The sequence below is a fragment of the Bacillus niameyensis genome, from assembly GCF_001375535.1.
Lineage (GTDB): Bacteria > Bacillota > Bacilli > Bacillales > Bacillaceae_C > Lederbergia > Lederbergia niameyensis.
This window is the reverse complement of record NZ_LN831197.1, coordinates 1,301,913-1,394,243: the sequence shown is the minus strand read 5'-3', so window position 1 is coordinate 1,394,243 and position 92,331 is coordinate 1,301,913. Positions and strand designations below refer to the sequence as shown.

The 92,331-nt window shown below is 37.3% G+C and carries 90 protein-coding genes, 13 tRNA genes, 3 rRNA genes, 2 pseudogenes and 1 other annotated feature; of the genes and pseudogenes, 79 read left to right on the top strand and 29 right to left on the bottom strand.

Translation table 11 applies throughout. From position 1 onward, the window contains the following. The 4 genes from BN1243_RS06915 to cydC (BN1243_RS06900) form a co-directional block, all read left to right on the top strand. On the top strand, window positions 1–451 hold a 451-nt coding region (locus BN1243_RS06915; protein ID WP_195892078.1), incomplete at its 5' end, for a cytochrome ubiquinol oxidase subunit I. After that, window positions 438–1,451, top strand: a complete 1,014-nt coding sequence (cydB, locus tag BN1243_RS06910; protein ID WP_062105463.1) for a cytochrome d ubiquinol oxidase subunit II — start codon at window positions 438–440, stop codon at window positions 1,449–1,451. The genes BN1243_RS06915 and cydB, both read left to right, overlap by 14 nt. Continuing rightward, on the top strand, window positions 1,451–3,190 hold the full coding sequence (cydD, locus tag BN1243_RS06905; protein ID WP_062110456.1) for a thiol reductant ABC exporter subunit CydD: 1,740 nt from the start codon (window positions 1,451–1,453) through the stop codon (window positions 3,188–3,190). The genes cydB and cydD overlap by 1 nt, the downstream gene beginning before the upstream one ends. Next, window positions 3,177–4,898 carry a thiol reductant ABC exporter subunit CydC gene (cydC, locus tag BN1243_RS06900; RefSeq protein WP_062110458.1) on the top strand — a complete coding sequence of 574 codons (1,722 nt, stop codon included), beginning with the start codon at window positions 3,177–3,179 and terminating at the stop codon, window positions 4,896–4,898. Before cydD ends, cydC (BN1243_RS06900) begins: the two co-directional genes overlap by 14 nt. A gap of 76 nt (window positions 4,899–4,974) precedes the next feature. Here cydC (BN1243_RS06900) and BN1243_RS22000 read toward each other — a convergent pair whose 3' ends face one another. After that, entirely contained in the window at window positions 4,975–5,145 is a 171-nt protein-coding gene (locus BN1243_RS22000; RefSeq protein WP_154669813.1) for a hypothetical protein, read from the bottom strand. Window positions 5,146–5,232: 87 nt separating this feature from the next. On the opposite strand from BN1243_RS22000, the gene BN1243_RS06895 reads away from it, so the two are divergent. From BN1243_RS06895 to cydC (BN1243_RS06880), 4 genes are all read left to right on the top strand, one after another. Next, window positions 5,233–5,601: a DUF488 domain-containing protein gene (locus tag BN1243_RS06895; RefSeq protein ID WP_062105461.1), complete on the top strand. Its 369-nt coding sequence runs from the start codon at window positions 5,233–5,235 to the stop codon at window positions 5,599–5,601. 201 nt (window positions 5,602–5,802) lie between these two features. Beyond that, window positions 5,803–6,309: a DoxX family protein gene (locus BN1243_RS06890; RefSeq protein ID WP_062105460.1), complete on the top strand. Its 507-nt coding sequence runs from the start codon at window positions 5,803–5,805 to the stop codon at window positions 6,307–6,309. A gap of 103 nt (window positions 6,310–6,412) precedes the next feature. After that, on the top strand, window positions 6,413–6,913 hold the full coding sequence (locus BN1243_RS06885) for a DoxX family protein (RefSeq protein WP_062105459.1): 501 nt from the start codon (window positions 6,413–6,415) through the stop codon (window positions 6,911–6,913). Between the two features lie 61 nt (window positions 6,914–6,974). Further along, a complete protein-coding gene (gene cydC, locus BN1243_RS06880) occupies window positions 6,975–8,381 on the top strand; it encodes a thiol reductant ABC exporter subunit CydC (RefSeq protein WP_062105462.1) in 1,407 nt (468 codons plus the stop codon). Between the two features lie 76 nt (window positions 8,382–8,457). Here cydC (BN1243_RS06880) and BN1243_RS21995 read toward each other — a convergent pair whose 3' ends face one another. Beyond that, a complete protein-coding gene (locus BN1243_RS21995) occupies window positions 8,458–8,628 on the bottom strand; it encodes a hypothetical protein (protein ID WP_154669813.1) in 171 nt (56 codons plus the stop codon). Window positions 8,629–8,715: 87 nt separating this feature from the next. On the opposite strand from BN1243_RS21995, the gene BN1243_RS06875 reads away from it, so the two are divergent. The 6 genes from BN1243_RS06875 (at window position 8,716) to BN1243_RS06850 (ending at window position 13,516) form a co-directional block, all read left to right on the top strand. Continuing rightward, window positions 8,716–9,084 (top strand): DUF488 domain-containing protein, encoded by a 369-nt coding sequence (locus BN1243_RS06875; RefSeq protein ID WP_062105461.1) that lies wholly within the window; start codon window positions 8,716–8,718, stop codon window positions 9,082–9,084. 201 nt (window positions 9,085–9,285) lie between these two features. Beyond that, window positions 9,286–9,792 carry a DoxX family protein gene (locus BN1243_RS06870; RefSeq protein ID WP_062105460.1) on the top strand — a complete coding sequence of 169 codons (507 nt, stop codon included), beginning with the start codon at window positions 9,286–9,288 and terminating at the stop codon, window positions 9,790–9,792. A gap of 103 nt (window positions 9,793–9,895) precedes the next feature. Further along, window positions 9,896–10,396 carry a DoxX family protein gene (locus BN1243_RS06865; protein ID WP_062105459.1) on the top strand — a complete coding sequence of 167 codons (501 nt, stop codon included), beginning with the start codon at window positions 9,896–9,898 and terminating at the stop codon, window positions 10,394–10,396. 195 nt (window positions 10,397–10,591) lie between these two features. Next, window positions 10,592–11,209, top strand: coding sequence for an NUDIX hydrolase (locus BN1243_RS06860; RefSeq protein ID WP_062105458.1), 618 nt, complete (start codon window positions 10,592–10,594; stop codon window positions 11,207–11,209). 20 nt (window positions 11,210–11,229) lie between these two features. Continuing rightward, window positions 11,230–12,678 (top strand): arylsulfatase, encoded by a 1,449-nt coding sequence (locus tag BN1243_RS06855; protein ID WP_195892077.1) that lies wholly within the window; start codon window positions 11,230–11,232, stop codon window positions 12,676–12,678. A 28-nt stretch (window positions 12,679–12,706) separates the two neighbouring features. Further along, entirely contained in the window at window positions 12,707–13,516 is an 810-nt protein-coding gene (locus BN1243_RS06850; RefSeq protein WP_062105456.1) for an MBL fold metallo-hydrolase, read from the top strand. Between the two features lie 251 nt (window positions 13,517–13,767). On the opposite strand, the gene BN1243_RS21355 is transcribed toward BN1243_RS06850, so the two are convergent. Together BN1243_RS21355 and BN1243_RS21585 are read right to left on the bottom strand one after the other, a co-directional pair. Next, window positions 13,768–13,944: a YfhD family protein gene (locus BN1243_RS21355; RefSeq protein WP_069201771.1), complete on the bottom strand. Its 177-nt coding sequence runs from the start codon at window positions 13,942–13,944 to the stop codon at window positions 13,768–13,770. Between the two features lie 69 nt (window positions 13,945–14,013). Further along, window positions 14,014–14,145, bottom strand: a complete 132-nt coding sequence (locus BN1243_RS21585; protein ID WP_084781837.1) for a YfhE family protein — start codon at window positions 14,143–14,145, stop codon at window positions 14,014–14,016. A gap of 108 nt (window positions 14,146–14,253) precedes the next feature. On the opposite strand from BN1243_RS21585, the gene recX reads away from it, so the two are divergent. Together recX and BN1243_RS06840 are read left to right on the top strand one after the other, a co-directional pair. Next, complete coding sequence (recX, locus tag BN1243_RS06845) at window positions 14,254–15,048, top strand: recombination regulator RecX (protein ID WP_062105455.1); 795 nt, start codon at window positions 14,254–14,256, stop codon at window positions 15,046–15,048. A 15-nt stretch (window positions 15,049–15,063) separates the two neighbouring features. Continuing rightward, window positions 15,064–15,378 (top strand): YfhH family protein, encoded by a 315-nt coding sequence (locus tag BN1243_RS06840; protein WP_062105454.1) that lies wholly within the window; start codon window positions 15,064–15,066, stop codon window positions 15,376–15,378. A gap of 41 nt (window positions 15,379–15,419) precedes the next feature. On the opposite strand, the gene BN1243_RS22835 is transcribed toward BN1243_RS06840, so the two are convergent. From BN1243_RS22835 to BN1243_RS06830, 3 genes are all read right to left on the bottom strand, one after another. Continuing rightward, window positions 15,420–15,557: a YpzG family protein gene (locus BN1243_RS22835; protein WP_268258080.1), complete on the bottom strand. Its 138-nt coding sequence runs from the start codon at window positions 15,555–15,557 to the stop codon at window positions 15,420–15,422. A gap of 50 nt (window positions 15,558–15,607) precedes the next feature. Next, the gene (locus BN1243_RS06835; protein ID WP_062105453.1) at window positions 15,608–15,772 is read right to left on the bottom strand and encodes a small, acid-soluble spore protein K; all 165 of its coding nucleotides are present in this window, start codon (window positions 15,770–15,772) and stop codon (window positions 15,608–15,610) included. A 149-nt stretch (window positions 15,773–15,921) separates the two neighbouring features. Then, on the bottom strand, window positions 15,922–16,902 hold the full coding sequence (locus BN1243_RS06830) for a metal-dependent hydrolase (RefSeq protein WP_062105452.1): 981 nt from the start codon (window positions 16,900–16,902) through the stop codon (window positions 15,922–15,924). A gap of 148 nt (window positions 16,903–17,050) precedes the next feature. Between BN1243_RS06830 and mutY the strand changes: the two genes are divergently transcribed. The 5 genes from mutY (at window position 17,051) to BN1243_RS06805 (ending at window position 22,157) form a co-directional block, all read left to right on the top strand. Beyond that, window positions 17,051–18,145: an A/G-specific adenine glycosylase gene (mutY, locus tag BN1243_RS06825; RefSeq protein ID WP_062105451.1), complete on the top strand. Its 1,095-nt coding sequence runs from the start codon at window positions 17,051–17,053 to the stop codon at window positions 18,143–18,145. Window positions 18,146–18,215: 70 nt separating this feature from the next. After that, complete coding sequence (gene fabL, locus BN1243_RS06820) at window positions 18,216–18,965, top strand: enoyl-[acyl-carrier-protein] reductase FabL (RefSeq protein ID WP_062105450.1); 750 nt, start codon at window positions 18,216–18,218, stop codon at window positions 18,963–18,965. A 101-nt stretch (window positions 18,966–19,066) separates the two neighbouring features. Next, a complete protein-coding gene (locus tag BN1243_RS06815; RefSeq protein WP_062105449.1) occupies window positions 19,067–19,321 on the top strand; it encodes a gamma-type small acid-soluble spore protein in 255 nt (84 codons plus the stop codon). A 208-nt stretch (window positions 19,322–19,529) separates the two neighbouring features. Next, entirely contained in the window at window positions 19,530–20,060 is a 531-nt protein-coding gene (gene ntdP / locus BN1243_RS06810) for a nucleoside tri-diphosphate phosphatase (RefSeq protein WP_062105448.1), read from the top strand. A gap of 336 nt (window positions 20,061–20,396) precedes the next feature. Further along, window positions 20,397–22,157, top strand: coding sequence for an ABC transporter ATP-binding protein (locus BN1243_RS06805; RefSeq protein WP_062105447.1), 1,761 nt, complete (start codon window positions 20,397–20,399; stop codon window positions 22,155–22,157). Between the two features lie 101 nt (window positions 22,158–22,258). Here BN1243_RS06805 and BN1243_RS06800 read toward each other — a convergent pair whose 3' ends face one another. Both BN1243_RS06800 and BN1243_RS06795 read right to left on the bottom strand, forming a co-directional pair. Further along, window positions 22,259–23,323 carry an FUSC family protein gene (locus BN1243_RS06800; protein WP_062105446.1) on the bottom strand — a complete coding sequence of 355 codons (1,065 nt, stop codon included), beginning with the start codon at window positions 23,321–23,323 and terminating at the stop codon, window positions 22,259–22,261. 155 nt (window positions 23,324–23,478) lie between these two features. Further along, window positions 23,479–24,243: pseudogene (locus BN1243_RS06795) on the bottom strand (phosphate acetyltransferase); the annotation flags it as partial. A gap of 229 nt (window positions 24,244–24,472) precedes the next feature. On the opposite strand from BN1243_RS06795, the gene hemQ reads away from it, so the two are divergent. Both hemQ and gerQ read left to right on the top strand, forming a co-directional pair. Beyond that, a complete protein-coding gene (gene hemQ / locus BN1243_RS06790; protein WP_062105445.1) occupies window positions 24,473–25,216 on the top strand; it encodes a hydrogen peroxide-dependent heme synthase in 744 nt (247 codons plus the stop codon). Between the two features lie 196 nt (window positions 25,217–25,412). After that, the gene (gene gerQ, locus BN1243_RS06785; RefSeq protein WP_230200299.1) at window positions 25,413–25,856 is read left to right on the top strand and encodes a spore coat protein GerQ; all 444 of its coding nucleotides are present in this window, start codon (window positions 25,413–25,415) and stop codon (window positions 25,854–25,856) included. A 1,327-nt stretch (window positions 25,857–27,183) separates the two neighbouring features. Here gerQ and BN1243_RS06780 read toward each other — a convergent pair. Then, window positions 27,184–28,479 (bottom strand): glutamate-1-semialdehyde 2,1-aminomutase, encoded by a 1,296-nt coding sequence (locus tag BN1243_RS06780; protein WP_062105444.1) that lies wholly within the window; start codon window positions 28,477–28,479, stop codon window positions 27,184–27,186. 188 nt (window positions 28,480–28,667) lie between these two features. On the opposite strand from BN1243_RS06780, the gene BN1243_RS06775 reads away from it, so the two are divergent. The 4 genes from BN1243_RS06775 (at window position 28,668) to perR (ending at window position 30,939) form a co-directional block, all read left to right on the top strand. Further along, the gene (locus BN1243_RS06775; protein ID WP_062105443.1) at window positions 28,668–29,087 is read left to right on the top strand and encodes a potassium channel family protein; all 420 of its coding nucleotides are present in this window, start codon (window positions 28,668–28,670) and stop codon (window positions 29,085–29,087) included. Between the two features lie 70 nt (window positions 29,088–29,157). Further along, on the top strand, window positions 29,158–29,625 hold the full coding sequence (bcp, locus tag BN1243_RS06770) for a thioredoxin-dependent thiol peroxidase (protein ID WP_062105442.1): 468 nt from the start codon (window positions 29,158–29,160) through the stop codon (window positions 29,623–29,625). Window positions 29,626–29,861: 236 nt separating this feature from the next. Next, the gene (locus BN1243_RS06765) at window positions 29,862–30,425 is read left to right on the top strand and encodes a cob(I)yrinic acid a,c-diamide adenosyltransferase (protein WP_062105441.1); all 564 of its coding nucleotides are present in this window, start codon (window positions 29,862–29,864) and stop codon (window positions 30,423–30,425) included. Window positions 30,426–30,501: 76 nt separating this feature from the next. Then, window positions 30,502–30,939 carry a peroxide-responsive transcriptional repressor PerR gene (perR, locus tag BN1243_RS06760; RefSeq protein ID WP_154669812.1) on the top strand — a complete coding sequence of 146 codons (438 nt, stop codon included), beginning with the start codon at window positions 30,502–30,504 and terminating at the stop codon, window positions 30,937–30,939. Window positions 30,940–31,018: 79 nt separating this feature from the next. Here perR and BN1243_RS06755 read toward each other — a convergent pair whose 3' ends face one another. Further along, the gene (locus BN1243_RS06755; protein ID WP_062105439.1) at window positions 31,019–31,639 is read right to left on the bottom strand and encodes a YesL family protein; all 621 of its coding nucleotides are present in this window, start codon (window positions 31,637–31,639) and stop codon (window positions 31,019–31,021) included. Window positions 31,640–31,801: 162 nt separating this feature from the next. Continuing rightward, a complete protein-coding gene (locus BN1243_RS06750) occupies window positions 31,802–32,155 on the bottom strand; it encodes a YgzB family protein (protein WP_062105438.1) in 354 nt (117 codons plus the stop codon). A gap of 146 nt (window positions 32,156–32,301) precedes the next feature. Here BN1243_RS06750 and BN1243_RS06745 point away from each other — a divergent pair, with 146 nt between their 5' ends. From BN1243_RS06745 to BN1243_RS06640, 23 genes and pseudogenes are all read left to right on the top strand, one after another. Then, the gene (locus tag BN1243_RS06745) at window positions 32,302–33,165 is read left to right on the top strand and encodes a nucleotidyltransferase-like protein (protein ID WP_062105437.1); all 864 of its coding nucleotides are present in this window, start codon (window positions 32,302–32,304) and stop codon (window positions 33,163–33,165) included. A gap of 257 nt (window positions 33,166–33,422) precedes the next feature. Then, window positions 33,423–34,970: ribosomal RNA gene (locus tag BN1243_RS06740) — 16S ribosomal RNA — on the top strand. Window positions 34,971–35,407: 437 nt separating this feature from the next. Beyond that, a 23S ribosomal RNA gene (locus tag BN1243_RS06735) occupies window positions 35,408–38,361 on the top strand. Window positions 38,362–38,643: 282 nt separating this feature from the next. Continuing rightward, a 5S ribosomal RNA gene (gene rrf / locus BN1243_RS06730) occupies window positions 38,644–38,759 on the top strand. Together the 16S, 23S and 5S rRNA genes with 13 tRNA genes alongside form the textbook arrangement of a ribosomal RNA operon. A 7-nt stretch (window positions 38,760–38,766) precedes the next feature. After that, a tRNA-Asn gene (locus tag BN1243_RS06725) sits at window positions 38,767–38,841 on the top strand. Window positions 38,842–38,846: 5 nt separating this feature from the next. Then, window positions 38,847–38,937 (top strand) — tRNA-Ser (locus BN1243_RS06720). A gap of 14 nt (window positions 38,938–38,951) precedes the next feature. Next, window positions 38,952–39,023: transfer RNA gene (locus BN1243_RS06715), tRNA-Glu, on the top strand. Window positions 39,024–39,033: 10 nt separating this feature from the next. Beyond that, window positions 39,034–39,107: transfer RNA gene (locus tag BN1243_RS06710), tRNA-Met, on the top strand. Window positions 39,108–39,112: 5 nt separating this feature from the next. Further along, a tRNA-Asp gene (locus tag BN1243_RS06705) sits at window positions 39,113–39,189 on the top strand. An 11-nt stretch (window positions 39,190–39,200) separates the two neighbouring features. Further along, a tRNA-Phe gene (locus BN1243_RS06700) sits at window positions 39,201–39,273 on the top strand. 18 nt (window positions 39,274–39,291) lie between these two features. After that, window positions 39,292–39,376: transfer RNA gene (locus BN1243_RS06695), tRNA-Tyr, on the top strand. A 5-nt stretch (window positions 39,377–39,381) separates the two neighbouring features. Then, a tRNA-Trp gene (locus BN1243_RS06690) sits at window positions 39,382–39,452 on the top strand. A 10-nt stretch (window positions 39,453–39,462) separates the two neighbouring features. Then, window positions 39,463–39,538: transfer RNA gene (locus tag BN1243_RS06685), tRNA-His, on the top strand. Between the two features lie 15 nt (window positions 39,539–39,553). Beyond that, window positions 39,554–39,625: transfer RNA gene (locus tag BN1243_RS06680), tRNA-Gln, on the top strand. A gap of 3 nt (window positions 39,626–39,628) precedes the next feature. Continuing rightward, window positions 39,629–39,703 (top strand) — tRNA-Gly (locus BN1243_RS06675). A gap of 10 nt (window positions 39,704–39,713) precedes the next feature. Further along, a tRNA-Cys gene (locus tag BN1243_RS06670) sits at window positions 39,714–39,787 on the top strand. Between the two features lie 9 nt (window positions 39,788–39,796). Continuing rightward, window positions 39,797–39,880, top strand: a tRNA-Leu gene (locus BN1243_RS06665). Window positions 39,881–40,121: 241 nt separating this feature from the next. After that, window positions 40,122–40,655, top strand: a complete 534-nt coding sequence (locus BN1243_RS06660; protein ID WP_062105436.1) for a hypothetical protein — start codon at window positions 40,122–40,124, stop codon at window positions 40,653–40,655. Beyond that, window positions 40,652–41,083, top strand: a complete 432-nt coding sequence (locus BN1243_RS06655; RefSeq protein WP_062105435.1) for a hypothetical protein — start codon at window positions 40,652–40,654, stop codon at window positions 41,081–41,083. Before BN1243_RS06660 ends, BN1243_RS06655 begins: the two co-directional genes overlap by 4 nt. Window positions 41,084–41,305: 222 nt before the next feature. Then, complete coding sequence (locus BN1243_RS06650; RefSeq protein ID WP_062105434.1) at window positions 41,306–41,611, top strand: type II toxin-antitoxin system RelB/DinJ family antitoxin; 306 nt, start codon at window positions 41,306–41,308, stop codon at window positions 41,609–41,611. Then, complete coding sequence (locus BN1243_RS06645) at window positions 41,608–41,940, top strand: type II toxin-antitoxin system RelE/ParE family toxin (protein ID WP_062105433.1); 333 nt, start codon at window positions 41,608–41,610, stop codon at window positions 41,938–41,940. Before BN1243_RS06650 ends, BN1243_RS06645 begins: the two co-directional genes overlap by 4 nt. 629 nt (window positions 41,941–42,569) lie before the next feature. Continuing rightward, window positions 42,570–42,680 (top strand): annotated as a pseudogene (locus BN1243_RS23000) (hypothetical protein); the annotation flags it as partial. Window positions 42,681–42,978: 298 nt separating this feature from the next. Then, window positions 42,979–43,434: a GNAT family N-acetyltransferase gene (locus tag BN1243_RS06640; protein ID WP_062105432.1), complete on the top strand. Its 456-nt coding sequence runs from the start codon at window positions 42,979–42,981 to the stop codon at window positions 43,432–43,434. Window positions 43,435–43,586: 152 nt separating this feature from the next. Here BN1243_RS06640 and BN1243_RS06635 read toward each other — a convergent pair whose 3' ends face one another. Beyond that, the gene (locus tag BN1243_RS06635) at window positions 43,587–43,826 is read right to left on the bottom strand and encodes a hypothetical protein (protein ID WP_062105431.1); all 240 of its coding nucleotides are present in this window, start codon (window positions 43,824–43,826) and stop codon (window positions 43,587–43,589) included. 518 nt (window positions 43,827–44,344) lie between these two features. After that, complete coding sequence (locus BN1243_RS21990; RefSeq protein WP_154669810.1) at window positions 44,345–44,491, bottom strand: hypothetical protein; 147 nt, start codon at window positions 44,489–44,491, stop codon at window positions 44,345–44,347. A gap of 683 nt (window positions 44,492–45,174) precedes the next feature. Between BN1243_RS21990 and BN1243_RS21570 the strand changes: the two genes are divergently transcribed. The 14 genes from BN1243_RS21570 (at window position 45,175) to BN1243_RS06560 (ending at window position 56,980) form a co-directional block, all read left to right on the top strand. Beyond that, on the top strand, window positions 45,175–46,083 hold the full coding sequence (locus BN1243_RS21570) for a C39 family peptidase (RefSeq protein ID WP_195892076.1): 909 nt from the start codon (window positions 45,175–45,177) through the stop codon (window positions 46,081–46,083). 284 nt (window positions 46,084–46,367) lie between these two features. Then, window positions 46,368–46,757, top strand: a complete 390-nt coding sequence (locus BN1243_RS06620) for a hypothetical protein (RefSeq protein ID WP_062105428.1) — start codon at window positions 46,368–46,370, stop codon at window positions 46,755–46,757. An 89-nt stretch (window positions 46,758–46,846) separates the two neighbouring features. Beyond that, complete coding sequence (locus tag BN1243_RS06615; RefSeq protein WP_062105427.1) at window positions 46,847–47,560, top strand: DUF5027 family lipoprotein; 714 nt, start codon at window positions 46,847–46,849, stop codon at window positions 47,558–47,560. Between the two features lie 236 nt (window positions 47,561–47,796). Then, entirely contained in the window at window positions 47,797–48,240 is a 444-nt protein-coding gene (locus BN1243_RS06610) for a hypothetical protein (RefSeq protein ID WP_062105426.1), read from the top strand. A gap of 274 nt (window positions 48,241–48,514) precedes the next feature. Next, window positions 48,515–49,015 (top strand): DUF5027 family lipoprotein, encoded by a 501-nt coding sequence (locus tag BN1243_RS06605; protein WP_230200112.1) that lies wholly within the window; start codon window positions 48,515–48,517, stop codon window positions 49,013–49,015. Between the two features lie 135 nt (window positions 49,016–49,150). Continuing rightward, window positions 49,151–49,579, top strand: a complete 429-nt coding sequence (locus BN1243_RS06600) for a DUF2712 domain-containing protein (RefSeq protein WP_062105424.1) — start codon at window positions 49,151–49,153, stop codon at window positions 49,577–49,579. An 85-nt stretch (window positions 49,580–49,664) separates the two neighbouring features. Continuing rightward, complete coding sequence (locus BN1243_RS06595) at window positions 49,665–50,378, top strand: DUF5027 family lipoprotein (RefSeq protein ID WP_062105423.1); 714 nt, start codon at window positions 49,665–49,667, stop codon at window positions 50,376–50,378. A 12-nt stretch (window positions 50,379–50,390) separates the two neighbouring features. After that, entirely contained in the window at window positions 50,391–51,254 is an 864-nt protein-coding gene (locus BN1243_RS06590; RefSeq protein WP_062105422.1) for a hypothetical protein, read from the top strand. Beyond that, window positions 51,241–52,083 (top strand): hypothetical protein, encoded by an 843-nt coding sequence (locus BN1243_RS06585; RefSeq protein ID WP_062105421.1) that lies wholly within the window; start codon window positions 51,241–51,243, stop codon window positions 52,081–52,083. The genes BN1243_RS06590 and BN1243_RS06585 overlap by 14 nt, the downstream gene beginning before the upstream one ends. Before the next feature lie 42 nt (window positions 52,084–52,125). Then, window positions 52,126–52,785, top strand: a complete 660-nt coding sequence (locus BN1243_RS06580; protein ID WP_062105420.1) for an ABC transporter ATP-binding protein — start codon at window positions 52,126–52,128, stop codon at window positions 52,783–52,785. Then, on the top strand, window positions 52,782–53,411 hold the full coding sequence (locus BN1243_RS06575) for a DUF5028 domain-containing protein (protein ID WP_062105419.1): 630 nt from the start codon (window positions 52,782–52,784) through the stop codon (window positions 53,409–53,411). Before BN1243_RS06580 ends, BN1243_RS06575 begins: the two co-directional genes overlap by 4 nt. A 268-nt stretch (window positions 53,412–53,679) precedes the next feature. Further along, the gene (locus tag BN1243_RS06570) at window positions 53,680–55,071 is read left to right on the top strand and encodes a sensor histidine kinase (RefSeq protein ID WP_062105418.1); all 1,392 of its coding nucleotides are present in this window, start codon (window positions 53,680–53,682) and stop codon (window positions 55,069–55,071) included. A gap of 121 nt (window positions 55,072–55,192) precedes the next feature. Continuing rightward, on the top strand, window positions 55,193–55,951 hold the full coding sequence (locus BN1243_RS06565) for a LytR/AlgR family response regulator transcription factor (protein ID WP_326569830.1): 759 nt from the start codon (window positions 55,193–55,195) through the stop codon (window positions 55,949–55,951). A 252-nt stretch (window positions 55,952–56,203) separates the two neighbouring features. Then, entirely contained in the window at window positions 56,204–56,980 is a 777-nt protein-coding gene (locus tag BN1243_RS06560; protein WP_062105417.1) for a TerC family protein, read from the top strand. 150 nt (window positions 56,981–57,130) lie between these two features. Here BN1243_RS06560 and BN1243_RS06555 read toward each other — a convergent pair whose 3' ends face one another. The 7 genes from BN1243_RS06555 to BN1243_RS06525 form a co-directional block, all read right to left on the bottom strand. Further along, window positions 57,131–57,514 (bottom strand): Na+/H+ antiporter subunit G, encoded by a 384-nt coding sequence (locus BN1243_RS06555; RefSeq protein WP_154669809.1) that lies wholly within the window; start codon window positions 57,512–57,514, stop codon window positions 57,131–57,133. Next, window positions 57,498–57,776, bottom strand: coding sequence for a Na(+)/H(+) antiporter subunit F1 (locus BN1243_RS06550; protein WP_062105415.1), 279 nt, complete (start codon window positions 57,774–57,776; stop codon window positions 57,498–57,500). The genes BN1243_RS06555 and BN1243_RS06550 overlap by 17 nt, the downstream gene beginning before the upstream one ends. Continuing rightward, window positions 57,769–58,254 carry a Na+/H+ antiporter subunit E gene (locus BN1243_RS06545; RefSeq protein ID WP_062105414.1) on the bottom strand — a complete coding sequence of 162 codons (486 nt, stop codon included), beginning with the start codon at window positions 58,252–58,254 and terminating at the stop codon, window positions 57,769–57,771. Before BN1243_RS06545 ends, BN1243_RS06550 begins: the two co-directional genes overlap by 8 nt. A gap of 70 nt (window positions 58,255–58,324) precedes the next feature. Continuing rightward, complete coding sequence (locus BN1243_RS06540) at window positions 58,325–59,815, bottom strand: Na+/H+ antiporter subunit D (protein ID WP_062105413.1); 1,491 nt, start codon at window positions 59,813–59,815, stop codon at window positions 58,325–58,327. Continuing rightward, on the bottom strand, window positions 59,808–60,146 hold the full coding sequence (locus BN1243_RS06535) for a Na(+)/H(+) antiporter subunit C (RefSeq protein ID WP_062105412.1): 339 nt from the start codon (window positions 60,144–60,146) through the stop codon (window positions 59,808–59,810). Before BN1243_RS06535 ends, BN1243_RS06540 begins: the two co-directional genes overlap by 8 nt. After that, entirely contained in the window at window positions 60,146–60,577 is a 432-nt protein-coding gene (locus tag BN1243_RS06530; RefSeq protein WP_062105411.1) for a Na(+)/H(+) antiporter subunit B, read from the bottom strand. The genes BN1243_RS06535 and BN1243_RS06530 overlap by 1 nt, the downstream gene beginning before the upstream one ends. After that, window positions 60,567–62,978, bottom strand: a complete 2,412-nt coding sequence (locus BN1243_RS06525) for a Na+/H+ antiporter subunit A (protein WP_062105410.1) — start codon at window positions 62,976–62,978, stop codon at window positions 60,567–60,569. Before BN1243_RS06525 ends, BN1243_RS06530 begins: the two co-directional genes overlap by 11 nt. Window positions 62,979–63,146: 168 nt before the next feature. Here BN1243_RS06525 and BN1243_RS06520 point away from each other — a divergent pair, with 168 nt between their 5' ends. Further along, entirely contained in the window at window positions 63,147–63,839 is a 693-nt protein-coding gene (locus BN1243_RS06520) for a universal stress protein (protein ID WP_062105409.1), read from the top strand. Between the two features lie 240 nt (window positions 63,840–64,079). Here the strand turns inward: BN1243_RS06520 and BN1243_RS06515 are convergent, their stop codons facing one another. Continuing rightward, window positions 64,080–64,643, bottom strand: coding sequence for a tyrosine-type recombinase/integrase (locus BN1243_RS06515; RefSeq protein WP_062105408.1), 564 nt, complete (start codon window positions 64,641–64,643; stop codon window positions 64,080–64,082). Between the two features lie 250 nt (window positions 64,644–64,893). Between BN1243_RS06515 and BN1243_RS06510 the strand changes: the two genes are divergently transcribed. Continuing rightward, a complete protein-coding gene (locus BN1243_RS06510) occupies window positions 64,894–66,156 on the top strand; it encodes a mechanosensitive ion channel family protein (protein WP_062105407.1) in 1,263 nt (420 codons plus the stop codon). Window positions 66,157–66,291: 135 nt separating this feature from the next. After that, entirely contained in the window at window positions 66,292–66,948 is a 657-nt protein-coding gene (locus BN1243_RS06505; protein ID WP_084781834.1) for a trimeric intracellular cation channel family protein, read from the top strand. 386 nt (window positions 66,949–67,334) lie between these two features. Here BN1243_RS06505 and thrS read toward each other — a convergent pair whose 3' ends face one another. The 3 genes from thrS to BN1243_RS21565 all read right to left on the bottom strand — a co-directional run bounded on the left by thrS (window position 67,335) and on the right by BN1243_RS21565 (window position 70,449). After that, window positions 67,335–68,540: a threonine--tRNA ligase gene (thrS, locus tag BN1243_RS06500; RefSeq protein WP_062105406.1), complete on the bottom strand. Its 1,206-nt coding sequence runs from the start codon at window positions 68,538–68,540 to the stop codon at window positions 67,335–67,337. Window positions 68,541–68,853: 313 nt separating this feature from the next. Further along, window positions 68,854–69,087 (bottom strand) — a binding site (T-box leader). Window positions 69,088–69,232: 145 nt separating this feature from the next. Then, complete coding sequence (locus tag BN1243_RS06495; protein WP_062105405.1) at window positions 69,233–69,778, bottom strand: 3D domain-containing protein; 546 nt, start codon at window positions 69,776–69,778, stop codon at window positions 69,233–69,235. Between the two features lie 161 nt (window positions 69,779–69,939). Beyond that, window positions 69,940–70,449, bottom strand: coding sequence for a coiled-coil domain-containing protein (locus BN1243_RS21565; RefSeq protein WP_062105404.1), 510 nt, complete (start codon window positions 70,447–70,449; stop codon window positions 69,940–69,942). A 126-nt stretch (window positions 70,450–70,575) separates the two neighbouring features. On the opposite strand from BN1243_RS21565, the gene BN1243_RS06485 reads away from it, so the two are divergent. Together BN1243_RS06485 and BN1243_RS06480 are read left to right on the top strand one after the other, a co-directional pair. Next, on the top strand, window positions 70,576–71,397 hold the full coding sequence (locus BN1243_RS06485) for a VanW family protein (protein WP_062105403.1): 822 nt from the start codon (window positions 70,576–70,578) through the stop codon (window positions 71,395–71,397). A gap of 300 nt (window positions 71,398–71,697) precedes the next feature. Then, entirely contained in the window at window positions 71,698–72,243 is a 546-nt protein-coding gene (locus BN1243_RS06480; RefSeq protein WP_062105402.1) for an NADPH-dependent FMN reductase, read from the top strand. A 174-nt stretch (window positions 72,244–72,417) separates the two neighbouring features. Here BN1243_RS06480 and uvsE read toward each other — a convergent pair whose 3' ends face one another. Both uvsE and BN1243_RS06470 read right to left on the bottom strand, forming a co-directional pair. After that, on the bottom strand, window positions 72,418–73,371 hold the full coding sequence (uvsE, locus tag BN1243_RS06475) for a UV DNA damage repair endonuclease UvsE (protein ID WP_062105401.1): 954 nt from the start codon (window positions 73,369–73,371) through the stop codon (window positions 72,418–72,420). 175 nt (window positions 73,372–73,546) lie between these two features. Next, on the bottom strand, window positions 73,547–74,824 hold the full coding sequence (locus tag BN1243_RS06470) for an acetyl-CoA hydrolase/transferase family protein (RefSeq protein WP_062105400.1): 1,278 nt from the start codon (window positions 74,822–74,824) through the stop codon (window positions 73,547–73,549). 205 nt (window positions 74,825–75,029) lie between these two features. Between BN1243_RS06470 and BN1243_RS06465 the strand changes: the two genes are divergently transcribed. Next, window positions 75,030–75,524 carry a hypothetical protein gene (locus BN1243_RS06465; RefSeq protein ID WP_062105399.1) on the top strand — a complete coding sequence of 165 codons (495 nt, stop codon included), beginning with the start codon at window positions 75,030–75,032 and terminating at the stop codon, window positions 75,522–75,524. Window positions 75,525–75,571: 47 nt separating this feature from the next. Here the strand turns inward: BN1243_RS06465 and hpt are convergent, their stop codons facing one another. Continuing rightward, window positions 75,572–76,105: a hypoxanthine phosphoribosyltransferase gene (gene hpt, locus BN1243_RS06460; RefSeq protein ID WP_062105398.1), complete on the bottom strand. Its 534-nt coding sequence runs from the start codon at window positions 76,103–76,105 to the stop codon at window positions 75,572–75,574. 430 nt (window positions 76,106–76,535) lie between these two features. Here hpt and BN1243_RS06455 point away from each other — a divergent pair, with 430 nt between their 5' ends. The 5 genes from BN1243_RS06455 (at window position 76,536) to pglZ (ending at window position 87,454) form a co-directional block, all read left to right on the top strand. After that, on the top strand, window positions 76,536–77,126 hold the full coding sequence (locus tag BN1243_RS06455; RefSeq protein WP_230200298.1) for a DUF1819 family protein: 591 nt from the start codon (window positions 76,536–76,538) through the stop codon (window positions 77,124–77,126). A gap of 39 nt (window positions 77,127–77,165) precedes the next feature. Next, window positions 77,166–77,732 carry a DUF1788 domain-containing protein gene (locus BN1243_RS06450; protein ID WP_062105396.1) on the top strand — a complete coding sequence of 189 codons (567 nt, stop codon included), beginning with the start codon at window positions 77,166–77,168 and terminating at the stop codon, window positions 77,730–77,732. Between the two features lie 13 nt (window positions 77,733–77,745). Further along, window positions 77,746–81,312 carry a BREX system P-loop protein BrxC gene (gene brxC, locus BN1243_RS06445; protein ID WP_062105395.1) on the top strand — a complete coding sequence of 1,189 codons (3,567 nt, stop codon included), beginning with the start codon at window positions 77,746–77,748 and terminating at the stop codon, window positions 81,310–81,312. A gap of 16 nt (window positions 81,313–81,328) precedes the next feature. Then, on the top strand, window positions 81,329–84,826 hold the full coding sequence (gene pglX / locus BN1243_RS06440; RefSeq protein ID WP_062105394.1) for a BREX-1 system adenine-specific DNA-methyltransferase PglX: 3,498 nt from the start codon (window positions 81,329–81,331) through the stop codon (window positions 84,824–84,826). A gap of 69 nt (window positions 84,827–84,895) precedes the next feature. Then, the gene (pglZ, locus tag BN1243_RS06435; protein ID WP_062105393.1) at window positions 84,896–87,454 is read left to right on the top strand and encodes a BREX-1 system phosphatase PglZ type A; all 2,559 of its coding nucleotides are present in this window, start codon (window positions 84,896–84,898) and stop codon (window positions 87,452–87,454) included. A 169-nt stretch (window positions 87,455–87,623) separates the two neighbouring features. On the opposite strand, the gene BN1243_RS06430 is transcribed toward pglZ, so the two are convergent. Further along, the gene (locus BN1243_RS06430; protein WP_062105392.1) at window positions 87,624–88,202 is read right to left on the bottom strand and encodes a 3D domain-containing protein; all 579 of its coding nucleotides are present in this window, start codon (window positions 88,200–88,202) and stop codon (window positions 87,624–87,626) included. Between the two features lie 279 nt (window positions 88,203–88,481). On the opposite strand from BN1243_RS06430, the gene BN1243_RS06425 reads away from it, so the two are divergent. The 4 genes from BN1243_RS06425 to pgsA all read left to right on the top strand — a co-directional run bounded on the left by BN1243_RS06425 (window position 88,482) and on the right by pgsA (window position 92,221). After that, window positions 88,482–89,918: an LCP family glycopolymer transferase gene (locus tag BN1243_RS06425; protein ID WP_062105391.1), complete on the top strand. Its 1,437-nt coding sequence runs from the start codon at window positions 88,482–88,484 to the stop codon at window positions 89,916–89,918. Between the two features lie 154 nt (window positions 89,919–90,072). Further along, window positions 90,073–91,071, top strand: coding sequence for a nucleotidyltransferase domain-containing protein (locus tag BN1243_RS06420; RefSeq protein WP_084781833.1), 999 nt, complete (start codon window positions 90,073–90,075; stop codon window positions 91,069–91,071). Window positions 91,072–91,168: 97 nt separating this feature from the next. Further along, window positions 91,169–91,555 carry a VOC family protein gene (locus BN1243_RS06415; RefSeq protein ID WP_062105389.1) on the top strand — a complete coding sequence of 129 codons (387 nt, stop codon included), beginning with the start codon at window positions 91,169–91,171 and terminating at the stop codon, window positions 91,553–91,555. Window positions 91,556–91,588: 33 nt separating this feature from the next. Continuing rightward, window positions 91,589–92,221 (top strand): CDP-diacylglycerol--glycerol-3-phosphate 3-phosphatidyltransferase, encoded by a 633-nt coding sequence (gene pgsA / locus BN1243_RS06410; protein WP_062105388.1) that lies wholly within the window; start codon window positions 91,589–91,591, stop codon window positions 92,219–92,221. The last annotated feature ends 110 nt before the right edge of the window (window positions 92,222–92,331 follow it).

The following is a 92,331-nucleotide window of genomic DNA, read 5'->3' as shown; positions in this document are numbered from 1 at the left end:
AAATTATATCCCGCCAGTGAAAACAACGTTTTGGAGCTTCCGAATAATGGCGGGAACTGGTGGCTTGCTTATTTTCGCAAGTGCACTAGGTTTATTCCTATTGTGGCGTAAGAAACTTGTTGACAGTACTCTTTATTTGAAATTGCTGATTCCTATAATTTTCTTTCCGTTTATCGGAAACTCATTTGGCTGGATAATGTCCGAAATTGGCCGGCAACCTTGGGTCGTAAATGGATTGATGCTAACAGAAGATGCGGTTTCTCCAAATGTTAGCGCAGGTCAAATATTATTCTCGCTAATTTCTTTTTCATTAATTTATACTGCATTAGCAGTTGTCATGGTGTATCTCTTTATCCGGGTTATTAAACAAGGTCCTCATGAAAAGCCGAAAGAGGATGTAACAACGTCAGATCCTTTTGATGTAGGAGGGGTTCAAAATGCAGCTAAGTGAGTTATGGTTCATTCTCGTTGCTGTTTTGTTTGTCGGTTTCGTCTTTTTGGAAGGATTCGACTTTGGTGTCGGTATGAGCACAAAGTTTCTAGCAAAAAATGAGTTGGAAAAGCGGATGCTTATTAATTCAATCGGACCATTTTGGGATGCGAATGAAGTATGGTTAATTACAGCAGGTGGTGCAATGTTTGCTGCATTTCCACACTGGTATGCAACACTTTTCAGCGGATATTATTTGCCATTCGTCATTCTTTTACTTGCTCTAATTGCAAGAGGAGTTAGTTTTGAGTTTAGAGGAAAGGTCGATTCGAAAGCTTGGACAAAAGTTTGGGATTGGGCTATTTTTCTAGGAAGTATTTTACCGCCATTTTTACTCGGTGTTTTATTTTCAAGTTTAATAAAAGGACTTCCAATTGATGAGAACATGAATATGCATGCAGGTTTCTTTGACTTCGTTAACGTCTATACGGTTGTCGGTGGAATTGCATTTGTCATGCTAGCTTATTTGCATGGGCTAATGTTTGTCAGTTTAAAAGTAACAGGCCCATTAAGAGAAAGAGCGCGTGCAGCTGCTCTGAAAATATATTTAGCAGGTGGAGCTGTCGTTGTTTTATTTACGCTCTTAACGATGGTTTACACAGATGCTTTTTCGGAAAAGGGCTATGTTCTTTATCCGTTATATGGTGTTGCTATTGCATTGTATTTGTTGCTATTCCCATTATTGCGTAACAAAAAGGAAGGTTACAGTTTTACTGTGACAGGATTGATTTTGATATTGGTCACTTCCTCATTCTTTATTGCGCTCTTTCCAAATGTCATGATCAGTTCAACGGATATGATCAATAACATTACAGTATACAGTGCCGCATCTGGTCAATATTCATTAAAAATAATGTCCATTGTTGCATTAACGCTGGTGCCAATAGTACTTGGGTATACGATTTGGAGCTACTATATTTTCCGGAAGCGAGTTTCACATAAGGAGCATTTAGAACATTGATGGATAAACAACTTCTCCATTATAAGGGTAGTAAAAAGTTAATATTAATCGTGGGTATGTTGACTGTCACTCAGGCGATTGCCATCATTGTTCAGGCGATTTATTTGTCAGATGCAATTGTAAAAATGTATAAGGGGACTGCTTGGAATGCGGTCCTCTCTTCCTTTTTATGTTTTTTGGGAGCTTTGATCGCTCGGCACTTTTTACAGTGGCTAAAAGAGAAGTGGGCTTATCGCTTTGCTGATCAGACTTCACTTGATTTTCAGCAACGTCTAATTGAAAAAACATTCCAACTTGGTCCTCGGATTGTAGGGCAAGAAGGATCGGGTAATATGATTACATTGTGTCTGGAAGGGATTCCAAACTTCCGAACTTATTTACGCTTATTTATTCCAAGGGCGATTGCAATGGCTTGTATCCCACTTGCTTTATTGGTGTATATAGCGATAATCGATTTTTCATCTGCTATTATTTTGGCAGTGGTTCTGCCAGTAATGATCATCTTTTTAATCTTATTGGGACTTGCCGCACAAAAACAAATGGATGCACAATGGGCGACATACCAACTACTTTCACGTCATTTCGTTGATTCATTGCGAGGGCTTGTTACACTAAAATTTCTTGGTAAGAGTAAAGGTCATCAAGAGGCAATCGGAGTTGTTAGTAACAAATACCGCATTGCAACGAATCGAACACTTCGTGTCGCATTCTTATCGACATTTTCATTAGACTTTTTTTCAAGTCTTTCTGTTGCGATTGTTGCGGTGGAGCTAGGGTTACGTTTAATTAATGGAAATATTGATCTTGCTCCTGCTTTGCTTATTCTCATATTAGCACCCGAATATTTTCTGCCTATCCGAGAACTTGGGAATGATTATCATGCGACGATGGATGGCAAGGAGGCCGGGGAGAAAATTCACGAAGTGCTTGCGAAGGAGAGCGATGAAGATTCTGTATATGAAGAGAATACAGCTTTATGGAATGAAAAAAGTAAGCTTGTTGTGAAAGGGCTAGATCAATATTCAAATGAAGAAGATCGTTTCTTACTAAAAGATATTCAATTCGAAGTATCTGGTTTTAAAAAGATCGGGATTGTCGGAACATCTGGTGCTGGTAAATCTACGTTAATCGATATCTTATCTGGTTTTACAAAACCAACAAGTGGAGATATTCAAGTGAATGAAGTAAGCGAGCCGCACTTTTCAACTCCACATTGGCAAAAACAGGTCACGTATATTCCTCAGCATCCTTATATTTTCTCTGGAACGATTGCAGAAAATATTGCTTGGTACGCGCCAGATCAGCCGATCGAGAAAATTAAACAAGCTGCTGAAAGAGCTGGTTTAGCAAATTTAATTGAAAGTTTACCAAATGGGTTAAATGAAAAAATTGGGCAAGGTGGCCGTGAGCTAAGTGGCGGAGAAGAACAGCGAGTTGCTTTGGCACGTGGCTTACTGCAAAATCGCCCAGTCACGCTCTTTGATGAACCAACAGCTCATTTAGATATCGAAACAGAGCATGAACTAAAGAAGACGATTTTATCTTTAATGGAAGGAAAATTAGTCTTTTTTGCGACTCATCGTCTTCATTGGATGAAAAACATGGATCTGATTATCGTTTTAGATCAAGGGAAGATTGTTGAGATAGGAACGCATGAAGAACTTTGCAAGGGGAATGACTCGTATTCACGGTTGGTGGAAGCGCACAGAGGGGGGATTCAAAATGATGAGGTTATTTAAAAAATATATCCAGCCCTATCTGAAGCAGTACAAGTGGTTTGTTGTAGCTACTGTTCTGTTAGGCGTCCTCACTATATTAGTGTCCTCGATGCTCACTTTTACTTCTGGTTACTTAATTACGAGAGCATCAGAAATGCCAGCTACGATTTTACTTTTATATGTCCCAATTGTAGGTGTTAGAGCTTTTGGAATTTCAAAAGCAGTTACTCGTTATTTGGAACGTCTATTTGGACATAATACCGTCTTGAAAATTTTAGCTGATATGCGGGTTAAACTATACAACATGCTTGAACCTCAAGCACTGTTCATTCGCTCACGTTTTCAAACAGGTGATTTACTTGGGACATTAGCTGACGACATTGAGCATTTGCAAGATGCCTACATTCGAACGATATTTCCAACTGTGACCGCCATATTTATCTTTGTGTTTTCAGTCGTAACCTTTGCTTTATTTGATTGGAAGTTTGCGATTTGGATCGCTATTTGCTTAGGGTTAGTTGTTTTTGTCTATCCCTTGTTATCACTCTATTTTTTGAAAAAGAGGCAGATAGAACTAAAAGAAAAAAGAAAATATTTGTATCAATCATGGACAGATACTTTATTTGGCTTAAGTGACTGGATTATTAGCGGAAGAACTAAGTCATATGTTCAAAAATTTATGGAACAAAGTAGGGATAGTCATCAAGTTGAAAAAAAAATAGCCGCTTGGAACCACACACGTACTTTTCAATTGCAAGTTATCACAGGATTGATTCTCATATTTGTTGGAGTTTGGGCAGGAATGGCTGCAGGAAACGGAGAAATAATCCCAACGTATATTGCCGCTTTTACATTAGTCATATTCCCTATCATGGAAGGGCTCATGCCCGTTTCTGAAGCGGTGGAAAAGCTGCCTTCGTATCAAGAATCTCTACAAAGAATTGAAAACATTGAGATAAAGCCTGAAGTAATGAAAGAAAAGATTTTAATACCACAACAACCAAATATTTCAATCCAAAATATTTCTTATCGTTATACGGAAGATCAGGCTGAGGCAATAAAAAACATGTCTCTACAAATACCATATGGTAGCAAGGTAGCAATATTAGGAAAGAGCGGTGCTGGGAAATCTACTCTTCTACAATTACTATTAGGTGTTCTGCCTCCTTCTGAAGGAAAAATTGAAATCGGAGAACATGCTCCTGAACAATTTGGGGATCAGATATATGACGTGATAAGTGTTTTGAACCAAAAACCTTATTTATTTGCGACTACAGTTGGAAATAATATTCGACTTGGGAAAAGTGAGGCAACAGAGGAAGAGATTGATCGAGTCATTAAACAAGTGAAGCTGGATGATTACATCTTTTCTTTACCCAAGGGAATCAATACGCAAATGGAGGAGACAGGTCAGCGCTTTTCTGGGGGAGAAAGACAGCGAATTGCATTAGCACGTATTTTATTGAAAAATACGCCGATAGTCATTCTTGATGAACCTACTGTTGGTCTAGATCCGGTGACGGAAGGGGGTCTATTAAAAACAGTGTTTGCTGGGTTAAAGGGAAAAACGATGATCATGATTACCCACCATTTAATGGGGATGGAGCAAATGGATCAAATCATTTTCTTAGATGAAGGTCAGATTGCTATGTGTGGTACACATGAGGAATTAATGGCGGATAGTCAGCGATATCGTGAGTTGTATTTAATGGATTGTGGAGAACTATAGTGTAGCAGTCACCAAGAGAAAGTCTTGGTGACTCCTTTAAAAAGGTTCAAAGCGCTGTTTTAAAGAGTATTGCTCCTTATAAATTTTCATTTTGCTGGTTAATTTCCTCCTCGGCAAGATCAATATTAGTTGTCTCGATAGCACGGTGCTTGTCCAAGGAATCTCCTGGTTCTAAATTATTGTAGTTTGCTCGAATTAGCATTTTTACAGGGTCAACTAATGTCTTCTTTTTACCTTCTCTTTTCACGAGTTACAACCCCTTTCGAATGGTTACTTGTTTATTGTCCCAAATTTTAGGTAAAATATGATGAATTCTTAAATAGAGGTGAGACAGATGCGGGACATTATAGTTAAAAGAATTTATGAACCATACAATCAAAATGATGGCACTCGAGTATTAGTGGATAGGGTATGGCCACGCGGGATAAAAAAAGAAGATGCTAAGTTAGATACTTGGCTTAAATCCATTGCGCCTAGCACAGAGTTAAGAAAATGGTTTGGCCATAAGCCTGAACGATTTGCAGAGTTCAAAGCCAAATATATAGAGGAAATGAAGAATGATAATAAGAAAAGGCAAGAATTTGAAAAACTTTGCGAACTTGCTAAAGAGAATAAGATAACTCTGTTATTTGCAGCTAAAGACGAAAAATACAATAATGCCGTTGTTTTAAAAGAGAAATTGTTGGAGCAACTAGGGAAATAGTTAAATATGGCGACTTTTTGACAACTGCTCCAAACCTATTGCGGTATGTAAAAAACCATTGTATAGTTAAGATATAGAAAGTTAGTGAAATAATTCACAATAAAACAAAAGATGAATTCATCCCCTAAGCGCACTAATATTTTTTTAATAAATCATGTGAATGATTTCACAAAAACTTTTACATTATAAGGAGTGAGTGAAATGAATAAATGGTATGAAAATCGTTGGGTAGCAATTGTTTGGGCTGCTTTAAGAATATGGTTAGGTGTTCAATGGTTAGAAGCTGGTTGGCATAAATTAGGTGCATTTGATGCAGGTGGCTTTTTACAGGGGGCGATCGCCAAAGCTGGCGGAGAAGCTCCAATCGTTCAAGGCTGGTATGCAGCATTCTTAGAAAACTTTGCCCTTCCAAACGTAGGAATTATTAACTTCCTAATCCCAGTTGGTGAAATTCTAGTAGGACTTGGACTTATCGTCGGAGCGTTAACAGTACCAGCTTTAATTGCCGGAGCTTTCATGAACTTGAACTTCTTGCTTGCAGGAACGATCAGCACAAACCCGACTTTACTAGCTATCGCAGTTATTCTCCTATTCGTACACAAAGGAACAGTCTACTATGGAGTGGATCACTTCGTAACATTGAATACTATTAAAAACTTTAAAAACACGAATTTCTTTAAGAAAATTCGTGGAGCAGGAGCTCATTAATTAACATGATAAACGGGAAAGTAGAAAAATACTTTCCCGTTTTTTAAAAGAAATAAATGAAGTACTGACTATTTACGCTTATTCAATTAAGGAGGAAGTGATCATGCCTAAGAGAATTTATCGCCAATTATCAGCTGTGATCTTCACTATATTTAGAGTATGGCTTGGCCTTCAATGGCTAAATGCAGGTTGGCATAAATTTGGAGCATTTGATGCAACAGGCTATCTTACCGATTCGATTAATAAAATCTATAACGGAGTTTTTCCGTTTCGAACTTGGTACGCGGCCATACTTGATTCGATTATTTTACCTAATGTTAAAGTGATTAATGTCCTAGTACCGTGGGGTGAAATGCTTGTTGGTTTTGGTTTAATTGTTGGAGCCCTTACTTTACCTGCACTTGTAGGTGGTGCCTTTATGAATACGAATTTTTACCTATCGGGTGCCTTTAGTACAAATCCTACACTTTTAGCTCTAGCTATTTTTCTAATAATCTTTAAAAATGAAACCATTCACTATAGTCTCGACCGTTTTTTATTCCCGAATATTTATGAAAAAGTAAAAAGGAAAAAGATGATTAATCATGTGCATGAGGCTGTTTGATAAAAAAGTTTCGAAAACTTAAAAAAGAAATAGAAATTCAATACAAGAGACAAACAAGAAGATGTCCAAATTAATGATTTTTTGGATAGATTCTTGTTTATTGCTATTTTCGTTTGTAAAATTTGACGAAATAAAAGGGTTTTTAAAAAGATCATCGAAAAANGTGACCGCCATATTTATCTTTGTGTTTTCAGTCGTAACCTTTGCTTTATTTGATTGGAAGTTTGCGATTTGGATCGCTATTTGCTTAGGGTTAGTTGTTTTTGTCTATCCCTTGTTATCACTCTATTTTTTGAAAAAGAGGCAGATAGAACTAAAAGAAAAAAGAAAATATTTGTATCAATCATGGACAGATACTTTATTTGGCTTAAGTGACTGGATTATTAGCGGAAGAACTAAGTCATATGTTCAAAAATTTATGGAACAAAGTAGGGATAGTCATCAAGTTGAAAAAAAAATAGCCGCTTGGAACCACACACGTACTTTTCAATTGCAAGTTATCACAGGATTGATTCTCATATTTGTTGGAGTTTGGGCAGGAATGGCTGCAGGAAACGGAGAAATAATCCCAACGTATATTGCCGCTTTTACATTAGTCATATTCCCTATCATGGAAGGGCTCATGCCCGTTTCTGAAGCGGTGGAAAAGCTGCCTTCGTATCAAGAATCTCTACAAAGAATTGAAAACATTGAGATAAAGCCTGAAGTAATGAAAGAAAAGATTTTAATACCACAACAACCAAATATTTCAATCCAAAATATTTCTTATCGTTATACGGAAGATCAGGCTGAGGCAATAAAAAACATGTCTCTACAAATACCATATGGTAGCAAGGTAGCAATATTAGGAAAGAGCGGTGCTGGGAAATCTACTCTTCTACAATTACTATTAGGTGTTCTGCCTCCTTCTGAAGGAAAAATTGAAATCGGAGAACATGCTCCTGAACAATTTGGGGATCAGATATATGACGTGATAAGTGTTTTGAACCAAAAACCTTATTTATTTGCGACTACAGTTGGAAATAATATTCGACTTGGGAAAAGTGAGGCAACAGAGGAAGAGATTGATCGAGTCATTAAACAAGTGAAGCTGGATGATTACATCTTTTCTTTACCCAAGGGAATCAATACGCAAATGGAGGAGACAGGTCAGCGCTTTTCTGGGGGAGAAAGACAGCGAATTGCATTAGCACGTATTTTATTGAAAAATACGCCGATAGTCATTCTTGATGAACCTACTGTTGGTCTAGATCCGGTGACGGAAGGGGGTCTATTAAAAACAGTGTTTGCTGGGTTAAAGGGAAAAACGATGATCATGATTACCCACCATTTAATGGGGATGGAGCAAATGGATCAAATCATTTTCTTAGATGAAGGTCAGATTGCTATGTGTGGTACACATGAGGAATTAATGGCGGATAGTCAGCGATATCGTGAGTTGTATTTAATGGATTGTGGAGAACTATAGTGTAGCAGTCACCAAGAGAAAGTCTTGGTGACTCCTTTAAAAAGGTTCAAAGCGCTGTTTTAAAGAGTATTGCTCCTTATAAATTTTCATTTTGCTGGTTAATTTCCTCCTCGGCAAGATCAATATTAGTTGTCTCGATAGCACGGTGCTTGTCCAAGGAATCTCCTGGTTCTAAATTATTGTAGTTTGCTCGAATTAGCATTTTTACAGGGTCAACTAATGTCTTCTTTTTACCTTCTCTTTTCACGAGTTACAACCCCTTTCGAATGGTTACTTGTTTATTGTCCCAAATTTTAGGTAAAATATGATGAATTCTTAAATAGAGGTGAGACAGATGCGGGACATTATAGTTAAAAGAATTTATGAACCATACAATCAAAATGATGGCACTCGAGTATTAGTGGATAGGGTATGGCCACGCGGGATAAAAAAAGAAGATGCTAAGTTAGATACTTGGCTTAAATCCATTGCGCCTAGCACAGAGTTAAGAAAATGGTTTGGCCATAAGCCTGAACGATTTGCAGAGTTCAAAGCCAAATATATAGAGGAAATGAAGAATGATAATAAGAAAAGGCAAGAATTTGAAAAACTTTGCGAACTTGCTAAAGAGAATAAGATAACTCTGTTATTTGCAGCTAAAGACGAAAAATACAATAATGCCGTTGTTTTAAAAGAGAAATTGTTGGAGCAACTAGGGAAATAGTTAAATATGGCGACTTTTTGACAACTGCTCCAAACCTATTGCGGTATGTAAAAAACCATTGTATAGTTAAGATATAGAAAGTTAGTGAAATAATTCACAATAAAACAAAAGATGAATTCATCCCCTAAGCGCACTAATATTTTTTTAATAAATCATGTGAATGATTTCACAAAAACTTTTACATTATAAGGAGTGAGTGAAATGAATAAATGGTATGAAAATCGTTGGGTAGCAATTGTTTGGGCTGCTTTAAGAATATGGTTAGGTGTTCAATGGTTAGAAGCTGGTTGGCATAAATTAGGTGCATTTGATGCAGGTGGCTTTTTACAAGGGGCGATCGCCAAAGCTGGCGGAGAAGCTCCAATCGTTCAAGGCTGGTATGCAGCATTCTTAGAAAACTTTGCCCTTCCAAACGTAGGAATTATTAACTTCCTAATCCCAGTTGGTGAAATTCTAGTAGGACTTGGACTTATCGTCGGAGCGTTAACAGTACCAGCTTTAATTGCCGGAGCTTTCATGAACTTGAACTTCTTGCTTGCAGGAACGATCAGCACAAATCCGACTTTACTAGCTATCGCAGTTATTCTCCTATTCGTACACAAAGGAACAGTCTACTATGGAGTGGATCACTTCGTAACATTGAATACTATTAAAAACTTTAAAAACACGAATTTCTTTAAGAAAATTCGTGGAGCAGGAGCTCATTAATTAACATGATAAACGGGAAAGTAGAAAAATACTTTCCCGTTTTTTAAAAGAAATAAATGAAGTACTGACTATTTACGCTTATTCAATTAAGGAGGAAGTGATCATGCCTAAGAGAATTTATCGCCAATTATCAGCTGTGATCTTCACTATATTTAGAGTATGGCTTGGCCTTCAATGGCTAAATGCAGGTTGGCATAAATTTGGAGCATTTGATGCAACAGGCTATCTTACCGATTCGATTAATAAAATCTATAACGGAGTTTTTCCGTTTCGAACTTGGTACGCGGCCATACTTGATTCGATTATTTTACCTAATGTTAAAGTGATTAATGTCCTAGTACCGTGGGGTGAAATGCTTGTTGGTTTTGGTTTAATTGTTGGAGCCCTTACTTTACCTGCACTTGTAGGTGGTGCCTTTATGAATACGAATTTTTACCTATCGGGTGCCTTTAGTACAAATCCTACACTTTTAGCTCTAGCTATTTTTCTAATAATCTTTAAAAATGAAACCATTCACTATAGTCTCGACCGTTTTTTATTCCCGAATATTTATGAAAAAGTAAAAAGGAAAAAGATGATTAATCATGTGCATGAGGCTGTTTGATAAAAAAGTTTCGAAAACTTAAAAAAGAAATAGAAATTCAATACAAGAGACAAACAAGAAGATGTCCAAATTAATGATTTTTTGGATAGATTCTTGTTTATTGCTATTTTCGTTTGTAAAATTTGACGAAATAAAAGGGTTTTTAAAAAGATCATCGAAAAAGATTAAGGAGACGGTGAGTAAAGGATGTTGTAAATGAGTCAAAAATGGTTAGAATGGGCGAGAAGAATTCAAGCGCTATCACAGGCAGGACTCGCTTTTTCAAAAGATATTTACGATATTGAGCGTTTTGAAGAACTTAGAAAAATTAGTGTTGAAATCATGACAGAGTATACAGACATGAAGATGGAGAAGGTCATAGATTTATTTGCAAATGAAACAGGTTATCAAACTCCGAAAATTGATGTAAGAGGAGTTATCTTTCGCGAAGAAAAGATATTAATGGTGAAAGAAAAAAACGACGATAAATGGGCGTTGCCAGGTGGTTTTTGTGATATTGGGCTTTCACCTGCCGAAAACATTGTGAAAGAGATACAAGAGGAAGCTGGGTACATAACTCAAACAAAAAAATTACTTGCCCTGTTTGATGCTAATCAACATCCGCATCCACCGCAACCGTATCATTACTATAAAATTTTTATTGAATGTGAAATTATCGGAGGACAAGGTTTAAGTGGAGTTGAGACGAGTGATGTCCGCTTTTTTGCGGAAAAGGAATTACCTCCTTTATCAAAAAATCGCAACACGGAATCACAAATCCAATGTTTATTTGAATTTTTAAGGGATCCTGAAAAAGAAACTGTTTTTGATTAAGGAAAAGGAGATTTTACATAATGAAACCAAATGTTGTCATGATCATGGTCGATCAAATGCGATTTGATTGTTTAAGTGTTGCCGGTCATCCGGTAGTAGAAACACCTAATATTGATCAGCTTGCCCATGATGGAGTTAGATTTACAAATGCTTATACTGCGACACCAACATGTGTACCTGCTCGAGCAGCTGTAATGACTGGAATGTCGCAACGATCACATGGTCGTGTTGGCTATCAGGAACGGGTACACTGGGATTATCCACATATGCTTCCAGAAGAGATGAGTAGGGCTGGATACCACACACAATGTATCGGCAAAATGCATGTCTATCCAACCCGAAATTTATGTGGTTTTCATAATGTTGTTTTACATGATGGATACTTACATCATAATCGAATGAAGAATACTCCTGTTCATGAATCTTTTGACCAGACAGATGATTATTTACCATGGCTTCGGGAACGGTTAGGAGGCCACCGCGATTTATCCGATCTCGGTTTAGATTGCAATGCATCAGCTGTCAGCCGTCCATGGCATTTGCCTGAAGAATACCATCCTACTAATTGGGTTGTTACACAATCGATTGATTTTCTAAGGCGGAGAGATCCAAGAAAACCGTTTTTCTTAAAAATGTCATTCGTACGACCACACCCGCCATTTGATCCACCGCAAGCTTATTTTGATTATTATATGAGCCTCGATATAGACGAACCGGTAATAGGTGATTGGGCTAGTGGAGATGATCCAACAGGAGAAGGGCTGTTGCCAACAACAGGTGGGGGCAAGGTTCCAAAACAACGACTCAAAAGAGCACGTGCGGCTTATTATGCACTGATTAATCATATTGATGATCAAATTGGCCGCTTTATGCAAACGTTGATTGAATATCAATTATATTATAATACCGTTTTTCTATTTGTCTCTGATCATGGTGAGCTATTAGGAGATCATAATTTATTAAGAAAAGCATTGGCTTATGAAGGCAGTGCAAAAGTTCCGTTTATCCTTGCTGATCCAGGTAACCAGTTAGGTCTAAGAAGGGGGGAAACTTGTGATAAAGTAGTGGAACTTAGAGATATAATGCCGACTATTTTAGATGCAGGTAAAGTATCAATTCCTGACACTGTTGAAGGGGAAAGTGTTATTCCACTTGCACAAGGTCAAGAATTAGAATGGCGGGAATATATCCATGGTGAACACGCCTACGGATCACTATCCCATCATTATATTGCAAATGGTAAAGAGAAATATATTTGGTATTCTCAATCAGGGGAAGAACAATATTTTGATTTGGAAAAAGATCCGTATGAACTGAAAAATCTAATTCAAGATCAGGAAGTTTCCGAGAAAGTAGCAGAATTAAGAAAGACTTTAATCGAAGAACTTGAAGGTAGAGAAGAAGGATATACAGATGGAACTAAGTTAATCGTTGGAAAATCGGCACAGACTATTTTAAAGAATGTGTAGTCATACATTTTGAAGGGGAGATTTTCTTTTGAAAATACAATTACTTGGTACTGCCGCAGCGGAAGGATACCCAGCAGTATTTTGTAAATGCGATTCTTGTAATCGTGCCAGAGAACTTGGGGGGAAAGATATTCGGACAAGAACATCGGCGATTATTGATGACTTTCTAAAAATCGATTTTCCTCCTGATACTTTCCATCATGTTTTAACTCATAATCTTGATCTAGGTAGCATAGAACATCTTTTGTTTACTCATACACATCACGACCATTTTCATCCAGAAGATATAAGGATGAGAACGCCGATATTTGCGCATGCCATTCAATACCCTTTGAATATTTATGGGAATGATGTTGTGATGGCGAAATGTCAAAATGTATTAGCAGCTTCTAAGGAATCGTTTAAACTCCATCGAATTCAACCATTTGAAAAAGTTCAAATTGGTGATTATCAAGTAACGCCTTTGCCAGCCGATCATAATCCGATGGAAACATGTCTACTTTTTTATATTGAAAAAGGAAATAAACGATTATTATATGGCCATGATACAGGTTGGTTTCCCGAGCCAACATGGAGTTTTTTAGAGGACAAGCAATTAGATATTGCTATACTAGACTGTACGAATGGCTTAATACAAGGCAGAAGAAATCATATGGATATTGACGCAGTCAAGGAAATTAAAGCGATATTTACCGATAAGAGTATAATTAATCCAACTTCTAAAGTAATCGCAACCCATTTTTCGCACAATATTAATTTGTCCCATCAAGCTTTACAAAATTTGTTGGAACCAGCCGGAATTGAAGTTTCCTATGATGGCATGATAATCGAAATATAAAAAATGGCTGTTTGGAAGTCAGTACGTACTGATTTTCTGAACAGCTTTTTTATAGCCAAACTTCAAACTGGCAATTTTTGTATTGGAAGAGTGATTTAAGGAAGGTGTTTTGAAAAGGCTCAGAAAAAAATGAAATTCACAAAAATCTGTCTCTGAGCAGTGATGTTCAAACGCGAAAATCCACCTTCAAACCGTGCTCAGAGACATTTAGTAGAGATTAAGAAGTAAAAGCCCTTATGGACAAATGCTTTTTAGTGCTTAGCCCGTTTATCGGCAGCGTCTGCTCTTCTCATTGCTTCCAGATCATGTTGGTCGGCTATTTCCTGGGAAAATTCTACATCATTGCCATCGGATTTCATATTTTTCGGTACCTGTGGTAGTTTTTGCTTATTTTTATCGCGCTTTTTATTTCGATCATCGCGTCCCATTTTTTTTGCCTCCTTTTTTGCTATATAGCTAAGTGTGTTACCCCAATAGCTTGTTCAATTTCTTGAAATTTAACCCTTGCCTTTTCGTAGGTAGTCAGTATATCCTCCTGCTTTATCTGCACGTTTGAATTCTTTTGCATATAGTACTTCTTGGGTTGTTGATAAGGTGCTTTTCGTTTCGTTCTTCTTATTTTTACTCATAGAAATCAGCTCCCTTTAAATTTACTTTCATTACATTTTTTGCCTAAACAGACAGAAACATACATAGAACAATCTGTGATAAAATAGAGGCAAGAAAGGGTGATGTAAATGCCAATCATCACAAAAATTTCTGTTCAAAAAAATCGTACTGATCGCTATAATATTTTTCTAGATGAAGTTTATGCTTTTAGTGTAGATGAAGGAGTTCTAATTCGTTATTCTCTTAAAAAAGGACAGGAATTATCGGAATTGGATCTCACGCAAATTCAATATGAGGATGAGATCAGAAAGGCCTATAATAACGCAATTCAATTTTTGTCATTCCGAATGCGCTCTCAATTGGAAATACGTCAACATTTGCAAAAAAAAGAGTGGAATGAGTCAGTTATTCAAACGGTTTTACAAACATTGAAAGAACGTGAGTATACAGATGATCTAGAGTTTGCTAAGGCGTATGTACGAACTCAAATAAGTTCTGGAAAGAAAGGTCCGCAAAGCATCAGGCAAGAATTGGTGCAAAAAGGGATTACTGAATCATTTATTGAACAATCAATAGCACTTTATTCAGAAGAACAACAAGTAGAGCATGCTATTAAATTAGGGGATAAACTCGCCGGGAAAAATATGCATTTGTCAGAAAGAATATTGAAACAAAAGTTAGAGCAGTTTTTAATAACAAAAGGCTTTCCATATTCGGTGATTAACATTGCGCTAGAAGAAATTCAATTTGAAAAAGATGAAGATGAGGAGTGGCAATCTCTATTCCAACAGGCCGAAAAGCTTTATCGCAAGTATAATCATTTACCAGAATCTGAATACCAGCAGAAAATAAAGCAGGCGCTATTCCGTAAAGGGTTCGAACTTGATTTAATTAATCGCTACATAGATGAAAAAAGAGAATAGGTAGGAGTTTTGTAAATGGAAAACGGAAAAAAATATAGTGAGATGAGCGACTTTGAATTGAAGGAAGAAATTGCTCAATTAAAAGAAAAAGCAAGAAAAGCGGAGCAACTTGGCATTGTAAATGAATTTGCTGTAATGGAACGAAAAGCGGTGATGGCAGAAGCCTATTTGCTTAATCCCGCTGATTTTAAATCAGGTGAAATTTATGCAGTAAAAGGAGCGCCAGGCACCTATTTTAAAGTTGATTACATGAAAGGCGTTTTTGCTTGGGGATACCGATTAAATGGTTCAGGTGAGGAAGAGGCGTTACCGATTTCGTTGCTAAAATAATTTCGAATAAATGAAAGGCGGGAAAAATCCCGCCCCCATAACTATCTCATTTGTCGTGTAATACCACCGCGTTGAAGGATAATATCGTTTTGGGATAATTGTGTATGTCCATTGACTTGGGAATCCATCCTTTTTGGATTATAAAATCCGCGATTGAATGGAGAAAGGTTCCGGTTCATATGAGAATTTTGGTCTTTAGTCATGTGGAAATCATCCTCCCAAAATGATATTAGTTTCCGTTTCTTTTTCTTGCACCAGAGGCACGCATTCTTTCTTGGGGATGGGTGTTAATCGTGCCATTGGGCCTCATTGGGGAATATTCCGATTTTGCACGGGGTTCTCCGTTAAATTTACTGTCGTTTCCATATGGGAAGTCTTTCGCTTTATTTCGCATTGGACAACCTCCTTATAAGCGAAATGAAATTCGCTCATTTATAGTATGGATTGTTTGCAGAAGAATATGAGTGTGGATAAAAAAACAGCCTTTCCAAAACTTTGGAAGGCTGCTAAATGTACTAGAGGTTAGCTCCGAGAACAGGATGTTTAATCGATGACGACATTTAATTTTTTTCTAAGTTTATCTTCACTAAAAATCCATCCTGTATAGGAAGAGCGTATCTCTAAATCATGATCGATATGGACGACAGCTACAAATGGATAGTGACCATTACTACGATATCTTAGATCAATAAACCTAACTACATGATAGTCATCAAGTTCTTTAACTTCCCAGCGATAAACAGGGGAGAAAGATAAAAAAGCTGATACATTTTTATCCTTTTTAGCTGCTTCAATAATCGGCGTTTCTGGTACAGGAATTCTTTTGTATTGATCAAAAATGGTAATTACACGTCTATTAGCACGACCAACATAAAAGTAGTCATCTGATATAATAGCTAAGCGCCATTGGTTGAAATGCATAGTCGGTGAAATAATAATTTCTTTTGCATCGGGTATAACTTTTAGTACTTCAAAACGCACTGTTCGTTGCATTGTAAATCTAAGTAAATAATAGAAGATGGCAACGATGTACATTGTAAGGAATGTATATCCTGGTTGAGCCCCAAACAACCAAATCATAATACCTAACAAATGAAGGCCAAATAAAATGGGGTCAAATGTATTAATGACTCCTAGTGCGACCCATCTCGCAGAAAAAGGACGGAGTGCTTGGGTCCCGTAGGCATTAAAAATGTCCACAAACACATGTAAAAAAACAGCAATAAAAGACCAGAGCCATAGATGGAAAAAATTAGCTTCAGGAAAAAAGAGTCCTACAATGATCGTTACTATGATAGGCCAAAGCAATACGGCTGGTATAGAATGGGTGACGCCCCGATGATTTCTAATATATACTGCGTTATTCCGTAATTTTAAAAAAGTATCAATATCGGGTATTTGCGATCCAATGATGGCTGCCACAAAAACGCTGTGAGTATTGATCGTGTTTTCTGCAACAACTGGATCAAGTGTGGCAAGTCCGCCAATCGCAACACCCATAGCTATGTGTGTGGCTGTATCCAATTGAGATCCTCCTTAGGAAAGGATGACTAAACCTTATCTGTTTCTTTTAATGATATTTTAAATAGTAGTGTAAAGCAATTTATAAAATGTGTATTATTTAGTATTCCCCAAAACAATCGGGAATTAACAATTAACTGGAGTAGTGAAAATGAACGATTCTTTGCAATATCCAACTAATATTCAACAATTTCGTGAAGACTTGCTTAGCTGGTTTGAACATGAACAACGAGATCTTCCTTGGAGAAAGGATTCAGATCCTTATAAAGTTTGGGTCTCAGAAGTGATGTTGCAGCAAACAAGAGTAGATACTGTTATTCCTTATTATGAACGATTTCTAAAAAAATTCCCGACGATCGAAAAATTCGCAGAGGCGGACGACGAGTCTATTTTGAAAGTTTGGGAAGGCCTTGGCTATTATTCCCGTGTCCGAAACCTGCATTCCGCAACGAAAGAAGTTGTTGAATCGTATGGCGGAATAGTTCCAGATACGTTAGAAGAAATTTCCAAATTAAAAGGAGTAGGTCCTTATACTGCTGGGGCGATTTTAAGTATCGCTTATGGAAAGCCAGAGCCAGCAGTCGACGGAAATGTTATGCGTGTCTTATCAAGGATATTATTAATTAGGGAAGATATCGCCAAACCATCAACTAGAAAGATTTTTGAAAAAGCAGTGTATGAACTCATTGATAAAAAGAATCCATCTTATTTTAACCAAGCATTAATGGAATTAGGTGCCCTTATTTGTACACCTACCTCTCCTGCATGTTTACTTTGTCCAGTAAGAGAGCATTGTCTTGCTTTTCAGGAAGGGGTCGCCCAGGAGCTTCCTGTCAAAACTAGGAAAAAGTCAACAAAGCAAGTGAACTGGTTAACAGCTGTTTTAAAAACAAGTGATGAACGCTTTTTAATACGTAAACGTCCTGACCAAGGGTTGCTTGCCAAACTTTGGGAATTTCCCGGAATTGAAGTAAATGGTCGTTTTTCTTCTAACCGCCAAATATTAACGGGTTATTTTGAAAATGAATACGAACTGGAATTAGAATTGGAATCAGGATCATTTACTAGAGTGGACCATGTATTTTCACATTTAAAATGGACTATAGATGTTTTCGCTGGTACTCTTAAAGGATCAGTACAAGAAACAAAAAACTTACGCTTAGTAACTAGAGATCAGCTGGAAGAATACGCCTTTCCAGTACCACACCAAAAAATTTGGCAAACCTATAAAGTAGAGTACTTATAGCTTGAACGATTCGACAAAATTCGGGGCGTGCCAGGCACCAATTAAAAATTCGAAAGGTGATGAGTAGCAGATGAGTAATAAAGTAGCACTAGTGACAGGTAGTAGTCGTGGTGTTGGAAAAGCAACAGCTATTGCCTTAGCAAAACAAGGGTACGACATTATTGTAAACTATGCACGAAGTAAAAAATCAGCATTGGCAACCGCGGAGGAAATAGAGAAATTGGGCCAAAAAGCGTTTCTTGTACGGGCTAATGTTGGGGATGTTGAGAAAATTAAGTTGATGTTTGAACAAATAGAGGAAGAATTTGGAAGGTTAGATGTGTTCGTCAATAATGCTGCATCAGGAGTTTTACGTCCAATAATGGAACTGGAAGAAACTCATTGGAATTGGACAATGAATATTAATAGTAAGGCGCTACTCTTTTGCGCCCAAGAAGCAGCAAAATTAATGGAGAAAAACGGTGGCGGAAAAATTGTAAGTCTGAGTTCACTTGGATCCATTCGTTATTTGGAGAATTATACGACAGTCGGTGTTTCGAAAGCAGCGGTTGAGGCGTTAACGCGTTACTTGGCTGTGGAACTTGCTCCTAAGAATATTGTAGTCAATGCTGTATCGGGTGGAGCGATCGATACGGATGCACTCCAACATTTTCCAAACCGCGAAGAATTATTAGAAGATGCCAGGAAAAATACACCTGCTGGTCGTATGGTCGAAATAGATGACCTTGTAAAGACGATTTTGTTCCTTGTTTCTGATGATGCATGGATGATTAGAGGGCAGACAATCATTGTAGATGGTGGCCGCTCCATCCTAGTATAATTTTTTAGATAGGCGCAACTTTTCGCAAAAAAAATTCTGTAAAAAAACTTGGATGAAAACTTTCACGTCTGGATACATTAACAAACGTGGAGGTGATACCAATGGCAAACAAAAGATCAAAAGCTGGAACTAACATCGAAAAAGTAAAACAACAAAATGCACAATCAGCTCAAGGTAACTTTGGCACTGAATTCGCTAGCGAAACAGATGCACAACAAGTAAGACAACAAAATGCAAAGTCTGCTGGTGCACAAGGTAACTTCGGTGCAGAATTTGGCAGTGAGACTGATGCACAACAAGTAAGACAACAAAACCAAAAAGCTGAAGCTAACAAATCTAAAAACGCTGGTCAATAAGTTGTAAGCCAATAATAAGGATCTGACTTTTGGTATAAAAAGTCAGATCCTTATTTTAATTTTCGAGTTTTTCCCCCTAATTTACCTCCGCAGTAGTGGATTTGTTAGCGTTTTAATCGGTTTGGTTTTAAATATCGATAAAAAACGTTATAATATTAATATTACTTATGGAGAATTATTTTTTGAGAAATAGAAAGTAGGGGAAATAATGGCAATTCCCAAGGAAGGTAGCAACATACAAATACATAGCTATAAGCATGATGGGCATTTGCACCGAGTTTGGGAGGAGACTAAAGTACTGAAGGCCAATAGGCAATTGGTCATCGGAGCAAATGATCATACACTTGTAACAGAATCGGATGGGAGAACTTGGATAACGCGGGAACCAGCCATTTGTTACTTTCACACGGAATTATGGTTTAATATTATATCTATGATTCGGGATGATGGAATTTATTACTACTGTAATCTTGGATCACCTTTCGTATATGACAAGGAAGCATTGAAATATATTGATTATGACCTTGATGTGAAAGTGTACCCGGATATGACGTATACACTTCTGGATGAGGACGAATATGAATATAATCGATTACACATGGGGTATCCGGAAGTGATTGATCATATTTTAAAAAGAAATGTGGATAAACTATTACGGTGGGTTAGACAACGCAAAGGTCCTTTTTCCGCTGATTTTATCGATACTTGGTATGATCGCTATTTAAGTTATCGAAGCTAATTGAAAACCCGTGACGTTAATTTTTAAGCGCCCATTACTAGCGAGTGTTTAAAGCTAGTACTTGGCGCATTTGCTTTTTACTAGCACGTAACGATATGGGCGCTACAGCTTTTCAATGTCGGCAGCGCCTAACAAACTTTCAGTTTCATCCTACGATAAGTCAACATCGATTCGCTATATTAGGCTCATCATGTTTCCTTTATCTCAGGCCAACAGGATGTTGGTCAGAACGGCGTTGCGCCAGGACGGCGCGACTTTAGCCGTTCATCCTTATTATAGAAAAGTTTGTCCGTCGCTAAACGCCGTCTTACGCTTTTAATATTAGGAGGATTTTCATTGCAAGTTATTAAAAGATATTTAGTGTTTGTTAAACCTTATCGTTGGAAGATATTTTGGACGTTAATTATTGGAATTGTGAAGTTTGCGATTCCGCTTTTTATTCCTTTTCTAATGAAGTATGTTATTGATGATGTGATCGGTGCTACAGGAATGTCACCTGAAGAGAAAACAACGAAACTATTTTGGACGATGGGGGCCATGTTCGCTTTATTTATTTTCGTTCGTCCACCAGTAGAGTATTTTAGACAATATTTTGCACAGTGGACTGCGAGTAAAATCCTCTATGATATTCGAGAACGGCTTTTTACTCATATTCAAAAGTTAAGTTTTAAATTTTATGCGAATACACGTGCTGGAGAAATCATTTCACGCGTTATTAATGATGTAGAACAGACGAAGGATTTTGTAATAACTGGATTAATGAACCTTTGGTTAGATGCGACAACAGTCATAATTGCGATTATTATTATGCTTTCGTTGGATGTAAAACTTACTCTTGTTTCACTCGCTGTTTTTCCACTATACATGTTATCAGTTCGTTACTTTTTCGGTAATTTAAGAAAATTAACGAGACAGCGTTCACAGGCACTTGCTGGTGTTCAAAGTTATTTGCATGAGCGAGTGGCAGGTATGTCGATTATTAAAAGCTTTGCTATTGAAGACCACGAGCAAAAGAATTTCGACAAGACAAACGGGAATTTTCTAAATAAAGCCTTGATTCATACGAGTTGGACTGCCAAAGCATTTGCTGTTGTTAATACGATAACGGATTTAGCTCCCTTAATCGTTATTACTTTTGCAGGTTACCAGGTGATTAATGGAGGACTCTCGATTGGTACATTAGTTGCGTTTATGGGCTATGTTGAACGACTTTATAATCCACTAAGACGGTTAGTAAATTCTTCTACAACGTTAACACAAGCTATTGCTTCAATGGATCGTGTTTTTGAATTAGCCGACGAAAAGTATGACATTGATGACGCGCCTGATGCGGTTGAAGCAAGAAATGTTCAAGGAGATATCCGCTTTGAAAATGTTACATTTTCATACAATGAAAAGGAGAAACCAGTATTACAAAATATCAATCTTGATGTAAGAGTCGGAGAAACTATTGCTTTTGTTGGGATGAGTGGTGGCGGAAAATCTACGTTAGTTAGTTTGATTCCAAGATTCTACGATGTAACTGCGGGACGGGTTTTATTAGATGGAACCGATATCCGTAAATTAAAGGTTCATAGTCTTCGAGATAATATCGGAATGGTTTTACAAGATAATATTTTATTTAGTGAATCGGTCAAGTCGAATATATTATTAGGTAAGCCTGAAGCGACTGACGAAGAGGTGTATAAAGCGGCTAAAGCAGCGAATGCTCATGAATTTATTATAGATCTACCAAATGGATATGATACTACAGTTGGGGAGCGGGGTGTGAAACTTTCAGGAGGACAAAAACAACGGATTGCGATTGCTCGTGTCTTCTTAAAGAACCCGCCGCTACTCATTTTAGATGAAGCAACATCAGCTCTCGATCTTGAAAGTGAGCATCTTATTCAGGAGGCTCTTAATGAGTTAGCAAAAGATCGAACGACGTTTATTATTGCTCATAGGCTTTCAACAATTACTCATGCTGATCGAATAGTTTTGATTGAACATGGAAAGATAAGTGAAATGGGTACACATGAGGAATTAATGGAAAAACAAGGAAGCTATTACCGACTATTTCAAGTTCAACATTTAGATGAGGTTGAAAACTCTTAATAGGTAAAAAAAGAAAGCAGTGGAGAATTTGTTTACTCCACTGCTTTTTTACGTTTTATCTGTTGGAGTATCGATCATCCAAAGGGAAAAGTCTGTATCCATTATTGCACTTTGAGATCTTTCTCATGATATTTCCAAAGGGAACGAATTAATTTTTCCAGGTGTTCCAATTGTTCTTCGTACTGAATCATCAATGAAAGAAAATGAATAAGATGATAAGGCTGGTATTCATCAACATCATCACTTTTCTTGACTTCCTTCAGAAAAGCATCGAGAAGCTGGTCTTTTTCGATTTCTTCATAATTAAACGCAACGAGCTCAACCTCCTGCCGAACACGTCCCATAAATTTCATTAATAGTTGTTCGTGATAACTTAATAAAAAGTCTAATCGGTTCCGTGTGTGATTTTGCAAACTTTCCGGCAGTTGGTGTAAAACATTTTCATATTGCTTTTGTAATTTTAATATATCAAAACCTTTTTGGGCGACTTGAATCATCTGCCGATAAATTACGAGCTTTCGTATTTTCGCATATTCTTTTTTTCGAAAATAACGCCTTTCCTCTTTGAACATAGCATATAAAGTATTAATTTCTGTTATACGCTCTTTAATATTCCCAAGATCTTTTTTCAAAGGTCCAGTTTCTGAAGCAAACCTAGTGGAAAGTCTCATCCATTTTATAATATTTTCCGTTACTTCCGAGATGTTGTGAAAAAGCTTAGTCTCATATTTTGGTGGAAGAAATATAAGATTTACGATAAAGGATGATAAGATTCCTATGAGAATAGAACTAGAACGGATGAGAGCAACATTTAAGAAATCCTCGGTTGGAGCTGCCATGACGGCAACGATGGTGACAAGTGCCAATCGAATGGCATTTTCCAAGTTGAATTTAACCATAATACCTATGGCGATAATGGCTGCTAAACCAATGACCAAAATATGGTTTCCAAATGCCAGGACAAACGAGATAGCTAGAATTGCACCGAGTATATTCCCTTGAATTTGTTCAATGACTGTCAAATAGGATCGATAAATAGTCGGTTGAATTGCAAAAATAGCAGCAATCCCTACAAATGCAGGTGTAGGGATATGAAGAAGCTCAGCAATCAATAAAGCGAAAATGATAGCAATTCCCGTTTTTAACATGCGTGCACCAAGCTTCATATTTCATAATCCTTTCATCGATTCTATTGCAATTTTATTTTTTATCCTGCATTAACTGGCTGTAAGACCCCCACTTCAAGAATTCGAGAAGAATCCAAGAATTGTAAGTGGAGGATCAACAGCCATATCTAGCTTAAGCGCATATCGACTAGNGCCTTTTTCTTAGCTACTGATGGAACGATAGCTGCATCGAACTGAAATTCACCATCGATAATTAAGTCGGAATCCATCTCTTTTGCTAATTTCAATCCTTCTTCTACCTTTTTTGTTTCATCGGAAACAGCTGAACCTTTCGTAGAAAAACTAAGCATTGCAACACGTGGGTCTACGTCAAACATCTGGGCTGTCTTGGCACTTTCCACTGCAATTTCAGCCAAATCTTTGCTATCCGGCGCGATATTGATCGCACAATCTGCAAATACGTAACGTTCGTCCCCTTTAACCATAATAAACACACCAGATGTTTTACTAATCCCTGGCTTTGTTTTAATGATTTGCAATGCTGGTCTAACAGTATCTGAAGTGGAATGAGCAGCACCACTTACTAATCCATCAGCTTTATCCATATAGACAAGCATAGTTCCGAAATAATTTTCATCTAGCAGCATTTTTCGCGCAGCTTCTTCTGTTGCTTTACCCTTTCTTCTTTCAACAAAAGCTGCTACCATTTCATCCATTTCAATATATTCATTTGGATCATATATTTCCATATTGTCTAACTTTACCTTAAGTTCCTTTGCCTTTTGCCCGATTTCCTCCATATTACCAATCAGCACAGGTGTTACGATCTCTTCGGAAGCTAGACGACCAGCTGCTGCAAGAACCCTCGGATCAAGCGCTTCAGGGAAAACAATCTTTCTGTTCCACCCTTTCACTTTTTCCTTTAAAATGTCAAATAAATCATCGTTCGTTTTAACCATTTGAATCATCCTCCAAATTTGATGCTTTTTCTTGTCGTTATAATCTAAATGATCCCTTACTAGCATATACCTTTTTTATCAAAAACTACTAATGATAAGTATATTCATGTCATTTTTAGCACATTTTTGTTTGTAAAAGAAGCAGTTGGCAAAACTATGTTATAGTATTGTTAGTAATTTCTTTTATTAATAATCCAAAGAAATGAACGATGAATAGGAGTTGATCCACATGAGTGAACCTGCTCAAACATTGGATGGTTGGTATACCCTTCAAGATTTTAGAAAAATGGATTGGGCGTCTTGGAAGCTTCTTTCAACTGATGAGAGGCAAAATGCGATAGACGAATTTAAGCAATACTTAAATAGGCTTAATGATAGTCAAGAACAAAAAGAAGGCAGCCATGCTCTTTATACTATTGTTGGTCATAAGGCCGATTTCATGCTTATGATTTTGCGACCAACATTACAGGAATTAAATGATCTAGAAAATGAATTCAATAAGCTTACAATAGCTGAGTATACAATCCCAACGTATTCTTATGTCTCCGTTGTGGAATTAAGTAACTACCTTGCAAAAGACTCTGATGAAGATCCTTATCAGAATCCATATGTGCGTAGTCGTCTATACCCAGAACTTCCGAAGACAAACTATGTTTGCTTCTATCCGATGGATAAACGTCGTTCTGGAAACGATAACTGGTATATGTTATCAATGGACGAAAGAAAGGAATTAATGCGAAGCCACGGTATGATCGGGCGTAAATATGCTGGAAAAATCAAACAGCTTATTTGTGGCTCAGCAGGTTTCGACGATTTCGAATGGGGAGTTACGCTGTTCTCCGATGATGCTCTACAATTTAAAAAAATCGTCTATGAAATGCGTTTTGACGAAGTAAGTGCCCGTTACGGGGAATTTGGCTCTTTCTTTGTCGGTAATTTATTGGACGAGCCAGAAACATTTTTCCATATTTAATAAATGAAAGCCATTGTCTATATTACTTCGTGACAATGGCTTTTTCAATTTATTAATAACTTTCCTCACTCCTCTTATAATCACTTCCATTTCGATCCTTTCTAGAATTATAGGAATACACACTCCTTTATAAGCATACAAATTAGAGAGAATAATTGGTCAACCATTCTTTAAAGGAGTGAGATTTTTGGCAAATATGAATCCATATCAAAATAACGCCGGCTATTATCCCCGAACTATGAACCAGCAAATGCCTTTTACTCAAGGTCAATTTCCTGGTTTTTTTCAACAACCACAACCTATGCAGGTTCCTGTACCAGGTGCAGGAGCAAAAGGTGGAGTCAATGTTCCCGGTATGCTGCCAATTGAGGAGTCCTATATCGAGAATATATTGAGATTGAATAAAGGTAAACTCGTTTCTGTTCATGCCACTTTTGAAAATAATCGTGAATGGAATGCAAAGATTTTTAAGGGTATCATTGAGGCAGCAGGACGAGATCATCTCATCCTAAGTGATCCGGAAACTGGGAATAGGTACTTAATTCCAATGGTTTATGTTGATTTTATTACCTTTGGCGAGCCTATTGAATATGAGTATGCATTCGGCTCAGGCCCACTCGCATCCTCACCTCCGAGGTAATAAGAAAAGCGGAAGGCGGCGTCTAGCGACGTACAAACTTAAAGGCTTTCTGACGAGATAAAGGAAACACGGTGAGGAACGAACCGATGTTGACTTATCGTAGGAAGAAACCGTAAGTTTGCTAGTCGCTGCCAACTGGAGCTAGACAATGAAAAGCGAAAGTGCCTGCTCAGCGACATACAAACTTTTAAATTCGGATGATCGGCTAAAGACGCGCCGTTCTAACCAACTTCCTGTTGGCCAAGATAAAGGGAAACAGGATGATTGATGGCCGTAATCACAGGTCCAACTCTTCTCATGGCTCTTTCAACTTGTTTTTCACCATCTAAGGGCCATGATAACTCTTCTCATGGCCCTTTCAACTTGTTTTTCATCGCCTAAGGGCCATGATAACCTTAAAAAGGTAATCATACGGGCGAATAATGTTTTAAATGATTCAAAATAAAATTTCGAAACCTTTTGAAAGCCATTTTTTGAGAAAACCCATTAAAAATACGACTTTAAATTCACTCACCTGAATTTCAAAGTCGTATTTCTATTTCTAATCTAGTATTTTACTGTTCCTACTCAGACAAAATTATTGTCTAAGGAGATTTTTTAGTGATCTCCAATACGAGCCATCGGAGACTAAATGTGACGTCTGTCGCACTGCCGTTCTGAAATCCATATCCTGCAGGCGTCCCTCCGCCCTCCCCCCGCGGAAAGCGAAGTGTATTTCCGGAGCGAGTAAATCCACAATCTACGATATTGCTCTGATTTATGATGGGTTAAAAAACCTTTGTCCCAGCCTCTTTATCCCGCATTAACTGGCTGTAAGACCCCCACTTCAAGAATTCGAGGAGAATCCAAGAATTATAAGTGGGGGGCAACAGCCATATCTAGCTTAAGCGCATATCGACGTACAAACTTCTACGCTTCTTCCTACGATAAGTCAACATCGGCTCATTCTTCGCCGTGTTTCCTTTATCTCGGGCCAACAGGACGTTGGTCAGAACGGCGTTGCGCCAGGACGGCGCGTCCTTAGCCGTTCATCCTTATTAGGAAGTTTGTACGTCGATGAGCAATGCGCTTGCGCCTTAAAGAGTAAAAGCCCGATTGGTTCGGGCCCGCAGGACGCGGGTCACAAAGGCGTTGCAACAGGATGTTGCGAATTTAGCCTTTGTTCCTCTAACAATCAGTGGGGGATGAGAAAACCCCCCACTGATTGAGGTTTCACTTTATTAGAGTAGATAAGCCCGGAATTCGGAGGAAATGCTCGAGCTATCAATATATGCTAGATATTCGAGAAAAATACCTAAGATATCTTCATAAACTATTTATTACATTTTCAAGAAGTAGCAAGTTGTTTAAAAGCAAGATCCACTGCATGAATCGTTTCTTTAATATCTTCTTCCGTATGAGCAGTCGTAATAAACCATGCTTCATATTTAGATGGTGCTAAATTAATGCCTTGATTTAACATTAGTTTAAAAAACTTCGCAAACATATCACCATCTGTTTCTTCTGCCTGTACATAGTTAATGACTTTTTCCTCGGTAAAATAAATAGTAAGTGCACCTTTTAAACGGTTGATTGTTATAGGAGTACGATATTTTTCCGCAGCTTCAAGAATTCCCTTTTCTAGCATTGCCCCGAGTTCGTCAAGTTTGTCATAGACTCCTTCTTCTTGGAGAACTTCTAGACAAGCGATACCCGAAAGCATGGAAGCAGGATTGCCAGCCATCGTTCCAGCCTGATAAGCTGGGCCTAGTGGTGCGACCTTCTCCATAATTTCCTGCTTACCTCCATAAGCGCCAATTGGCAAGCCGCCTCCAATAATTTTGCCAAGTGCGGTCAAATCTGGAGTGACACCAAGTAAGTTTTGAGCCCCTCCGTACATGAAGCGAAAAGCAGTAATAACTTCATCGAAAATAAGTAATGCCCCAGCTTGATGAGTGATTTCTTTTACTTCTTCCAAAAATCCAGGTAAAGGCTCGACAATCCCAAAATTGCCGACAATTGGTTCAGCAAGAACAGCGGCAATTTCATCTCCCCAATGATCCATAGCTTCATGGAATGCTTGAATATCATTAAATGGAACGGTAATAACCTCTTGCGCAATCGATTTTGGAACTCCAGCTGAATCAGGCATACCAAGTTGGGAAGGCCCTGAACCAGCAGCTACGAGCACAAGGTCTGAGTGGCCATGATAACAGCCAGCGAATTTAAGGATTTTATCTCTCCCAGTATATGCTCGAGCAACACGAATAGTTGTCATAACGGCTTCTGTACCCGAATTGACAAATCGAACTTTATCGAGGGATGGAATAGCTTCTTTAATCATCTTCGCAAATTTTAATTCATGAGGGGTAGGTGTTCCGTATAAAACACCCGTTGCAGCTGCCTTTTGAATGGCCTCTGTAATGTGTGGATGAGCTTGTCCAGTAATGATCGGACCGTAAGCTGCTAAATAATCAATATAACGATTTCCATCAACATCATATAAATATGCGCCTTGTCCATTTTCCATTACTACTGGCGCCCCACCACCTACTGCTTTGTATGAACGTGAGGGGCTGTTAACTCCCCCAACTATATGTTTCATAGCTTCGGTTTGAATAATTTCAGATTGAGAAAAATTCATTTGTTGCATCTCCCTAATTTAAAATATAACGGAAATGTCTTGGCCTCTAGGGGCTTTCCGCTTTTCTTACAATTGTAGACGTTCTGTGTGTTCTACGCAACAATGCGAACAGCTTAACTGTTAGTTCTATGCTGTCTTATTCAAACGTAACATATATAGATGGACAAGGATTTTTTGGGGTGACTTCCATGTGGTATATCGTCTTCTTTGCAATTATTATTTGTATCTTAATGGCTCTAAGACTATTGTTCTTTCCTGATAGATTTAAATTTAAGCAAGTATCCTTTGAGAACTTTGCTTTTCTCGGCTGTACGTATGCGGTGATTATGATAGGTTTCGGTCTGCTGTTTCTCATGTTAGAGATGCGAGGTTGGTCTGTTATTGTGGATTCTACAACAGGAGAAAATCCAGACTGGAATCAGCGACTGACTACGGCTTTATATTTAAGTGCTATTACGCTTTTTTCAGTCGGTTACGGAGATGTTGTTCCGATTGGAATTGGGAGACTTCTCGTTATGTTAGAGGCTTTAATTGGCTATACAATCCCTGCGGCTTTTGTCGTGCGATCTTTCATTGATTATGAACCTGAAAGAAGAAAGAAAGGATAGATTATTTGAACTCCTTTCGGATCTTCATGTACTCTATTATTAGTAACTAGCTTTTTGGGGGGATAAAACAATGGTAAAGATGAACGAACTAGCACCAGATTTTCAATTGACAGCTAGTAATGGGGAGAAGATTAAGCTTTCAGATTATCGAGATAGTAAATACGTCGTTTTATATTTCTATCCAAAAGATATGACGCCTGGCTGTACAACTCAAGCTTGTGACTTTAGAGATTTCCACAATGATTTTTCAGACTTGGATGCAGTTATTTTAGGAGTGAGTGCTGATCCACTTGATAAGCATGAGAAATTTGTGGAAAAACACGGATTGCCGTTTTTACTTTTGGTTGATGACCAACATGAGATTGCGGAAAAATATGATGTCTGGAAACCGAAAAAGATGTTTGGAAAAGAGTTTATGGGTATTGAACGATCTACATTTATCATTGATAAAACAGGGAGATTAATTAAGGAATGGCGGAAAGTGAAAGTAAAAGGGCATGTAGAAGAAGCTTTGACATTCATTAAACAACAATTATGATCACGAGGTAAAAAAAAGATTGCCTATTTTTTGCTGGATCTTGGCTGTTGTCCATGCTAAAAGTTGAACCGTGCATATGTTACAGTAGGGCATACCTCCTCAATGCATATAGATTAATTTTAGGGCTGAGTTATTCAGCCTTTTTTTATTTTAGCGGAGAGAGTGTCGGACCTGCGCCAATGATTATTTCCGTGATACAATATTTGGCATGAGTCTGAATAATTGGAGGGAGCTTAATGAAGATTTACACAAAAACAGGTGATAAGGGGACAACATCCCTTGTCTATGGGCAAAGAATAGCCAAAAACGATTTGCGTGTTGAAGCGTATGGAAGTTGTGATGAAGCAAATTCGATGATTGGACTAGCTGTTAGTTATTTGAAGCAAGAAGATAGAAAAGAATTTCAAGAGCTGCAACAACTTTTTCATCAAGTACAAACAGCTCTTTTCCATGTAGGGGCAGAATTGTCTACTCCTAATGATAAAGAAGTGAAATGGAAATTAAAAGAAAGTGATGTAAAGCTATTAGAAGAAGCAATTGATCGTTTAGATGAACAGCTTACACCATTGCAGAATTTTATTCTTCCTGGTGGACATCCTGCTGGAGCTGCATTTCACGTAGCGAGAACGGTTGTGCGCAGAGTGGAAAGAATCGTAGTTGGTCTTGAAACAAATAATCCACTTGTTTTATCTTATCTAAATCGACTTTCTGACCTTTTATTTGTCGTAGCACGATATGTCCATCATATATTAGGAGAAGAAGAAGTAAATCTGCATGAAGGAGACAAGATTGACAGCTAAACCCATTTTTTAGTACACTATTTATAAGAATTATAAATAGATAATCAATTTTATGTTAGAAAAGAGGTGCATGGCGGTGTCAGAACATCAATTAAAAGATGCGATTCAAACATTGAAGCAGACAGGAGTTCGAATTACACCCCAACGTCATGCGATTTTGGAGTATTTAGTTCAGAGTATGTCACATCCAACTGCAGACGATATTTATAAATCACTCGAAGATAAATTTCCGAACATGAGTGTTGCAACTGTTTATAATAATTTACGCGTTTTTCGGGAAGTGGGCTTAGTAAAGGAACTTACCTATGGTGATGCTTCTAGCAGATTTGATTTTGTGACATCAGACCATTATCACATTATTTGCGAGAACTGTGGGAAGATTGTTGACTTTCATTATCCAGGCTTAGATGAAGTTGAACAGTTGGCAGCCCATGTAACGGGATTCCAAGTTGGCCACCATCGCATGGAAATTTATGGTGTATGTCCTGATTGCGGAAATAAAGAAACACATTAAAAATAGCCTAACTTTTATAGGCTATTTTACTTTATTCAAAAATGGCAAACTGCTTATAACAGCAGTTTGCCATTTTAAATTAAGCTTGTTCCAGATTACTCGCCTTAATGACCTCTTCTTCTTTGTAGAATCGGCTATAACAGATCATAAAGACTAGATAAGCAACAAAACTAAAGATTAATAGAAATGTTACAGGTAAATAGTTTAGGAAAACAAACATTAATACTAATAAAATAATAGATAAGAGTGTTGATGGAAAATACTTAATAGCAAAAAAGAAGGAGTTTTTTACTACTCTCCATAATGTTAACTTATAGTGAACCATCATTGGGAAAATATATATAGAAGTTAGTAACCCAATGGATGCAATTAAAAACAACGAGGCTAGCAGTAGGTTTTGCATGACTTTCCCTAAAGTACCGATCAGCATAAAGTCAATATAAAGGATGTAACCAAAGATAGAGACTAGAATGCCAAGTAAAAAACTTTGTTTGAAATTTTCCTTGAAAAAGCGAAAAAAGGGAAGGAAGACAGCTGAATCCTTTTTAATAACATATTGTCTGATCACCCCGAACATAGCAGCAGTAGCTGGAAAGATAGTAATGATCGGCAGACACATGACGAACCAAAGGATATTTAATAAAAAGAAAAAAGACACCGTTTCCAAAATAGTATATAACCTGCTGTTTAAGATATTCATAGTTAACCACCATTTAATCTATTTTTGAGAATGACGATGCAGAGCAACATTGCACTTGACCGAAAAGGAATTCGGAAGCATATTTTAAACTTGCTCAGCATCGTTCCCTTTTTGATATAGTAATTATAACATATATCAATAAATTTAAAAAAGCGAAATTTTTTAAAGATTTTTCTTGCGATTGTATTTTTCATCAAATTCCTTGCCTTCAAGATTTGGATCCAAGGTAAGTGGTTCCCTACAATACATGCACATATCTACTTTACCTAACACTTTAGTAGGTTTGTTACAATTTGGACAAATTACTTGTACTGCCTTTGTTGAAAGCATTCCAATCCAAAAATAAACTAATGTACTAGAAAGAATAGCTAATACTCCTAAAATCATAAAAATCGTCATAACAATAGGATGATTTTTGAAGAATATTCCCCCATACATAATAATAAACCCAGCAAAGATTAAACCAAGAGCAAAGGACCGGATCTTATTTATTTTACTTGAATATTTTTTTGCCATAGTGAGCCCTCCTGAAAGTAAATATATCATATGGAAGAAAAACTTCCTACTATATATTCCGTTAAATAACGTATGTGGAGAAAGGAAGAAGGAGATTTCGAATTACTGTCGAAAGAAAAGGGTAATAAGGAATTGGAGGAATTGCCATGGAAGAAATCCTCAAAAGCATCTGTGTAGAAAAAGAAGATAGTGAAAACACATTAGGTATTTTAGTAATTGAAAAGAAACAGCAACTATCCCCTTCGACAAATACGTTTGATTTCATCTTGCTTGTTATAGTACGTCAACGAACTGATTCGACATCTATTATGCATTATCAATATAATGATAAAAGAATCGCTCTTCATAATGTAACAGAACAGCAAATAAAAGAATGGATTCTTTTTGGATCGAATAACAAAATTATAGAATGGATACATGAAGGTGAAGTTTTATTTGATAAGAACGAGTTTGTATTAAATTTAAGAAATGAGTTACGAGACTTTCCATTTTATGATCGTAAATTGAAAATAGGAGTCGAGTTTGCAAAGCTTATCCGTAGATATTTAAACGGGAAATCGTTTTTTGAAACGGGCCAATTTTTAGATGCATATAATCATATGATTCATTGTTTACACCATCTAGCTCGTCTAGCCATTATCGAAAAGGGCTTTTATCCTGAATTAACGGTATGGAGTCAGGTTAAGCAGATGGATCCAGAAATCTACAAGTTATATGAGGAACTCGTTAACAGCGAGGAATCTATTGAAAAAAGATTAGACTTACTTTTTATAGCTAGTGAATTTTTAATCTTTTCTAGAACGAAAATTGGTGCTGGGCATCTTTTGGAAACTTTAGAAATGCAAACCCAATGGTCGATTGGTGAGTTGAAATCTCATCCTGAACTTCATTATTATGGTGTTGATTTAGATCTACTAGTGGAATACCTAATCGATAAAGACTTTATTACAGTAGTCGAAGTTCCTATAAACACACTGGGACTAAGCGATAGATTTTATTTCAAGAAATAGTTTACCTTTTTTTGAAAAAAGGTATTGACCAATTCTAATAAACTTGTTATAGTAATAAACGTCGCTGCTGACGTTAAGTTCGGCGGTCGAAAAAAAAGATAAAAAACTTCTTGACTTTCCAGACTGAAAGTTGTATGATAATAAAGTCGCTGTTAAGAAGCAAGAAAGTTTGATCTTTGAAAACTGAACGAAACGAACGTCAATAATAAATAGATGATCATTTGATCATCGCCAGCTTTATATGAGCTAAACAAACTTTAAATGAGAGTTTGATCCTGGCTCAGGACGAACGCTGGCGGCGTGCCTAATACATGCAAGTCGAGCGAATGGATGGGAGCTTGCTCCCTGAAGTTAGCGGCGGACGGGTGAGTAACACGTGGGCAACCTGCCTGTAAGACTGGGATAACTCGCGGAAACGCGAGCTAATACCGGATAATTTCTTTCTTCACATGGAGAAAGGTTGAAAGACGGTTATGCTGTCACTTACAGATGGGCCCGCGGCGCATTAGCTAGTTGGTGAGGTAACGGCTCACCAAGGCGACGATGCGTAGCCGACCTGAGAGGGTGATCGGCCACACTGGGACTGAGACACGGCCCAGACTCCTACGGGAGGCAGCAGTAGGGAATCTTCCGCAATGGACGAAAGTCTGACGGAGCAACGCCGCGTGAGTGAAGAAGGTTTTCGGATCGTAAAACTCTGTTATCAGGGAAGAACAAGTACCGTTTAACTGACGGTACCTTGACGGTACCTGACCAGAAAGCCACGGCTAACTACGTGCCAGCAGCCGCGGTAATACGTAGGTGGCAAGCGTTGTCCGGAATTATTGGGCGTAAAGCGCGCGCAGGCGGTCTCTTAAGTCTGATGTGAAATCTCGCGGCTCAACCGTGAGCGGTCATTGGAAACTGGGGGACTTGAGTGCAGAAGAGAAGAGCGGAATTCCACGTGTAGCGGTGAAATGCGTAGAGATGTGGAGGAACACCAGTGGCGAAGGCGGCTCTTTGGTCTGTAACTGACGCTGAGGCGCGAAAGCGTGGGGAGCGAACAGGATTAGATACCCTGGTAGTCCACGCCGTAAACGATGAGTGCTAAGTGTTAGAGGGTTTCCGCCCTTTAGTGCTGCAGCAAACGCATTAAGCACTCCGCCTGGGGAGTACGGCCGCAAGGCTGAAACTCAAAGGAATTGACGGGGGCCCGCACAAGCGGTGGAGCATGTGGTTTAATTCGAAGCAACGCGAAGAACCTTACCAGGTCTTGACATCCCGCTGACCGGTCTGGAGACAGGCCTTTCCCTTCGGGGACAGCGGTGACAGGTGGTGCATGGTTGTCGTCAGCTCGTGTCGTGAGATGTTGGGTTAAGTCCCGCAACGAGCGCAACCCTTGAAATTAGTTGCCAGCATTTAGTTGGGCACTCTAATTTGACTGCCGGTGACAAACCGGAGGAAGGTGGGGATGACGTCAAATCATCATGCCCCTTATGACCTGGGCTACACACGTGCTACAATGGATGGTACAGAGGGTTGCGAGACCGCGAGGTTTAGCCAATCCCTTAAAACCATTCTCAGTTCGGATTGTAGGCTGCAACTCGCCTACATGAAGCCGGAATCGCTAGTAATCGCGGATCAGCATGCCGCGGTGAATACGTTCCCGGGCCTTGTACACACCGCCCGTCACACCACGAGAGTTTGTAACACCCGAAGTCGGTGGGGTAACCTTTTGGAGCCAGCCGCCGAAGGTGGGACAGATGATTGGGGTGAAGTCGTAACAAGGTAGCCGTATCGGAAGGTGCGGCTGGATCACCTCCTTTCTAAGGAATAAACGAAAAGCGGAGGCGCCTGTCCATCGACGTACAAATATCATAGATTCTGACGAGATAAAGGAAACACGATGAGCCATTAGGCGAATCGATGTTGACTTATCGTAGGAAGAAGCGTAGATATTTGCTAGTCGATAGGCGCCAGAGCTAGACATCGTAAAAAAGACGTTTCGTTTCGTTCAGTTTTGAGAGTTCAAACTCTCAAAAGTTTGTTCTTTGAAAACCAGATAAAATGAGAAGATATAAACCGAGAAACATTCACCTTACGGAGAATTCCGTAAGAAAACTAGTAAGACCTTATTAAGGTCGAGCAAGGAGAAGCGAGAAGATCAAGGAAGCAAATGAGTGAGCGCCGGAGCGTATATAATACGTGAGGATGCGAATGAATGAAGCTGACGCAGAGATTCGAAGCTTATCATTGCACGAACGATTAAGTTAGTAAGGGCGCACGGTGGATGCCTTGGCACTAGGAGCCGATGAAGGACGGGACTAACACCGAAATGCTTCGGGGAGCTGTAAGTAAGCTTCGATCCGGAGATTTCCGAATGGGGAAACCCTCTGCTCGTAATGGGGCAGAATCCATTTCTGAATACATAGGAAATGGAAGGCAGACCCGGGGAACTGAAACATCTCAGTACCCGGAGGAAGAGAAAGAAAAATCGATTCCCCGAGTAGCGGCGAGCGAAACGGGAAAAGCCCAAACCAAGAGGCTTGCCTCTTGGGGTTGTAGGACACTCTATACGGAGTTACAAAAGGATGATGTAGACGAAGCGGTCTGGAAAGGCCGGCCACAGAAGGTAACAGCCCTGTAGTCGAAATGTCATCCCCTCCTGAGTGGATCCTGAGTACGGCGGGACACGTGAAATCCCGTCGGAAGCTGGGAGGACCATCTCCCAAGGCTAAATACTCCCTAGTGACCGATAGTGAACCAGTACCGTGAGGGAAAGGTGAAAAGCACCCCGGAAGGGGAGTGAAATAGATCCTGAAACCGTGTGCCTACAAATAGTCAAAGCATGGATGCGTATTTCCCTATGGGAAAACGCTGTGTGATGGCGTGCCTTTTGTAGAATGAACCGGCGAGTTACGATTTCATGCAAGGTTAAGTTGAAGAGACGGAGCCGCAGCGAAAGCGAGTCTGAATAGGGCGCATATAGTATGAGGTCGTAGACCCGAAACCAGGTGATCTACCCATGTCCAGGGTGAAGGTAAGGTAACACTTACTGGAGGCCCGAACCCACGTACGTTGAAAAGTGCGGGGATGAGGTGTGGGTAGCGGTGAAATTCCAATCGAACCTGGAGATAGCTGGTTCTCTCCGAAATAGCTTTAGGGCTAGCCTTGAGAAAGAGTCTTGGAGGTAGAGCACTGTTTGGACGAGGGGCCCTCATCGGGTTACCGAATTCAGACAAACTCCGAATGCCAAAGACTTGATTCTCAGGAGTCAGACTGCGAGTGATAAGATCCGTAGTCGAGAGGGAAACAGCCCAGACCGCCAGCTAAGGTCCCCAAGTATCCGTTAAGTGGAAAAGGATGTGGAGTTGCTTAGACAACCAGGATGTTGGCTTAGAAGCAGCCACCATTTAAAGAGTGCGTAATAGCTCACTGGTCGAGTGACTCTGCGCCGAAAATGTATCGGGGCTAAACGGATCACCGAAGCTGCGGATTGACACCGTAGGTGTCAGTGGTAGGAGAGCGTTCCAAGGGCTGTGAAGCCAGACCGGAAGGACTGGTGGAGCGCTTGGAAGTGAGAATGCCGGTATGAGTAGCGAAAGAAGGGTGAGAATCCCTTCCACCGAATGCCTAAGGTTTCCTGAGGAAGGCTCGTCCGCTCAGGGTTAGTCGGGACCTAAGCCGAGGCTGAAAAGCGTAGGCGATGGATAACAGGTCGATATTCCTGTACCACCTCCCCGCCGTTTGAGTAATGGGGGGACGCAGGAGGATAGGGTAAGCGCGCTGCTGGATATGCGCGTCCAAGCCGTTAGGCTGAAGAGGAGGCAAATCCTTCTCTTTAAAGCGGAGCGGTGATGGCGAGGGAAATATAGTACCGAAGTTCCTGATTCCACACTGCCAAGAAAAGCCTCTAGCGAGGCGGGAGGTGCCCGTACCGCAAACCGACACAGGTAGGCGAGGAGAGAATCCTAAGGTGATCGAGAGAACTCTCGTTAAGGAACTCGGCAAAATGACCCCGTAACTTCGGGAGAAGGGGTGCTCTTTTGGGTGAAAGCCCGAGAGAGCCGCAGTGAATAGGCCCAGGCGACTGTTTAGCAAAAACACAGGTCTCTGCGAAGCCGCAAGGCGAAGTATAGGGGCTGACGCCTGCCCGGTGCTGGAAGGTTAAGAGGAGTGCTTAGGCGCAAGCCGAAGGTACGAATTGAAGCCCCAGTAAACGGCGGCCGTAACTATAACGGTCCTAAGGTAGCGAAATTCCTTGTCGGGTAAGTTCCGACCCGCACGAAAGGCGCAACGATCTGGGCACTGTCTCAACGAGAGACTCGGTGAAATTATAGTACCTGTGAAGATGCAGGTTACCCGCGACAGGACGGAAAGACCCCGTGGAGCTTTACTGCAGCCTGATATGGAATGTTGGTGCAGCTTGTACAGGATAGGTAGGAGCCGTCGAAGCAGGAGCGCCAGCTTCTGTGGAGGCATCGGTGGGATACTACCCTTGCTGTACTGACATTCTAACCCGCACCCGTGATCCGGGTGGGAGACAGTGTCAGGCAGGCAGTTTGACTGGGGCGGTCGCCTCCTAAAGAGTAACGGAGGCGCCCAAAGGTTCCCTCAGAATGGTTGGAAATCATTCGCAGAGTGTAAAGGCACAAGGGAGCTTGACTGCGAGACCTACAAGTCGAGCAGGGACGAAAGTCGGGCTTAGTGATCCGGTGGTTCCGCATGGAAGGGCCATCGCTCAACGGATAAAAGCTACCCCGGGGATAACAGGCTTATCTCCCCCAAGAGTTCACATCGACGGGGAGGTTTGGCACCTCGATGTCGGCTCATCGCATCCTGGGGCTGTAGTCGGTCCCAAGGGTTGGGCTGTTCGCCCATTAAAGCGGTACGCGAGCTGGGTTCAGAACGTCGTGAGACAGTTCGGTCCCTATCCGTCGCGGGCGCAGGAAATTTGAGAGGAGCTGTCCTTAGTACGAGAGGACCGGGATGGACGCACCGCTGGTGTACCAGTTGTCTCGCCAGAGGCATAGCTGGGTAGCTATGTGCGGAAGGGATAAGTGCTGAAAGCATCTAAGCATGAAGCCCCCCTCAAGATGAGATTTCCCTTGGTTTATACCATAAGACCCCTGAAAGATGATCAGGTTGATAGGTCCGAGGTGGAAGTGTGGCGACACATGGAGCTGACGGATACTAATCGGTCAAGGGCTTAATCAAACAAAAAGCGAAGCGCCTGTACATCGGCGTATAAATATCCTAGCTTCTGACGAGATAAAGGAAACACGATAAAGTCCAACAGGACAAATCGATGTTGACTTATCGTAGGAAGAAGCGTAGATATTTACTAGCCGATAGGCGCTGGAGCTGGATTAGGAAAAATGTTTTCGGTTGAAACTTCTCTTTTATCTGGTTTTGAGAGAATGAAAAATTCCTCTTGAAATATACATAAAAATGTATATAATAAGATATGTCGATTCCTAATTGGGTATCACATAAATGTCTGGTGACGATAGCGAAGAGGTCACACCCGTTCCCATCTCGAACACGGCAGTTAAGCTCTTCAGCGCCGATGGTAGTAAGGGGCTTCCCCTTGTGAGAGCAGGACGTTGCCAGGCAGAATATTCCGCAGTAGCTCAGTGGTAGAGCTATCGGCTGTTAACCGATCGGTCGTAGGTTCGAATCCTACCTGCGGAGCCATTATTGGAGAGCTGTCCGAGTGGCCGAAGGAGCACGATTGGAAATCGTGTATACGCTAACCGCGTATCAAGGGTTCAAATCCCTTGCTCTCCGCCATTCATATACATAATGGCCCCTTGGTCAAGCGGTTAAGACACCGCCCTTTCACGGCGGTAACACGGGTTCGAATCCCGTAGGGGTCACTTTTATTATCGCGGGGTGGAGCAGTCTGGTAGCTCGTCGGGCTCATAACCCGAAGGTCATAGGTTCAAATCCTATCCCCGCAATTAATGGTCCGGTAGTTCAGTTGGTTAGAATGCCTGCCTGTCACGCAGGAGGTCGCGGGTTCGAGTCCCGTCCGGACCGCCATTATACATAGTGGCTCAGTAGCTCAGTCGGTAGAGCAAAGGACTGAAAATCCTTGTGTCGGCGGTTCGATTCCGTCCTGAGCCACCTTTAATAAAGTTTTTTGGTGGGGTAGCGAAGTGGCTAAACGCGGCGGACTGTAAATCCGCTCCCTCCGGGTTCGGCGGTTCGAATCCGTCCCCCACCACCATATTTAGGGGTATAGTTTAATGGTAAAACGAAGGTCTCCAAAACCTTTGATGTGGGTTCGATTCCTACTACCCCTGTAAAATTGTGGCGGCTATGGCGAAGTGGTTAACGCATCGGATTGTGGCTCCGACACTCGTGGGTTCGATTCCCACTAGTCGCCCCATATTAATTTGTTTATTGGGCTATAGCCAAGCGGTAAGGCAACGGACTTTGACTCCGTCATTCGTTGGTTCGAATCCAGCTAGCCCAGTATGCGGAAGTAGTTCAGTGGTAGAACACCACCTTGCCAAGGTGGGGGTCGCGGGTTCGAATCCCGTCTTCCGCTCCATAGAATGCTAGGCGGCATAGCCAAGTGGTAAGGCACGGGTCTGCAACACCCTTACCACCGGTTCGAATCCGGTTGCCGCCTCCATTGAACTGTGCCGGTGTGGCGGAATTGGCAGACGCGCGGGACTCAAAATCCCGTGTCCGCGAGGACGTGTCGGTTCGACCCCGACCACCGGTATCTTTAAGTGAAAACAAGTTAAATTAAGAAACGATAGAACACTTATAAATGTTGTTAAATCAACGTTTATGAGTGTTTTTTGTTGTGTATGAAAAAGGATAAAAAAGGTGGGTTTTAAAATCATTTTACACAAATTTTACACAAGCAAAATTAGTAATGCTTAATAGCGCAAGGGTTTTACGAAGGTGATAAAATATTAAGTAGGTAAGGTTTGAATAACTATTAATGGGGAGTTTTATGAGTGAGAAGTAAGAAACGAGGCCATTTCTGCAATGGGTGTGGGTACTTTCTGCCTAATGAAAAATTTAGTGGTAGAGGTCACCGTGAACATCTTTGTAAAGAGTGTAAAAAAGCAGGTATAGTAATAAATACTAAGTCAAATTCCGATTATGATCGATATTTTCACCTTCTATCAAAGGCTATAAGAAACTGTATGATCGTTTGTTTGGAGAATGAAAGTTTCTTTTTATTTGAATATCAAAATTCACGATATATTATCGGGGATGACCTTAGCTCAGAAATCTATGTGTATCGGGGAGATATGGAGCAAAAATTCCTAGCGTCAGAAAAACTACAAAAGAGTGAAGTCGTAATGGACGTTTTATACAAAAAATACTACGATACAATGGATAGCAACCAAAGTTTTGATTATGAAGAATTGATTTACGATGAGTATGTAGAAATTTCAAAGAAACGCAGACAGTATCTTGAAGTAATATCATCGATTCATCATTTGAAGGAGTTTTTAATAGTTGGAAGGAGGGAGAATTTATGAGTCAATCAAGAATGATGCATGTAAAGAAATTATATGAACCCTGCCCTGTTAAAGAAAACGATGAAATATTTCGAAATGGAGTATTTCACTTTAATATATCCAGAATATTGGAAGACATTCATTCTGGGAAACTAGTTGTTGATAAAGAATACATAGATATTAATGAATGGTTTAAGTGGCATGGACATCATTCATCTTTAAATGAAGACCATTTATCTACAGTTAATATAGATAGTATTATAGTACAAGCTGAAATAAGTCCTGGAATATTTTCTATCATAGACGGCAATCACAGAATGGAAAAAGCATTTCGGTTGGGTAACCCCTCCATTTATTCATATAAATTAAGGAGAGAGCAGTTGATTCCATATTTCATAACTGAGAAGGGTTACCAAGCTTTTGTAGAATATTGGAATTCGAAGTTATAAAAATTTTTAACGAATATATTTCTAAATGAAAATTAACAGTCATACTCGAAAAGGTGCAAGTAGTAAAGGATTTGTAATGAAGAAATAAATATCATGAACCGCATTTTAAATACCATTAGGCAGCAAAAGTGTTTTCAAGTGTTCTTAAATATACGGGTGAGATAATGTATTGCTATTGCTCATACAATAGCATACAATATCACGTGAAGGGAGTGTTTTATAGTGGCAAAAACATCTAATCTTACGATAAGGCTTGAACCGGGACTCAAAGAACAGGCGGAAGAAATCTTAGGGCAATTGGGTATTCCAGTCTCAAATGCGGTGAATATATTTTTGAAACAGGTTGTTATGCAAGGAGGAATCCCTTTCGATGTTAAACTTCCAGCGAGGAAGCCAGTAGGAGCCTATGATTTAACGGAAAATGAATTAAATATTGAGTTGGAAAAAGGATATGCTGATTTTGTAAAGGGAAACACAAAGTCCATTGAGAATGCTTTTTCGGGTATCCGTAAAAATTACAATATATGAAGTATAAATTATTACTAACGGAGCAAGCAGATTTGGATTTGCGGGGAATATATGAGTATATTGCATTTACCCTTCTTGAACCTGACATAGCAGCCGGGCAATTAATGAGAATAGAAAATGCCATCCTGAGTCTAGATGAAATGCCTCAGCGATTTCGATTGTTTGAAAAAGAGCCCTGGCACTCCAGAGGACTTTGCCAGATGCCTGTTGATCATTTTATTGTATTCTATATCCCGAATGATAAGGATAAAACAGTTACTGTTATCCGTGTTATGTATGGGAGAAGAAATATAGATGAACAACTGAAAAAGACTAATCATGATTTATAGTGATTGTCAGATTCGTGAGATTGAATGAAAAAGCAGCAAAGCAGGGTATTCTAAACCCGTGACAGTTAGGTCAAAAAGCAAAAAGTAATTACCCTACAAGATGATGATAATCCGAAGGGTAATTACTTTTTTACGCCAATTTAACGTATACAAACTTGGAAACACGATTAAATCAGTACTTTGACCGCCATTTCTACCCCAACTACAAGGAAATAAATAATTTTATGAATTTAGTCAAGAACACCCCGTTCTTTAGAAATGGGATGAATTGCTTTACTACTTTACAAACGTGTGTTCCTGTGGTGAAATTTCCTTATCAAAACGTTCTTTGAAAACTACACAAATAGGGTTGCTACCAGAAAGGCTTGGTAGCGTAAAATGTGTAAGCATGACCATCTCTATTGTTGCTGAAGATGCGAAAACCAAGCGAGTAGGCGTAATCAATAGAACGATGCAGAAACGTTTTGCTTCGGAGAACCGTAGGGACTACGGAGTTAGCCTGCTAAGATAACTGGTGGATGCACTGGTGTTCGCAGGAATCTTGTTACTTTAGTGGCGAGTAGTTCAAGGAGCTAGATGAAAGCGTACAGGATACGGCCAAGAGAGAAGTTTATGAAGAGACAGGACTTAGAATAGAACAACTAGAATTATTTGGGATTTATTCTGGTCCCCAATATGATAAAACATTCCCTAACGGGGATCAAGTTTCATCATTTGTAGGAAATATAAAGGTGAATTAGTTAAAAGTAATGAAGAGTCACTGCACAATAAGTTTTTTTCACTTGATGAATTACCCAACAATATATTTACCGAACATAGAATGCTAGTCAACGATTTATTATCACAAAAAACACGTCCTATTATAGGTTAATAAAATTTAAGGGTATGTTGTTCAAGGACGGGGAATGCTCGTATATAAGAGCTTCTATAGGAAGAATGAGGCAATCTACTTTCTAGATTAATTAGTAGATCGTTGTTTCCGTATGAGTCAAACTTAATGAAACTAATAATATAATAAAGTTGATTGGGAGGTTGCATATGGATATTGTTATTCGTGAAATATGTGAAAACGATTATGCCGAAGTATTGCTTCTATGGAATAATGAGTTAGGAAGTCATACAGTTAATGCTGCAAATATTTCAGGACGATTTGAAAGAATGAATAAAGATGAAAATTACAAAACGTATGTCGCGTTGTTTGAAAGCAAGGTAGTAGGTTGTATCACGGTCGTACAGACAATGGCGTTGGAATACGAAATAGGATATTTGAAAATTAATGGTTTCGCTGTAAAAGAAAGTTTTCAAAATAAAGGAATAGGAACTAAACTTCTTAAATATGTTGAAAACTTTGCGCTTGAGAGGGGACTTACCTACCTTATATTAAATAGTGGATTTCAACGAACACAATCACATGATTTTTATGAGTCTAAAGGTTTTGATAAGTTATCATATTGTTTTACAAAAAAAGTTTTAGCTCCTGATAATCTTATGTGAAATTTATATAATAGCTCATTATGCTAAGAAGTGTGGTTCTACAATAAATAGCGCCTTCTTAGCTCTCAATGAACGAGGGTGATTAGAACGAGCAATTTAATGTAAAGGAGATGAGTTTTATAATTAAAATTAGGTTGGCGACTTTAGATGATTTACTCCAACACGTTGTCTAAATCACTTTTACCGTCTTTTCCAGGCGTTACAAGGATGTATGCAGCATAATTCTTATACCGCATTTGTCCGTTCTTTAATAGAACGACACGTATATATACTGCATATTCTGTTTCACCATTTCTTCCCCAATGGACTTTTCCAAAGTCCACCTTATACATTCTTGTTTTGCTCTGATTTGAAACCACTGTACGTTCTTCAATCGGTATTATTGCTTCCATTCAAAGCCCTCCCCCAATTGTTAAAATGAGTTAATTGAAAAGCTCGTTCAGGGTAAAACTCCGATTGTTTGCAAAGACGGTGTTGCGAAAATAGATTCGAACCATCCAGATTACAAGTTTTGGATGGAGGATTAGAAGATTAAATGAATGCTGGGGATATTTATAATTTAGAATATCCATTTCGAGAAGGACAAGGTGGGAAATTTCGCCCTATCCTTATTTTGTGCTAACGTCAACACCTAACGAGTTTATAGGCTTGAAAACAAAGTCAAATGGATCCTTAATTCTTATAGATTCCTGCAAAATTGAAAACATTACTGTCAATGAAGAGATTTTTAGAAAAGTTGAACATTATACACTTATAAAGGGAACGATATTTCTTAGAACTAAAGTAACTCTAATAAATAAGATCAACTGCGTGGGGATTACAAATTAGGGATCTCTGTTAGGCTAACGAATAAAGGAAAAAGGCCATAATTCACAAAACGAATTATTGACCTTTTCCCAATTACTGGAGATTACTTTTTACCATTTTGTATATTTCCACTAGCATTCGGATCCACAATATTTCCACCGTAATCGGGGACTCGCTTTGCATGTTCTTGATGATATTTTGTTCCGGATTCTGAGTTAGCTGGTTGCTTATTGTTTTGTTTTTTTGTCATGATCCTCACCTCTACAGTTAAATTAGGTCTAATGTAAACTCTGTTCATATTCCACTATAGTGTTAGCTAATTTTGCGAAAATATGCTAATTCTTATCACCCCACTGTATCTCAAGTAATCATTTTGAATAATGATTGATTTTCAAATGAAGCGTAAACAACCGAGATAAAAAATGGTTTGAAAAGGGTATAGTTTTTCGTCTGAAGCTGGGGCACAAGAAATATACGAATAAATTCATCCCAAACATGTTGCTCTCTTATAATTTGCCAAGTGAATGAGTAAGAGAATGAGCTATACGCCTTTAGGGTTGTACTCAGTACTGAATCTTTCATAGTACTGAAGGACATACCTTTTTTTATTGTATAAAAATTAATTTGCTAGTTTAATACTCCTCCAAACAAATTACGTTCACGATCAAAAAACAGTCGTTTACGACAAAAGCATACTTATTCTTGGAAAAAGTGCTACTATATCTTTATTAGAAAACAATTTATTTAAATTCAACCTTAAAAAATATAAATTAAGTAAAATAGTAGAATGTTTTGTGAGTATCTTCAAAGGAGGCTTCATAGATGTTTTCTGCGCTCAATAAAAAACAAACCTATTGCCTATCGCTTATTTTTTGCGGCCTCTTTATTATCTTCGTTCTTATCCTATCTTTACAAAATATAAAGGGGGATACAGTGGCTATAAGTGCAGCTACGTCTAACCATGCAAATGAACATCTTTCCGATCATATTCGAAATGATTCTTCAGATTCCCATGGAAAGAACACCTATGTTGTAACTAGAACAACATTAAATATTCGGACGGGGCCAAGTCACGAGCATGAGATTATAGGGTTACTCGATATTGAGGACCAAATTGATGTAGTGGGAGAACCAATAAATGGCTATTATCCAATTGAATACGATGGAAATACAGCCTACGCAAATGCGATGTTCTTAGTAAAACCTTTGACGATTAATGTGGATGATAGGGATAAACCAGAAAAGATGATCTTAGATATTCCTTATATGAAACAACGACCAAGTCTACCTTCCGGATGTGAAGCCACTTCGCTCGCCATGTCTTTAAATTATTATGGAATCGCTGTCACAAAAGAAACGATTGCACTAGAACATAATTATGACGATACGCAATTGATTAGAAATGATGATGGGTCCATAAATATTTGGGGAAATCCATTAAATGGCTATGTAGGGGATCCATTTTCTCTTGGGTATACGATTTTTCCGAATAAACTAAAACAGCAAGCGAATGAATTCTTACCAAGTCTGGATTCAACTGGAGCCAATCTTGAAACCTTGGAATATTTTATTGCGCAAGGCAGGCCAGTGCTCGTCTGGATCACAAATGAATATGAAATGCCAGATGAGAGATTTTGGCAAACAGACGAAGGTAAATATGTTTATGCCCCAACTCCCCTTCACAATGTCGTTTTGACAGGGTATGACCAACGATACGTGTACGTAAACGATCCCGAAGATTATGGAGAAAAAAATTATAAAATACCTAAAGAGAGATTCGAGTATTTATATAATCTTATGGGGATGAAATCACTAGTCATTGGGACTGGGAAAAAGAGTTGATAAAAAGGACAATTGTGGAACTTTTAAAGGAAAAGACGTTGCATACATGAACACAAAACCCCATTCAAAAAAGAGATATTTCATTCTAAATACAATAAAATCTAACGTTCACGATCAAAAAACGATCGTTTACGATAACAGTGCCCACAAAATTCAAAATGATGCTACTATATTTTTAGGTTAACTAAAACAAGAGCTCATGAGCAATTAAATAAAGAGGAGAGGGGGTTAGGAAATGCTGAGAAAAAGAATAAGCATTATTAGCGGCCATCCTGATTCTAACATTGATCCCGTCTTCAACGTTTGCTGCAAATATTAAGGATGAGCCTTTCAGTTTTCATGTAACTGTTTCTAACAAGTCAGGTACTACTAAAGCGCGTGCAAAGGAAAATACAACTTCTACGTACGTTGAGGTAACACAAACGCCTGGTTCCGTTATTAATATGGATGTTCAAGGCTTTCGACCAACATCAGGTTCTGGAACAAATTACTGGGTAAATGAGACATTAGGCGGAACAGTGATGCTTTTGAAGGGAGAGTGGCGTGTAAAACAAACTGGTTATGAAAACGGTGGGCGGAGTGCCAGATTAAGATTTGAAAAATACGGAAATGACGGTATAGTTTCAGGAAGATGGAGTCCTGACAGTGTTGGCTCTGCACCACATGTAAACTAACAAAAAACTTTACAAGATACAGAAGCGGAGAGATTGTCACTCTGCTTCTTTCTATTGTTATTAAAACAATTCCACAAGGAGAACGATCTATGAATAAGATAAAAGGATTAGCCATTTTATTTTTCTGCGTGTTACCCATTTTTCTATCCGCTTGCTCTTATAAAAAATTTGAGGATTCTCTCAAAAGTAAATTAAATAAGGAGCAAGAAGAATATATCAATCCCGCAACCATACCTAAAAACTCTTCAGAGGCTGAGGAGCAGAGCCTTTTCATTGTTGGAGATACCATTGTTTTTACAGATGTGGAAAATATGACAGTAGAGTATACACTTAATGAAATTCATGTATCCGATAATATCCATGATCTAGGTTTGAAAGCTGATGATTTTTCCGATACGTCACTCATTTCAAACAACGGGGATATTAAAAAAAAGATGCATCTAGTGACCGTTGATGTTACTGTGAAAAATGTTGATTACAAAAGTTATGGACCAGAGGAGGACAATCCTGTTATGTCTATTGAACCTTCAGTGGGATTTAAAGAAGGAATTGAAGATCCAAATGGACCGTGGGTTATCCATGCGTCTTACTTTAGCGGACATGCACCTATGGATCAAAATCATGGTGATGATTATTATTATTTTCCATTAGCAACTGGTGAAGAAATCGATGCAACTGTGGGGTGGTTTGTACCCGCTGATCAGTTAGAAGATGAACCATTGTATTACATTATAGGCAGTGCTGGAGGGTCGGAGGATTACCAATATTTTGAACTGAAATTTGATCAGAGAGAACTCCCATGAATAAACATTTATTCGATTATTAAAGCAACATACATAATCTTGACTACTAATGTAGAAAGTTAAGTCTAATGTTAGCTAGTTTTATACTTCAAATGCTAAAAATTTGACGTTCACGATCAAAAAACAATCGTTTACGACAAAAGTGTCCATAAAATTCAAAATGATGCTACTATATAAATAGGTTAACGAAACAAACGCTCATGAGTAATTAAATTAAGAGGAGAGGAGGTGAAGAAATGCTGAAAAAAAGAATTAGTTCTATTGTATTGGCGGCCATCATGATTCTAACATTCATCCCATCTTCAACGTTTGCTGCAAATATTAAGGATGAGCCCTTCAGTTTTCAAGTAACTGTTTCTAACAAGTCAGGTACTACTAAAGCGCGTGCAAAGGAAAATACGACTTCCACGTATGTTCACGTTAAACAAACACCTGGTTCCGTTATAAATATGGATGTTCAAGGCTTTCGCCCAACATCAGGTTCTGGTACAAATTACTGGGTAAATGAGACAATCGGTGGAAAGGTCTTACTTTTAAAGGGAGAGTGGCGTGTAAAGCAAACTGTTTATGAAAACGGTGGGCGAAGCGCTAGATTAAGATTCGAAAGATATGCAACAGATGGTATAGTTTCTGGAGACTGGAGTCCTGACAGTGTTGGCTCTGCTCCACATGCAAATTAAACAAAATAAAAGAAGCAGAGTGCTACTCTGCTTCTTTCTAATAGATAGTTAAAATATACCATAAGGAGAACAATCTATGAATATGATGAAAAAATCAACCATTTTATTAATATGCGTTCTGCCCATCTTTTTATCCGCTTGTTCTTATAAAAACTTCGAAGATTCTCTCAAAAGTAAATTAAATAAGGAGGGGGAAGAATATATAAACCCCGCAGCCATACCTAACAACTCCTCAGAGACCGAGGACACAAGGCTTTTTTTTGTTGGAGATACCATGTCTTATACATATCTAGGTAATCAGACACTTAAATATACACTTAATTCAGCTGATTTGTCAGTCAATATAAATGATTTGGCTTTGAACGTAGATGACTTCTATGATAAGTCACTCATTTCGGATAACGGTAAAATCGATAATGAGCATCGACTAGTGACTGTGGCTGTCACAGTGAAAAACATCAATTACCTGGGGGATGATGGCGATAGAGATGTTCCTATTTTGTTTATTGAATCATCAGTGGGATTTAAAGAGGGGATTGAAGACCCGAATGGACCATGGACTATTGATGCTTCCTACTTTAGCGAACATCCACCTATGGATCAAAACCATGGTAAGGACTATTCTAAATTTCCATTAGCGATCGGTGACGAAATTGATGCAACGGTAGGGTGGTTTGTGCCTGCTGATCAGTTGGAAAAAGAACCATTGTATTACATTATAGGCAGTGGGGGTAGGTCAGAAGACTATCAATATTTCGAGCTGAAATTTGATTAGATTTAACGTTCACGATCAAAAAACAACCGTTTACGACAAAAGTGACTACAAAATTCAAAATGGTGCTACTATATAATAAGTTTACCAAACAAACGCCCATGAGCAATTAAAATTAAGAGGAGAGGAGGTTAAGAAATGCAGAAAAAAGGAATAAGCACTATTGTGTTAGCTGCCGTCATGATTCTAACATTCATCCCGCCTTCAACGTTTGCCGGGAATATTGTAGATACGACGTTTAGTTATAACGTCAGTTTGTCCAATAAATACGCATATACTAATCCGAGAGCAAAGGAAAATGCTACTTCTACGTATGTTAAGATAAATCAGGCGCCTGGTAACCTTATTTTTCTGGATGTTCAAGGTTCTACTTCCAAAACAAACTGGGTAAATAGGACTGTAGGGGTGACACCACTAGCAAGACCAGGAGAGTGGCGTGTAAAGCAACTTGTTTATGAAAAGGGAGACAGTTTTGCTAGATTAAAATTTGAAAGATATAACGAATCTGGTACTGTTTCGGGGGTATGGAGTCCTGATAGCGTAGGCAATGCTCCACATCTAAATTGAAATTGGTTTATAAAGTAGGGCAGGAAGCAGAGTTAGTTGCACTCTGCTTCTCTATAATTATAAACATCTACAAGGAGAACGAATCATGAATAAGATAAAAGGATTTTCCATTTTATTTTTCTGCGTGTTACCCGTCTTTCTATCCGCTTGCTCTTATAAAAAATTCGAGGACTCTCTCAAAAATAAATTAAATAAAGAGCATGAAGTAGATATCAACACTGCAACCATACCTAACAACTCTACAGAGGGCGATGAGCAAAGCCTTTTCTCTGTTGGTGATACTGCTACATACACCGAGAAACATTTTCAGACCAATATAAAAGAGTCCATTGAGTACACACTTAATAAAATCCATGTTTCGGATAATATCAATGATCTAGGTTTGAAAGCTGATGATTTTTCCGACGCGTCACTTATTTCAGACAACGGTGATATTAAAAAAAATATGCGGTTAGTGGCCGTTGATGTCACAGTGAAAAATGTTGATTATAAAGGGGATGAATCAGAGGGGAATAATCCTATTTTGTATATTGAACCTACGTTGGGATTTAAAGGGGGAATTGAAGACCCAGATGGACCATGGGTTATTTATGCTTCCTACTTTAGTGAACATGCGCCTATGGATCAAAATCATGGTGATGATTACTATTTTTTTCCATTAGCATTAGGTGAAGAAATCGATGCAACAATAGGGTGGTTTGTACCCGCAGATCAGTTGGGTGAAGAACCGTTGTATTACATCATAGGCAATGGGGGAAGGTCAGAGGACTACAAATATTTCGAGCTGAAATTTGATTAGGAGAGAGCGACTATGCATAACACATTTACTCGTTTATTAAAAATCGAGTTAAAAAAGGCTATTAAAAATAAATTTTTTTTAATCACCTTATTAACTGCAAGTCTATTTGCGCTGCTAAGTGCGTGGTATAGGATTGATTCTTATTTTTATTTCTATCACGGGGGTCCGAATCTTATGATCACGGGAAATCCTATGATAGAAGCTTCTTCCCTTTTTAACCATTGGATCGGTGGAGAAGGCTTTTCTCTTGGGTTTACACTCTTTTTCACATTACTTCCGCTTATCGCAGCTCTTCCGTATGGCTGGTCTTACTTTATCGAAAATAAAAGTGGCTATGTAAAGACAGTTGTGACACGATGCAGTAAGTGTCACTATTATTTATCAAAATATTTGGCAACCTTTACAGCCGGCGGTCTAGTCGTGCTAATACCGCTTCTAGTGAACTTTTTACTTGTTGCATGCTTTGTACCGGCCATTACACCTTCCACGGAGTATATCTTGTATTACCCGGTACTCCACGGTTCCTTATGGTCCCAATTGTTTTTTACCCATCCAGTCATATTTGTTATTCTCTATCTCATTTTAGATTTTATTTTTGCTGGTTTATTCGCAACAATGAGTTTGGCCATCACTTTTTTTATAAAAAACAGAATCGCCGTTATTTTAATTCCGTATCTTCTCATAATGATTTTACACTATAGCCGCACGTTCTTAACGTACAAATTTTATTATGAAATTTCACCGCTTCACTTTTTACATTCGACTAGTATAGTGAATCCAACCAACGTATGGATTATATTAGGCCAAGGGTTGCTCTTTTTCGTGCTGACCTTCGGAATAACGATGAAATTAGGTGTGAAACGTGAGGTTTACTAGACTATTAAAATACGACTTGAAAAATGGGTTTCTGCTCGGAGCAGTAAAGCTGTTCGTCCTTGTACTCTTAGTCATAGCTTTTTGTATTGATTTTTATTTACGAAAAAGTAATACATATATCTTTGAAGAGAGTACCCCAGCAGGAACGTTTATCGACTATATATTTTATATTCTTGCGGGCGAGAAAGAGTATATCCCTTCAAGGACGGAAGCCTTTACCTTTCCGGTGAAATGGTTTCTCCTTCATCTTTTTATATTTTACAGCACGCTTCACTACCCTTATCGGGATTTATCGTCTTTAGGGTTAAATATTTTAGTTCGAACGAAAGGACGAATTGCCTGGTGGATTTCTAAAAGCATTTGGAATGTTTGCTATGTTTTGGCTATGTATGCAGTAATCTTTCTAACTGTCGTTGTTTTTTGTTTAATTATGCAAGAGCCGATCACATTAGATATTACCAGTCGGTTTGTGCAGGATCTTTTAGATGCAGGAAGTCCGTTTGACTCATTCTCTAATAAGCTCGTCTTAATTATTCTATTATTCCCGTTATTGATTTCACTCAGTTTAAATCTATTACAGATGACACTTGTCCTGTTCATCAAACCATTGTACAGCTTTGGTGTGATGGCTGTTATTATGTTGTCCTCGGCTTATCTTCTTACACCGTTTCTTCCGGGAAATTATGCGATGCCGATTCGTAGTGAACATGTTGTCGACAATGGTGTAAGTGCTAGTGGCGGTATAATCATGTTTTTGATTTTAGTTTCTGTCTCATTTATTGTAGGCAGTCTCTATTTTCGGCGCTACGATATTTTGCATGATGAATAATGGAATAGCAATTTAACAATCTAGGAAAAAGAGGTATATATTATGACAACGATCCAAATAGAAAGGGTAACAAAAAAAATAAAAGGTGTTACGGTCATCAATGATGTTTCTATGACGCTTTCCTCTGGAATGGTTACTGGATTACGCGGTGTAAACGGTTCAGGAAAAACAATGCTGATGCGCCTGATTGCCGGTTTAATCTTACCGACAGAAGGGACAATCAAAATCGATGGAAAGATCCTTGGTAAAGATCTCACATTTCCAGAAAGCATTGGAATTTTACTTGAAAATCCTGCTTTTTTAGACTCTTATTCTGGATTTCAAAATTTAAAAATGCTAGCCTCCATCCGTAATGAGATTGACGATACACGAATTAAGGAAGTTCTAACGCAGGTTGGTCTTGATTCAGATAGCGGCAGAAAGAAATATAAAAAATATTCTTTAGGGATGAAGCAGCGCTTAGGTATTGCTGGTGCGATCATGGAGCAGCCCGAGATTGTTATTTTAGATGAACCGACGAATTCATTAGATACAAATGGCGTTGAGCGGGTCAAACAAATTGTCCTTCAAGAAAAAGAACGTGGAGCCGTCGTCATTATTGCCTGCCATGATACGGACATCTTAGACGAATTAGCCGATGATATTCATTATTTAGAAAATGGTACATTGGTAAAATCAACAGCGAGGAGCCAAAGAACATGAAAAAGATACTCATTGGTATAGTATCCATTGTTCTCCTTGTCATTGTGGGTGTTCGGATTTGGTATGTGAATAAGGATGTCGACATTGCCCCTGTTTATACTTATAAAATGGGGGAGGAAGTAGCGATCGAAGAGGACTTTTTTCTGGATGATTATGAAGACATGAATGGCTATACGGTTACCGTTAATAATGCTGAGATTATGTCATATGAGGAGTTTCTAGCAAAATATCAATATGAGGAAAGTGAAGATTCCCCATTATTTGAAGACGGTGATATGTTATTCCCGGAAATGGTTTATGAGTTACACCTCACCGTTAAAAATACGAATCCAACAGAAGATATATATGACGATAGTGGCATAGCTTTTTTGAATTATCATTTAACAGGCACAGATTTCTTATTGCAAATTAGTCGCCAATTGTACGAAGTGGCTCAACCAAATTTGGAAGTGAATATGATGATGAGTTTTCGTTTGCGTCCGGAAACTGAGATGGATTTTTATCTGCCTTTTTATTTTCAACCGTCAGCGAAAAGTATGCCAATTCAAGTGGAAGATATTATGAATGATGATCTATATCTTGTCGTCTCAAAATATCCGAATGCAAAAAGGATTTTGATTAAGTGATTTGAAAGATTATAACCTTTGGAGTTTATATCCAATCATTTAAGCCCTGAAATTGCTCACAGGCAATTTCAGGGCTATACTAGATGCAGTGAAACCTTCATTTCCTCTCGCAACACAAAATTCCAACCATCGTCATTTTTCGCTGAAAAGATTGAAGAGGCAGAAATAAATGTTATAATGGGGATAGGCAACTATATATAATTTTATATCTTTTGGAAAGCGGTTTCATAAATTGTAAATAAATTTTTGTAAGAAGGGCATATGAACAATGATCTTCTCTTTATTCTTTTTTTTAGTAGAGTTATGTGCTATTTTTGCAGCATTATTTTTCACGCTTAAAATTCGTCCAACCGTCCTGATCGTAACTGCAGGAATGATTGTGATTAGTGTTCCCGCTGTTCTTTGCTACTTATTTGTAACAAAATGGCTTGGTCTCATTTATTTACTTATCTCAACAATTGGTTTCTTTTTCTTTTATACTAAGAAGTTGCGAGTTTTATTGGATGTATTCATTTTAGCTATTGTAATTATTATTTCTGAAACTATTTCGCAGAATATTAAGTTTAGTATTTTCTCACATGACTCACCAATTGCGATCGGAACCAGTATTATTCTTTTTCTTTTGTTTTTTGCGTTTTTCATTTACCTTTATATTTTATTTATTCAAAAGATATGGGATTCGATTGCAATCCCTGTAGCGAGTCAACTCTTAATCATTACGATTTCTTTCATTACTGTCGCAATCGTAACGTTAAATCTTTTTATATCATTAAGTCTTAATCTATATTCAACTGCAATGTTCAATCTACTTATTCAAGCTATATATTTTGCTTTAATATTAATATTCACTTTTTTACTGTTACGTACTAGTAAAAAAATGAATATCTTGAAGCAAAAAGAAACGGAGCGAGAACAACTTTTGCAATATATGCAGTCACTGGAAAGAATTAACAAGGACATGCAAAGCTTTCGGCATGACTATCAAAACATTTTACTCACCATGCAAGGTTATATCAATCAGAATGATATCGATGGACTAAAGACATACTTTAATGATCGGATCGTTAAAGTAGAAAATAGAACTATACAAAATAATTATCTTTTTAATCAATTAGATATGATTAAGATCGTTGAACTAAAAGGACTTCTTTCATCGAAAGTTCTATTGGCGGAGGAGTGGGGGATTGATATAAATGTTGAAGTACCTGAAACCATTCAAGCGGTAGAGATGAATATTATCGATTTAACACGAATGGTCGGTATTTTAATGGATAATGCTATTGAAGCTTCTGCCGACTTAAAAGATGGCCAGCTAAAAATAGCTTTTTTGAAAAAAGTCGATCATTCTCTATTAATTATTTTTGAAAACCGGATCGGTCATGAATCTATAAATATGGAAAGACTCTTTGAGGCAGGTTATTCTTCAAAGGGGACAGGTCACGGAATGGGATTAGGATTAGCAACTGCTCGAAAAATTGTCAACGATTATCCGAACATTACAATGAATACTAGAATTGAAAACGGCTTCTTTATCCATGAAGTTGAAATTTCAGAAGCATTACAAAAAAAGTATTCAGCCGCTAATAATCCCGTATTGACTAGAAGGAGTCCGAGGGAACAACTGCAACTAAAAGCCCGAAGATGGTCAAAAATGTTCTAGTTAGCTTTTTTGAGAGTGAAAACGGATGAAGAAATACACGTCTGAATGTGAAATAGAATGCGTAATATATATATTTCTCCCATCTTTCATGACGTACAAAAGCTTTTTAAAGAGGAGTGATATGGTGAAAGTTATCATTTGTGAAAATGAACCCGAGCATCGAGAATTCTTAAGATCGGTCATCTCTCAATATGCGATGTTTAATGAACCAAGCATTGAAATAGCTTTAACTGCCTCTAAGCCCGAAGAAGTTTTAGATTATTTACATGATCATCGAGCAGATTGCTATTTTTTAGATATTGAACTCGATTCTTCTATAACAGGAATGGATTTGGCTAGCAAGATTCGCGAACATGATCCTTTTGCAGATATTATATTCTTTTCTATGCATGCAGATAAGTTGAAGTTAACGTTTAAATACAAATTGGCTGCACTTGATTTTATTGTCAAAGAGCATATTCAGCTATCTGAGCAGGTGATCGAAGCGCTGCAAGCTTCTTTTTTAAAGTATCAGCAACTTGGAAATAAAGATGGGACCAAATTTATCCAAATTAAAATTGGTGAAAGAATCCAAAATATTCCATATGATGAGATTTACTATTTCGAAACGTCACACCAAGAACATAAAATTATCTTGCATGCAGTCAATGGCTTGTACGAGTTTTACGGGAAACTAAAAGAGTTTGAAAATATCGATAAGCGTTTTTTTCGATGTCATAAAAGCTTTCTTATTAACCTACAGTATGTGCAGAATATTAATAAGGAACAACGTAAAATCACTATGACTAATAATAAAGTATGCTGTGTGTCCTTTCGAAAAATGAAAGATCTCCAAGCAAAAATAGTCAGTGTTAAGATACCCGATAAAATTGTAGGTTAATCATGAGTGATCAATGTATTAACGATGCCTCCCCCGATGCAAAGCTTCAATAGTTGGGCGAGGCACTATTTTTTTCCTTTAACTTTCTGTTTATTATTACCTAAATCCGAACTTGCAGAAGGAAAACCGTAGAAAACGGAGAAGTAATGGAATATAATATTTAACATTTTTTTCTAGAATTACTTATTGTTTATAGGAAAATCTATAAGAAGGGTTTATAAGATACTGTAGTTAAAGATAGGGGAGAAGTGGATGGATTCACTTTGGCTCGAGTATGCTTGGGCATTGCTAATTTTGATCGGATTGGAAGGATTATTATCAGCTGATAATGCCTTGGTACTGGCAGTTATAGCTAAACATTTACCCGAAGAGCAGAAAAAGAGAGCTATCAATTACGGAATCCTTATGGCTTTCGCATTCCGATTTGTTGCACTTTTTGCCATCTCTTTTATTGCTAATGTCTGGCAGATCCAGGCGATTGGCGCAGCTTATCTTCTTTATCTTGGATTGAAGCATATCGTTCAGGCAAGATTCGGGAAAGCAAATAAAAATATTCATAAAGATGCTGAAAAGGAATCGGCTGGAAAAGGTTTCTTACCAACAGTGGGAAAGATTGCGTTAGCTGACCTTGCATTTGCCATTGATTCGATTTTAGCTGCGGTCGCCCTTGCGCTTGGTCTTCCAGATTCACCACTTGGCGATTTCGGTGGGATGGATGGAGGACAGTTCATTGTTGTTCTTCTTGGAGGTATTGCTGGTCTCATCCTAATTAAGTTTGCTGCTACTTGGTTTGTGCAACTTCTTAAAAAACGTCCGGCATTGGAAACGACAGCATATGCTATCGTTGCTTGGGTTGGTGTCAAACTTGCGATCATTACGCTTGCACATGATGACATTGGCATATTAGACCATGATTTTCCTCATAGTACAACCTGGACTCTGATCTTTTATGGAGTGTTAGTCGGAATAGCCTTACTCGGCTGGTTTGCACCTAGCAATAAGTCAATAACTACAAAAAATGATTTTTAAGTGAGCCACTGATAAAAGGTGCCTATCATCATGTCATTTTGTTTTTGTGAGACATGGTAACAGGCACCCTTTTGATAGGGGATTATTTATTAGTGGTAACGTAAGAATAGATCAATTAAGAATCATTTAGCCACATACTATATCGTGACTCTACTCATTTTTCATTTCAGTTTTTGACAACTCTTGTTTATTTGATTCAAAGTAGTCTTTCAATTCATCCTCTGCACTCGTTTCGGTCAAAGGTACATTTGCGCGATAGGCTGCTCGACAAATAACATGGGCGGCCACTGGTGCTGTTAAAAAGACAAAGATAATCCCTAAAATTAATCGGATACTAAAATAGCCTTCAGAAATAAGAAAATAAAGTTGTGTTCCGATTAAAATAGCTAATACTCCTAAAGTCGAACTTTTTGAAGCAGCGTGTGAACGTGTATAAACATCAGGCAATCGGACTAATCCGACAGAACTAATTAAACAAATTAAAGTTCCAATAAAAATAAATGCCCCTGCAACGACCTCAGCGCTTTCGTTCAATGACAACACCTCTTTCGAGAAATCTGGCAAAAGCGATTGTCCCAATAAACGACAGAATACCAATTAACAAAATTAACTCAAAAAATGCATGGGTATCTAGGAATACCGAGAAAATCGCAATTCCTGCAATTAAATTAATTCCAATTGCATCAAGTGCTTGAACACGATCCGCATTGGATGGTCCTCGAACAACCCGAAATATATTTAAAAGAATGGCCGTAGTTAGTATACAAAGGGATAAAATCATAAAAATATTAAACATATTTTCTTGTCACATCCTTAATAGCACGTTCGAAGATCTTTTGTGATTTTAAAACGGAATTTTTCGATTCAGGAATATCCATTGCATGAACGTACAAACTTTTTGAATCAGGAGTAACCTCCATGACGACTGATCCAGGGGTTAAACAGATAAGTAATGAAAGCAAAGTAATCTCTAGATCTCCTTCTAAATCAGGATCAAGTCGAAAAATCCCAGGGGTAATATTAATTTTAGGGCGGAGCACTTGCCTCATAACAACAATACCTGAACTAATTAATTCTCTTATGAACACAAAAAGCAATTTTAAGACAGCCCATACTAAAAATAAATAAAAGGGCTTTTGAAAAAAACGGCGGATAAAGAACAAAATTAATATACCGACAATATAACCGCTTAAGAAAGTAAGAAATTTCCATTCATCTTGGAAAAACATCCAAAGAAAAGCAATAAATATGTTAACTAATATTTGAAATGGCAAAGCTGTTCTTCCTTTCTTCTCTTATTTCAAACATGGCCGTATCTCGTTCTGAAACAGCTCATTTGTAAATCTACGGAATTTCATTTCCTTTAAAAACCGCATCAATATATAGTTGCGGATTCATTAATCCGTCCACCGCATTTTCCAAATAAGAATTAATGAATTCAGGACCTAGTCCTAAAGCGATTGTTAATATAGTTAAAATTGCGATAGGAAGTATGGTCCCCTTTGTTGTACCTCGTTCTTCTTCCTCACTTAATAAAGTTTCTCCCCAGAATGTATTCATGAAGATCTTCATGACCGAGTACAAAATCATCAAACTTGAGATGAGACCAATCGCACCTAACCAATAGTAATCTGATTCAAAGGCTCCTCTTGTAATAAACACTTTACCGATAAATCCGCTTAATGGCGGAATTCCAATCAAAGAGAGGGAAGCAATAAAGAACATCCAGCCTAAGTAGGGATGGGTGCGAATTAATCCACTCATCTCTTTTAAGTTGCTCGTACCAGTTAAATAAACAATCACTCCGCCAATGAGGAACAGAAGTGCCTTAACGATCATGTCATGGATGATATAATAAATCGAACCTAGACTCCCATAATTTGAGAAAGTAGCTAGTCCAGCTAATATAAACCCTGCACCAATAATAACGTTGTAAGTGAGAATTTTATTAATATCCCACGTTCCAATGGCACCAATACCACCCAAAATCATTGTTAATGCCGCTAATATCCCAATAAATAAATGGGTGATTGCAGGCTCATGATAGAAAATTAAGGTAAACATGCGAATGATAGCATAAATCCCAACTTTTGTTAAAAGAGCTGCAAATAAAGCGGAAACAGCCGTTGGTGGAACACTGTAAGAACCAGGCAGCCAGTAAAACAAGAATAATCCGGCTTTAATTCCGAAAACAAGTAAAAACAAAATAGCAATTGTTGTAATAAAACCATCTTGTCCTGCTTCCGCAATCCGTGTGGATATATGAGCTAAATTTAATGTCCCTGTAATTGAGTACATATAAGCAATTCCAACAAGAAAGAACGCAGAAGATAATACATTAATGATGACGTATTTCATTGTTTCTCTTAGCTGGATTTTTTTGCCACCCAATGATATTAGTACATAGGAAGCAACTAAAAGAACTTCGAAGAATACGTATAAATTAAATAAATCACCTGTTAAAAAGGAACCATTCACACCAGTAATTAGGAATAAAAATAATGGATAGAAATAATGATCTTCTCTTTTTTGGCCGATTGTTTTAAAAGCAAATAGTAAGCAGCAGATCGACACGATACTCGTTGTTAAGATAAGCAACACAGAGAGCATATCTGCAACTAAGCCAATCCCATAGGGTGCCTGCCAGCCGCCTAATTGTAAGGTTTGAATCCCTTGTTTGTTAATCTTAGCGATGATGATAACAGAAATACCAGCTACAATCGTTAGAACAATTATACTAAGTGCCCGTTGGAGGCGAATGTGATGTCGTAATAAGATAAATATAAGTCCAGCTATTAACGGCAAAATAACTGGCCATATTAGTAGGTTATTCATTTTCATTTCCCCTCAATTGATTCATATCATCTGTACCATGAATTTTATAGGTACGGTAGCTTAAAACGAGTAAAAAAGCGGTGACTGCAAAATTAATTACGATTGCCGTTAAAATTAGAGCCTGTGGAATCGCATCTGTAAACTTTGAAATGGTTTCAGAAAGAAGTGGCGGTCCACCAGTTTTAAGTCCACCCATTACCATGATCATTAAATTTACAGCATGACTAATAATGGAGAGACCTAGTATAATGCGCAGCATTTGATTGGATAAAATCAAATAGGTGCCAATGGCAAATAATACGCCGATAACAATTGCGACTAACGTTTCCATTAAAGATCATCCTCACTTATGCTAGTAATTATCGTTATAGCAGTACCGATTACTGCAAAAGCGACTCCGATATCAAATAAAACCGCCGTAGCTAGTTCGGTGTCTCCGAAAACGGGAATGTTAAAGTAATCAAATGCTTGTTCTAAAAATGCATCGCCGATGATCATTCCTCCGATTCCTGTTAACACAGCAAGTAAAACGCCAAAGGCCGCCATCTTCTTATAATCAATCGGTAAATTTTTCTTAACAGTTTCTATGTCAAAAGACAAATAGAGAAGTACAGTACCAGCTGCAGTTGTTAATCCACCGATAAAACCGCCTCCTGGAAAATGATGACCTGCCCAAAAAAGGTCAATAGAAAAGGTAAATATAATCACAGCAGCAATTTTTGTGACCGTATGCAATATGACATCATTAGGTTTAGGTTTCATCTACATCACTTCCTTTTAACCGAAGCTTAATCAATGTGTAAACACCTATACCAGCAATAAGTAATACCGATATTTCCAACATCGTATCAAAGCCTCTAAAATCGACTAATATCGCATTTACAATATTTTTTGCTCCTGCTAATTCATAGGCATTCTCGAAAAAGTCCGTAATAGGTTTAAATAACTTATGGCCGGAAGCTGTTAACGTTAGGATGGTCACGATCAATCCGACACTAATGGACACAACGAGATTCATGACTTTAAACTTTATTTTTTCTACTCTTTTTCCTAATTTAGGTAGATGGTAAAAACATAGTAAAAATAAAGCCGTCGTTGCTGTTTCAACAACCATTTGTGTTAAAGCCAAGTCTGGTGCCCGCAAAATGACAAATAACATGACCATAAGATAACCAACTGCTCCCAACGAAACGATAGCCGCAATTCTATTTTTCGTTAAAAGGGTAGCAAAGGCTGCGATTACCATTGCTAATAGTATACCGACATCGTAAATCGTAATATCGGCATCATTAGAAAAGTCGAAGGCGACAGCATCAAAATAGATTAAAAATCCTGATAAAACGACGACAATAAAAACAAAAATATAGATTAAATAGTGGCGAATAGACCCTGTCATATATCGATTTGTGAAGGAAACAGAACTTTGTTCCATTTTATCAATACCCGTATTGTACAAATTATTTAAGCTAAACCTTTCTGGAAAAAATCTAAAAAACAAATTCCATTTCTTGATTGAAAGAACTAATAATAATCCAAAGAACACGACACCAATTGTCATTAGAAGTTCTGTATTCCATCCATGCCAAGGCTTAATTTCATAAGTAAAACTATCAAGATTCCATATCGGAATAACAGAAATTAAAGCGGGATTTAAAATATATTTAGCAAGGATATTTGGGAAAAAGAAAATTAAAACAACTAAAGAAGCTAAAATAATAGGAGGGATGAGCATTCCTATTGGTGCTTCATGCACTTGATTTTTGGGAAGTCGTTCAGGATGAAACGATCCCAGAAATGTCTTTAAAAGTAAAACTAAACAATAGATAAATGTAAATATACTGGCTATCCAAGCAATGATTGGAAAGGCAATAGTCAGAGTCTCAAAACCGAACATGTTAATTTGGGAAGTACTAAGCATTCCGGTAAAAAACATTTCTTTACTTAAAAATCCATTGAAAGGTGGTAAACCAGCCATGGAAAGACTACCAATCAAAGCAATTGTAAAAGTAAGAGGCATAAGGGACATTAATCCGCCTAGTCGCCGAATATCGCGTGTGCCGGTCTCATGGTCAATAATCCCAACGACCATGAACAAAGCTCCTTTAAATGTTGAATGATTAAGTAGGTGGAAGAGGGCAGCAAATATGGCAAGTGTGTACAGTTCCTGTTCATTGCCAATATCGAAATACAAGGCTGCAGAACCTACCCCGAGTAAACTCATGATTAATCCAAGTTGACTAATGGTTGAAAATGCGAGTAGCGCTTTTAAATCTGTTTGTCTTACAGCTCGTATGGATCCATAAATTAATGTAATCAAGCCAATTCCAGAAACAAGCCAAAACCAAAGGGCACTGCCACCGAAAATGGGTGTCATCCGAGCAACTAAATACAGCCCTGCTTTTACCATTGTTGCTGAGTGTAAATAAGCACTTACTGGTGTTGGAGCTTCCATTGCATCAGGTAACCAAATACTAAAAGGAAATTGGGCTGATTTTGTAAAAGCACCAAGCAGTAAAAGAATCATTGCGGGTATAAAAAGAGAGTTATCTTTCATTACGCCGGCACTTGCAATAATTTCACGTAAACTATAAGAATCGGTCATAATTGTTAACATAATCAAGCCAGCAAGCATGGCCAAGCCGCCAAATACGGTAATAAGCATAGCTTTTAACGCACCGTCGCGCGATCCTTTTCGTTCATACCAATAGGCTATTAATAAAAACGATGACACGCTTGTCAGTTCCCATAGGGCATAGAGTACTAAAATATTGTCTGAGAGAACAAGTCCTAACATGGCTCCCATAAACATTAGCAAGTAAATATAAAAATTATGAAGAGCTTCGCGTTCTTTGGACATATAAAAAATGGAATAGATAACAACTAGTACGCCCATCCCACTAATGATCAGCCCAAACATAAGAGCTAAACCATCCAAATATATATCGAAATTTATTCCTAATGATGGGATCCACGACATGGATAAAAGATAAGTTTCTCCATTGGAGATGGCAGGTAATTGCAATAGCAAACCGATAAAAATAAATAGAGGTACGATTACTACAAACCATCCAGTATGGATTTTTACACTCCACCTATTGTAAAGAAAAGGAACGAGGATTGCTGAAATAAATGGTAAAAGAATAACAAAGTGCACAAAACTCAATACGTCCACTCCTTGTGTGAAAATTCAACTTTTTAGTAAAAATGTTTGGACTGTTTAAATACTGTTATTTTCAATAATGGATTGACTCTTTCAATAGCATGAGATATAGTCATACTTAGTCTCATAATAAAGACCATTTTTTATTATAATTTTGAGGTGAATATCTTCATGGAAAGTATTAAAGGTCGTTTAGATGAATGCATACTTGTATGTGTATACTACGGCCCTAATGGCGAACGCCTTATTAAGCGTGGCTGCAAGATTGCCAATATGCTTGGGTGTCCGTTATATATTCTTACTGTTGATCAAAAGCCATTTGATGAGATGGATGCTGAAAAAACCTTTTATATAGAAAGATGGAAACAGTTAGCAAGAGAATATGATGCCATAGATTTTATGATAATGGATAATGAAAAACGGCCAGTAGCGAAAGTTATTGCTGAAATTGCCAGGGAAAAACATATTACACAAATCATACTTGGTCAAACTGCACAGAGCCGATGGGAGCAAATTACAAAAGGTTCTTTAATTAATACGTTGCTTCATGATATCCCGTTTGTAGATTTGCATATCATTTCTGTCGCCCGTTACATTCGCGATGAGAATGGTCAATTTCAAAGAGGGTGTAGAGCCTATCTAAACAAAGAAGATCAACATTATCGCTTATCCTTTAAACACTCCAAATCTGTTGACTATGAAGGGATCTTTTTTAAAGAGCAAGGCACAGATTTTGATAATGGAATTTTTAAGTTTATGAAAGATCGGGAAATGTTTCATGTGCAAGTAACCGATGGGATTGTTAAGGAATTAAAAAAGGTTGAATTAAGTGTTAACTATGAAGAGGAAGAAAATAATTCATAGTGTTAAAATGACTCTCTAAATTTTTTTGGAGGGTGTTTTTTTATGGCTATTTTCAGTAATTTAATTACACCCTTCAACTCAGCCAAATTTTTCAATGGGAGACAGACTTTCTGAGTAGCATTACCTCAATTTCCACGAAAAGCGAAACACCCGCTCGGTTCAAATTATTCTAATATTACTACACTATTACCTTCATATACATTTTTATCCTCAACTTAATCCAAATTTACGTTCTATTGGCTATAAGTTTACATCCACTTTTATAACCCTTTTTTCTGCCTTTGTGACATCGATATATTTTAGCGTTTCACTTCTTGATTTGTGATGGAATATGGCCATTAGAATAGAGATCGCAACCCCTTTTCGATAAGCGTGGTAGCCAAATGTTTTTCTAAGCGTGTGCATACCGATTTTCCCCTCAACTCCAGCTTCTTTGGCAGCACTATTTATTATCCGATATGCTTGCTGACGTGTGACGGGTTTTTCATTTCTTTTCGATTTGAACAAATAATCAGATTGTTTTAATTCGCTATTTTTTAAATATCTTTCCAAAGCAATTTGAATTCGATTATTTAAGTAGAAGGTATTTTGCTCACCACTTTTTCTATCAGGAACTATGAGAAATTCTTTCCCTTGATTTCCATCCCAAACATTCTCAACCTTTAGAACTAATAAATCTTGGATTTTGATTCCAGTATTGATTCCTAATACAAATAAAACATAGTCTCTAAGCGACGCCTTCTTCAATATCCTTTTAATAGCATTAATTTTTTCAATATCCTTTACAGGAACAACATATTCCATATGATATACTCTCCATTTATGTTACATAACGTCATAATATCATAGATTAAGTAACATCACAATAATTTAAATTCTCGTTATCGAGGTTTTTTCTTAGGTATAAAGATTAGATAGAAAGTCATTTTTTGTTTTTGAATAGGAAGTTTTCCAGGAGAAAGTGAGGTTATTCTGTTATAATAGATTTCACTGCCCATTAGTATAAATAGAACTATAGTAGCCGAAAAATTCTGTATTGAATGGAGTGAAATATATGGATTTCATTAGTAACTTGCTACTAGATTTTGAAATGGATCCTACTTTAGTAAAGTATCTTTCCATTTTTCTTATGATCCTTTTTATCGCACTCCTTTGTATTGTGGCTAATTTTATTACGAAAAAGGTAGTCATCAGGATCATTTCTCATATTTTGACAAAGCATAATATTAAGTGGGGGAATATTCTTTTGGAAAGAAAGGTTTTTCGGAAGATCTCCCATATTGTTCCCGCAATTATTATTTATTACTTTTCATCAACGTTTCCAACTTATCAACATTTGATAGAAAAGGGTGCGAACACCTATGTAATTATTGTGGGCTTAGCGATTATAAATAGTTTGTTGAATGCAATTAATGACATTTATCAAACGTATGAAATATCTAAGATGAAGCCAATTAAAGGATATATTCAAGTTATTAAAATTATCGTAATCATATTTGGTTCGATCCTTGTTGTGGCCAACTTAATCGGGAAAAATCCGCTTCTTCTTCTAAGTGGAATTGGGGCTCTCTCAGCCGTACTCATGTTAGTTTTTAAAGATTCGATATTAGGTCTTGTTGCAGGAGTTCAGTTAACTGCCAACGACATGGTTCGGGTTGGCGATTGGATTGAAATGCCTAAATATGAGGCAGATGGAGACATTATTGATATTTCTTTAAACACTGTAAAAGTACAAAATTGGGATAAAACCATTACGATGATTCCAAGTTATGCGCTCATATCCGATTCTTTTAAAAACTGGAGAGGAATGCAGGCTTCCGGGGGGAGACGAATAAAGCGATCATTATTTGTCGATACAAATAGCATTTCATTTTGTTCAACCGAAATGATTGAGAACTTTAAACATATTCACTATCTGGCAGACTATATCATCAGCAGGGAAGCAGAAATTGCGGAGTACAATACGAAGAATGAAATTAATAATGATAATCGTGTAAATGGAAGGGCGCTTACCAACATTGGAGTTTTTAGGGCGTATATTAGTAATTATCTTCAGCATCATGCTGGGATCAATCAAGATATGACTTTAATGGTGCGACAATTGGCACCTAGTGAACATGGGTTGCCCATTGAAATCTATGCGTTCACAAATGATGTAAGATGGGCTGTGTATGAATCGACGCAAGCTGATATTTTTGATCATCTTTTTGCAGTGGCTCCGGAGTTTGGACTCCGATTATTCCAAAATCCTTCTGGGCATGATTTGAAAAATATTGTGGAACAATCGCGCAATGCAATTAAGGAGAGGGAGCATTAAAGACTTACTTTTTCAAAAGAGGTTCGAATGTGACGTTCGAACCTCTTTTCATTTAAAGCAGATTTTGTTATTTCAAAGAAAATTAACTATAATATGGTAATGAATGTAGTTTTATGTCGGAAGGAGAAGAAGTCTTTGACGTGGGATATTCTTAACATCATTGGGACGCTTGCTTTTGCGATTAGTGGAGCGCTTGTCGCCATCGAAGAGGATTATGATATATTAGGAGTTTTCATTTTAGGTTATACAACTGCATTTGGTGGAGGTTTGATCCGTAACCTTTTAATAGGTATTCCAATAGAAAACATATGGCAACAACATTTGTTATTTGGAGTTGCCTTTCTAGTGATCGCTGCCGTTTTCGTACTTCCAGCAAAATGGATGAAAATTTGGATAAAATGGATAGTATTTTTTGATGCCATTGGGTTAGGAGCTTTTGCCATTCAGGGTGCTAGATATGCAGTATCTATTGACGCGCCGCTCATTGCAGTCGTTATCGCTGCTACATTGACAGGCGCAGGCGGTGGAATGTTGCGCGATGTATTTGCAAGAAGAAAACCAATGATATTTCATTCTGATATATATGCCTTATGGGCTGCATTAGCGGGGCTAGCCATTGGATTAGGGTTGTTCCAGAATCCCTATTCAACCTATTTCCTACTAATCTTAATTGTTCTTTTTAGAATGTTATCTGTTTACTATAATTGGAATTTACCTCGAAAAGTTAATTGGAATCGTCCGGGCAGCATTCGCGAAAATAAGTCGAAGGAAAATAGGCGGATGATTGTTTGAGAGAATTACTGTTTGGAAAAAGATAATTCAAATTATACCCTTTTATTGAAAAGGTATAATTTTTTGAAAAATATAAGTTGAAAACAATTTTAAATAAAATGGCAAGAGAGTGTACAAAAAAAGGAGACCACTGAAAAACTAGTGCTTATTAAAATTAAACCTTTTACACAAACAATGAGCAGCCCGAATATACGTAGACTCTTGCGGGAAGTGAGAGTTCGGTAAGACCCCACAGGGCGTAGCCCGAGGAGGCTTGACACTCGCCCGCGGAAAAGCGAAGTATATTCGGGCTGCGGGCTTAGATAAACAACATTTTATTCAAAAGCACACTCTCTTTTGTAGATTATCCGCCCAAAACCTGTTTTACCGAACATCGGCTGCACTGACTACCCTTTGATTTCTTTAAGAAACTGTTCAATTGTTGCATGTACAGTCAAGCAGCCAAGATTTCCTTCATTTCGTTTTCTTAGAGCTAAAGTTTGGTTCCCTACTTCGTTATCACCGATAACAATCATATAAGGAATCTTTTGTTTTTCCGCTTCTCTAATCTTCAATCCGACTTTTTCTGTCCGTGAATCGACTTCAATCCGTAATCCAGCTCTGTCTAATTCAGATTTCACGAATTTTGCATAATCAATATGTGAATCTGTAATAGGTATTATTTTTGCCTGTACAGGCGCTAGCCAAAGCGGGAATGCCCCAGCAAAATGTTCAATTAGAATTGCCATAAAACGTTCCAGTGAACCAAAGATAGCTCTATGAATCATGACCGGAAGATGCAGTTTATTATCCTCACCTACATAGGAACAATTAAACTTTTGAGGCATTTGGAAATCTAATTGGACAGTACCACATTGCCAACTTCTTCCAAGTGAATCTAAAATATGGAAATCAATCTTTGGACCATAAAAAGCACCATCCCCATCGTTAATTTGGTAATTAAGCCCTTTACGATCGAGGACAGATTTCAATGCCATTTCGGCTTCATCCCAGATTTCCTCAGAACCCATGAATTCACTAGGTCTTGTAGAAAGCTCTAACTTATAATCAAAACCAAAATGGGAATAAAAATCACTAATTAATTCAAGAATTTTATCAATTTCTGATTCAATTTGATCCACCCGAACAAATAAGTGTGCATCGTCTTGAGTAAAAGAACGAACTCTTAACAGTCCGTTTAAAGAACCAGAAAGTTCATGTCTGTGTACTAACCCAAGTTCTGCGAAACGGATCGGTAACTCACGGTAACTTCTTCGTTTGTTATTAAAAATTAATAAAGCACCAGGGCAATTCATTGGCTTAATCGCATAATTTTGATTATCAACTTCGGAAAAGTACATATTTTCGTGGTAGTGGTCCCAATGGCCGGATTGTTCCCAAAGTTCCTGTTTCATCATAATCGGTGTTTTAATTTCCTGATAACCTGCGTGTTGGTGCTTTCTTCTCCATAGGTTTTCAAGTTCATTTCGAATGATCATCCCTTTTGGTAAGAAAAAAGGCATTCCTGGCGCTTCTTCCATTGATGCAAAAAGTTCTAATTCTTGACCTAATTTACGATGATTTCTTTTTTCTGCTTCTAGCTGATTAGACATTTTAAATCCTCCTAATGTTAATTTGAAAAAAAAAGACCGCACTCCTCCCTATAGTAGGGACGAGTGCGGTCGTGGTTCCACCCTGATTTCATAAAACAAAGTTCTATGCTCAAAAAGATAACGGATTTACCGATTATAGATACTTTGACTGATCTCATTTCCCTATAATAACTTCAAGGTGGTAAACCATCCGCTTTTCTTCAGGGCTTGCAGCCAATGACCCTGTTCTCTAGTAAAGAAAAGTACGAACGATTCATGTCCTTTTCAACGCAAAAAATATTAATTTGTATAAAAAAACCGCACTCCTCCCAATAATAGGGACGAGTGCGGTCGTGGTACCACCCTAATTTCAAAAACATACGATGAGTATGTTTGTTGCTCGAAAAGATAACGGATTTACCGATTATAGATACTCTAATTAAAATATTTCCCTACAATAGCTCCAAGGTGGTAAATCAATCGCTTTTTCTTCGAGGTTTTCAGCCAATGACCTCGTTCTCTAGTAAAGAAAAAATACGATGATTCATGTCCTTATCATAACTTGATTAGATTTGTTAATTTTATTGATGATAATTTTAATACACAAAATTGAAAAAAACAAGTGTCTTTAATAAATATTTTAGATTGCAAGCTAATTGGTTAACTCATAATAAAAAACCCAATTGCTTCTTCGCAATTGGGTTAAACGATAGTTATTGATAGACTTTAACTTTTACAGTTCGAACTCCCCAGTTAAGGGCCTTTTTCGTAGTAGGCACATGCAGGTCGATTTTATGTCCTTTTATTGCGCCGCCTGTATCTCCAGCGATGGCTTCACCGTAACCTTCTACCCACACTTTTGTGCCGAGCGGAATAACTTTTGGATCGACCGCAATGACTTTTGCATTCCGATCATTATTTAAGTTAATTCCAGTAGCCGTAATTCCGGAACAACCTGTACAATCAGCAGTATAAGCTGTTGCCTTTACAGTTAAAGTTTTGTAGTCGGACTGTTTGTTTTCTGTATTTTCCTTTTTTGATGTTGGTCCCGCTAGATTTAATTTTTGATCAGGAAAAATTAAATCTGATGTTAAGTTGTTCCAGTTTTTTAAATTAGATACACTTGTTTCATGATTCATGGCAATTTTCCAAAGTGAATCGCCTTTTTCTACATTATATATAGTAGCTGCAGAAGAAGCTCCTGCGAAACTAAATAAAAGAATACTAGTAGTAATGATGGAAAAAATGATCTTTTTCATTTGAACTCTCCTTTACTATCAATCATGAGGTTAGTATAACAGTAGAATATGACAGACCGATTTCAAGGAGATACTAGTTCTATTACAGTTCTTTTTCAATGTACTTTATTCATTTTTTATAAGGCTATCTATTTAACAACTAAAAAGAATCCATATCACCATTAGGACTGGATTCTTTGATTTAAATTGTAGATTTCTACATCGTGCTTTCCTGTCTTGGAACTTAAATATTCAATGTCGATCTTAACTTTTTTCAATTCGCTTTCAACTACCGTGAATAGATTGTTTTGTTCGTCTAATTTTCCTTCAATGTACTTAAAATGACTTCTATTTTCAATTGCATGGTTGGTAACTACTTCCTTGATATCCGAAACATCTGTCTTAATATCTTTAACTTCTGTCTTCATATCGTTAACATCTGTCTTAATATCTTTAACTTCTGTCTTCATATCGTTAACATCTGTCTTAATATCGGTAATTTCTGACCTGATATTGGAAATTTCTTTATTTGTTCCTAAAACCTCTTTTTGGATTTCTGAAACTTCTTTATTTGTTCTTAAAACCTCTTTTTGGATTTCTGAAACTTCTTCGCCTAATAGCTGGATGTCATCATCGAGTTTATCAAAACGTGAATTCATTTGTTCTATCAATTGTTTAAAAAGCTTTTCCAAAATGAAAACACCTCGCCTTTTTTCTTATTATATCATTATTTTCCCTTTAAGAATATGAACGAGGTACAAATGTTGATGACTTGGTAATCTTTTTGGGCTATACTCAAGCTAAAAAGGGGTTGGGAGATGAATTCTGTTCAGTTGCGTCCAAAAGAGAGATCTAAATTTCGGATTACTTTAGGGAAATTTGTATACACGAATAAGCGAAGAATCGAATGGTTTTTTGATTCAAAAAAATATTCTAGAACAATTCAAGAGGATTTACTTTCTTATACAGCGTTTAAACATCAAACAATCTTGATGAGACAATTGCAAGACGTTGATATGTGGTATCAGCATAATAAAGTAATTAATCTTAAAATAGCGATTAAAAAGCTATCAGGCATTACAATTCAACCTGGTGAAACATTCTCTTACTGGAAGTTAATTGGCAGACCAACAAAGAACAAGGGCTATGTCGATGGTATGGTTTTATTTTACGGAACATTCACAAAAGGGATTGGCGGCGGGCTTTGCCAACTTTCTAACCTAATATACTGGGCTACTTTACATACCCCTTTAACCGTGACAGAGAGGCATCGTCATAGCTTTGATGTGTTCCCCGATTCTAGGAGGACACAGCCATTTGGTTCAGGTGCCACTTGTTCATACAATTATTTAGATTTACAAATAAAAAATGAAACGAATGAACCGTATCAACTTTATTTGACTGTAACAGACACTCATCTTGTTGGGGAATGGCGTACGACAACACCTACCTTGCATACATATCATGTGTATGAAAAAAATCATATGATTTCTCCAGCTTATTGGGGAGGTTATTTGCGCCATAATACGATCTTCAGAAAGAAATACAATCGTCAAAAGCAACTTGTAGCGGATGAATTCATAACAGAAAATCATGCGATTATGATGTATGAACCGCTCCTGGAAAATACAAACAATTAATTGTTACAGTGTTACCAGGGACAGCCACTAGTTTTCTTGTTGGACCACTAATAAGTTCTTAAAACGAGCGAAAAATGCTTTCTTAAGTTCTGTCGACCTCAATCCCCCTAATTTTCTTGAATGGGAAGTGCTTTAATCAATTCAGCAATTTGGATCATGATATTAACGCATAGGAGACTAACCCTTCTAGATAGAACAATAGAGGTAGATCGTGTTATGGTTATATGAAGAGCAGATTTCTTAGTTCAAAGTCTATAAAGGGAGTTATCCCAGTTGTTAATGATAGAGGGGGGATCAATATTGAAATTAGTTGGAATTTCAGGAGCGCTAGCAGGTTGGAAAACAAATGTAGTTGTTAGTGAAGTGTTAAAAGCCGCGGAAGCTCTTGATTCAAACTTGGAAACAGAATTAATTGATTTGAGAGATTATGATGTTGAATTTGTTCGAGGAGAGCCATTAGCTTACTATAATGAGGATACAATGAATGTGGTTAATAAGGTGTCTACAGCGGATATGCTCCTTTTTGGTACACCGATATATCAGGCATCGCTCACTGGGGCATTAAAAAACCTTTTAGACTTTTTTCAAGTCAATGCATTTAAGGGAAAAGTGACGGGTATTGTAACAACTGGCGCAGTTGAGAAGCATTTTCTTGTATCCGAATATCAATTAAAACCTATTCTTTCTTATCTTAAAGGCTTAGTACCAACAAGTAATGTCTTCGTTCATAATGATTGCTTTGATGAAGATAATATAATTATAGATAATGATGTAACTAAGCGAATAAAGAAACTAGCTGAAGAGATGTATTTCTTACAACAAAGTATGGATAGTAAAAAGGGATAATGGGCGCCCAACCAATAGCCGAAAAAAGTAGTTATTTCTCATTATCTTTTTCTCATAAAAGATTTCCTGCGGGTTTTTGCTTTCCTCGCAGGAGTTTTTATGTATTCTGCTCATCATGTACTAGATGGGAGTGACAGAAACAAAATGAGGGCAAAATCTCTTTGCACTTTTTGATTACCACTCCACCGAAGCACCAGATATCCGCTTAACGCCGCGAATCTTCGCGATTTCCTCTACTAACTTGAGCATAGCAAGATTTTTCTGTTTCGCTTCTATCATAATGTCAAAGTCTTGGTTTAGCTCCTTGGCCATCTGTAGGAATGGCATTATAAAATCGATCGATACGAAATCCGCATGGGAACGGTATGCTTGATCAGATTTTGGTGATGATATGTGAACTTTTGGGATTGAATGAAAATGATTCCATGTGTTAAAAATACGTTGTAAATAATAGGGCAGCTCAAGATGATTTCGATTAGCCATAAAGTGATGGTAATCGAGGACCATGGGTACCTGTTCCTTTTCACAAACGATTAATGTTTCTTCAATATTATAGGTTTTATCATCATTTTCGAGAGTCATTCGATTTTTAATCTCGCCTGGCAACTTCCTAAGATTATCATGAAATTTACTTAAAGCTTGTTCTTTATTTCCATAAGCACCGCCTATATGAATATTAATTAACCCTGTATCGAGAATATTCATCGCTTTTAGCATGTTGTAATGATATTCCATATCTTTAACTGCATTCCAAGTTACTTCTTCTTTAGGACTTGTAAATAGAGTAAATTGATTTGGATGAAAGCTTGCTCTTAACTGAAATTTTTTGATGAGTTGACCAAGCTCTTCCCATTCTTTTTTTAATGGAGTGATGAAATCCCACATCACTTCCGGATGGGTTGCTAAGGGGACAAGTGAGCTTGAAAGTCGATACAGTTTGATCTCATGAGCAATGTTATAATGTAAAATTCTTGCTGTATGTTGTAAGTTGAGAGCGGTAATAGCTTTTAGTTTTTCCAATCTTTCGCTTTTAGGAAGAAGTGAATATCGAGAGAAGGTTAATGCTTTTGATGGACTTGCATCCCATAGCCCCAATGCATTCGCTACATAGCCAAAACGAATCTTCATTTATGTTCCCCTTACCATTTTTATCATTTATGCTTTGCAAAAAAGTCCTTAGTATTCAAACTAACATGATTGGAAGAACAAAAACACAAGCGCCTGATTAGCGACGTACAAATTTTTATAATAAGGATGAACGGCTAAAGACGCGCCTTCCAGATTGGAAAGCACTTTGATACATTTATAGTAGAAAACCCATCTGTTTAGCATTAAATATCAGTTCATCTTGAAACTTTGGGTGTGCGATTTCGATTAATGACTTTGTTCTTTCAAAGATACTTTTTCCTTTTAATTGGGCAATTCCATATTCCGTTACGATATAATCAACATCATTTTTGGAAGTTGTCACTACAGATCCCGGTGTTAGAGTAGGTTGGATTCTAGAAATAGTGTCATTTTTTGCTGTTGAATAGAGACAAATAAACCCTTTGCCATTTTTTGCAAAGCGAACACCTGCGCTAAAATCTGCTTGGCCACCAGTGGAGCTATAATATCTCCCAGCTATCGTCTCGGATGCACACTGTCCATAAAAGTCGACCTCGGTTGTAGCATTAATCGCAACGATATTATCCTCTTGTGCAATGATTCTTGGGTCATTTACTTTATCTACAGATAGCATTTCGATACTGTGGTTATTGTCCATAAAATCATATAGTTGTTTTGATCCTAAAGCAAAGGTAGCGACAATTTTTTCTTTATATGTCTTTTTTGCTGTACCTGTAATAACCCCTTGTTGAACTAAATTATATATTCCGTCTGTTAGCATTTCGGTATGGATGCCTAAATTTTGATGATGACTTAATAAGCCAACAACGGCATTCGGAATGCCGCCAATCCCTACTTGTAAAGTAGAGCCATGATCAATTCGTTCGGCTATCAATTCTGCAATTTTTTCGTCAATATTTCGTACTGTGATTTCTGGAAGTTCATGCAGGGGCTGATTATAATGAATCAATGCCTCAACTTGCGAAATATGAATTTTATTTTCTCCGATGCTTCGAGGTACGTGTTCATTGACTTGAATAACGAAAGGTGCCTTCCCAATAAAATGGGCTGTATAATCAGCTTCTGTTCCTAAAGAGAAGTAGCCATTTTCATCGATAGGTGATGTTTGACAGACGACAACAGGTTGCTCAGTAACTTCTTCCAAGAGTTGAGGCATCTGATGAAAATGATTGGGCATTAATTCACATCTTCCATTTGCAAATGCTTTTCTTGCAAATCCGTTCATAAAATAGGATATATAACGGATGTTTGGAAATTCGCCTTGAATATATTGACGGTTTTTCATTTCCAAAATTTGATGAATCCTTAAAGATGAGAAGGCACTAGGGTTCTCATCGATGATCTTTAAAATATAATCGGGTTCTCCATTCCCCATGGATATAATAACATCATGATATTTAGATAAAATAGACAGTATTTCATTGCGGTTTTTTTCCTTTTCTGTGATGTTCATCTTCGAAATCCTTTCTATAATCAAATATTCTGTAAAATTAATAGAAAAATAGCTTGTATACCGAGAATATACCAGCTATTAGTAGCAGGTGTCAATTTAGTCATGAAACAAGTATAAAATATAATCTACTTACAGTCACACGGATTTATTTTCTAATTTTGGATATTTTAAAAAGGAGGCTAAGATGATGGTGAGGTGAAGCTTGATGATTACGAAAAGGCATTTAGTATTTAATGTTGCTATCATAATAATTCCTTGGTTATCACTGCTATTTGTAGGGAAGCGTAATCTAAAACGTTATTTTATTGCTTCTGCTTTTATTGTTCCTTTTGAGATCATTAATCATATAATTGGGCATAAGAAGAAGTGGTGGAAATTTTACGAAAAGAGAAAATCATTTTTGCGTGATGAGCTTCCTTTTACTTTGGGTCCTTATTTTCCTATCTCCATGTGGATGTTGAAACTCTCGTATGGCAACTTTAAAAAATTTGTTGTGCTGAATGCAGTTGGAGATGGCCTTTTTGCATTTGTATTTATTAGTATTCTAAAAAGGTTTAAAATTATAGGTCTGAACAGATTAAGTCATTTTCAATTTTTTATTTACCTGTACTATAAAGCGTTTATTTTATATGGTGTACAATATTTGACTGAGAAAATATTTCGTCAAAAAGTTGAACAAAACAAAGTGGCACAGAGTTAATTTCTGTGCCACTTTATTACTTGAAGCTTTACCCTCTACTTGATCCTTTATTGCTCAGTTTGTTTAACTGTTGCGATATATGGTAAGTTACGGTACTTTTGAGCATAGTCAATCCCATAGCCTACAATGAACTCATCAGGGATGACAAATCCGACATAATCGACTGGGAGGTCAATTTTCCTTCTTTCGGGTTTATCTAATAGTGTACAGATTTTCACTTGTTTTGGTTTGTGCATTTTCAAGTGATCACGTAAGAAATGGAGAGTTAACCCGCTATCGATAATATCCTCAACAATAACGACATTTTTATCAGTGATATTAGCATCAAGATCTTTTAGTAGTTTTACTTTACCAGTACTTTCCGTTTGGTTGCTATAACTTGATACGGAAATAAAGTCAACTTGAACATTACCTTCCATAGCGCGCATTAAATCAGCAGCGAAAACGAAGGATCCTTTTAATACAACAATTAAAAAGACTGGTTCGTGATGGAAATCCTTTTCTATTTCCACCGCAAGCTCTTCCACACGTTTCTTTATCTCTGCTTCTGATATCATAATTTGATCTAGTTTGTAATTCATTTTCTTCCTTCTTTCAGTAAATTGCGGTAATATCACCAACTTAACAATGATTTTTCCAAGTTCATTATAGCATTAATATATTGTGGAGCAGGGAGCTTTTTCACTTTTAAGATAATCTTTCGTGCAATTTAATAAGAATAACTTCAGTTTGGGATCTACTTATTGGCAACTCCTTTTGTTGTTTCCCCAATAAAATAAAAGTAGAATAAGAAAAGAGTAATAGATACATATGTGTTAGAAGATGAATGCCTTTAGCTGATTGACGGGATTAGATGTATACATGACTATAATCCGGACAAGCTTGTTAAAAATAAACAGTTTATGAAAGTAGTTCAGTATATAAACAGAAAATGGAGATTAGTCACCTTTAAAAATGTCTTGTTATTAATGCAGGTATATAGTCTTGTGTGAGAGGTTGTGATGATTGACAATGGAATTAGCCTATTCCTCTGTTTTAACAGGGGCACCCTTTATGTTTTACGAGTTTAAATTGCTAGTTGCACTGAAGAATCAAGGAAATACAGACGAAGAAATTCGAACAAAGGTATTGAAAGAGAACCTATTTCAATTGGAAAAACTTTCTAGTATTAAAAGAGGACTACCTTATATTATAAAAAGGGTTAATGTCTTAGATAAGGCGTTGCGAAATTTTGTAATAGAGGAGCCGTTTAGTATGGGAAAAGTGATTAACCTTTATACTATTATGAAAACGGATCGGCTTTTTTTTGAGTTTATGAATGAGGTTGTAGCAGAGAAAATAGTGAATCAAAATTTATTATTAGAGAAAAAGGACATGAATACCTTTTTCGCTATAAAAGCTGAACAGAATGAAGCAATTAGCACTTGGACGGAACAGACTGTTCGGAAGTTGCAGCAAGTTCACACGAAAATACTGCTCGAAGTCGGAATATTAAAGGACAAGAAGAGTTGGGAACTTTCGAGATTAATAATAGATAATCAAATTAAAGATCACTTGATACAAATTGGTGATACAAAGTATATCCACGCACTTGCAGAATAATCGGATTGACACGAAACAACAGAAGAACTAGAGGTGTAAATGGTGAATTTGAATGCTAGGCTAGATCAAATCATTCCTAAGATCCAAGAAGATAAATTTATCGAAGGACGTGGGCTTGGGAATGAAATTAGCTTTTACGTCTTTGATTATCCACCAGAACAGGAGTTAGTAGTTAGGGATTATATCAAGCATGTAAAAAAAGAATTCAATTTTGAAGGATCGAATCGTGAAATTATTGAGTTTGATCTATATAAATTGTTATTAGAAATTACTAAAGAACGCAGAATCTTCGAACGGATTTTTGATATGGAGCGACGTCAAGGGAAAGAGCAACTATTTAAAGCGATGACCACTTTTGCAAAACCAGAAGTTTTTTTAAAGAAAATACAAGAGCAAATTGGAGACAACAATGTCGTGTTTCTAACTGGAATTGGAAAAGTGTACCCATTTTTACGTTCTCATACTATTTTAAATAATTTGCAGGAAGTACTTGATCATATTCCTGTCATTATGTTTTTTCCTGGGAAATATGATGGTCAATCACTACAATTATTTGGAAAATTTAAGGATGATAACTACTATCGTGCCTTTCGTTTAGTTGATTAAGAGGGGGATTTCGATGATTATTAAGGACATGTTTCAAAAAGATATAGAGCGCGATATTCGGGGGGTCATTAAAGTAGCTCAACAAGATGAAGATAATATTTATCAAGAGCTAGATGAGTATGTTGTGACACGTGAGCTTCAAAAACATCTCTCCAAATTTTACGAGAATTATCAAAAAGGCATTAATGGTATGACTGACAAAATGGGTGTCTGGATTTCGGGTTTCTTCGGATCTGGTAAATCCCATTTCTTAAAAATACTCGCTTATTTACTAGAAAACAAAACAGTAAAAGGGAAGCAAGCGATTGATTTCTTTAAAGGCAAGGTACAAGATTCAAACACGCTTGAAAATATGCAACGAACAGCAACTGTTGACACAGAAGTGATTTTATTTAATATCGACTCTAAAGGTTCACTTGATAATAAGTCGAAAGAAGATGCAATCCTTCGTGTTTTTATGAAAGTTTTCTATGAACATCGTGGCTATTATGGGGATATTCCTGGTGTCGCTGAAATGGAAAAATACCTTGATAAACAAGGAGTTTACGAGGGGTTTAAAACAGAATTCAAAGCACTTGCAGGAGAATCTTGGGAAGAACGGCGAAATAGCTTTTACTTTGATGCGGACTTTGTAATCGGAGCATTAACTAAAGTGACTGAAATGACTGAAGAATCGGCACGAAATTGGTTTGAAAATGGTGTCAATAATTTTGAGATAAGCATTGAAAAATTTGCTAAAGATGTGAACGAGTACGTCCAAAGTAAAAGCAAAGACTTTCATCTCATTTTCCTAGTAGATGAGATCGGCCAGTATATCGGTGATAACCGCAATTTAATGTTAAACTTGCAAACCGTTGCGGAGGATCTTGGCACACATTGTCATGGGAAAGTTTGGATCATGGTCACGTCACAAGAAAGTATTGATAGTATTATTAAAGTGAAAGGTGATGACTTTTCAAGAATTCAAGGTCGTTTTGATACAAGACTTTCATTATCATCTATTTCTGTTGATGAAGTCATCAAAAAGCGGATTCTGCTAAAGAAGGATTTTGTCAATGATCGTTTAAAGCTGCTATATCCAGAAAAAAGTGCCATTTTAAAGAACGTTATTAGTTTTCGGGAAAGCACAGCTGATTTGCGGGGATTTGATCATGAACAGGAATTTGCTGATGTATACCCGTTTATTCCTTATCAGTTTAAATTATTACAAAATGTATTTGAGCAAGTACGTAAGCACGGTTCCTCTGGCAAGCATTTATCAGAGGGAGAACGTTCTATGTTATCCGCATTTAAAGAAGCTGGTCTCTACTATAAAGAGGCAGAAGAAGGTACTCTTATTCCGTTTTATGCTTTCTACGATACGATTAAGGAATTTTTAAATCCGTCCATTTCTAGAGTGATTGAAGGCGCGTATGAAAATCCTGTTTTAAAAGATGACGAGTTTAACATAGATCTATTAAAAGTTCTATTTATGATTAAATATGTGAAAGAGTTGCCAGCTAATATCGATAATATCGCGACACTCATGGTGACACATATTGATGAAGATAAACTTCAGTTAAAAGAGAAAATTAAAGGAGCCTTGCGAAAATTAATTTCACAAACACTCGTTCAGAAAAATGGTGAGGATTATATCTTTTTAACGGATGATGAACAAGATATTAATCGTGAAATCAAATCTCTTACAATTGAAGATGATATTGTGAAACGAGATTTGGCTAACTATATTTACCAAGATTTGTACGATGAAAAACGATATCGCTATTCTAATCAATATTCATTTCCATTTAATCAAAAAATGGATGAAAAAAATTATGGCAATCAGACTTCCCATATTGGCGTGAATATTTTATCACCATTATCTGATCACTATCATAAATCTGAACAGGAATTAATGATGATGACCTCCGGTTCAAGTGAATTGATTATAAAACTTGGTGGTAATGATGCGTATATTGAGGAAGTCGAAGAAGCGCTTCGGATTGAAGAATTTAGAAGAAAGACTAATATGACGCAGCTTCCTGAAAATATCCAAAATATCTTAAATAATAAACAAGCAGAAGCCCGCGAAAGGCGGAGACGCGTTCGAGAACTATTAGAAGATGCGATAAAAGGAAGTCAATTCTTTATAAATGGAGATCAAATCGATATTAAAGGATCGTCTGTTCGAGAGAAAATCAATTCGGCCTTTAGTGTACTTGTGGAAAATGTTTACACGAAACTTGGCTATATGAAAGAACATATCGAAAATGAACAGGTCTTAATTCAGATACTTGCATCCGATGAGGAGCAAATGTCATTTGAGGATTCGTTCAAAATGAATCTAAATGATTTAGCTAAGCGAGAAGTGGCTGATTTTATTCACTTACAAGCAGATCTTAACAGTCAAGTTCGGGTCAAAATTTTATATGATCGTTTTGCTGATAAGCCGTATGGCTGGAAATTGCTTGATATTGCTGGACTAATTGCCCAGTTACTAAAAGAACAAAGGGTTCGTATTCGTTATAACGCGGAATACTTAGAACCTGTGGAACATGTCCAGAAGCTGCTTACTATTTTTACGAAAACGAGTGAAGCGGATAAAGCGATTGTGCTAAAAAGGGTTAAAGTGGATCAGAGGCTAATTAGAACGGCTAGAGGAATTTGTAAAGATGTATTTAATAAAACGGATTTAGCGGATGATGAAGACGGACTTTTAAAAGAAATTCGCATGCTAATTGAGAAACAGGTAACTGAAATTAAAGCGTACAAAGCTCGTTATGAAGGTAGAAAATATCCTGGTATAAGTTTATTAGATAAAGGCTTAGAGTACTTTGAACAATTTCACAATGGCTTGGACAATGTTTCTTTCTTCAGAAAGTTAACGGATCTCGAGGATAATCTTCTTGATTGGGAAGAAGATATTGTTTATGTAAAGAGTTTCTTTAGTACTGATCAGAAGAAGATTTTTGATGATGGCTTGGCAGCGCTGAATAAATACGATGAAAATCAAGCTTATTTATTCGGTGAAGCAGTGCAGGAAGTCGTCAAACAGCTCCGTGCTATCGTTCAAGATCCAATTCCATATAAAAGAATTAAGGACATTCCGGAATTGATTCATACGCTTGATGAGCAAATCAATGCTGTTTTAAAAGAAAAAAAGGAGAATGCGCATGTGAAGTTAAAAGAGGATCTAAGTTATTTATCCTTACTAACAGCGCAATACGGAGTATCGGATGCAACGAAACACGAAGTAGATCATTATTACGAAAATTTGAATGTTACTGTAGATCATTTTACTGATATTTTCAAAGTAGATGCGACCATATCTCAGAGCACAAGTTTTAAAGAAAGAATTGAAAGAACTATTCGAAGAGAAATGGCAGAATGGGAGAGGCAAGCGGAGGAAAAAGTTAGTTCAGATAAACCTGAGATTGAACGAGCTATTCCACATATTCAAAAGGAAACAGTCAACGTAGCGAAACTTGTTAATGTACGCACGCTTGCGACTGAAGCAGATGTTGATCATTATATCCAAAACTTGTCTTCCGAACTAAAGAAAATCATTAGGGCCAATAAGGAAATTGAATTTACTGACTAGTAGGAGGAGGGACTGAATGGATAAATCAGCTCTCAAAACCTTTGCAACAAGTGCTCGACGAGAATTGTTAAAAAAAGTCGAAGCAAGGGCGATGAAAATCGGGATTAATGAATACTCGATTAAAAAAGCGGAAATTGAAAGTTCGGACGCCATCTTTATTGATGGCAAACAGCTTTCAAAGGAAGAAAGACGACAAAGGAATCGTTTAATTGAGCGTATAAAACAAACTGGTTATAAACAAGTGATGGAAGAGGTAGCCTATGCGTGGTTCAATCGTTTTACTGCCCTTCGATTTATGGAAGTTAACGATTATTTACCGACAAAAGTACGTGTGCTCTCGTCGTCTTATTCGGACCATGCGGAACCAGATATGATGAAAGAGGCTTTATCCCTTGACTTAGAATTGGATAAAGAATATGTGTACGAATTAAAAATGGACAATCATTCAGAGGAATTGTTTAAATATCTGATTATTAAACATTGTAATGATTTAAATCGGTACATGCCATTTATGTTTGCAAAGATTGATGACTATTCGGAAATCCTTTTTCCAGAAGGACTGCTTGCGAGCGATTCTTTTGTGCGTTCAATGATAGTGGACGTCCCAGAATCTGATTGGAAGCAAATCGAAGTGATTGGTTGGCTTTATCAGTTTTATATTGCAGAGGAGAAAGATCGTGTTTTTAAGGAGAAAGGGAAGTATAAGCCTGAGGAAATTCCTTTTGCAACTCAATTATTCACTCCTGACTGGATAGTCCGTTATATGGTGCAAAATGCACTTGGCCGATATTGGATTGAAGCTCATCCAGAACATCGGGAGCTAAGAGCAGAGTGGGAATTTTATCTTGAGCATGAACAGGAAGATTTTCAAGAAAAAATCAAACCATATGTAAACAAAGAACTAAATGTAGAAGAGATTAAATGCTTCGATCCTGCCATGGGCAGCGGGCATATTCTCGTCTACATGTTTGATGTTCTTTATGAGATCTATAGTAAGTGTGGATACATAGAACGAGAAATACCAAGGCTCATTATTGAAAAAAATTTATACGGGCTTGATATCGATGATCGTGCATATCAGCTTGCATGTTTTTCCGTTGTAATGAAAGCAATGTCGTACAACCGACGCTTTTTAAGAAGTATTGAACGTGATGTTTTAACTCTGAATTTGGCTGCCATTCAAGAAACAAATAGTTGGAATGATGATGACATTGCCTATATTGCATCGGAATCTAATGGTGAAAACTTCGATTTTGTAAGAAGATTTTCTGAGCAATATATAAATGCGAAAACATTAGGTTCTTTAATTAGAGTGACGGAGAAAGACACGACCTTTTTAACTCGTCGTTTAGAAGAAATACATTCCCATAATATGGATGATTTATTTACAATTGAACATCGCGAGAAAGCTCTGGCGTTTCTTCCGGATTTACTAAAACAGACTAAAATTATGGGGCAGCCTTATGATATTGTAATCTTGAACCCGCCGTACATGGGGTCAGGAAGTATGAACAAAGAATTAGCAGATTTTTTGCGGAAAAACTACCCTGATTCAAAAGCAGATTTGTTTGCGGCGTTTATGGAAATCGATCATTTTGTAAAGGAAAATGGTTTTTATGCTGCGATTAATCAACATTCTTGGATGTTTTTATCAAGCTTTGAAAAATTACGTGAGAAAATTATTGAGCATCAATTCATTGACACTATGCTCCATTTAGGCCCGCGTGCCTTTGAAGAAATCGGCGGGGAAGTTGTTCAGTCAACGACTTTTGTTTTGAGAAATGTTCAACTTTTCAATGGTGAGGGAACGTATTTACGCTTGATAAACGAAAGAACAGCTGCTGAAAAGAGAGAAAAAACGATCCATGCTATTAATAATCCGGATATGCCATATCTGTACCGCTTTAATCAGAGCAACTTCAAACAAATCCCAGGGAGCCCGATTGCTTACTGGGTAAGTGATTCTTTTCGGAACGCCTTTATTCACGAAAGTATTGAAGATTTTGCGAGTCCGAAGCAAGGTTTGATTACAGGCGATAATGATCGATTTCTTAAGCTTTGGTTTGAAGTAGACCGAACTAAGTTTAATACATCACAGCCAAATAACCGCGATTTTAAATGGTACCCATTCAATAAAGGGGGAAGTTACCGAAAGTGGTATGGAAATCGGGAGTATGTAATTAACTGGGAAAATGATGGATTTGAGATTAAAAACTTTAAAGATGAAAAAGGAAAATTACGTTCACGACCACAAAATCTTTCGTACAATTTTCAAAAGGCAGTTAGCTGGTCGTTAATTTCGACTGGGAATTTTAGTGTTCGATATTATGATGAGCTATTTCTATTTAATGTGGCGGGTATTAGTTGCTTCCCTAGTCCGGAAAAAATTAATTACTTACTCGGATTTTTGAATACGAACTTGGCTGAAAAGTTTACGAAATTCATTAATCCAACTTTAAATATGAATGTTGGCGATATTGCAAACTTGCCTCTGATTATTTCCAACGAAGATAAAGAGCGGATTGATGAATTGGTAGAACAAAATATTGCCATTTCAAAAATAGATTGGGATAGTTATGAGACAAGTTGGGATTATGAAAAACATCCATTATTGAAATTTCCAACTAAAAAGATAGAAGATTCTTATAGGCTATGGGAACAGTTCACAGAATCGCAGTTTCAGAAATTGAAGTCTAATGAGGAAGAATTGAATCAAATTTTCATTAGGATTTATAACTTAGAAACTGAGTTGACTCCTGAAGTAGAGGAGGAGAAAATAACGATTCGTAAGGCAGATTTGGAACGGGAGATTAAAAGCTTTATTTCCTATGCGATAGGCTGTTCATTTGGTCGATATTCTCTTGATAAGCGTGGTCTAATATATGCAGGCGGTGATTTTAACCAAGCTAAGTATGCAAGTTTTACTGTAGATCAAGATAATATTTTGCCACTCTTATCTGGCAGTTACTTTGAGGATGATGTTGTTTCTCGATTTATTAAGTTTATTAAGTTAGCCTTTAGTGAGGAAAATCTTAACGATAATTTAGCTTTTATCGTAGATGTCCTTGGTCAGAAAAAAGGTGAAACGGTAAAAGAAACATTGCGCCGCTATTTTCTAAATGACTTTTATAAAGATCATTTGAAGACATATAGCAAGCGCCCGATCTATTGGTTGCTGACATCTGGTAAGGAGAAGGCATTTAACTGTTTGATCTACTATCATCGTTATGATAAAACAACATTGTCTCGCATTCGGACAGACTATTTGCATGAATATCAAATTCGTCTTGATTCTGAAAAGAAGGACCTTCTGGCTGTGATTGAAGGTGATTCTGCGGCAAAAGAAATTAGTCAAGCGAAGAGGGAATTAAAATCGCTCGATAAGAAGATTGATGAGTTAAAGGCCTATGATGAGCTGCTTCACCACATGGCTGATCGCCAAATGGAGTTGGATTTAGATGATGGAATTAAGTTGAATTACGTGAAGTTAGCGAGTCTAGTTGCAAAAATATAAAAAAAGATACATCGGCTCCTGCTGGTGTATCTTTTCATCTATAATGTTTGTAGAAAGCAGGTGAAGTCCTTGAACATCAACCAAATCGAATCTGCTTTGTCAGATATTTTTAAGGAACCATGCATAGAAGGTGAACTTCGAAAACTTGTATTCTGGGTAGACAAGGATCATGAGTTTGTTGGCGATATTGAGAATTTATCTGTTGAAGGGATTAAGATTCTTACATTGACAGAGCATAATCAATTTTACACGAAATATTTACTTGAGGAAGAAGAACCGACGACCTCTTATCTTATTTATACAACTATGGAACTAAATGTAGAAGATAATTGGTTAGCGGATACAGTTCTTTATTCTAAAATATTTTATGCCGATCGGATTTCACTTATATTGAGTGAACTACAAATTGATCCATCGCTTCGAACCGTTATAAAAAAATATGAGCGCTTTTTTAATAATAAGGAACGTTTCCGAAAATTTGCAGCCTTGAATATAGAATCATTTAGTGAAGAAATGATTGAACTTGCTATCATGAGTGTCCTTTGTAATGTCAAAACTCCTAGCTTTGAATCTGTTTTAAAAGCTATCTTAATGGATACGCTGGATGACAACAAAAATAAATACTTGAACCTGATTGAGAAGTTTTTTCATATAAATGTATTTTGGTCGTATGTTGAAAAGTACTATGGCTATGACAAGGCTGAAAAAAAGTTAGAATCATTATTCATCCATCTAGTTGTAACAGCTTTGAGCCAATCAATAGACGAAGAAAATCTTAAAGATTTAGCTGATTTTATTTCCAAACGTAATAAAGCGAATGCCCTCGTATTTATTGACCATTGGATGCATCATATGCAAGATTCTCTCGTATTTAACAAATATGCTGAGATGGTTGAAGAAGAAATTCAGCTTCCTGCTATAATCAAAACTTTAGATGTCGATACTTTTAAACAAGCTGATATTTTTCCTTACATTGACCGAGCGATCATCATGTACATTGCCAATGGACTTTTGATGCAACTGGAAGATTATGATGAATACATAAAACTTATCAAATTAAGAAGAGCGAAGCATTATTATGAGAAATATGCATCGGTCTATGAAGCTCTCTATTACACGGTGAAAATGCATGAGTTTTATAAAGAAAAACACCAAACAATTCCTCAAGGGTATGCATCCGATTTATACCAATTATATGTGAATGAATATTATTTGATGGATACTTATTATCGGAAGTTTTATGTTGCTTATGATCAGGATACTAATCATGATTTATTGAAAAAATTAAAAAGTCTCGTTGAAAATTTATATACGAATTGGTATATGGGCGAATTAAGTACGCATTGGTCCCAAGCGGTTTCTCCAGAAATGGCTAGAAATTGGTCACTTCCAGGTGTGAAAAACCAGCAAGACTTTTATTCCTCTGTCATCCATCCTAGAATTCAAAATGGCGATCGGGTTTTTGTGATTGTATCTGATGCGCTTCGCTATGAGATTGGTGTCGAATTGGCAGAACGTTTAAATACAGAGACGATGGGACTCTGTGAGATTGAAACGCTACTAAGCGTAGTGCCTTCCATTACCAAACTTGGAATGCCAGCACTTCTTCCTCATAAGGAAATAGATATTGATTTGAATGGTCGTGTGTTCGTTGATGGGATTAATGGAGCTGGACTAGAAAATAGAAGGAAGATCATCGAATCAAAGGTGGAAGATAGCATAGCCATACATTATCAAGCAATACTAGCTATGAATAAGACTGGAAGAAGAGAAACCTTTAAAGGGAAGAAGATGATCTATATATATCACGATACGATTGATGCGATGGGTGATAAAGCTTCAACCGAGATATATACGTTTAATGCGGTGGAAACAGCTTTGAATCAATTGTATGATCTAGTGAAAATAATTCGAGATGATTTGAGTGCAACAAATGTTTTTATTACCTCCGATCATGGTTTCCTATACCAACGTGAGGCGTTAGAGGAAAATGATAAGATTGGTCAAAACTTCATCAATGCACTTGAGGTGAAGCGCCGCTATATATTATCAAAAGAAAAGAGCGAACGTCCTGGACAGTTGGCAATTGATCTTTCTTCAATTATCGAAAATAATGAGCAATTAACTGCCTATGTACCGAAGGCAACGTTCCGATATAAAATGCAAGGTTCAGGGATAAACTTTGTTCATGGTGGAGCAAGTCTTCAAGAAATTGTTGTGCCACTGTTGATGTATCAAAATAAACGGATGGGTCAAAAGGGTGCGAAGGCAATTGAGAAAGTTGAAATTAAATTAACAAATACAGCACGTAAAATAACAAACAGCATTTTTAATTTGGATTTTTTCCAGACAGAAAAAGTCGAAGATAAGTTGATACCGCGAACCGTTGTAATTTTTATGGCTGATGATGAAGGAAATGTTTTATCTAATGAGGAAACTATTATCGGAGATCGTACTAGTCATAATCCAGCGGAGCGGACTTTTAAGTTAAGGTTTATTCTAAAAAGTATGGCGTATGATCGACAAAAAACATATTATCTTATGATGAAAGATAGTGATACAGGGGAAACAGTTGAAAAGATTCCATTTACAATCAATTTAAATCTGGTCAGTGATTTTGACTTTTGATCAGGCAGTTTCCAAGATCGACGTTAAGAAATATACTGGGGCAAAGAAAGGCGTTTTTTGCTTCAGTATATTTGACTCCTAGCTAGAAAAGTAAGTACAATGTTTTACTTATCTCTACAGGCTACAAATTAAAGAAAGAACCCAATTGCATCACAATTGGGTTCTTTCTTTATTGATAGACTTTTATTTTAACAGTTCGAACGCCCCAGTTTAGAGCTTTATTTTTAGTAGACATATGAAGGTCAATTTTATTCCCCTTCATAGCTCCTCCCGTATCTCCAGCAATTGCTTCTCCATAGCCTTCCACCCATACTTTTGTACCGAGTGGAATAACTTTTGGATCAACGGAAATGACTTTGGCATTCGGGTTTTTCTTTAAATTAATACCAGTAGCTGTAATACCGCTGCAACCTTTGCAACTTGCCGTATAGGCTGTTGCTTTAACTGTTAATGTTTTATAAGTAGTTTTTTTACTTGCTGATTTTTTGGCTGTTGTTGTTTTCTTACTCGTACTAGCTTTTTTAGTAGCTGGTTTGACGACTTTTAACACTTGATTAGGCTTGATTAAATCTGATTTTAAACCATTCCAGCTTTTTAGCTGTGAAACACTTATTTTATGTATTGTTGCGATTTTCCAAAGTGAATCGCCTTTTTTTACTTTATATGTACTTGAAGCCGCAGAAGAAACTCCTGAGAAGCTAAATAGTAGAAAACTAGTTGCAATGATAGAGATGATGAGTTTTTTCATATATTGAATCCCCTTTCGTCATCATAGGAAAATTATAACAGGGAAATATGACAAAACGGTTTCAAAATGGTACTAGTTTTATTACAGATTTCACTCGACAAAATTCGGGGCGTGTCAGGCACTTACCTAAAAAACGCATTAAAAATATCGAAATTTCTTCCGATACTATATATGGAGAATTTCCTGGGAAAGTAGAGCGGGAACTCAAATTGAGTTTCCCTTTTTTTGAAAGTTCCTTTTTCCGACATCGAAGAAAAAACAGAATGAGAAGGTGATCTTTTGAAACGAATACTGGTACTTAGCATACTTTTGCTAGTTGCCTTTAGTTTAGTTGCTTGCGGTGAAGATAAATCGAGCAGAGAGACTCAAAATGATGTGATAAAAAATCAAGCTACTGAGCCAATTGAGGATGTTGAAGTTTCGAAGCCTCCAGTCCAGCTGCCTATTATTACGTTAAGTGATGATGTGAAGTCTTTATTTAATGAAGAGATTTATTCGGACTGGCTACCCACTATTGATAATGATATATCAAAAGAAAAATTAGCAAACCACAAACCAATCAATCTTTTATTTGTGCTCCAATCGGATCAATCTATGACTTTTTCTATGTTAGCAGTTGATCCAGAAAAAGAGGATATGGAGCTGATTATTATACCAGGTGAAATGAATACGACGCTGAAATATAAAAATGGTGGAGATAATTTGTTCGCAGCTTATTATCAAGGCGAAGGAAGTTATTCAGCTGCCGCAGTTAGAACTGTACTTGGGGTGGATGTTGATTTTCAACTGACGATCGATACGAATGGTATTAAGGATATTGTCGATGGGATTGGGCAAATTACAGTTGATAGCGAGCGCTTTAAAAATAATAGTGATGAAGCAGAGAAATTGGATCGTGATGGAATCGATGATTATCTTTATAGTAATTTCGCTAATTCGGACATAGTTTATAAGCAACACAAAGTCATTGAGGCAGCTATAAAGAATATTCTTCAGGATAATTCATCCGAAAAATTAGCAACGGCTATTGAAATTATGAGTACAAATTCATACATGGATACAAATGCAGAATTTGTTGATCTGAAGAATTTATTGACGGATTATGATATTTTTTCGAAGAACATTGAGACCTATGAACTTAGTATTGGAAATATTGGTTATGTAAAAAAGGAAGAAGTCGAAAAAGTAAAAGGAATGCTTGGAAATAATGCTTACTTTTCTGAAGGGCGTTATGAGAAGGCAGAGCCAATGGAAGACATTGAAATTAGGAGGGATAACTTATCATTTGGAGTCCCAGTACAGCCTTTAAGTGATTTAAAGTATGTTAATGATGATTATGGCTTTTCACTACAATTACCTGATTCATGGAAAGAGCGCTATATTGTTTGGAATATAGAAAACTCTGAAGTACAAGGACCAAAAGAGGCTTCTGATACAATAGTATTTAGTATGGTTGATGATGGAAAGTACATTGGTGATTGTTTTTACATTTATGTGTATGAAGGATCGGTAGACGAAGTAAAGGCATACTATGAAAATACCCCGATGTTTGAGGAGTTTATTACAGCTCGGGATAATGTTTCCCTAGTTTATAACCGCCCTGCAGAGTTACCGCCGCAGCTATTTGAAGAGCCATATCTTGATCTAGCTGACCGTTATGCTGATATGGTTAATGAGGATTCAGAGGAGATTTTAAAAACAGTAAAATTTGAATAAGTCTATCGTATAAGTGGGATTCCGTCTTAGTACAGGGATCCCTTTTTGTATATAATGAAATAAATCTACATATAGATTGCGTGAGGTTGGTCATGAAGAGTTTCACTTGGTGAAATCAACTAACAGACTATGATTCTTCGTTAATGCTGCTTTTATGAAAAAAATAAAAAGTGAGGGATCCATGGTGAATGATCGAAGTATTGAGTTAATAAATGTAGTCAAAAATTATGTTAATGAGTTGGAACTTTCGATTAAATTTGCCTATGTAGGCGGATCTGTAGGAAGAGGCGATGCAGATCAGTTTAGTGATATTGATTTGACGGTATTTACTGAGTCATCTGTAAAAACAGAATCGATAAATGTCCTTTACGATGGTGAAATTATTCAAATTGACATCTTACATATGAACGAATTTCCATCTGTTCAATTTATAATGAACTCGCCATGGAATTATAGGTTTTTAAATGAAATAACTATTATTAGAGATAGGGAGGGGGAACTTTGTAAAATAAGGGATTGGGCTAGTGACTATTTTCATACGAAACAAGGTAAGAGAAAGATGATAGAACAGGTTTCTGAAATTGTTCAAGAAAGGAATTTGTTTGCCCTTGATTGTGTGAAAAATCAAAAGTCCTATTCGGCGATGAATGCTGCTTTGGGGGCGTGGGCGGAGGCAGGATTTTTATATTTATTTTTAAAATGCGGTTCACTATCAACTGGTTCCTTATTCCCGCAAATAGAAAAGATGGAAAATCATTTTAAGGAATTTAAACAAGTCTGTCCTTTTGTGATTAAACAAGATTTACTACAACTTTCTACTACTCTTTCAAATTTTCGAACGTTTTTAAGAAAACAAGGATATTCATATGAATTTGGTTTATCTAAACTCCAAGATATTTTATGCGAAAGGAAAATCCAAAGATTACTCAGTCAACAAGATTATTATAACTTAATGTGGCAGATGTACGGTGAAGTTTTTTGGTTATATTTAGAAACATCAGATGGGTTAGCTTTTGAAAACTATTTTGAGAATTTACCAATTGAACTGCAAGAAGGTTTATCTAAAATGGGGTTTATTCCTTTAGGAAACGAAGAAGTTAAAAAATTATGTAGTTTAACTGATGAACTTTTAACTCTTTGTCATCTAAATTAAAATGAAAGTTTGAGGGAAAAAGCAGGAGTTTAAGTATTGAAATGGTATTTTTACTATGAATGATTAAAAAATATATGAGGTTAGGAGATTATATGAAATGAAAGCTCAAATTAGTTTGCTTACGATTTTGACAGACAATGTTCCAGAAATGGCGAATTTTTACGAAAAAGTCTTAGGATTTCAAGTGGAAGATAACTCAGAAAACTATGTAGCTCTAAAAAACGATGGAGTTCGATTTTCAATTTGTTCTCGACAAATTATGTTAGATGTAACTGGTGGCCACGCTAGCTATAAAGAAGAAAAACAAGGACAAGCTTTTGAACTCGCATTTCCATGTAATACACCTGAGGAAGTTATGCAGTCCTATAAGGAAATTATTGAGAAGGGGGCTACACCTGTTAAAGAACCTACACAAATGCCTTGGGGCCAGACGACTGCTTTTTTCGCAGATCCGGATGGGAATATTCATGAGTTATTCTGTTAATGTGTGAAAATATTTTTGACTCAGGAGGCTACGATGAATTTACCAAATAAAATCACTGTAACAAGAATATTCTTTATTCCAGTATTTTTAATCTTTTTAATAGCGCCAATTCCACTTGGAGAAATGCACATAAAAGGAACGGATCTATCTATTGCACATTTTATTGCAGCAATCATATTTATTATTGCATCTGCAACTGATGGATTAGATGGATACTATGCTAGAAAATATAATTTAATTACGGATTTTGGTAAGTTTTTGGATCCGCTAGCAGATAAGTTATTAATAGCTGCTGCATTAATCGCTTTAGTTGAGCTACAAGTAGTACCTGGATGGATTGCTGCTATTATTTTAAGCCGAGAATTCGCGGTTACAGCTCTACGGCTGATGGCCGTGAAAAAAGGCATTGTCATCGCGGCGAGTAACATTGCAAAGTGGAAGACTAGAATTCAAATAATTTCTATCTCAGCATTGCTATTGCAAAATTACCCGTTTATCTACATTGGCATTCCTTTCGATATTTTAAGTTTATGGTTAGCGATGGTGATCACGTTAATTTCGGGTTGGGATTATTTCGTCAAGAATAAACGCATTATTCTAAAAAACGGCATAGCAGATTTTAAAAAAAAGAGCAACGACCAGAAGGTTCTGAAAAACCCTCATTAAAATCTAATATCTTTAAAGCAGAATGGTACTTGATAAAGCGTCACTAATCGAGTTGGTATTTTTTTAAAACGCCGGAAGATAGGGGGAATCGGAACCTTAGTAGTTTGTGA

What these genes read in the sequence shown, in the direction of transcription:
- BN1243_RS06510 (WP_062105407.1), top strand. Translation starts at nt 64,894, where the DNA reads ATGGATTTCATTAGTAACTTGCTACTAGATTTTGAAATGGATCCTACT.
- BN1243_RS22835 (WP_268258080.1), bottom strand. Translation starts at nt 15,557, where the DNA reads ATGAACCGGAACCTTTCTCCATTCAATCGCGGATTTTATAATCCAAAA.
- BN1243_RS06780 (WP_062105444.1), bottom strand. Translation starts at nt 28,479, where the DNA reads ATGAATTTTTCTCAATCTGAAATTATTCAAACCGAAGCTATGAAACAT.
- mutY (WP_062105451.1), top strand. Translation starts at nt 17,051, where the DNA reads ATGAACGATTCTTTGCAATATCCAACTAATATTCAACAATTTCGTGAA.
- BN1243_RS21355 (WP_069201771.1), bottom strand. Translation starts at nt 13,944, where the DNA reads ATGGGACGCGATGATCGAAATAAAAAGCGCGATAAAAATAAGCAAAAA.
- BN1243_RS06745 (WP_062105437.1), top strand. Translation starts at nt 32,302, where the DNA reads ATGGAAGAAATCCTCAAAAGCATCTGTGTAGAAAAAGAAGATAGTGAA.
- BN1243_RS06890 (WP_062105460.1), top strand. Translation starts at nt 5,803, where the DNA reads ATGAATAAATGGTATGAAAATCGTTGGGTAGCAATTGTTTGGGCTGCT.
- bcp (WP_062105442.1), top strand. Translation starts at nt 29,158, where the DNA reads ATGGTAAAGATGAACGAACTAGCACCAGATTTTCAATTGACAGCTAGT.
- BN1243_RS06815 (WP_062105449.1), top strand. Translation starts at nt 19,067, where the DNA reads ATGGCAAACAAAAGATCAAAAGCTGGAACTAACATCGAAAAAGTAAAA.
- pglX (WP_062105394.1), top strand. Translation starts at nt 81,329, where the DNA reads ATGGATAAATCAGCTCTCAAAACCTTTGCAACAAGTGCTCGACGAGAA.
- brxC (WP_062105395.1), top strand. Translation starts at nt 77,746, where the DNA reads ATGATTATTAAGGACATGTTTCAAAAAGATATAGAGCGCGATATTCGG.
- cydB (WP_062105463.1), top strand. Translation starts at nt 438, where the DNA reads ATGCAGCTAAGTGAGTTATGGTTCATTCTCGTTGCTGTTTTGTTTGTC.
- BN1243_RS06430 (WP_062105392.1), bottom strand. Translation starts at nt 88,202, where the DNA reads ATGAAAAAACTCATCATCTCTATCATTGCAACTAGTTTTCTACTATTT.
- BN1243_RS06455 (WP_230200298.1), top strand. Translation starts at nt 76,536, where the DNA reads ATGGAATTAGCCTATTCCTCTGTTTTAACAGGGGCACCCTTTATGTTT.
- BN1243_RS06420 (WP_084781833.1), top strand. Translation starts at nt 90,073, where the DNA reads ATGAAAAAAATAAAAAGTGAGGGATCCATGGTGAATGATCGAAGTATT.
- BN1243_RS06655 (WP_062105435.1), top strand. Translation starts at nt 40,652, where the DNA reads ATGAGTCAATCAAGAATGATGCATGTAAAGAAATTATATGAACCCTGC.
- BN1243_RS06535 (WP_062105412.1), bottom strand. Translation starts at nt 60,146, where the DNA reads ATGGAAACGTTAGTCGCAATTGTTATCGGCGTATTATTTGCCATTGGC.
- BN1243_RS06515 (WP_062105408.1), bottom strand. Translation starts at nt 64,643, where the DNA reads ATGGAATATGTTGTTCCTGTAAAGGATATTGAAAAAATTAATGCTATT.
- BN1243_RS06775 (WP_062105443.1), top strand. Translation starts at nt 28,668, where the DNA reads ATGTGGTATATCGTCTTCTTTGCAATTATTATTTGTATCTTAATGGCT.
- BN1243_RS06580 (WP_062105420.1), top strand. Translation starts at nt 52,126, where the DNA reads ATGACAACGATCCAAATAGAAAGGGTAACAAAAAAAATAAAAGGTGTT.
- BN1243_RS06645 (WP_062105433.1), top strand. Translation starts at nt 41,608, where the DNA reads ATGAAGTATAAATTATTACTAACGGAGCAAGCAGATTTGGATTTGCGG.
- BN1243_RS06855 (WP_195892077.1), top strand. Translation starts at nt 11,230, where the DNA reads ATGAAACCAAATGTTGTCATGATCATGGTCGATCAAATGCGATTTGAT.
- BN1243_RS06895 (WP_062105461.1), top strand. Translation starts at nt 5,233, where the DNA reads ATGCGGGACATTATAGTTAAAAGAATTTATGAACCATACAATCAAAAT.
- ntdP (WP_062105448.1), top strand. Translation starts at nt 19,530, where the DNA reads ATGGCAATTCCCAAGGAAGGTAGCAACATACAAATACATAGCTATAAG.
- BN1243_RS06485 (WP_062105403.1), top strand. Translation starts at nt 70,576, where the DNA reads ATGAATTCTGTTCAGTTGCGTCCAAAAGAGAGATCTAAATTTCGGATT.
- uvsE (WP_062105401.1), bottom strand. Translation starts at nt 73,371, where the DNA reads ATGAAGATTCGTTTTGGCTATGTAGCGAATGCATTGGGGCTATGGGAT.
- BN1243_RS06835 (WP_062105453.1), bottom strand. Translation starts at nt 15,772, where the DNA reads ATGCGAAATAAAGCGAAAGACTTCCCATATGGAAACGACAGTAAATTT.
- BN1243_RS06840 (WP_062105454.1), top strand. Translation starts at nt 15,064, where the DNA reads ATGGAAAACGGAAAAAAATATAGTGAGATGAGCGACTTTGAATTGAAG.
- BN1243_RS06550 (WP_062105415.1), bottom strand. Translation starts at nt 57,776, where the DNA reads ATGTTTAATATTTTTATGATTTTATCCCTTTGTATACTAACTACGGCC.
- BN1243_RS06560 (WP_062105417.1), top strand. Translation starts at nt 56,204, where the DNA reads ATGGATTCACTTTGGCTCGAGTATGCTTGGGCATTGCTAATTTTGATC.
- BN1243_RS06610 (WP_062105426.1), top strand. Translation starts at nt 47,797, where the DNA reads ATGCTGAAAAAAAGAATTAGTTCTATTGTATTGGCGGCCATCATGATT.
- BN1243_RS06800 (WP_062105446.1), bottom strand. Translation starts at nt 23,323, where the DNA reads ATGAAGCTTGGTGCACGCATGTTAAAAACGGGAATTGCTATCATTTTC.
- pgsA (WP_062105388.1), top strand. Translation starts at nt 91,589, where the DNA reads ATGAATTTACCAAATAAAATCACTGTAACAAGAATATTCTTTATTCCA.
- hemQ (WP_062105445.1), top strand. Translation starts at nt 24,473, where the DNA reads ATGAGTGAACCTGCTCAAACATTGGATGGTTGGTATACCCTTCAAGAT.
- BN1243_RS06755 (WP_062105439.1), bottom strand. Translation starts at nt 31,639, where the DNA reads ATGAATATCTTAAACAGCAGGTTATATACTATTTTGGAAACGGTGTCT.
- BN1243_RS06540 (WP_062105413.1), bottom strand. Translation starts at nt 59,815, where the DNA reads ATGAATAACCTACTAATATGGCCAGTTATTTTGCCGTTAATAGCTGGA.
- BN1243_RS06530 (WP_062105411.1), bottom strand. Translation starts at nt 60,577, where the DNA reads ATGAAACCTAAACCTAATGATGTCATATTGCATACGGTCACAAAAATT.
- BN1243_RS06565 (WP_326569830.1), top strand. Translation starts at nt 55,193, where the DNA reads ATGGTGAAAGTTATCATTTGTGAAAATGAACCCGAGCATCGAGAATTC.
- hpt (WP_062105398.1), bottom strand. Translation starts at nt 76,105, where the DNA reads ATGAATTACAAACTAGATCAAATTATGATATCAGAAGCAGAGATAAAG.
- BN1243_RS06520 (WP_062105409.1), top strand. Translation starts at nt 63,147, where the DNA reads ATGGAAAGTATTAAAGGTCGTTTAGATGAATGCATACTTGTATGTGTA.
- BN1243_RS06600 (WP_062105424.1), top strand. Translation starts at nt 49,151, where the DNA reads ATGCAGAAAAAAGGAATAAGCACTATTGTGTTAGCTGCCGTCATGATT.
- BN1243_RS06640 (WP_062105432.1), top strand. Translation starts at nt 42,979, where the DNA reads ATGGATATTGTTATTCGTGAAATATGTGAAAACGATTATGCCGAAGTA.
- BN1243_RS21585 (WP_084781837.1), bottom strand. Translation starts at nt 14,145, where the DNA reads ATGAGTAAAAATAAGAAGAACGAAACGAAAAGCACCTTATCAACAACC.
- BN1243_RS06765 (WP_062105441.1), top strand. Translation starts at nt 29,862, where the DNA reads ATGAAGATTTACACAAAAACAGGTGATAAGGGGACAACATCCCTTGTC.
- BN1243_RS06870 (WP_062105460.1), top strand. Translation starts at nt 9,286, where the DNA reads ATGAATAAATGGTATGAAAATCGTTGGGTAGCAATTGTTTGGGCTGCT.
- BN1243_RS06415 (WP_062105389.1), top strand. Translation starts at nt 91,169, where the DNA reads ATGAAAGCTCAAATTAGTTTGCTTACGATTTTGACAGACAATGTTCCA.
- BN1243_RS06570 (WP_062105418.1), top strand. Translation starts at nt 53,680, where the DNA reads ATGATCTTCTCTTTATTCTTTTTTTTAGTAGAGTTATGTGCTATTTTT.
- BN1243_RS06875 (WP_062105461.1), top strand. Translation starts at nt 8,716, where the DNA reads ATGCGGGACATTATAGTTAAAAGAATTTATGAACCATACAATCAAAAT.
- BN1243_RS06615 (WP_062105427.1), top strand. Translation starts at nt 46,847, where the DNA reads ATGAATAAGATAAAAGGATTAGCCATTTTATTTTTCTGCGTGTTACCC.
- BN1243_RS06635 (WP_062105431.1), bottom strand. Translation starts at nt 43,826, where the DNA reads ATGGAAGCAATAATACCGATTGAAGAACGTACAGTGGTTTCAAATCAG.
- BN1243_RS06860 (WP_062105458.1), top strand. Translation starts at nt 10,592, where the DNA reads ATGAGTCAAAAATGGTTAGAATGGGCGAGAAGAATTCAAGCGCTATCA.
- BN1243_RS06590 (WP_062105422.1), top strand. Translation starts at nt 50,391, where the DNA reads ATGCATAACACATTTACTCGTTTATTAAAAATCGAGTTAAAAAAGGCT.
- BN1243_RS06605 (WP_230200112.1), top strand. Translation starts at nt 48,515, where the DNA reads ATGTCTTATACATATCTAGGTAATCAGACACTTAAATATACACTTAAT.
- BN1243_RS21990 (WP_154669810.1), bottom strand. Translation starts at nt 44,491, where the DNA reads ATGACAAAAAAACAAAACAATAAGCAACCAGCTAACTCAGAATCCGGA.
- thrS (WP_062105406.1), bottom strand. Translation starts at nt 68,540, where the DNA reads ATGTCTAATCAGCTAGAAGCAGAAAAAAGAAATCATCGTAAATTAGGT.
- BN1243_RS06750 (WP_062105438.1), bottom strand. Translation starts at nt 32,155, where the DNA reads ATGGCAAAAAAATATTCAAGTAAAATAAATAAGATCCGGTCCTTTGCT.
- cydD (WP_062110456.1), top strand. Translation starts at nt 1,451, where the DNA reads ATGGATAAACAACTTCTCCATTATAAGGGTAGTAAAAAGTTAATATTA.
- BN1243_RS06495 (WP_062105405.1), bottom strand. Translation starts at nt 69,778, where the DNA reads ATGAAAAAGATCATTTTTTCCATCATTACTACTAGTATTCTTTTATTT.
- BN1243_RS06470 (WP_062105400.1), bottom strand. Translation starts at nt 74,824, where the DNA reads ATGAACATCACAGAAAAGGAAAAAAACCGCAATGAAATACTGTCTATT.
- cydC (WP_062110458.1), top strand. Translation starts at nt 3,177, where the DNA reads ATGAGGTTATTTAAAAAATATATCCAGCCCTATCTGAAGCAGTACAAG.
- BN1243_RS06595 (WP_062105423.1), top strand. Translation starts at nt 49,665, where the DNA reads ATGAATAAGATAAAAGGATTTTCCATTTTATTTTTCTGCGTGTTACCC.
- BN1243_RS06450 (WP_062105396.1), top strand. Translation starts at nt 77,166, where the DNA reads ATGGTGAATTTGAATGCTAGGCTAGATCAAATCATTCCTAAGATCCAA.
- recX (WP_062105455.1), top strand. Translation starts at nt 14,254, where the DNA reads ATGCCAATCATCACAAAAATTTCTGTTCAAAAAAATCGTACTGATCGC.
- BN1243_RS06885 (WP_062105459.1), top strand. Translation starts at nt 6,413, where the DNA reads ATGCCTAAGAGAATTTATCGCCAATTATCAGCTGTGATCTTCACTATA.
- BN1243_RS06865 (WP_062105459.1), top strand. Translation starts at nt 9,896, where the DNA reads ATGCCTAAGAGAATTTATCGCCAATTATCAGCTGTGATCTTCACTATA.
- BN1243_RS06575 (WP_062105419.1), top strand. Translation starts at nt 52,782, where the DNA reads ATGAAAAAGATACTCATTGGTATAGTATCCATTGTTCTCCTTGTCATT.
- BN1243_RS06465 (WP_062105399.1), top strand. Translation starts at nt 75,030, where the DNA reads ATGATTACGAAAAGGCATTTAGTATTTAATGTTGCTATCATAATAATT.
- fabL (WP_062105450.1), top strand. Translation starts at nt 18,216, where the DNA reads ATGAGTAATAAAGTAGCACTAGTGACAGGTAGTAGTCGTGGTGTTGGA.
- gerQ (WP_230200299.1), top strand. Translation starts at nt 25,413, where the DNA reads ATGAATCCATATCAAAATAACGCCGGCTATTATCCCCGAACTATGAAC.